The organism is Paracoccus shanxieyensis, assembly GCF_009711265.1.
Classification (GTDB): Bacteria; Pseudomonadota; Alphaproteobacteria; order Rhodobacterales; family Rhodobacteraceae; genus Paracoccus; species Paracoccus shanxieyensis.
The window spans coordinates 1-115,343 of record NZ_WMII01000015.1; the positions used below are offsets into that span (position 1 = coordinate 1).

Consider the following 115,343-nt stretch of genomic DNA (forward strand, 5'->3'; position numbering starts at 1 on the left):
ATTCAGCGGCGCGGTAAACGGTGCGGCCGCGCCATGACCAGCTCCAGTCGCTGAGCCGGGCTGCGGTCAGCACGGGCGCGGTCAGCGCGTCACCGGCGGCGGTTACGCCTTCGCCCCGGCGCTGCACCACCAGCGCGCCCCCGGCAGGCTTGCAGGTCGCATCCAGATCGGCGGCCAGCCGCGTCAGGAAATGCAGATTGCTTTCGGCGGTCTGTGCCAGCCAGTCCCAGCCGATGTCGCGCAGGCTGGCCGCGACCACGGGCCGCAGACCGGCCTCCGAGGCGATGGCGCTGACGATCTGACCCAGCGTCGGCTTGGGCCAGCCCCGCGTGCGCGGCGCGCGGATATCGCCTTTCAGATCGGCGGCGGTGGCGGTGATGCTGATGCTGCGCGCAGGCCCGCGCCCGGAAACGCCATCGACCCGATAGACGCCCATCAGCGACAGGGTCTGACCCGCAAAACCCAGCGAAACTTCCAGCTGCGCCTCGACCTCGGGGAAGGCCACGCGGCCGTCGCGATTGTCCAGCTCGATCTCGACGCGGTCGGACTTGGTGCCGTCCTCGTCATTCACCACAAGGCTGATCAGCCGGTCTGCGATGATGGCGCTGCGGTCCTGCCCGTCCACCACGATGCGGAAAGCGGGCGTCATGTCCGCCCCCACAGCCGGATCTGTTCGGGCGCGACCGGGGCCGCGATGTCGGGCAAGGTGATCAGGACGCCCGCCGGATAGACCGGCCCCAGCGCGGCAAGGCGCGGATTGGCGGCCAGCACCTCGGGCGCGTGCGTTTCCGATCCCAGCAGCCGCTGGCAGATTGCGTCCAGCATGTCTCCGTCGATGGTGCGATACAGCCGGCTCATGCGCGGTCCATCCCGTAGGCCAGCAGCGTCACGGTGAACTCGATCTTGCGCGGCGCGCCATCCGACACGAACAGGCTTTTGCGTTCCTCGACCCCGGTGATGGCCCAGCGGTCCCAGACCCAGCCCAGACCGTCGACAAGGATCAGCGGCTGGCCCTGATCGGCGACCAGACGCATCATCTCGACCTGCCGCAGACCGCCTTTGAAATGCGGATAAATGACGCCTTCAAGGGTGATTTCATCGCTGCCACGGCCAAGGAATTGCAGCGCGGGCTGGCGGCCAAGGCGGGGCTGCGCCTCCCAGCGCCAGTTCGCGGCGCGGGTGAAGCTCTGGTAATTCGCCTGATTGACGCCGAAGCGGAAACCGCCAAGCGCCATCATCACAAGGCTGAGGCCAAGTTCAGGCATAATCGCCCCCGTCATGCAGATCGAAGCGCGCCGAGCGGGCCAGCGTTTCCAGCTCGCGGCGCACGGCGCGGGCCACGTCAGCCGGGGTCATGCCGGGCGCTGCGTGGATGGTGATGCCGCCGATATCCATGCGCAGGCTGCGCGCGGACGCGGTGCGCGCGCCCGGCCCGGCCGAGGCGACGGGCTGGATGCGCAAGCCCCCGGGCGGCGCGGCCATGGCCTGCATGGCGCGCAGCTGGCGGTTGGAAATCACATTGCCATCGGTGCGCGGCATGAACAGCTCGCGCCCCTCTTCCTGCCAGCGATAGATCAGCCCGGCGCGAACCGGCCCGCCCAAGGCCCGCGCGCCATCGGGCACGGTCACGCCGGGAATGGCAGCGCCGGGAACGATCGGCCCCGTCGCACCGCCGGTATATGGCCCGCTGCTGATGGGCCCCTTGTTGCCGCCGGTGACGGAATTGATGGCGGCCGCGCCGTTGTCATTGACCCATTTCAGACCGTCCAGCACCGGCTTGATCGCGGTCATCACCGTGTTGAACTTGGCGCTGATCCAGTCCAGCACGACGCCAAGCCCTTCCTGCAGGGCGTTCCACGCGTTCAAGACGGGATCCAGCAGCCCCAGCTTGTCCAAAACCGGCGCGATGCCATTGTCCCATGCCCAGGTGAAGATGCCGATCACGCCGTCGAACAGCGTCTGGTAATAGCCAAGCACTCCGTCCCAGATCTGCTTGATGCCGTCCCAAGCCCGGCCAATCCATCACAACCGCGGTCGCCTTGAACCCGAGGCGCAGGAACAAACAAAAGGGCGGCGGCTACCCCCGGAATTATCTGCGCAGATTTGCCCAGCGTCGAACTCGGAGAACTTTCGCAAAAACGGCCGGCGTCACCGCCAGACTGCCAAAGATATCGATCATGGCTTTTGTTCGCTTTGAAGCGACTTGCGCTCGGCCCTTTGATCGCCAAGTTCTGAATGAAACAAATCTTTCAGAGCTAGCTAAGACGGGCGACACAAATGGCTCATTATGCGCATTCGGGACTTCACGACGATCGAAGCGACTGGCAATTGCTGCCGGACCATCTGGACAACACCGCCGCCCTGGCCGCCTGCCGCGCCGGGCCGCTTGGCTTGCGGGCGGCGGCGCATATGGCGGGACTGTTCCATGACTTCGGCAAATATGACCCGGCCTTTGACCGTGTGCTGTCCGGTGCGAATGAACAGGTCGATCATTCGACGGCCGGCGCCGCGCTGCTTTGCGCGCGGGTGCCCGCCGGTCTGCGTCCCGTGGCCGAGATCATCGCCTACGCCATCTTGGGCCATCACGCCGGCCTGCCCGACCGCCACGGCGCCGACAGCAGCATGGAGCGCCGGCTGGACGCGTTCTGCAACCCGATCGCGCCCGAGATCTGGGACGCTGCCGCCTTTGATTGGCGTCCCGTCGCCAAGGAACTGGCGGCGCTGGCAGGCCCGGCGTTTCCCCCGTTTGACCTGTCCGTCGCGGCGCGCATGGTGTTTTCCTGCCTAGTCGATGCGGATTTCCGCGATACCGAAGCGTTTTATGCCCGGCTGAACGGCACCACGCCGGATCGGGACTGGCCGTATCTGGCCGAACTGCTGCCGCATTGGACGCGGGTTTTCGATGCGCATATGGCGGGATTTCCCGGCGATGGCCCGATCAACCGTCTGCGTGCGGAAATCTTATCACATGTCCGGCAGGGCGCGGCGATGGCGCCTGGACTTTTCACCCTGACCGTCCCCACCGGAGGCGGCAAGACCTTGGCCTCAATGGGTTTTGCGCTGGATCACGCGGAGCGCCATGGGCACCGCCGGATCATCTACACGGTCCCTTACACCTCCATCATCGACCAGACCGCCGCCATTTTCCGCGGCCTTTTCGGCGATGCGGTGCTGGAACATCACTCGGCCATCGACGACCGAAGAACCGACCTGAAAGGCCGCGACAAGCTGCGCCTGGCGATGGAGGACTGGGCCGCGCCGTTGGTGGTCACGACCAATGTGCAGTTCTTTGAAAGCCTGTTCGCCGCGCGGCCCTCGCGCTGCCGCAAGCTGCACAATATCGCCGGCTCGGTGATTGTGCTGGACGAGGCGCAAGCCCTGCCGCGCAAGCTCTTGATGCCCGCGCTGCGGATGATCGAGACGCTTTGCGCGCATTACGGCTGCTCGGTGGTGCTGTGCACGGCCACGCAGCCGGCCTTTGACAGCCGGCAGTTGAAACAGGGCGGCCTGCCGCTGGAGGGCCGCGAACTGGCGCCCGACCCGGTGCGTCTGGCCCGTGAATTGCGCCGCGCCCGCATCATGCAGGGCGGCGACATGGACGATCCCGCGCTGATCGAGGCGCTGCGCGGCACGCCGCAGGGCATGGTCATCGTCAACAGCCGCGCCCATGCGCTGGAACTGTTCAACGCCGCCAAGGCCGCCGGTCTGGACGGGCTGGTCCATCTGACCACGCGGCAATATCCGGTGCATCGGCGCGCCATCCTGGACGACATCCGCGCCCGCCTGAAATCCGGGGCGCCCTGCCGCCTGATCGCGACCAGCCTGATCGAGGCCGGCGTGGACCTGTCCTTTCCCAAAGGCTGGCGGGCCGAGGCGGGGCTGGACAGTTGCGTGCAGGCGGCCGGCCGCGTCAACCGCAATGGCGAATGGCCGGTCGAGGACAGCACGCTGACGGTGTTCTCGGCCCCCGGCCGTTCCATGCCTGCCGAGGTAAAGTCGCTGGCCGATGCCATGCGCAGCATCGCCCCCCGGCACGACGATCTGCTTGCCCCCGAGGCGATCCGCGACTGGTTCGAGCATGTCTATTGGAAGGCCGGGGCCAATCTGGGCCAAAAGATGGCTAGCCAGATGGTCTGCGGCCAAAGCGGCACGGATTTCCCCTTTCGCAGCATGGCGCAAGAGTTCCGCATGATCGACACCACCATGGTCCCGGTCATCATTCCCGGCGACGCGGTGGCGGACGAGGCGATCCGGCAACTGGGTGTCGAGGATGTGCCCTCGGGCAAGCTGGCGCGGGTCTTGCAGGTTTATACCGTTCAGGTGCCCGCCAAGGCGCGCGATCTGCTGATTGCCAACGGCAAGGCCGGCTTTGATCACACAAAGCTGCGCGGCGACCAGTTCTGCGTTCTGTCCGATCGGTCGCTTTATCATGCCGACAGCGGCTTGCGGTGGGAACACGCGGACTATCTGTCGCAAGAATCGTGGCTGCTGTGATTGGCGCCTCTGGCCGTTTTTCAGTGATCGCCCGTCGGTCCCTATGTCGCGCCTGCTGGCGCTGGCACGCGGCACGACCCATAATCTCGCGACAGCCGGCCATCACGCTGGTTCCGGCAGCCCATGATTTACGCAACTGCAAGCGGATTTCCGCTTGCGCTCGTCCGGCGAAAAGATAGCCTTGGGAAAAATCGACGAGGGGCAATGTCTTACGGTATCCGCCTGCATGTCTGGGGTCAGCACGGCCTGTTCACCCGACCCGAACTGAAGGTCGAACGCATGTCCTATGATGTCATGACGCCCTCGGCGGCGCGTGGCATTCTGGAGGCGATCCACTGGAAGCCTGCCATCCACTGGGTCATCGACCGCATCCATGTGCTGAAACCGATCCGCTTCCAGTCCATCCGCCGCAACGAGGTCGGCCACAAGGCCCCTGCCGGCAAGGTCAAGCAGGCGATGAATCGCGGCGATCTGGCGGATTTGCAACTCCTGGTTGACGAAGACCGCCAGCAGCGCGCCTCGACCGTGCTTGTCTCGCCGCGCTATGTCATCGAGGCGCATTTCCAGATGACGGCAAAGGCCGGTCCCGAAGACAATCAGGGCAAGCATCTGGACATGTTCAACCGACGCGCCGCCCGCGGCCAGTGTTTTCATCAGCCTTGCCTTGGCACCCGTGAATTCGCCGCAAATTTCGATCTGATCGCGCCGGACGCGCCATTGCCTGCGCGGAAACCCGAGGATGAGACCGCCGAACTGGGTTTCGACACGCCGCGCGATCTGGGTTTCATGCTGTGGGACATCGACCATGCCCGCCCCGGCCGGCCGTCGCTGTTCTTTCGCGCCAGCTTGCGGGATGGGGTGATGGAGGTGCCGCCGCCCGGCAGCCCGGAGGTCAAGGGATGAGCATGCTTGCCTCTCTGGTGCGAGCCTATGACCGCCTGCCCGACGCCCCGCCCTTTGGCTTTTCGACCGAGAAGATCGGCTTTTGTGTGCTGCTGAACGCCGATGGATCGGTCGCCAGTGTCGAGGATTTGCGCGGTGATGACAGGAAGCGCAGCCCGCGGATGCTGCTGGTGCCGCAGGCCGTCAAGCGGACCGCAGGCATTTCCCCGAACTTCCTGTGGGACAAATCGGCCTATGTGCTTGGTGTGACCGCGGGCGACGGCAAACGAACTGCCGAGGAACATGCCGCCTTCCGCGCGCGTCACGCGGAATGGCTTGCCCAGACCGACGATCCCGGCCTGCTGGCTTTTCTGCGCTTCCTGGACGGCTGGACACCGGACGCCTTCGCCGCCCCTGTCTGGCATGACGAGATGCGAGACCAGAACATCGTCTTTGCGCTGGCCGATGAATATCGCCAAGGATACCTGCATGACCGCCCGGCCGCCCGCGAATTCTGGCGGCAGATCGGCGCCGAGGGCGCATCGGACCCGCAGATCTGTCTGGTCACCGGCGACTCCGGTCCGGTGACGCGGCTGCACCCGTCGATCAAGGGCGTCTGGGGGGCGCAGTCTTCGGGTGCCAGTCTGGTATCCTTCAACCTTGACGCCTTTACCTCCTACGGTCACGAACAGGGCGACAACGCCCCTGTGTCCGAGGCGGCAGCCTTTGCCTATGGCGCCGTGCTGAACCGCTATCTCGACAAGGACAGCGGCCATCGCATCCAGATCGGCGATGCCTCGACCGTGTTCTGGGCCGATTGCCAAGACATGAAGTTGGCAGAGGAGGCGGAATGGTGCTTCGCGGCCTTGCTAGATCCCGCGTCCGAGAATGCCCAGGCGGTCGATGAGGAGAGGCTGAATGTCGCCAAGCTCCACTCGCGACTTGAGGCGATCCGCAATGGCCAGCGCCTGTCACAGGTCACGCCGGAGCTGGCCGAAGGTGTGCGCTTTCATGTCCTGGGGCTGGCCCCGAATGCCGCCCGGCTTTCGGTCCGCTTCTATTGGCAGGACGATTTTGGCCGGCTGACCGAGAATTTTCAGCGTTACCTTGACGATACGGCGATAGATCCGCCGCCGCGCGACGGCTGGCCGGCGCTCTGGCGCTATCTTTTGGAACTGGCGTCGCAGGGCAAGCGCGAGAACGTGCCGCCCCTGATCGCTGGCGAATGGCTGCGCGCGATCCTGGCCGGCGCGCCCTATCCGCTGACCTTGCTGTCCACTGCGCTGATGCGCATCCGCGCCGACGGCGAAATCAACGCTCTGCGTTGCGCTATGCTTAAATCCGTACTGATCCGTAACCTGAAGATGGAGGCCCCCGTGGCGCTTGATCCCGCCAACACGAACAAGGGTTATGTCCTTGGGCGGCTGTTCGCTGTCTATGAAGAAGTGCAGCGTGCCGCGCTTGGCGGCATCAATGCCAGCATCAAGGACAAGTTCTATGGCGCTGCCTCGGCCAGCCCGCAAAAGGTGTTCCGCACGCTGGATTCCGGCTCGGCCAACCATTTTGGCAAGCTGCGCAAGATCAGCCCCGGACGGGCGGTGAACCTTGAAAAGTTGCTGACTTCGATCACCGATCTGATGGACCCGGCCGGGGATCCGATCCCCGCCTCGCTGAATGCCGCCGAGCAGGCGCTGTTTGGTATCGGCTATTACCACCAGCGCTCTGATTTCTTTCGCAAGCAAGATGACAAGACCACCGAGGGATCCAAATGACCACGCTTTCCCGCCGCCATGACTTCGTGCTGATCTTTGACGTGACCAATGGCAATCCCAATGGCGACCCCGATGCAGGCAACCTGCCGCGCCTTGACCCCGAGACGAACCACGGTCTGGTCACCGATGTCAGCCTGAAACGCAAGATCCGCAACTACGTCGATCTTGCGCGCGGGGGTGCCGATGGGCATCACATCTATGTTCAAGAAGGCGCGATCCTGAACGAGAAGCACCGGCAGGCCTATGTCGCGCTGCGGGGCGACGAAAAGTCAAAGAAAGATGCCAAGCTGAACCCCAAGGACGACGCCGAGGCGACCGCCCTGCGCGACTTCATGTGCGCCAACTTCTTTGATGTGCGGACGTTCGGTGCCGTCATGTCGACCGGCATCAATTGCGGTCAGGTCAAGGGCCCGGTGCAGATGACCTTTGCCAATTCGGCCGAACCGGTTCTGCCCGTCGAGATCTCGATCACCCGCATGGCCGCGACCAACGAGGCCGAGCAGAAGAAGCGCGCCGAAGGGGACGACGGTGATGTGCGCACGGACAACCGCACGATGGGGCGCAAACATATCGTGCCCTATGGCCTTTACGTCGCGCATGGCTTCATTTCTGCCAAGTTCGCGGAACGTACGGGCTTTTCCGAAGCCGACCTGGGCCTTTTGTTCGAGGCGCTGGCGAACATGTTCGAGCATGATCGTTCCGCTGCGCGCGGAGAGATGACCACCCGCAAGCTGATCGTCTTCCGCCATGACAGCGCGCTTGGCAACGCCCCTGCGCACAAGCTGTTCGATCTGGTGAAAGTCGGTCGCGCCGTGGACGGAGAGTTCCGCGCTGTGGATGACAAGGGCCTTGGCAACCTGCCGCCGGCGCGGAAGTTTGCCGATTACAACGTCAGCGTCGACCGCGCCGGACTCCCCGAGGGTGTTGAGCTGCTCGAGTTGCTATAGCCCACTACCCGGCGTCATCGCGATGCCGGGACATTCTATAATCAAACTTCTCTGTAAGTGAACGGTTTGGCTTGTCCAAACCGTTCACTTAGCATTGTTGACAGCGCGAGTGAAGCGTGAGAGGGTAATTTCGCGAAACAGAAAGGCCGGGCGCACTGGAATGCACCCGGCCTCTGTCAGCAAGACATGTCTGGCCTGCTCACGTGGAACTTCAGCATAGCCGGACATGTAATTTCAATCAATCGGGCAAGGCCCGGAAGGAGATGAAATGTACGAGATATACTACACCATGGGTAAGGGATACTGGTGGCGTCTGAAGGCCACCAATGGCGAGATTCTCTGCCATTCCGAGATGTTTACCGCCAAGCAATCTGCGCAAAGCGGAATCGCGGCTGTAAAGCGCATTGCGCACGATGCGCTGGTTTACGACCGAACCTGACCGCCAAATTCTCCGGAGACCGAGAAAGTCTCGCCCGCGGCGCTGTCGCGGGCGGTGTCGCCTTTGTCTTTGTCTAAAAAGGCGTGGATAGAAACTCTGTTCGGGATCGGTTTTGGCTTTGGCCAGCGAGGTCAGCCTGTTAGGCTGGCCTCAATCCTCACTGGTGCCGTATGTCCGCCCAAGATCGCGAACCCATTCCGCTCTCGGCGCTGCAACATGCGGTCTATTGCCTTCGTCAGGCAGCCCTTATCCATCTTGAGCGGCTCTGGGCCGAGAACCGCTTTACTGCCGAGGGTGACGTGCTGCATGCCGTCGCCGACAAGGGCGGAAGCCGCAAGGCGCGCGGGGCGCGGAGGGTCATGGCGCTGCCGCTTGCCTGCCGCCGGCTCAACCTTGCCGGCACCGCCGATCTGGTCGAGTTCATCCCCAGCCCGGATGGCAAAACCGCCTTTCCCATCGAATACAAGCGCGGCAAGCCCAAACTGCACCGCGCCGATGAGGTGCAGCTTTGCGCCCAAGCGCTGTGTCTGGAAGAGATGACCGGCCGCCCGGTGCCGCAGGGCGCGCTGTTCTATGCCCAGACCAAGCGCCGGGTCATCGTGCCTTTCGACGCCGAACTGCGCGCGCTGACCGAAAACACCGCTACCGAACTGGCCGAGGTTCTGGCCAGCCGGCAGACACCGCCCCCGACGCCGCATCGCAGCCGCTGCCGGGCCTGCTCGCTCATTGAGCTTTGTCGCCCCGAGGCGGTCGGCCGGTCCGTGCGGCAATGGCGCGACCGCATGTTGGCAAAGGCGCTGGAATGAAGAAACTGCTGAATACCGTCTATGTCACGACCGAGGGCAGCGCGCTGAAAAAGGACGGCGAAAACCTGGTGGTCGAGGTCGAGGGCGCCGAAAAGGCCCGCGTTCCCCTGCACATGCTTGCCTCGATCGTAACATTTGGGCCGATCCTGCTGTCGCCGGCCTTGATCGGCACCTGTGCCGAGCGTGGCATCTCGGTCGTGCTTCTTGATCGGGCCAGCCGGTTCCAGGCCCGGGTCGAAGGCGCGGTTTCGGGCAATGTGCTGCTGCGTCGCGCGCAATATCGCATTGCCGACGACGCGACCGATGTAGTGCGCGGCATCGTCATGGGCAAGATCGCCAACCAGCGCGCTGTGATCCGGCGCGCCCTGCGCGATTATGGCAGCGAGATGCAGGCCGAGGCGCGCGACGGGCTTGAGCGGGCCACCGACCGCATGGCGATGATCCTGCGCCGCGTGCAGCTTTCCGACACCAGCGTGGATCTGTTGCGGGGTTCCGAAGGCGAGGCCGCGACGCTCTATTTCGGCGTGTTCTGCCACCTGATCCGCTCGCCCGATGCTGAGCTGCGCTGGACCGTCCGCTCGCGCCGGCCGCCGCTTGACCCCATGAACGCGCTGCTGTCCTTTCTTTACACTCTGCTGACGCATGACTGCCGTTCGGCCTGCGAGGCGGTCGGTCTGGACCCCGCCGTCGGCTTCCTGCACCGTGACCGCCCCGGTCGGCCCAGCCTGGCGCTGGACCTGATGGAGGAGCTGCGTGCGCCGCTCGCGGACCGTCTGGCGCTGTCGCTGGTCAACCGCCGACAGCTTCGCGCGGCCGATTTCCGCCGCATGGACGGCGGCGCGGTCCTGCTTGGCGACGATGCCCGGCGCACCGTGTTGACCGCGTGGCAAGAGCGCAAGAAGGAAGAGCGTCTGCATCCCTTCTTGCAGGAAAAGGCGCCGTTCGGGCTGGTGCCCTATCTTCAGGCGCAGATGCTGGCGCGCCATCTGCGCGGCGATCTGGACGCCTATCCGCCCTGGTTCTGGAGTTGAGATGCTTGTGCTGGTCACCTATGATGTGAACACGCTGGACGTGGGCGGCAAGAAGCGATTGCGCCAGGTCGCGCGGGCGTGCGAGGATTACGGTCAGCGGGTGCAGTTCTCGGTCTTCGAGATCGAGGTGGATCCGGCGCAATGGACCCGCCTGAAGGCGCGCTTTGAGGGGATCATCCGCGCAGAGGTCGACAGCCTTCGCTATTACTACCTCGGCTCCAACTGGTCGCGCCGGGTCGAGCATGTCGGGGCAAAGCCTGCGGTCGACCTGAATGGCCCGCTGATCCTGTGATTTTCCTGTCCCTGCGAACCTGAAGCGTGTCAACATCACCCGCGAGGTTCGCATTCCTATTGTTTTTTGAAATCGTTGGCTTTTGTCTTTATTGCGGATTGAGCGCTTTGGCCCGAACCCAAACCTCGCTCTGTTCGCATTGCTTGCGAAGATTTTACTATTAAAGCAGTGCGATATAGTAGAGGCCGTCGCCCCTTCACGGGGGCGTGGATCGAAACCTGATCGCATCAGGAACAGACCGCTTGACGTATCCGTCGCCCCTTCACGGGGGCGTGGATCGAAACATTTGGATGCTGGGCTTTATAGCCATTGCGTCCGTCGCCCCTTCACGGGGGCGTGGATCGAAACAATGGTCCGCCAGCGCCTTCTACGTCGATCACTGACGTCGCCCCTTCACGGGGGCGTGGATCGAAACCGGTTGCTCCGTCGATCACGAGTGCCGCGGCGATTGTCGCCCCTTCACGGGGGCGTGGATCGAAACTCCATGGTCTCGAATGCGAGCGACGATTACGCCGGTCGCCCCTTCACGGGGGCGTGGATCGAAACGCTCATATGATGTTCCGATTATGTTGATGTTTCGTCGCCCCTTCACGGGGGCGTGGATCGAAACTACCGGTCGTTGGGCGGCGAACAAGCGGATGCTGGTCGCCCCTTCACGGGGGCGTGGATCGAAACCCGGTTGGCGCGCCATCAGATCGCCGCCAGCCCACGTCGCCCCTTCACGGGGGCGTGGATCGAAACCCTTATATCATCGACATGGCCGGATCGGCGCTTGTCGCCCCTTCACGGGGGCGTGGATCGAAACACTCAAGACATCGGCTATGAGAAGTTCGCCGACAGGTCGCCCCTTCACGGGGGCGTGGATCGAAACCAAGCATGGTGCGCCGAACAAGTCTTGCCGATCTTGTCGCCCCTTCACGGGGGCGTGGATCGAAACGCCTCCAAACTTGCCGTCGATCCCACTGGTCACATGTCGCCCCTTCACGGGGGCGTGGATCGAAACTCCAAGAGTTTTGCCCACGTCGCGGGGCCTGCGGTCGCCCCTTCACGGGGGCGTGGATCGAAACACCGAGCGCGGCGAAGCGGCGCGCCAGCTTGATCGTCGCCCCTTCACGGGGGCGTGGATCGAAACCTCGAAATCGAAGCCGGATCGTCGGGCAAGCCGAAGTCGCCCCTTCACGGGGGCGTGGATCGAAACCCGTAATCTCTTGGACTGAACCGTCCCATTTGATGTCGCCCCTTCACGGGGGCGTGGATCGAAACGGCTTGGACCAAGCCCGGAAGATGACGACGCAGACGTCGCCCCTTCACGGGGGCGTGGATCGAAACGCATTCGGATCTCTCGATTTCATCGCCGGTCAGAGTCGCCCCTTCACGGGGGCGTGGATCGAAACGGAGGATCAGCGAGCATGAATGACCATATTGACGGTCGCCCCTTCACGGGGGCGTGGATCGAAACCTCGGCGATCGCGAGGCCGACCAGCGCATCAGGTCGCCCCTTCACGGGGGCGTGGATCGAAACCCGAGATCCTGCGCGATGTTGACGGTCACGCTCTGGTCGCCCCTTCACGGGGGCGTGGATCGAAACTCGGGGATCTGCACCGGAAAGGTCACCAGCATGAGTCGCCCCTTCACGGGGGCGTGGATCGAAACGGCAAAACCAGCCGCCAGTTGTTGCGGTCCCGCCAGGTCGCCCCTTCACGGGGGCGTGGATCGAAACTTCCCGGTCAGGGACTCGATCTTGGCTGTCGCCGCGTCGCCCCTTCACGGGGGCGTGGATCGAAACTTGGCCAGCACATGCTCGGGATAGGCGACGTAAGTCGCCCCTTCACGGGGGCGTGGATCGAAACTTAAAAGCGGGCCGCTGCATTACTCGGCCTCGCCCGTCGCCCCTTCACGGGGGCGTGGATCGAAACCGCGCACTCGCAGGAGAACGGGGATGAGCGACAAGTCGCCCCTTCACGGGGGCGTGGATCGAAACAGACCATCCCAGGCACGGGTCATATCGCCGGTGAAGTCGCCCCTTCACGGGGGCGTGGATCGAAACACTTGATCGCGCCGGATGGTCATTTCTCCGGGCAGGTCGCCCCTTCACGGGGGCGTGGATCGAAACTGCCTAGCCCCAGTCACCCCAATGGGAGTGACCTGTCGCCCCTTCACGGGGGCGTGGATCGAAACAAGTCAAGCATCTTGAAGAGATAGGTGGAGATAGTCGCCCCTTCACGGGGGCGTGGATCGAAACTCGTCTGCAGACAGCGAGCGATTGCCCCACAAACGAGTCGCCCCTTCACGGGGGCGTGGATCGAAACCAGCCCACCACGCCGTCGAAATACTTCACCATGTGTCGCCCCTTCACGGGGGCGTGGATCGAAACCGGGCCATAGACCCGGACCGCGCCAAGCAGCGCCGTCGCCCCTTCACGGGGGCGTGGATCGAAACAGCGGCAGCCCGACGCCCGCAGTCACGCGCACGCTGTCGCCCCTTCACGGGGGCGTGGATCGAAACTCCATGTTGCCCAAGAGGGATTTGGCCCACCCGGTCGTCGCCCCTTCACGGGGGCGTGGATCGAAACCCACCATCGCCACCGCCGAATGAGCCGTCGAGCTTGTCGCCCCTTCACGGGGGCGTGGATCGAAACGCTCAATTTCCAGCGGTCGCGCTCAGCGTCGCGCTGTCGCCCCTTCACGGGGGCGTGGATCGAAACGCTCTACCGGCAGGTAGATGAGGCCGGGGTCCAGGTCGCCCCTTCACGGGGGCGTGGATCGAAACTCGAGGTCGACGCTGATCGAACCGGCCTTGCCGAAGTCGCCCCTTCACGGGGGCGTGGATCGAAACTCATGAATACACCGCTTGAGCCGTCTCTGGCCAGGTCGCCCCTTCACGGGGGCGTGGATCGAAACGCTCAGGCCGGAGTGCTGGCGGAACACGTCGCTGGTCGCCCCTTCACGGGGGCGTGGATCGAAACCAGACTCCCTATGGCCTCTGGTGCCTCAAGAAGGGGTCGCCCCTTCACGGGGGCGTGGATCGAAACTCCCCGGTCACGCGCTTCAGCGTGGCGGCACGTCAAGTCGCCCCTTCACGGGGGCGTGGATCGAAACTCGCCCATCAGATCGCCGAAGGACCGAAGCGCGCCGTCGCCCCTTCACGGGGGCGTGGATCGAAACTTTTCGTTCTTGGTGACATTGTTGCGGGTCATCAGGTCGCCCCTTCACGGGGGCGTGGATCGAAACGGACCATAAGCGCGCGCATACACATAGGGCGTCGTCGCCCCTTCACGGGGGCGTGGATCGAAACGAGACCCTTTGCGCCAAGTCGCGCGTTAGCGCAGGTCGCCCCTTCACGGGGGCGTGGATCGAAACCAGCTGATCATGGCAGATCCGCCGTGGCAGTTCGCGTCGCGCCTTCACGGGGGCGTGGATCGAAACCGTCCCACCTGCGGGATGGCGACGTGCGCGAAGACGTCGCGCCTTCACGGGGGCGTGGATCGAAACTTCCAAATGCGAAGCTGGTTGGCATCCTTCCCGTGGTCGCGCCTTCACGGGGGCGTGGATCGAAACCGTGTGCGGCTTGATGTGTTCGCGAACGCCAAGACGTCGCGCCTTCACGGGGGCGTGGATCGAAACGGCGATGCCTCGCGAAGCCGCCGATAGAACGCCAGGTCGCGCCTTCACGGGGGCGTGGATCGAAACTCATGCACGGCCCCACAGGCGGTGCGGGGCAGACGGGTCGCCCCTTCACGGGGGCGTGGATCGGAACATGGACCCGTTGACGCGCTAATAGCCGACAAGGGCAAGTCGCCCCTTCACGGGGGCGTGGATCGAAACGAACCAGACCCAATATAACAACTGGGAGAAAGGGTCGTCGCCCCTTCACGGGGGCGTGGATCGAAACCAGCTGGCGCTGTCCGGAGACAGCACGCACCTCTCGTCGCCCCTTCACGGGGGCGTGGATCGAAACTTGGTTTTCATCAGCGCCTTGGTCTGCCCGTAGACGGTCGCCCCTTCACGGGGGCGTGGATCGAAACGGCAAAACGCTGGAGGAAGATACCGGTCGTTATAGTCGCCCCCTCACGGGGCCTTGGATGAAACCTTTCGGCGATTGGCCTCAATGACGTCAACAAAATGGCTGATATCGAAGCTGTTGGCAGTGATCCGACAAAACATAGCTGATGGCGGCCCACCGTCTCTGTTGGCAATTAAAGGTTTCATGGCTGCCAATCGCAAGATCAGGGTCATCATATCAAAGACATTTTGCGCATATATCCCTTAGGTGACGGGCGGGGGCACCTCAGCCAGCTCACGCGCGGGATCAAAGGCCAGCAAACGCAACGCATTCAGCGTCACCAGCACCGTGGCGCCGGTATCGGCCAGAATGGCGATCCACAGCCCGGTGATCCCCAGAACCGAGGTGACCAGAAACACCGCCTTCAGCCCCAATGCCAGCGTGACGTTCTGGCGGATATTGCCCATCGTGGCGCGCGACAGCCGGATCAGCGCCGGCACGTCGGTCACGCGGTCGCGCAGGATCGCGGCATCGGCGGTTTCCAGCGCGACATCCGTGCCCGAGCCCATCGCCACGCCGACCCCCGCCTGTTTCAGCGCCGGGGCATCGTTGATGCCATCGCCGATCATCATGACGCCGCCCGATGCGCCCAGTTCGCGGATACGGGCCAGCTTGTCTTCGGGCAGCATCTCGGCCTGAACCTCCATGCCAAGACCGTCCGCGATGGCGCGCGCGGTGCGGGGGTTGTCGCCGGTCAGCATGGTTGCGACCACGCCCATCGCGCGCAACTGCCGGATGGCGTCGGCGGCATCGTCGCGCGGCTCGTCGCGCATGGCGATCAGGCCAAGCGGCTGGCCTGCGCGAAAGACCGCCACGACCGTCTTGCCCTGGGCCTCCAGCGCCGTCGCCTGTGCGGCGGCGTCCTGCCCGATCCCGCCCTGCCCGGCCGCATGGCGGGGCGAGGTGATCCAGACCTCGGACCCGGCGATCAGCGCCACCACGCCCTTGCCCGGCAGGGCCTTTGCGCCGGTCGCGGCATCCGGCACCACCCCTTCATCGGCGGCACGGCGCAGGATGGATTGCGCCAGCGGATGGCTTGAGCCCGCCTCGACCCCGGCGGCAAGCGCCAGCAGCTGCGGCGCCGATATGCCGGTCGCAGGCACAATATCTGTCACCACCGGCCTGCCATGGGTCAGCGTGCCGGTCTTGTCAAAGGCGACATGGCGCAGCTTGGCCGTAGCCTCGATCACCGCACCGCCCTTCATCAGCAGGCCCCGCTTTGCCCCGGAAGACAGCGCCGAAGCGATCGAGGCCGGAACCGAAATCACCAGCGCACAGGGACAGCCGATCAGCAAAAGCGCCAATCCGCGATAGATCCACGTCCCCCAGTCGCCGCCCAGCAGCAGCGGCGGCACAAGGATCACCAGCGCGGCGACGGCGACGATGGCGGGCATGTAATAGCGGCTGAAGCGGTCGATGAACCGTTCGGTGGGTGCGCGGGCCTCTTCGGCTTCCTCGACCAGCCGGATGATGCGGGCGATGGTATTGTCGGCGGCACGGCGCGTCACGCGGATGCGCAGCGCGGCCTCGGCGTTGATCGAGCCGGCAAAGACCGCCTCATCGGGGCCTTTGCTGCGCGGCACGCTTTCGCCGGTGACCGGGCTTTCGTCGATGCCGCTGATGCCCTCGATGATCTCGCCATCGGCGGGGATGCGGTCGCCGGGGCGGACCAGCACGGTCTGACCGATCTGCAGGCTTTCGGCCGGGACTTCGTGCGGGCCGGTTGCGGTTTCCAGCAGCGCGGTCTTGGGCACAAGCTGTCCCAGCGCGCGGATGCCGTCGCGGGCCTTGTTGGCGGCCACGCCCTCCAGCACCTCGCCCACGGCGAACAGAAAGACGACCAGCGCGGCTTCCTCGGCGGCGCCGATGACCAGCGCCCCCAGCGCGGCAATCGTCATCAGGCTTTCGATTGTGAAGGGCGATCCGGCCCGCAAGGCCTGCCATGCGCGTCGCGCGACCGGAGCCACGCCGATCAGGCAGGCCAGAAAAAACGCCCAATAGCCTATGGTTGCCGAACTCAGCAGCTCAACCGCCCAAGCCACGGCCAGCAGCGCCCCGGTCAGGATCACCAGGCGGCCCTTAGCGGTCTGAAACCAGCGCTTGCCCCGGTCGGCGGGATCGTCATGGCTGTGACCATGGCCCGCATGGTCGTGATGATCCACCTTGCTGCCAGACGGGGCGTCCGGCAGCACAAAAGCCTTGCGGCGCGGCGTGTCCTGCCCCTTCGGCGCGATGCCAAAGCCCAGCTTGCGCACCGCATCCTCGATCTGGGCGGCATCGGTGGTGTCGGGTGCCAGATCCAGCGACAGGCGTTCCGACATCAGCGCCACGCGGACATCGCTGACCCCCGGCAGACGGTCCAGCGCCCGCGTGACCTTGGTGGTGCAGGCCGCACAATCCATGCCGGTGACGGTCCATTCCCGGCGGTTTGCCTGATCGCTCATCTTGGTTTCCTCATCCTCCGGGGTGGCTTGACCCCATCGATTCGGATTCCTAACTCCTCTAGCAACTATAGAAGCAAGAGGGTTCTGCCATGCTGACCATCGGACAGCTTTCGCAATCGACCGGCGTCAAGGTGCCGACGATCCGCTATTACGAACAGATCGGCCTGCTGCCCGAACCCGAACGCAGCGAAGCCAACCGCAGGCTTTACGGCAAGACATCGCTGGACCGGCTGACCTTCGTGCGCCATTCCCGCGACCTTGGCTTTTCCCTCGAGGCGATCCGTGAACTGCTGCATCTGTCGGACAATCCCGACCACCCCTGCGAGGCGGTCGATGCCATCGCCAAGCGCCAGCTGGATCAGGTGAATGCCCGCATCTCGCGCCTGCTGGCGCTGCGCGAGGAATTGCAGCGCATGATCGCGCAATGCTCATGTGGCACAGTCGCGGATTGCCGGGTGATCGAAACGCTTGGCAATCATGCGTTGTGTCAGGGCGCACATGCCGCAGACAGCCATCCCGAATGACACGAGGGCGCGGCGCGGCGTTCCTTAGCGAATCTGTCGGATTGCGCGTCAGGATCCGTTGATCCAGCGCCCGCCCATGCTTGGCGCCATGCCTTTCAGGCCCAGAAAGACGCAGTTTATGCATGGCTGCCTTGTCGTGACGGAAATGCAGAAAAGCAGGTCAAACAGCGGAACGCCAGCAAATGATGGGTTTTTCTGCGGCCACCCCCGTGAATGCCTGTCATGCCATCATTGATATACATTCGTATACGGTTATGGACTAAAATCCCGTTACGCGATACGCGCAGGCCGATCACATCCCGAAACCCGAGGATTTCTGCTCGGCTTCGGGCAGAATAAGGGGAAAATTCATGACAAGCGTGGACGGGTCGCCGGGTTTGGCGGCCAGGATCTGGCTGTGGGTGCTGGGGGCCGTTCTGGTCGCAGCCGGGCTGTTCTTCACAATCGGAGGCGGCAAGCTGATCCTGCTGGGGGGAAGCTGGTACTTCCTGATCGCGGGCATCGCCTTGCTGCTTTCGGCCATTCAGATCATTCGCGGCAAGCCCGCCGGTGTCTGGATTTTTCTGGCCGTCTTTGCCGCAACCATCCTGTGGTCGCTGTTCGATGTCGGCCTGAACTACTGGGGTCTGATCTCGCGTCTGCTGGCGATGACCTTTTGCGCTGCCGTCGTGCTGGCGACGCTGCCGCTGCTGCGGCGCGTGTCGGGCCACCCCGCCCGTGCGGCGCTGCCGGTGCTGGGCGCCGTGGTGCTGGCGGCTGCCGGGATCGGTGGCTTTGCCTCGATGTTCCGCATCCACCCCGAGGTCGTGGCCCAGACGCCTGCTGCGCAGCACGTCCCCGTCACCCCCGAAACCGAACAGACGGAATGGGCGCATTACGGCAACGGCCTGAACAATGACCGCTTCGCGGCGCTGGATCAGATCAATACCGGCAATGTCGACAAGCTGCAGGTCGCATGGACCTTCCACACCGGCGATATTCCGGTCTCGACCGGCGCGGGTGCAGAAGATCAGCTGACCCCGCTGCAGATCGGCGACAAGGTGTTCATCTGCACGCCCAAGAACAACGTCATCGCGCTGGACGCCGATACCGGCGAACAGCTGTGGCGCGCCGACATCAACGCCACCGTCGGCGGTGTCTGGGAACGCTGCCGGGGTCTGGCCTATTTCGATGCGACCCAGCCCGTCCAGCAGCCGCAGGCGCCTGACGCCACCCCGGTTCCGGCGGCGGTTCTGCCCGCAGGCGCGAACTGTCAGCGCCGCATCCTGATGAATTCGATCGACGCACGCCTGTTCGCGATCGATGCCGATACCGGCGCGTTCTGCGAAGGCTTTGGCGAAAACGGCGCGGTCGACCTGAAACAGGGCATCGGCGACGTGGCGAACAAGGCGTATTACACGCTGACCTCGGCCCCGACCGTCGCGGGCACCACCCTTGTCATCGGCGGCCGCGTGGCCGACAACGTGCAGGTCGATATGCCGGGCGGCGTGATCCGTGGCTTCGACGTGATGACCGGCGCGCTGCGTTGGGCCTTCGACACCGGCTCGCCCACCCCCAACAAGGTGCTGGCCCCCGGCGAGACCTACAGCCGCTCGTCGGCCAACGTCTGGGCGGGTTCGACCTATGATGCGGCCACGAACACCGTGTTCCTGCCGCTGGGTTCGCCCTCGGTCGATCTGTGGGGCGTGCCGCGCACGGCCGAGGATCACAAATACGGTGCCTCGCTTCTGGCGCTGGATGCGACCACGGGCCGCGAGAAATGGCACTATCAGACCGTCCATAACGACCTGTGGGACTTCGATTTGCCCATGGCGCCGACGCTGATCGACTTCCCCGCCGACAGCGGCCCGGTTCCGGCGCTGGTCTTCGGCACCAAGGCAGGCCAGATCTTCATTCTGGACCGTGCCACGGGCCAGCCGCTGACCAAGGTCGAGGAAGTTCCGGTCAAGCCCGGCACGATCCCGAACGAGCCCTATTCCCCCACCCAGCCGGTGTCGGTCGGGATGCCGCAGATCGGCATCAAGACGCTGACCGAATCCGACATGTGGGGGGCCACGCCCTTCGATCAGCTGATCTGCCGCATCAGCTTCAAGTCGATGCGCTATGACGGGCTGTTCACCGCACCCGATACCGACCTGTCGCTGAGCTTCCCCGGCTCGCTTGGCGGGATGAACTGGGGCGGTGTCTCGGTCGATCCGAACAACGGCCTGCTGTTCGTCAACGACATGCGTCTGGGCCTGTGGGTGCAGATGGTGCCGCAGAACCCCGATGACAGCCTGTCGGATGGCGGCGAGTCGCCCAATGTCGGCATGGGTCAGGTCCCGCTGGGCGGCACGCCCTATGCGGTGGTCAAGAACCGCTTCCTGTCGCCGCTGGGTGTGCCCTGTCAGGCTCCGCCCTTTGGCACGCTGACGGCGGTCGATCTGAAGACCCAATCCGTCGCATGGCAGGTTCCGGTCGGCACGGTCAAGGAAACCGGCCCGCTGGGCATCAAGATGCGGATGCCGATGCCGGTGGGTCTGCCCACGCTGGGCGGCACGCTGGCCACGCAGGGCGGTCTGGTCTTCATGGCAGGCACGCAGGACTTCTATCTGCGCGCATGGGATGCCGCGACCGGCAAGGAAATCTGGAAAGCCCCGCTGCCCGTCGGCAGCCAGGGTGGCCCGATGACCTACAAATCGCCCAAGACCGGCAAGCAATATGTGGTGATCTCGGCAGGCGGTGCCCGCCAGTCCCCCGAGCGCGGCGATTACGTCATCGCCTATGCTCTGCCTGACGGCGCATGATCCCCTGCCCCGGCGCGTCACCCGCGCCGGGGCTTTTCCTTTGACGGATGCCATGACGAAGCCCCGCACGCCCCTTGCCGACCTGCGCCGCGAAGCCGCCGATCTGTGGCGCGGCGTGACCGAGGCCGTGGGCTGGCTGGCACGCCGCCCGGCGCATCTGTGGCTGTCGCTGGCCGTGCTGGTCGGGCTTTATGCGCTGTGGGCCAGCCTTGCCGCGCACCTGCCCCGAGGCTTCTTTGCCACCCCTTCCGAAACCTTGCAGGCGCTGGCCGATCTGCTGAACGATCCGCGCCGCGATTACCTGCGCGCCCTTGGCGCGACGCTGAAGGTTTATCTGGGCGGGCTGGCCCTGGCCGCGGTCGTGGGCATTCCTGCGGGCCTGCTGCTGGGCGCGGTCCCGCTGCTGGGCCGGGCCGCAAACCCCTATCTGAACGCGCTGGCCGCCACGCCGCTGATCGCGCTGATGCCGCTGACCATCCTGTGGTTCGGGCTGGGCGATGACACCAAGATCCTGATCGTAGGGCTGGGCGCGGTGATGCCCGTCATCGTCGGCAGCTATACCGGCCTGCGCGCGACCAGCCCGGCACTGCGCGAGATGGCGCGCGCCTTTGGCTGGTCGCGCTGGCAAAGGCTGCGCCATGTGCTGCTGCCCTCGGCCTTTCATCCGATGATGGCCGGGCTGCGGCTGGGGGCGACGACCGGACTTGTCACCGCCGTCATCGCCGATATCTACATGGCGATGACCGGGCTGGGTGCGCTGCTGATCTCATATGGCAACAGCTTCCGCATGGGCCCCTATCTGGTCGTCGTGCTGACGCTGGCGCTGATCGGCGTCGCGACCACGGCGGCCTTGGCCCTGATTGAACGCCGCCTGACGCCGCCGCCGTCGCGCCGCCGCCTTTTTCCCTGAAAGAACAAAAAGATGACCCGCAATATCCTGATTGCCGCCCTGTCGGCGCTTTTCCTTGGCGGCGCGGCCGATGCCCAGCCCTTCCGCATCATCGTGACCGAGGCCGAAACGCCGCTGGTGCCGAACTCGGTCCTGATGCTGGCCGCCCAAGAGGGCTATTTCCAGCGCGAGGGCGTCGAGGTGCAGATCGTTCAGGTCAAGCAGACCCCGATGGCCATTGCCGCCTTGCAGGCGGGCGATGGCGACATGGCCAATATCTCGCTTGAGGCGCTTCTGGCGCTGCACCGCGAAGGCGCGGATGATGTCGTGGCCGTGCATTCCTCGGACAAGTCGCTGCCCTATGTGATCGCGGCGCGCAAGGATGTGACGCTGGACGACATGGCGGGCAAGACCTTCGGCATCGGCCAGCCGGGCAGTCTGGACCAGACCCTGTCCACGGCGGTTCTGGCCGCCAAGGGCGTCAGCATCGAGGCGCAGCAACAGGTTCCGCTTGGCCAGCCGGCGCAACGCGGGCAGGCGCTGATGGCGGGGCGGGTCGATGCGACGACCGTGTCGATCGGCAGCTATCTGTCGCTGCCCGAACATGACGATCTGCACCTGCTGGTGGATGTTCGCGATTACTTTGCCGCCGCTCCGGTCGTGTCCAAGGTCGATGTGGTCAAGCGCGCGACGCTGACCGACCGCGCCGAGGATCTGGACCGCGTGCTGGCCGCGCTGACGCTGGCGGCGCGCGATTACGCGGCCAAGCCCGATCTGTGGATCGGCGCGATGGAAAAGGCCCGGCCCGATGTTGCCGCCCAGACCCTGCAGCAGCTTGCGGGCTATTACGCGCAGAACTGGACGGTGAATGGCGGCGTTCAGAAGGATGAGATGCTGTTTGCCCAGACATGGTATGGCCGCGGCCTTGAACAGAATTCGGCCTATCTGGTTGATCCGGCCAAGTGGCTGGACCTGCGGCCGATGGACCGCGTGCTGGCACGGATCGGCACCGATGCGGGGGGCGACAAGGTATCGCGCTGATGCTTGAGGTCCGCAGCCTGTCCCACAGCTATGCGCAAAAGCCGGTGCTGCGCGATGTGTCCGTGGCGCTGCGGCGCGGGCGCATCACCGTGCTGCTGGGGCCGTCGGGCTGCGGCAAGACCACGCTTTTGCGGCTGGTCGCGGGGCTTCTGCCGCTGCAAGCGGGACAGGTGATGATCGACGGCCAGCCGCCGGTGCCGGGCAGGAATACCGCGATGCTGTTTCAGGACAGCCGCCTGCTGCCATGGCGGCGGGTGTCCGAGAACCTGTCGATCCAGCTGCAATCCCTGCCCGCCCGGGACCGCCCTGCCCGTATCGCGGCGCTGTTGCAGCGGGTCGGCCTGTCGGACCATGCGCAATCATGGCCCGAGGAACTGTCCGGCGGCCAGCAGCAGCGGCTGGCCATGGCACGGCTGCTGGCGACAGACGCGCCGCTTTTGCTGATGGATGAACGCTTTGCCGCGCTGGACGGCTTTGCCCGTGAACGCCTGCAGGATGAAACCCGGCATCTGGCCTCCGAGGGCAGCGGGCGCGGCATCCTGTTTGTCACCCATTCCATCGACGAGGCCCTGTTGCTGGGCGATGAGGTGCTGGTCTTGGCAAATGGCAGCGCCCTGCCGCAGGATCTGCACGCCCTGACCGAACGCCGCAGCGATTTCGCCACGCTTGCGGCGGATCGCGCGGCCATTCTGGACCGGATGCGGATGCATCGATCAGGGGCCTGATGCGGGCGCATCGCTCAGGGGGCTGAGCGTCCCAGCCCGGCATAATCCGACACCAGCAGCCGCCATGGCGCGCTGTCCTCCTCGATCTTGGGAAAGCGGCCGACGGGATTGGCGAAGACGTTATCCGTCAGATCGTTGTTCACGGTCGAGACCTCGCCCGCCAGCACATCGCCGCCCTCGGCCCAGAAGCTGTGCCAGACACCCGGCAGCAGCGTCACGCTTTCGCCATGGCCAAGCCGCAGGTGATCGCCGGGCGTCACCTGCCGGGCAATCCCGTCCGTCGCCACCGTGGCCGTGCTGTCGGGATCGACCGTGCCATCGGGACGTGCGCCATGGATCGCCAGCACCAGATCGCCGCCACCCCGGTTGATGATGTCCTCGGCCTTGACGGTGTGGCGGTGCATCGGTGTCACCTGCCCCTCGCGCACGACCATGATCTTTTCGGCATAGCACATCCCCCGCCCGGCGCGCAGATCCGCCTCTTGCCCGTTGCGCAGGGTGAACAGCAGCAGCCCGGTTTCGTCGAAGCGGCCCTGCCCGAAATCGGTCAGATCCCAGCCCAGCCCCGGCGTCAGGATCGCATCCCCCGCGCGGCTGGCGAATTCCTCGGGCGTCCAATGGGCAAAGGGCGGTAGATGAAAGCCGAAGCTGCCGATGAAGTCGGCGCCGCGTTGCAGGATGTCGTTGATGTCCGAGCGTTTCATGCAGTGCCTCCGTGGATTGCAGTTGCCGCGCCCGCCATGCGGAAGGCGCGCAGTTGTGGCAGGACCGTGCCCAGATCGACGGCGCGGCCTTCGCCAAAGCCGAAGTAAAGCGCGCGATACAGCGCAAACAATTGCTCATAGCCGTCCGTGGCCTGCGGGCGCGGCTGGAAGATGCGCATCGGCGGACACAGCGCCTGCTGGGCGGCCTGAAAATCCGCAAAGGCCCCGGCCGCCACGGCCGCCGCCACGCAAGACCCGGTGCCGGTCGGCGAAAAGGCGGGCACATGCACCGGGCGACCCAGCACATCGGCATAGATCTGGTTCAGCAGGTCGTTTCGTTGCGGGATGCCGCCCGCATTGACGATCCGCGCCGTCTGCAAGCCACCGCTTTCGATGCGCTGGGTGATGATGCGGACATGCATGGCCATGCCTTCGATGGCGGCGTGCATTTCGTCGCGGGCCGTGTGGTTCAGATCCCAGCCCAGCGTGACCGCGCCAAGGTCCGAACGCACCAGCACCGTCCGGTCGCCATTGTCCCAGTTCAGCCGCATCAGCCCGCTGCCGCCCGGGGGCAGCGCCTCAAGCCCCTGACACAGCGTGGCGACATCGTGGCCCGCGCGGCGGGCGATGGCCTCGAACACGTCGCCGGTGGCGGATTGCCCGGCCTCGATCCCGGTCCAGCCCGGCAGGACGCTGCCGGGCACCACGCCGCAAAGGCCCGGAACGGGCTGAAAGCCCGGCGCGGCCATTGCGATGATGCAGGTCGAGGTGCCGACGACATTGACGATATCGCCCGGTGCGCCGCCCGCGCCCAAGGCGTCCCAATGCGCATCGAACGCCCCGACCGGGACCGGAATGCCCGCGCGCAGGCCCAGCCGGTCGGCCCATTCCGCCGACAGATGCCCCGCCACCGCGTCCGAGGTCAGGTAGCGCCCGCGCAGCTTGTCGTTTATGCCGTCCAGCAGCGGATCGACGCGGCTCAGAAACTGCTGCGATGGCAGGCCGCCCCATGCCGCGCCATACATCCACTTATGCCCGGCGGCGCAGATGCTGCGCGGCAGATCGTCCAGATCGCGGATGCCGCACAGCGTCGCCGCAACCATGTCGCAATGCTCCAGCGCGGTGGCAAAGCGCGGGCGCAGGTCGGGATTGTGGCGCAGGAAATGCAGCACCTTGGCATAGCCCCATTCATGCGAATAGGTGCCGCCGCACCAGTCCAGCGCGGGCAGGTTCATCTGGCGGGCGATCTCGGTGATGCGCGCGGCCTCGGCATGGGCGCGGTGGTCGCACCACAGGTAATAATCGGCCAGCGGCTGCAACCGGGCATCGACCATCACCACGCTGGAGCCGGTGGTATCGCAGGCCAGCGCCGCGACCTGATGGCCGTCGATCCCGGCCGAGGCCACGGCCTGCCGCATGGCCTGCACCAGCGCCTGCATCTGGTCGTCATGCGACTGCGTGCCCAGAAGCGGATCGGTGGCGCTGCGTTTCAGCGGATAGCCCGCCGTCCCGCCGCCCAAGGTCGCGCCATCCGTGGTCTGCATCAGCGTGACGCGCACCGACAGCGTGCCGAAATCGACCCCGGCGACGATCATGGCTGACCCTGCCCATAGGTCGCGCCCGCGCCGTGCTTGCGCAGGTAATGCCGGTCCAGCAGCGCCTGGGTGATCGGCTGCGGCGCCGGGTCCAGCACCATGCAATGCCACGCCATGCGGGCCACTTCCTCAAGGATCAAGGCGTTATGCGCGGCCTCGTCGGGGGTGCGGCCCCAGACAAAGGGGCCATGCCCCGCGACCAGCACGGCGGGAATGGCCAGCGGGTCAAGCGCGGCAAAGGTTTCGGCAATCACCTCTCCGGTCATCAGGACGTAATCGCGGGCGATTTCGTCCGGCGTCAGGTCGCGCGTGACGGGGATGGTGCCATGGAAATAATCGGCATGGGTCGTGCCCAGACAGGGGATCGGACGCCGCGCCTGCGCCATGATCGTGGCATAGGTCGAATGCGTATGCACCACGCCGCCGATGCCGGGAAAGGCACGATACAGCACCGCATGGGTCTGCAGGTCGGATGACGGGCGCAGCCGGTTGTCCAGCGCCCGCCCGTCCAGATCGCAAGCCACCATGTCACCCGCGCTCAGCCGGTCATAGGGCACCCCCGAGGGCTTGATCAGGATGCGCCCCGCCGCGCGGTCGATGCCGCTGGCATTGCCGAAGGTCGACACCACAAGACCGTGGTTCACGCAATCAAGGTTCGCCCGCAGCACCGCATGGCGAAGGTCGTCATCTGACATCGGTTCGGTCCCGTCCGGGGGGTAAGGGGCCGCGCGCGAACGCGGCCCGGTATCGTCAGCGTGCGGCGGTCCAGCCCTTGTAATCACCGATATTGTCATGGGTGATCAGCTCGGGCTCCAGCAGCACCGTGTCGGGATCGGGGGTTTCGCCCTGCAGCGCCTTATAGCCCATGTCCAGCGCCTGCCCCGCCATCGTATAGGGATCCTGCGAGGCCGAGGCCTTGATCAGCCCCTCGCCGGATTTCAGCTCGCCCTCGATATCGGGGGCGCCGTCGACGGCGGTGATGATGAACTCGGTCCGGCCCGCCTGCTTGGCGGCCAGCGCAAAGCCGATCGCGGTCGGGTCGTTGATCGCGAAGACGCCGTCGATCTTGTCAAAGCGCGTCAGCAGCGTCTGGCCGACATTCAGACCGCCATCGCGCGAGCCCTGCGCGTTCTGGTCGTCCGACAGGATCTTGATGTCGGGCGATTTCGCCAGCGCGTCCTTGCAGCCCTTCACCCGGTCAAGGATCGAGGAACTGGCCGGGCCGTTGACGATGACCACATCGCCCTTGCCGCCCAGCTGATCGACGATATACTGGCAGGCCTTTTCCCCGGCCTGCACGTTGTTCGTCATCACCGTCACATCCGCGCCGGGTGCCGACACGTCAAAGGCCGCGACGATGACGCCCGCATCGCGCGCGCGCTTCACTGCGGGTGCGATGGCCGCCGCATCCACCGCGTTCAGCATGATGATATCCGTGCCCGCCGCGATGAAGCTGTCGATCTGGCTGGATTGCTTGTTCAGGTCGTAATCGGCCGAAACCGAGGTGACCTTGACGTCGGGATTGATCTTCTTGGCGGCGTCCTCGATCCCCTTGATCGTGGCGACGAAGAAGGGGTTGCCCAGCAGCCCGACCGAAATGCCGACGCTGTTGAGATCCTTGGCGGCAACCGGAACCGCCGAGACTGCCGCAAGCGCAAGCGCCGAGGCGAGGGTTTTCGTGAAACGCATGGTATCCTCCCATTGATGCGTCTGTTCAGGAAATCAGGTGCGGGCGCCGCCTTTCTGGCGGTAACGGTCCAGCGCCACGGCGGCGATGATGACCAGACCCTTGACGATATATTGCCAGATGTCGCTGACCCCGATCAGGATCAGGCCATTGGACAGAACCGCGATGATCAGCGCACCGATCAGCGTGCCCCAGATCGAGCCGATGCCGCCGACGAAACTGGTGCCGCCCAGAATGACAGCGGCGATGGCGTCCAGTTCATAGGCCTGACCCAGTTGCAGCCCGTTCGCCGCATAAAGCCGCGCCGCCGCCATCGCGCCGCCCAGCCCGGCAAACAACCCCGAGATGCCATAGACGAACAGCAGCACCAGCGACACCTTGATGCCGGTCAGGCGCGCGGCCTCGGGGTTGCCGCCGGTGGCATAGATCCATGTGCCCAGCACCGTGCGCTTCAGGATGAACCATGACAGCACGATCACGGCGGCGGCGATGATCGCCAGCCACGGAATGCCGAACAGGCTGCCATTGCCGATCACGTCGAATGGCAGATCGGCGTTGAAGACCGTCGTGTCATTGCCCAGCAGCCGCGCGATGCCCCTGACCGCCGTCAGCGACCCCAGCGTCACGATGAAGGGTGGCAATCGCAAGGCCGATATCAGGATGCCGTTGGCCAGCCCGCAGGCCAGCCCGATGCCCATGGCGGCGGGCACGCCCAGCCAGCCCACCTCGGGGATCAGCGACACGATCACCGCCACCATGGCCGAGGCCGCAAGGATCGAGCCGACTGACAGGTCGATGCCCCCCGTCAGGATCACGAAGGTCATCCCCGAGGCCAGCACGATATTGATCGACGCCTGCTGCGCCACGTTCGAGATGTTGCTGACGCTCATGAAGCGCCCGCTCATTAGTTCAAAGACCACGGCCAGCAGGATCAGGACCGGCAACATGCCGACCACGCTGATCATCGTGCGCAGGCGCTGGCTGGCGGGGGTTTGGTCGGTCATCAGATCGCTCCTTCCGGCTGCCGGGCCGTCCCGGTCGACAGTTCCATAATGGCTTCCTGACTGATCGGGGCCGTGACCTCTCCGGCGATATGGCCCTCGCGCATGACCAGCACGCGGTCGGCCACGCCGATGATCTCGGCCAGCTCGCTCGAGATCATGACGACGCCCACGCCGTTGCGGGCCAGCTGGTCGATCAGCTTGTAGATTTCAGATTTCGCGCCGACATCCACGCCGCGCGTCGGCTCGTCCAGAATGACGACCTTGGGGCCGGTTTCCAGCAGCCGCGCGATCAGCACCTTCTGCTGGTTGCCGCCCGACAGACCGCCGACGGGCATGCGCGCATTCGGGGCCTTGACCGCCAGCGCCTTGATCGCCGCGCCCGCCCGCCGCGCCGCCGCGCGGAAATCCAGCAGCCCCGCGCCCGAGGCATCCTGCGCAATCACGCCGATATTCACATTGTCGGAAATCGACATGTCCAGAAACAGCCCCAGCTTGGCGCGGTCCTCGGTCAGATAGGCGATGCCCGCATCCAAGGCGGCGCGCGGGGTCGATATGTCGATGTCACGGCCCTGCAACGCCACACGGCCCCCGTCGCGCGCATCCGCGCCATAGATCAGCCGCGCCAGTTCCGTGCGCCCCGACCCCACCAGCCCGGCAATGCCCAGAACCTCGCCGGGATACAGATCGAAGGAACAGCCCTTGACCGGGCCGCCCGCCATGTCGCGCACCGACAGCAGCGGCGGGCCGGAATGATCGGGCGAAGCGACGTGCTGCTTTTTGTAAAAGCTGTCCAGATCGCGGCCGACCATCATCTGCACCAGTCGCTGCGCGGACAGGTCCGCTCGGTCCAGCGTGCCGATATACACCCCGTCGCGCAGCACCGAACAGCGGTCGGCCAGCGCATAGATCTCTTCCATGCGGTGGCTGATATAGATGATGGCGATGCCGTCGGCCTTCAGCTTGGCGATGACATCGAACAGCCGCTCGGTTTCGCGGGCCGACAGCGATGTCGTGGGTTCGTCCATCACGATCAGCCGCGCATCCGTGGTCAGCGCGCGGGCGATTTCCACCATCTGCCGTTCGCCCAGCGACAGGGTTTCGACGCGGGAACGGGCGTTGAAGCCGACGCCCAGCCGGTCAAGGATCGCCTGCGCCCGCTTGCGGGTGGCCGCGGCATCGACGACGCCGCGCGTGGCGATCTCCCGGCCCAGAAACATGTTCTGCGCCACGGTCAGGTTCGGCGCCAGCGACAGTTCCTGATAGATCACGGCGACCGCGCCCGCAGCCTCGGCCTGCGGCTTGCCTTCGATGGTGATCTGGCCGCCGGGATCGGCCTTGTAGGCCCCGGACAGGATCTTCATCAGCGTCGATTTGCCCGCACCGTTTTCGCCCATCAGCGCGTGCAATTCGCCGGGCAGCACGGTCAGGCTGACATCGCGCAGCGCCTTGACCGGGCCGAAGGTCTTCGAGATGTTGCGCATTTCCAGAATTGGGGCGGTCATTGTTCCCTCTCGATCCGGGCGATGACGATTTCGACGCCCGCGCGTTCCAGCATGCGGGCATGGGCGTCCGACAGCCCGTGATCGGTCACCACGCGCGAGATGCGCGAAAACGGCAGCGACACGGTGGGCGGGCGGACGTTGAATTTCCGGCTGTCGGCCAGCAGGATCACTTCCGAGACCACGCTGCTCATCTCATCGGTCAGGCGCACCAGCAGCGGGTGCTGTTCAAGGATGCCGTGTTCGCTGATCCCCAGCGCGCCGACGAAGAACTGCGCCGCGAAAAAGCGGTCGCGGGGCGCGGTCGGGTCGTAAAGAATGCCCGGATCGCGGTGCAGATCGCCGCCACCCACCGTCAGTTGGCAGGTGCCGTTTTCCGCCAGCCACGCGGCCAGCGGCATGGAATGGGTAAAGACGCGCAGGTTGCGGTCGGCGATGCGGCAGCCGAAGTGAAAGCAGGTCGAGCCGCCGTGAATGATGATCGAACTGCCGTCCTGCACCAGCTTTTCCGCCTCACGGGCGATGGCGCGCTTGGCATCTACGGCGATGTCGCGGTTCTCGACGAAGGGCAGCGACGCGGTGCGCCCGTTGCGTTCCACCGCCGCCACGCCGCCATAGACCTTGCGCGCCCGGCCCGCCTCGTTCAGCTTTTCGATGTCGCGCCGGATCGTTGCGCCCGATACGCCGATCAGATGCTGAAGATCGCGCACGGATGCGAAAGGTCGCGCATCCAGCAACGAGACAATCCTGTCCTGTCGGTCGGAATCGTTCACCACGCCCTCCCCTGCGCTTAGAACTGCAGTGAACTTGGCATGAGTCGCGACATTCTGTAAATACTTTTTCATTTGCTGCGCATGTTGCGTCGCAGCATGACAAAGTTCGCGCGCAGCATCGGATGATGGCGACGTCCCGCGATGACGGCATCGCTGCCGCCGGATCGGGCAGCGACGCGGCGTGACGCATGGCAAGGGTTGAAATGATCCGGGCCACGGCCAATTCTGGGGATATGGACCTTCGCTGCGATGCCCCACCCCTGGCCGCCCCGCCGCCCCCGCCCGCGCAGGGGATGAGCCTGACCCCGGAACTGGTCGCCCTGACCATCCGGCCCGAGCCGGACCTTGGCCCGGAACCCGGCTGGACCGAACTGACACCCCCGCAGCTGGATGCGCTGGCCGCGCAATACGACGCGGAATGCGGCGATGATCCGCTGTGGGTCTTTGCCTATGGTTCGCTGATCTGGAAGCCGGATTTCGACGCCGAGGAACATCTGCGCGCCAGCGCCTGGGGCTGGCATCGCAGTTTCTGCCTGAAGATGCACCGCTGGCGCGGCTCGCCGCAGCAACTGGGGCTGAAGATGGCGCTGGAACGAGGCGGGCGCTGCGACGGGGTGATCTACCGCGTCCGCGCGCTGGACCGGCTGGCGCAGATCCGCCGGATGCTGGAGCGCGAGATCCGGTATCACGAAAACCGCGCCATGGTGCGCTGGATCACGGTGCGCACCGAACGCGGGCCGATCCGCGTGCTGGTCTTCTGGGCCGGGCCCAAGGGCGAACGGATCCTCAGCCGCCTGCCCCTGCGCGATGTGGCGCATATCCTTGCCCGCGCCTGTGGCCCTGCGGGATCCTGCGCGGAATATCTGTTCAACACTGTGCTGCACCTGCGGGATTTCGGCATTCAGGACCGCAACCTGTGGGCATTGCAGGACATGGTTGCTGAAGAAATCCGGGCGCTGAACGAATAGGGCCGCCGTTCATCCCGGCGGCCCCATCTGTCAGTCCAGCGGTTTCAGCCGCGCCTCGATCTGGTCGCGACGCCCCTCAAGGAACGGCGGCAGCGACAGGCTTTCGCCCAGCGATTCCAGCGGCTCATCCACGGCAAAGCCCGGCTTGTCGGTGGCGATCTCGAACAGGTTGCCGCCCGGCTCGCGGAAATACAACGAGCGGAAATAATACCGCTCGACCTCGCCCGAGCTGGGAACGCGCATGTCGTTCAGGCGCTGCGCCCAAGCGTGGATCGTGGGCTTGTCGGGCACGCGGAAGGCGACGTGATGCACACCGCCCGCGCCCTGACGCGCCACGGGCAGATCGGGCTGCACCGCGACATGCAATTCGGCCGCAGGCCCGCCATCGCCCATCTGGAAGACATGGACCGTGCCCTGCCCGTCCGGGCTGGCATAGTCGCGCACCTTCACCATGTTCATCAAATGCGTCAGCACGGTTTCCGTCGGCGCCAGATCGGGGACCGAGATGGTGATTGGCCCAAGCCCGTGGATCTGGTGCTGGCCGGGGACCGGGCTTTTTTCCCATGCGGCAGCGGTGATTCCGGGCGCGTCCTCGGTCAGGCGGAAGCGCTGGCCTTCGGGGTCTTCAAAGTCAAGGCTGCTGCGGCCGTCAAGCTGGACCACCTTCCCGACGGTCAGCCCGCGATCGCCCAGCCGTCCGGCCCAGAAATCGAAGCTGTCCGCGCCGATGCGCAGGCCGGTGCGGCTGATCGAATGCGTCCCGCGACGTTCCCGCGCGGCGGGCCAGTCGAAGAAGGTCAGATCGGTGCCGGGCTGGGCCAGCCCGTCGGCGTAAAACAGGTGATAGGCGCTGGTATCGTCCTGATTGACGGTCTTCTTGACCATGCGCAGGCCCAGCGTGTCGGTATAGAACTGCTTGTTTTCGCGTGCCTGCGCCGTAATGGCGGTCAGGTGGTGGATTCCGGTGAGTTGCATGATGCGCCTCCTTTCGTTGCAGCCAATATCGCCCCCCGCCCGCGTTTTCGCCACCGGCGCGACGACGAACCTTGTGTTCGGCACAGGCGAACGGCCAGCACTGGCGCGGACGGTTGGCAAAGCCTATCTTCTGCCCATGCGATACGAACTGAACGACCTTGAAACCTTTCTGACCGTTCTGGAACTGGGCACGGTGACCGCCGCCGCCGCGCGGCTGAACCTGTCCAAATCCGTGGTCAGCAAGCGCATTTCCGATCTTGAGGCCACGCTGGGCGCGGCGCTGTTCCGGCGCAATGCCGGGCGCATCATCCCGACCGAGGCGGCCCAGCATCTGGCCGAACGCCTGCGCCCGGCGCTGGCGGAACTGGTCGCGGCCACCGAAAGCACCGCCTGGGACATGGACGGGCTTCAGCCCTTGCGCGGCGCGCTGTCGATCTCGGCCCCGATGAGCTTTGGCATCATGCATCTGGGCCCGATCATCGCGCGGTTTGCCGCCCAGAACCCGGAACTGGACATCAGCGTCGATTATGACGACCGCACCCGCGATCTGGCCCGCGAAGGCTTCGACATCGGTATCCGCATCGGTAAGCCCCGCGACAAGGCCCTGATGCAGCGCAAGCTGTGCGAGGATGAGGGCGTGCCCTGCGCCAGCCCCGCCTATCTGGCCGCCCACGGTCAGCCGCACAGCATGACCGACCTGCGCGATCATCACGTCATCAGCTACAGCCATGTCCCGAACAATCAGGTCTGGCAGTTTCAGGACCATGAGCGGTTCGTATCGCCCATGGTCAACAGCCGCATCTCGCTGAACAATGGCGAGGCGATCCGCGAAATGGCCCTGCAGGGGCTGGGTCTGGCCATGCTGCCGGGCTTCATCGTCGCGGCTGAAATCGCCTCGGGGCGGCTGGTGCGGGTGCTGACCGATTATCCCACCCGGCGGCTGCCCATCGTGGCGGTCTGGCCGCCCGTTTCGCCGATGCCCGCAAAGCTGCGACGTTTCGTCGACCATGTGGCATCCGAACTGAAGAACCCGCCTTGGCAGGTGGGCAAGGAGACATCATGAAAAACATCGGCTTTCTGTCCTTTGGCCATTGGTCGAACGATCCCGGATCGGCCACGCGCAGCGCGCAGGACGTGCTGCAGCAATCCATCGAGCTTGCCATCGCCGCCGAAGAACTGGGCGCGGATGGCGCCTATTTCCGCGTGCATCACTTCGCCCGCCAGCTTGGCTCGCCCTTCCCGCTGCTGGCGGCGGTCGGCACCCGCACCAGCCGGATCGAGATCGGCACCGCCGTCATCGACATGCGCTATGAAAACCCGCTTTACATGGCCGAGGATGCCGGCGCCGCCGATCTGATCGCGAACGGGCGGCTGCAGCTTGGCATCTCGCGCGGGTCACCCGAACAGGTGATCGACGGCTGGCGCTATTTCGGCTATCAACCGGCCGAAGGCGAAAGCGATGCCGACATGGCGCGTCGCCATGCCGAGGTGTTTCTGAACGTGATCGAAGGCAAGGGCTTTGCAGAACCGAACCCCCGCCCGATGTTTCCCAATCCGCCCGGCCTGTTGCGGCTGGAACCGCATGCGCCGGGTCTGCGTCAGCGCATCTGGTGGGGCGCGTCCTCGAACGCCACGGCGAAATGGGCGGCCAGTCAGGGGATGAACCTGCAAAGCTCGACCCTCAAGGACGACGAGAACGGCAAGCCGTTCCACGTCCAGCAGGCCGAACAGATCCGCATCTATCGTCAGGCATGGGCCGAACACGGCCACCCGCACACGCCCCGCGTCTCGGTCAGCCGCTCGATCTTTCCGATCGTCAGCGATACCGACCGGCAGTATTTCGGACGCGGCGGCAAGGAACAGGATCAGGTCGGCGTCATCGACAAGACCCGCGCCATCTTCGGCCGCGGCTTCACCGGCGAACCTGACCAGCTTATCAAGGAATTGCAGGCCGATGAGGCGATTGCCGAAGCCGATACCCTGCTGCTGACCGTGCCGAACCAGCTGGGCGTGGATTACAATGCCCATCTGATCGGCTCTATCCTGAAACATGTCGCCCCCGGACTGGGCTGGCGCTGACACCAAGAAAGGGCGGCCATGGCTGTAACAGAAGCGGCCGAGGCCGCCCATCAGGGCGGCGCAAGCATCGAAAGCGCGGTGATCCTGCTGGCAGCAGCGGTGATTTTCGTGCCGCTGTTCCGGCGGCTGGGCCTTGGCTCGGTGCTGGGCTATCTGGCGGGCGGGCTGGCCATCGGCCCCTTCGGCCTTGGGCTGTTCGGCGACCCGCAGGCGATCATCCATTTCGCCGAACTGGGCGTGGTGCTGTTCCTGTTCGTCATCGGGCTGGAAATGCAGCCCTCGCGTCTGTGGTCCATGCGCGGCGAGATCTTCGGCCTTGGCCTTGCGCAGGTGGCGCTGGCCATTGGCGTCTTAACCTGCGTCGGGCTGGCGCTTGGCTTTCCCGTCGCCTCCAGCTTCGTCGCGGGTACGGGCTTCGTGCTGACCTCGACCGCGATCGTGATGCAGATGCTGGATGAACGCCGGCAGATGGCACTGCCCAAGGGTCGCCGCATCATCGCGATCCTGCTGCTGGAAGACCTCGCCATCGTGCCCTTGCTGGCGCTGGTGGTGTTTCTCGCCCCCGGCGGCCCCGAGGTGACGCTGCCCGAACGCCTGACCAGCGTGGCGATCGGCCTTGGCGCCATTGCGGCACTGGTCGTGGCGGGCCGCTATCTGCTGAACCCGATGTTCGGCCTGCTGGCCCGCTTCGGCGGACGCGAGATGATGACGGCCGCCGCCCTTCTGGTCGTGCTGGGTGCTGCGATCCTGATGCAGGCGGGCGGGCTCTCCATGGCCATGGGCGCTTTCCTTGCCGGTGTGCTTCTCTCGGAATCGACCTTCCGCCACCAGCTCGAGGCCGATATCGAACCCTTCCGCGGCCTGCTGCTGGGCCTGTTCTTCCTTGGCGTCGGCATGGCGGTGGATCTGGACATCATCGCGCAGAACTGGGCGCTGATCGCCATCTGCGTGCCCGCCTACATGATCCTGAAAATGGGCGTCATCTACATCGTCGCGCGCCTCTTCCGCGCCAGCGGGTCCGAGGCGCTGGAACGCGCCGTCCTCATGGCACAGGGCGGCGAATTCGCCTTCGTGCTTTATGCGGCGGCAATGGGCGTGGGCATCATCTCGGAACAGGAAAACGCCGTGCTGACGGCCATCGTCATCGTCTCGATGGTGCTGACGCCGCTGATGATCATCCTGCATGACCGGCTGGCGCCCAAGCCCAAGGTCTCGCTCGACGGGGTCGAGGCGGCCCATGACCTCAACGCCCGCGTGCTGATGATCGGATTTGGCCGCATGGGCCAGATCATCAGCCAGCCGCTGATCGCCCGCGGCCATTCGCTGTCCATCATCGAAAAAGACCCGCAAACCATCCGCGATGCCGATGAATTCGGCTTCAAGGTCTGGTATGGCGACGGCGCAAGGCTTGATGTGCTGCACGCGGCGGGCGCGGCCAATGCCAGCCTGATCGTGGCCGTGGCGGGCGACAAGGACGCGGTGACGCGCATCGTCGAACTGGCCAAGCACGAATTCCCGCTGGTCCCGGTCATCGCCCGCGCCTTCGACCGCGAACACGCGCTGGAACTGGTCAAGGCCGGGGCCGATTTCCAGCTGCGCGAGGTGCTGGAAAGCGCCTTCGCCCTGGGCCGCGAGGCGCTGGAACGTCTGGGCGACAGCCCCGAAGACATCGACGACGTCATGGATGCGATCCGCGACCGCGACATGGAACGCTTCCAGATGGAATGCGTGGGCGGCATCTTTGCGGGCCGCGACCTGCTGCTCAGCAACCGCCAATCGACCGGGCACTGACGCGACCGCGCATCGGTTTCTCTGTTCTGCAAATACTCAGAAAGCCGCGCCCGAACCGGCGCGGCCTCTCATCCCTCGACCGGCTGCGCCCAGCGATAGCCGATGCCCGGCTCGGTCAGGATCAGCGCGGGACGGGCCGGATCGGCCTCCAGCTTCTGGCGCAACTGCCCGACAAAGACCCGCAGATAGGGCACGTCATCGACATGCGCCGGACCCCAGACCTGCTGCAACAGCTTGCGATGCGTCATCACCCGGCCGGGATTCGAGGCCAGCGCCGCCAGCAGGTCGAACTCCTTGGGCGTCAGGCGCAGCGCCTCGCCGTCGCGGCTGACCTGATGGGCGGCAAGGTCGATGGTCACGCCATCCTGCGCGATCACCTCTGCCCGCGCCGGGCGGCGCAGGCGCAGGCTGACGCGCAGCCGTGCCAGCAACTCGCCGATGCCAAAGGGCTTGGCCACGAAATCATCCGCCCCCAGATCCAGCGCCATGATCTTTTCCATCTCCTGATCATGCGCCGACAGCACGATCACCGGCAGATCGTGGCGCTGGCGCAGCCGCTCGATCACCTCCTTGCCGTTCATGTCGGGCAGGCCCAGATCAAGGATCATCAGATCGGGCCGATGCGCGGCCAGACGCTCCAGCGCCTCATGCCCATTGGCGGCCAGCAGCGTGTCATAGCCCGCAGCAGTCAGCGCATGACCCAGAAAGCGCTGGATCTGCGGCTCGTCATCGACGATCAGGATGGTCTGACGGCTCATGCCGCCCGGCTTTCGGCGGGAATGGGCAGGCGGATCTCCATCATCGCCCCGCCCTCGGGCGCGGTCACGGCGGCGATGCTGCCGCCAAGCGCGGTGGCGATGCCCTTGCTGATCGGCAGCCCCAGCCCCGCCCCCTGCGGCGGTCGCGCCATTTCATCCGATGTCAGCCATGCCGCGATGGCCGCGGGCAGGCCCGGACCGCGATCCGCGACCGACAGGACCAGTTCCCGCCCCCGCACCTCGCCCATGACGCGGATCGGGCCGGGCGCGTATTTCACCGCGTTCTCGATCAGGTTGAACACCGCCTGTTCCAGCAGCCCCGCCTCGGCGCGGATCATCGGCAAGGGCGGCAGATGCGCCTCGATCCGGGCATTGGGCCATGACCGCCGCGCCCGGTCGACCGAGGCCATGGCGGCATCACCCGCATCCACCCATGCCATATGCACCTCCATGCCCGCCTGCAGACGCGTCAGTTGCAGCAGCTTTTCGACATAGCGGCCAAGGCGCTCGGTCTCTTCCTCGATGGCGGCCAGCAGATCGCCCTGCGCCTCCGAGGACAGCGTGGCGCGCAATTCGCGCAGCGTCGTGACGGATCCAAGGATCGTCGCCAAAGGCGTGCGCAGATCATGCGACAATGAGGCCAGCAGCGCCGCGCGCATCTCCTCGCTGGTGGCGCGGCGGCGCTCGGCCTCGGCTTCTTCGGTCAGGGCCAGCCGCTCCAGCGCCTGCCCGGCCTGCCGCAGCATCACCTCGATCGCCTGTTCGCGCCAGCCGTGATCGCGCCGGTCGGTCGGCAGGCGCAGATGGCCCACGACCGGCGGCAGCGTGCCGTCGCGCTTGGCCCCCAGCGGATAGAAGGTCAGGCGCGACCCGCTCCATCCCTGCGCCGAGGCGAACTCGACACGCCCCCGGCGCATGGCGACATCGGCGGCCTCAAGCTCGCTGGCATTGGGCACATAGCCCTGCGGCTGGGCAGCCAGCACCTGCAGATCGCCGCCGGTCATGCCAAGCGCGATGGCCGGACCATCGGCCAGCGCGTGCAGATGCCGCACGGTGATCTGCGCCACATCGGTCTGCGACCGGGCCAGCGACAGATCCGTGGACAGCTGCGACAGCACCTCAAGCGCCGCCGCCCGCCCGTTCGCCGCATCGGCCTGTTCGCGCAGCCGCCCCGAGATGAAGCCGGTGATCGCCGCCGCCAGCAGGAACACCGCCAGCTTGATGATGTCGCCGGGCCGGGCGATATGCAGGGTGAAATGCGGCTCGACATACATGAAGTTGAAGCCCGCCAGCGCGCCGAAGGCACTGGCAATGCCCACCCAGAAGCCAAATCCCGCAGCCGAGATCAGCACGGCGGTCAGAAACAGCAGGATCGCCACCGATTCCGGCATGACATGGCGCGCCGATCCGACACCCACCGCCACGACGATCAGAATGGCCGCAGCCCCGGCGAACCCGCCAAGCGTGGGCGACGACAACCAACGACGGTCATCACTGAGACGGGGGGGATCGGCACGGTTCATAGGCGGATCTGGCGGAAAGCCTTGGCCCTTGTCCACAGTATTTATCATTTCCTTATGCCGCCGCCGCAAATCCACATCGAAGTTTTATGCTGTCCTGCGGCAGATTGCGTGTTCTTCATGGGATCAGTTTCCCCGTCAGGTAAGGACAACATGGCCAGTCTGGATACCGAGCTGACCGAAGCCCCGGCAAAACGCGCGGGCCTTTGGTCGCTGTCTCTGGCAGCGATCGGCGTGGTTTACGGCGACATCGGCACCTCGCCGCTTTATGCCTTCCGCGAGGCGATGCACGCCGCGGGTGCCACCCATGGCGGCGTTTTGCGCGAAGACGTGCTGGGGGTGCTGTCGCTGATCGTCTGGGCGCTGGTTCTGGTCGTGACGGTGAAATACGTCCTGATCCTGCTGCGGGCCGACAACGAAGGCGAAGGCGGCACGCTGTCGCTTCTGGCTTTGGCGCAGCGTGCCATGGGCCGGCAGAACCGCGTGATCCTGTTTCTGGGGATGCTGGGGGCGGCGCTGTTTTACGGCGACGCGGCAATCACCCCCGCCGTCTCGGTGCTGTCGGCGGTCGAGGGGCTGAAGCTGGTCGCCGATGGCGTCGATCCCTTCATCCTGCCCATTGCCATCACCATCATCATCGGCCTGTTTCTGGTGCAGAACCGCGGCACCGAGGCCGTGGCCCGCTTCTTCGGCCCGGTCACGCTGGTCTGGTTCTGCGTCATGGCGGCGGGGGGCATCCACTGGATGCTGCAGGCGCCCGAGGTGCTGGCCGCGCTGAACCCGGTCCATGCCGTGCGCTTTGTCGCCAGCAACGGCCAGCTTGGCCTGATCGTGCTGGGCGCGGTGTTTCTGGCCGTCACCGGGGCCGAGGCGCTTTACGCCGATATGGGCCATTTCGGCAAGAAACCCATCCAGCTGGCATGGATCTTCGTGGCCTTCCCGGCTTTGCTGCTGACCTATTTCGGGCAGGGCGCGCTGGTGCTGTCGCGCCCCGAGGCGCTGGAAAACCCCTTCTATCTGCTGTTTCCCAGCTGGGCGCTGCTGCCCGTGGTGCTGCTGGCCACGCTGGCCACGATCATCGCCAGTCAGGCCGTCATCACCGGAGCGTTTTCGCTGACCCAGCAGGCGGTGCAGCTTCACATGCTGCCGCGCCTGAAGATCCGCCACACATCCGAAGAACATCACGGCCAGATCTATCTGCCCAGCATCAACCGCTGGCTGATGGTCGCCGTGCTGACGCTGGTGGTGACCTTCGGGTCGTCCTCAAGTCTGGCGGCCGCCTACGGCATCAGCGTGACCGGCACGATGGTCGTGACCGCGACGCTGGCGATGATCGTGGCGCATAAGCACTGGAAGCTGCCGCTGTGGCTGTCAGTGGCGATGATGCTGCCGTTTCTGCTGCTGGATCTGACCTTTCTGGGCGCGAACCTGATGAAGATCGCCGATGGCGGCTATGTGCCGCTGGGCATCGCCGCCGTCATGCTGATCGTCATGGCCAGCTGGATGCGCGGCAGCGCCATCGTCGCAATCAAGGACCGCGATGCCGAACTGCCGCTGGACACGCTGCTGGCGCAGATCGCGAAATCGGGATCCATTGCCACGGTGTCGGGGACGGCGGTGTTTCTGACCTCGACCCCCGATCTGGCCCCGGCGGCGCTGCTGCACAGCCTCAAGCACTTCAAGTCGCTGCATGAACAGAACGTCATCCTGACCATCACCACCGCCGAGGTGCCGCGCGTGTCGCCCGCCGACCGCGTGCGGATGGAGGAAATCAACGACCGCTTTCGCCGCATCGAGCTGCTTTACGGCTATACCGAGGATCCCGACGTGCCGCAGGCGCTGCTGCTCTGCCGCAGACAGGGCTGGAAATTCGACATCATGGCGACCTCGTTCATCCTGTCGCGCCGGCGGATCCGCATCTCGACCCGCTCGCGCGTGCCAAGCTGGCAGGGCAAGCTGTTCATCGCTCTGGCCCGCAATGCCGCGGGCGCGTCGGATTACTTCCGCATTCCCGCAGGCCGCGTGGTCGAGATCGGCACGCAGATGAACATCTAACCCCCGCGCCGCATCAGCCGCGACACGATGGGGGCCAGCAGGATGACCAGCACGATCCGCAGCAGGTGCAGGCTGACGATATAGGCCAGATCCGCGCCTGCGATGATGGCGATGACGATCATTTCGGCCTGCCCGCCCGGCAGGAAGCCCAGAAAGGCGTCCAGCGCGGGCGCAAGGCCAAGCTGGAAGATGATCTCGATAAAGACCAGACTGATCGCCGCAAGGATCAGCGAATAGACCAGCCCCGCCGTGACATGCAGCCGCAATTCGCGCGCGGTGATGCCCGCGTATTTCGCCCCAACCGCGATGCCGATGAAGAATTGCGCGGCCTGGATCATCTCGGCCGGGGGGCGGTGCGTGATCAGGCCCGACAGCGACAGCGCCGCCGTCAGGATCATCGGCCCAAGGATCGAGGCGCCGAACAGCCCGACCCGCTGGGCGATTTTCCAGCCCGCGATGCCACAGATGGCCATCAGCAGCAGTTCCCGCGGTGCAATGGTGCCGATGGGCTGGCCGGGGGGCTGCGACAGATCCGTGCCCCAGTAAAACGTCATGATCAGCGGCGCGACGGTGACGATGACCAGCACCCGGGTCGCATGGATCAGCGACAGCGCCCGCACGTCGCCGCCGGCTTCCTCGCCAAAGACCAGCATGTCCTGCAACCCGCCCGGCATCGCGCCATACCATGCCGTCGCGTGGTCAAAGCCAAAGACCCGGCGCAGCAGCGGATAGCCCACGCAGGCGATCACCGCGATGAACACCGGCACCAGCGCCAATGACCCTGCCATGGCAGGCAGCCCCGCCAGCACCTGCGGCGTGATCGAGGCCCCCACGGCCACGCCAAGGATCGTGCGCATCAGCGTGCCGAACTGGCCCGCCCCCTCCAGCGGCGCGCCGCACAGCGCGGCGATCAGGCATAACAGCATCGGCCCCAGCAGGAACGGCAGGGGCAGGCCCAGCATCACGAACAGCGCAGCGCCGATGGCTGCAAGGGCAAAGGTCAGGCTGCGGCGTCCTGTCAGGCTCATGTCGGTCCAGTGCTTGCTTGGCCCCCTTCTCGGGCCAGCCACGGGGGATGTCAAACGGGCGCCGGGGCCGCGCGGCGGGCAACCTTATGCCAAGGCCCGGCAGGTCGCGGCAATGCGGCGGATGCCTTCGTCGATGCGCGGCGCGTCGATCGAGGAATAGGCCAGCCGGTAAAACCCCGCGCCCTGTTCGCGCTGGCGAAAGAACGGGCGTCCCGGCTCGATCAGCACGCCCTCGGGGCGCAGCGCGGCGGCCAGCACGTCGCTGTCGATGCCCGCAGGCGTCGGCAGCCAGAAGCTGGAACCGCCCGCCCTGCCCTGCGCCGCATCCAGCCCGTGCCGCGCCAGCGCATCCGCGGTGACATGGCGGCGTTCGGCAAAGGTCTGACGCATCCGGTTCAACTGGCGGTCGTAATGGCCCAGCGACAGGAAATAGGCCATGGTGCGCTGCACATGCCCCGGCGGGTGGCGCAGCATCATGCCGCGCAGCGCCCGCGCCTCGGCCACGAAGGCAGGGTCGGCGACGATATAGCCCAGCCGCAAACCCGGAAAGACCGACTTCGAGAACGAGCCGATATAGATCACCGCCCCGCTGCGATCCATCGCCTTCAGCGCGGGCGAGGTCGCGCCGACAAAGCTGATCTCGAATTCGTAATCGTCCTCGACCACGGCGAAACCGCGCTCGGCGGACAGCCGCAGCAGCGCCTCGCGCCGGGCACGCGGCATGGTGCGGCTGGTCGGGCATTGGTGGCTGGGCGAGGTGAAGACGACCGACACCCCCGCCGGGATCGCCTGCGGCGGCAGCCCGTCCGCGTCGATGGGCACGGCCAGCACGCGCGCGTCATGCGTCGCCAGAATTTCATGCGCGCCGGGATAGAACGGCTCTTCCAGCGCGCAGGTCGCGCCGCGCGACAGCAGGATGTCGCAGATCAGCCACAGCGCATTCTGCGCGCCCAGCGTCAGCAGGATCTCCTCGGGGCGGGCATGGATGCCGCGGCGGGGCAGCAGGTGGCGGATGATGAAGTCGATCAGTTCCGGGTCGTCGCCGTCATACTGGTCGTCCGACAGCGCGCCGATATCACGCCGCCCCAGCGCCCGCACCGCGCATTGCCGCCATGCCGCGTGGTCGATCAGCCGGTCATCGGTCTGGCCGTAGATGAAGGGATAGGGATAGCTGCGCCAGCCCACGGGCCGATCCTTGCGCCGGGCCGCGCGAAAGCGCCCGTCCAGCTGCGTGCCCCAGTCGAAGCGCGGCGCAGGCGTCGGCGCCGTCACCTGCCCCAGCTCATCGACGCGGGCCGAGATGAAATAGCCCGACCGCCCGCGCGGCGTCAGATAATCCGTGGCCACCAGATCGCCATAGGACTGGCTGACGGTGATGCGTCCCACCCCCAGATGCGCCGCCAGCGCGCGGCTTGAGGGCATGCGTTCCCCCGGTCGCAGCCGCCCTTCATGCACCGCCAGAACGATCTGCCGCCGCAGTTGCACCTGCAGCGGCAAAGGGGATGCGCGGTCGATCAGAAAGGTTTCGGGCGGGATCTGCATCGTCGGATAACGGGGGTGGCGGCCCGGATCGGGTCAGGCCGCCATCCTGCCTTATCCAAAGACGCGTGTCAGCGCCCCGTCGATGGCCGTCGTCAGCGCGTCGATGTCATCGGCCGTCGAAATCAGCGCGGGCGACAGGCACAGCGTGTTGTTGTGACCGGGGATCGAGCGGTTGGTCGCCCCGATGATGACACCCTGCGCCAGACAGTCGGCGACGACCGCCTGCACCATCTTTTCGTCCGCAGGCTCTTTCGTGGCGCGGTCTGCGACCAGTTCCGCGCCGCAAAACAGCCCCTTGCCGCGCACATCGCCGATGACCCTGTGCTTGTCCATCAGCGCGTTCAGGTTGGCCAGCACCCGTTCACCCATGCGGGTGGTGTTGTCCAGCAGCCCCTCATCCTCGATGATGCGCATGTTTTCCAGCGCCGCCGCCGGCCCCGAAGTGCAGCCGCCAAAGGTCGAGATGTCGCGGAAAAAGCCCATCGGATCGCTGGCATCGTCCTTGAACATCTCGAACACGCGCTCGGTGGTGACGGTGCAGGAAATCGCCGCATAGCCCGAGGCGACGCCCTTGGCCATGGTCACGAAATCCGGCTGGATGCCGTATTGCTGATAGCCGAACCATGTGCCGGTGCGGCCGACGCCACAAACCACTTCATCAATATGCAGCAGGATGTTGTATTTCTTGCAGATCTCCTGCACGCGCTGCCAATACCCCTCGGGCGGGGTGATGACGCCGCCGCCTGCGGTCACCGGCTCCAGCACGATGGCACCCACGGTGTCGGGGCCTTCGCGCAGGATGACTTCCTCGATCGCATCCGCCGCGCGTTCGCCGTAATTTTCCACATCCCATTGCTTGCGGTATTCAAGGCAATGCGGGACGCGCACGAAGCCGTCGGGATAGGGGCCGTATTGCAGCGCGCGCTGATCCTGACCCGAGGTCGCCAGCGTGCCGATGGTGGTGCCGTGATAATCGCGGTCGCGATACAGGATCTTCCATTTGTTGCCGCCGTGGTGACGATGCGCGATCTGGCGCACCATCTTGTAGACCTTCTCATTCGCCTCGGAGCCCGAGTTGGAATAATAGACCCGGGTCAGCCCCGGCATCTTTTCGATCAGGCGTTGGGCGAATTTCGCGCCCGGCACGGTGCCTGCCGCGCCAGCGTAATAGTTCAGCTTGACCAGCTGGTCGCGGATGGCATCGGCGATGGTTTCGCGGCCATAGCCGACATTGACCGTCCAGACGCCGCCGGACACGCCGTCCAGAAACTCGCGCCCCGTGGCATCCCACAGGCGCATTCCCTTGCCTTCGACAAAGACGCGCGGGTCGATCTGTTCATATTGCTTGTGCTGGCTGAGATGATGCCAGACATGGGCTTTGTCCGCTGCGATGACCGGGCTGAGGTCGTTCATGTCGCGTCTCCGGGGCGATGGGTTGATCGTGTCACACTACGCAGGGACGCGGCGCTTCGATAGATCCAATCTGATCGCTTCGATAGAACCAGATCAGCTTGCTGGACAGCGCCCCCGGAACGGCCATACATGACCTTATGGGTTAGGGAGAGAGCCTGCATGTCGAACCAGAGCCGCAAGCTGGAACAGGCCGCGCGCGCCGCATGGCTGGCCCATGTCGCGGGCAAGACGCAGGATGAAATCGCCGGGCTGATGGGCATTTCGCGCCAGACCGCACAGCGTTTGGTGGCGCAGGCGGCGGCCGACGGGCTGATCAAGATCCGCATCGACCACCCCTTTGCCGATTGCATGCAGCTTGCCGCCGATCTGCAGGCGCGCTGGGGTCTGCAATTCTGCGACATCGCCCCCGCCGACGCCCCCGAGGCAGGCGTCGCCCATCACACCGCCGCCACCATGGAGCGTTGGCTGCGCCGCGAGGCACCGCTGACGCTGGCCATCGGCACGGGGCGGACGCTGCGCGCCTCGGTCGGGCAATTGCCGCATATCGACTGCCCGCAGCACCGCATCGTGTCGCTGACCGGCAATATCGCCACCGACGGTTCAACTGCGTATTACAACGTGCTGTTTTCCATGTCGGATATCGTCACGGCGCGCAGCTATCCGCTGCCCTTGACCGTCATCGCGCCCACGGTTCAGGAATGTCGCGCGATGATGCAGCAACCGGGCATCCAGCGCGTGATCGAGATGTCGGCGCAGGCCGAGGTCGCCTTTGTCGGCATCGGCACGATGAACGACCGCGCCGCGCTGATGCTGGACGGGTTTCTGACCCAGCCCGACCTGCAGGCGATGATCGCGGCGGGCGCGGTCGGTGAAATCACCGGCTGGGCCTATGACGCGCAGGGGCAGTTGATCTCGGGGCTGTCGAATGACCGCGTGGCCTCGGCCCCGATCCCGCCGCGCGAAACCACGCTGGTCATCGGCACGGCGCATGGCGCGGAAAAGGTGCCCGCCCTGCGCGGTGCGCTGGAGGGCGGGCTGATCGGCGGGCTGATTACCGACGCGGCAACCGGCGCGGCGCTGCTGTAGCCTAGCCCCGGCTGGCCGGGTAAAGCGCGCGGAAGCGGGCATGGCTTTCGGCAAAGGCTGGCACCAGCGCGGCATCGGGCAGGATCTCCTGCGCAATGCGCGGCATGGTGCAGATCTCGGCCGCAGATGCGCCGGTCGCGGCCATCATGCCCAGCCGCGCCGCGCCGAAGGCCGCGCCGTAATCGCCGCCCTCGGGCAGCAACACCGGCAGGTTCAGCGTGGTGGCGATCAGCCGCAGCCAGTAATCCGACCGCGCCCCGCCGCCCAAGGCCAGCAGCCCGTCCAGATCGGCCCCAGCCGCGCGCAGGGCGGTCAGGTTGTCGGCCAGGGCAAAGGTCACGCCCTCCAGCACGGCGCGGGTCAGCGCGGCACGGTCGGTGGTGGGCGTCAGCCCGGCCAGCAGCCCCTTGGCCAGCGCGTCGTTATGCGGCGTGCGTTCGCCCGACAGGTAGGGCAGGAACATCGCCGTGCCGGGGGCCTGCAACGCGCCAAGGCCCGCCGTCAGGTCGGCAGGCTTTGCCTGCAGAACGCCCGCAAGCCACTCCATCGCCGCCGAGGCCGACAGGATCACCCCCATCTGGTGCCATGTCTGGGGCAGCGCGTGGCAGAAGGCGTGAACCGCCGTTTCCGGCGCGGGCAGGAAGCGGTCCGAAGCGGCAAACACCACGCCCGAGGTGCCAAGGCTGACAAAGCCCTGCCCCGGCGCGACCGTCCCCGCGCCGATGGCGGTCGCGGCATTGTCGCCCGCGCCGCCCGCGACAACCGCCTGCCCCATGCCCCAACGCGCCGCCAGTTCGGCCCGCAGCCTGCCCGACGGCGCCGAGCCTTCGACCAGCGCGGGCATCTGGTCGCGCCTCATGCCGCCCGCCGCCAGCGCGGCGTCGGACCAGTCGCGGGCCGCCACGTCCAGCCAGCTTGTCCCCGAGGCATCCGACATCTCGCTGACACGCTCGCCGGTCAGCCACAGGCGCAGATAGTCCTTGGGCAGCAGGACCGTGGCCACGCGGCTGAACAGATCGGGCTCATGCCGTGCCATCCAGACCAGTTTCGGCGCGGTGAAGCCCGGAAACACGATATTGCCCGAGATGCGGCGCAGATCGGGCATGGCGTCCAGCTCGGCGGCCTCGGCATGGCTGCGGGTGTCGTTCCACAGGATCGCGGGGCGCAGCACAGCCCCGCTTGCATCCAGCGCGACCGCGCCGTGCATCTGGCCGGACAGGCCGATGCCCTGCACCGCCGCGAGGTCATGGGCGCGGGCCAGCGCGGCCAGCGCGGTCTCGGTCGCGCGGATCCAGTCTGCCGGGTCCTGTTCCGACCAGTTGGGGTGCGGGCGCTGCACCGTCAGCCCCGCCGTTTCCGACCCCAGCACGCGCTGGCTGTCGTCGATCAGCGTGACTTTCACGCCCGAAGTGCCAAGGTCGATGCCCAGATACATGGCCTAGTCCTTTGTCATGTTTAGAATTTCATCGCGCTGCTGCTGCATGCGCAAAAACACCGCCCAATCGCGCGCCCGCCGCGCCCGGCCCTGCGCATCGGGCAGGGTCACGACCGCCGGACGCGCAAACCTGTCCCGCGCGGCGCGCACGCCACCGGCCAGCGGCGCGGCCGCGGCAATCGCCGTGCCGCGCAGCACCGCATCCTCGGGCTGCCAATGAATTTCGGCGCCGGTCGCATCGGCGTAAAGCTGGCGCAGCAGCGCCGTGCGCGCCTGCCCGCCCGCCATGGCCAGCCGCGTGGGGGCCAGCCCCATATGGTCGATGACCTGACGCGTCCCCAGCGCGATCCCCACGGCCGAGCGCCAGTACAGCGCATCCATCGCATCCTGCCCGCGATCCAGCGACTGGCCATGGATGACACCGCGCATCAGCGGATCGGCAAAGGGCGCGCGGTTGCCCTTGAAATCGGGCAGGATCTGCAGACCCGCGCCCGGTTCCACAGTCATCGCCGCGATGCGCTGGGTGATCTGGTCATGGCTTTGCGGCTGCGGATATTGCAGGCGCACCCATTCCAGCAGCGCGCCAGTGGCGGATTGCCCGCCTTCGGTCACGGCTTCGTCGGGCAGGATCGCGCCGGGATAGGGCCCCCACAAGGCAGGCGCGACCGGCAGATCCCGTGCCATGACGCAGTTCGATGTCCCGGCGATCAGCGCGGGCATGTCTGGTGCGGCCCCCAGCGCGCCCGCAAAGGCGTCGATCAGCCCGGCGGCGACAATGCAGTCGCGGGTCAGCCCCAGTTCAGCCGCGCCCTGCGCCGAAAGCGGGCCGATGGCCGCGCCGGTGGGCAGGACGGGTTCGGAATGCGGGAAATCGGCAATGTCCAGTTCGGCCAGCAGATCCGAGGCCCAGCCACCCTGATCGGGCAGCCATGGCCATTTCGCCGCCGCCGCGCAATGCGCACGCGACGCGATGCCGGTGGCGCGAAAGGCCAGATGGTCGCCCAGATCGCGGATGCCGCGCAGACTGGCCCAGACATCCGGGCGGTGACGCTTCAGCCAGATCAGCTTGGGCGTCTGCATCTCGGGCGAGACGGCCCCGCCCGCGCGCGCCACCACCTGATGCGGGATGGCGGACAGGGCCGCGGCCTCGGCCACGGCGCGGTGGTCGTGCCATGCGATCACATCGGGCGCAAAGCCGGGGGCATCGACGACCAGCGAACAGGTGGCATCGAAGGCCAGCGCGCGGATCGCCTCGGGCGGGGCACCGGCCATGGCGCGGGCTTCGGCCAGCGCATCGGCCGTGGCCTGCCAGATTTCCGCGAATGCGAACCCCGCCTGCCCGCCCCCCATGGTCAGCGTGGCAAAGCCGCGACTGGTCCGGGCGACAAGCTGCCCGTCCAGAGTGAACACACCCGCACGCGCGCGGGCGGACCCCACATCAACCGCAGCGATCAGCAAGACGTCTCCCCCTCAGGCCAGTTCGGCCAAAGTCTTGGGCAAAACGCCGGCATGTTCAATCAGCGCGTCGGGATTAAGCGCCGCCAGGCGCTGCGCCAGCCCCGCAGGTGCGGCATGACTGCCACCCAGAAAGCCCACGACGCGCATTCCGGCGGCCTTGGCGGCAAGGATGCCCGCCGGGCTGTCCTCGATCACCACGCAATCGGCGGGGGCGATGCCCAGCCGTTCGGCGGCCAGCAGGAACAGGTCGGGCGCGGGCTTGCCATTCTGCACCATGGTCGCGGAATAGACATGCGCGCCGAAAAACGGCGCCAGCCCGGTCATGCCCAGCGAAAGCGCCAGCCGCTCGGGCGTCGAGGAGGAGGCGACCGCCCTTGGTCCAGTCAGCTGCGCCAGCACCTCGGCCATGCCGGGGATCGGGCGCAGGTCTTCCTGAAAGCGGCGGGCTAGGCTCTCGGCATAACCGGGCATGGCGGGGGCAAGGTCGATGGCCAGATCGCGCGCCGCGGCCTCGACGACATAGCGGACCGAACGGCCCAGATATGCGTCATAGACCAGCGCCTCATCGACCGGGGCCCCAAGCCCCTGCATCATGCGGGCCAGTTCGGCGGCGGCCAAGGGTTCGCTGTCCACCAGCACCCCGTCGCAGTCGAAAATCAGCCCGCGTGACACTGATTTACCCCTTCAGATAGGTGGTCAGCGTGGCCGCCGTGCCATCGCGCCACAGCATCGCCAGCCACCCCGCAAAGGGTTCGGCGAAACGCGGATCGCTGCCGGTCGCGCCATAGATGTCGGCCATGCCCAGCCATTGCGAGGCATCGTCCCTGGCCGCGTTCGCCACCTTGGTCAGCCGGTCCCAGTTCGGATCGTTCGGCTCGATGACCGCGCCGCTGTCGGTGACGCCCGCGCAATAACGACACCACAGCGCCGATTCCAGCGCCAGACCATCGACCGACAGCCCCTGCGCCAGCCGATCGTTGATCGTCGGCACGATGAATTTCGGCTGCCGGTTCGAACCGTCAAGGCACAGCCGCCGGATCGTGTCGCCAATCTTGGGATTGGCGCAACGCTCGGCCACCTTGGCGTAATAGGCGTTCAGATCGGTGCCGGGCACGGGCGGGACGGCGGGGATGATCTCCTCGGCCTCCAGCTTGTCCAGAAAGGCGCGGACCAGCGGATTTTCCATGCCCTCATGTACGAAATGAATGTCCATCAGCCCCGAGGGATAGGCGATGACCGCGTGCCCGCCGTTCAGGATGCGGATCTTCATCAGCTCCCACGGGGTGACATCGGCGACGAATTCGACGCCGACTTCTTCCAAAGCGGGACGGCCTTGCGGGAAATTGTCCTCGAGCACCCATTGGATGAAATCCTCGGCAAAGACCGGGCAATCATCGGCAATGCCGAAATCGTCGCGGATCATCGCGCGCTCGCGGTCGCTGGTCGCGGGCGTGATGCGATCGACCATGCCGTTCGGGAAGGCCACATTGGCGGCGATCCAACCGGCCAGTTCGGGATCGGACAAACGGGCGGTTTCCACCACCGCCTCGCGCGTGACCACGCCGTTATGCGGGATGTTGTCGCAGCACATGACGGTGAAGGCAGGCACGCCCGCCGCACGCCGCGCCTTCAGCCCCGCGACCAGCATCCCGAACACGGTTTTCGGCGCATCGGGGGTCGCGCCATCGGCGGCAATCGCCGGATGGGCCGGGTCGAAATGGCCGGTATTGGCGTCGATGAAATAGCCGCCCTCGGTGATGGTCAGGCTGGCGATCTTCGTGGCCGGATCGGCCAGTTGCCCGACGATCGCGCCCGCATCGGCGGCGGGCAGATAGTCGATCATCGCGCCGATGACGCGGGCCTGCGACGCATCGGCCGACTGTTCGACGACGGTATACAGATTGTCCTGCCCCGCCAGCGCGTCGCGCATCTTCGCGTCCGAGGGCATCACACCCGCGCCGATGATCGCGAAATCATGGCCTTTGCCGGTGTTCATCAGCCGGTCCAGATAGACCGCCTGATGCGCGCGGTGAAAGTTGCCAAGGCCGAAATGCACGATGCCGCCGGTCAGCGCCTGCCGGTCATAGGCGGGCTTTGCGGCATCGATGTCGGAAAGATTGGCGTCGTTCAATCGAATGGTCATCTTAGTTCATCCAGTTTCCGCCATCGACGTTATACGTCTGGGCGACGATGTATTCGGCATCATCCGAGGCAAGGAACACCGCCATGCCGGTCAGATCCTCGGCAGTGCCCATGCGGCCATAGGGCACGGCGGCCCCGACCTCGGCCTTTTTCTGGCCACGGGGTTTGTTCTCATAGGCGGCGAATTTCGCGTCCACGCCGTCCCAATGTTCGCCATCCACCACGCCCGGCGCGATGGCATTGACGTTGATCCCGTGCGAGATCAGGTTCAGCCCCGCCGATTGGGTCAGGCTGATGACAGCGGCCTTGGTGGCGCAATAGACGCCGACCAGCGCCTCGCCCCGGCGGCCCGCCTGACTGGCCATGTTGATGATGCGGCCCTTGCGGCTGGTGTCGATCATATGGCGCGCGACGGCCTGCATCGTGAACAGCGCCCCGCCCACATTGATCGCAAACAGCGTATCATAGCTTTGGCGGGTGATTTCGGTGATCGGGGCCAGATCGAACAGCGCGGCATTATTGATAAGGATGTCGATGCCGCCCATCAGACGCACCGCCTCGGCCACGCCCGCGTCGATGCTGTCCTGTTTCGTCACGTCCATGACGATGGCATGGGCGCCGATCTGGGCCGCGGTCGCGCGCACGGCCTCTTCGTTGATATCGGCAATCGCCACCGTCGCGCCCTCGGCGATGTAGCGTTCGGCGAAGGCGCGCCCGATGCCGCGCGCAGCCCCTGTGATGATTGCCGTCTTGCCTTGCAGCCTCATATGGCTAGTCCTTTGTCGTCAAAGCGATAGATGCGCCCGTCCTGCGGCGTCAGATAGATGCGGTCGCCGTGATCGGCGGGGAATTCCCCCGCGCCGCGCGCGATGACATGCGTGCCGTCATCCAGATCGACATGCAGGAACGTGTCCGAGCCCAGATGCTCGGCGACGCCGACCGTGCCCGCCAGCAGGCCCTCGGTCCGCGACATCTGGAAATGTTCGGGACGCACGCCGATGGCATGGGCCCCCATCGAGGCCGCGACCTGCCCCTCGATGAAATTCATGTTGGGGCTGCCGATAAAGCCCGCGACAAAGCGGTTGGCGGGCTTGCGGTAAAGCTCCAGCGGGCTGCCGACCTGTTCGACCAGACCGGCGCGCAGCACGACGATCTTGTCGGCCATGGTCATCGCCTCGACCTGATCGTGGGTCACATAGACCATGGTGGTCGCCAGCTTCTTGTGCAGCTCGCTGATTTCCACCCGCATGTTCACGCGCAAGGCGGCATCAAGGTTCGACAGCGGCTCGTCGAACAGAAACGCGCTGGGTTCGCGCACGATGGCGCGGCCGATGGCCACACGCTGACGCTGGCCGCCCGAAAGCTGGCCGGGGCGGCGCTCCAGATAATCGGTCAGGTTCAGGATCCCCGCCGCATGACCCACGCGGCGGTCCTGTTCGGCCGCGTCCATCCCGGCCATCTTCAGCGGGAATGCGATATTCTTCCTGACCGACATATGCGGATAAAGCGCATAGCTTTGAAACACCATCGCCAGCTTGCGCCGCGCCGGGGCGGCCTGCGTCATGTCCTGCCCGTCGATGATGACCTGCCCCGAGGTCACATCCTCCAGCCCGGCGATCAGCCGCAGCAGCGTGGATTTGCCGCAGCCCGAGGGGCCGACGAAGACGACGAATTCGCCTTCCTTGATTTCCAGATCGACGCCCGGAATGACCTCGACATCGCCGAAGACCTTGCGGACCTGTTTGAGTGTAATGCTGCCCATGTTTCCCCCCTTATTTCACAGCGCCGAAGGTCAGGCCGCGGACCAGTTGCTTTTGGCTGAACCAGCCAAGGATCAGGATCGGGGCAATGGCCATGGTGCTTGCCGCCGACAGTTTTGCGTAAAACAGCCCTTCGGGCGATGAATAGCTGGCGATGAAGGTCGTCAGCGGCGCCGCCTGCGTCGTGGTCAGGTTCAGCGTCCAGAACGCCTCATTCCACGCCAGAATGACGTTCAGAAGCAGGGTCGAGGCGATGCCCGGCACCGCCATCGGCGTCAGCACATAGACGATTTCCTTGGACAGGCTGGCCCCGTCCATCCGCGACGCCTCAAGGATCTCGGCCGGGATTTCGCGGAAATAGGTATACAGCATCCAGACGATGATCGGCAGGTTGATCAGCATCAGCACGAAGGTGATGCCAAAGCGGCTGTCCAGCAGACCCGCATTGTTGAACATCACATACATCGGGATCAGCACGCCCGCCGCCGGCATCATCTTGGTGGACAGCATCCACATCAGCAGATCCTTGGTCCGCTTGCCGGGCTGGAACGCCATCGACCATGCCGCAGGCACGGCGATCAGCAGCCCCAGCAGCGTCGAGCCGATCGAGATGATGACCGAGTTCATGAAGTGCCGGAAATAGGGCGACCGCGCCTGCACCTCGGAGTAATTCGCCGTCGTCCAGTCGAAGAACAGGAATTTCGGCGGCGAGGCGATGGCGTCGGCCTCGGTCTTGAAGCTGGTCAGGATCATCCACAGGATCGGGAAGAAGATCGCCAGCGCGACCAGCCATGCCAGCACGGTGAAGGTGATGCGGCGGGTTTGGGTGACTTTGCGGGCCATGGGATCACTCCAGCGTCTTGCCGATCATCCGCATCAGGAAGATCGCAACGATATTGGCCAGGATGACGGCGACGATGCCGCCTGCGGATGCGCCGCCCACGTCGAATTGCAGCAGAGCCTGCGAATAGACCAGATAGGTCAGGTTCGTGGACTGATAGCCGGGACCGCCATTGGTGGTCACAAGGATTTCGGCAAAGACCGACAGCAGGAAGATCGTCTCGATCAGGATGACGACGGTGATGGCGCGCGACAGGTGCGGCACGATCAGATGGGTGAACTTGGCCCATGCGCTGGCGCCGTCCATCTCGGCGGCTTCCATCTGCTCGCTGTCCAGCGATTGCAGGGCGGTCAGCAGGATCAGCGTGGCGAAAGGCAGCCATTGCCAGGACACGATGCCGATGATCGACAGCAGCGGATATTGCGCCAGAAAGTCGATGGGCTGCGCGCCGACCGCCTTGGCGATCCATGCGAACAGACCATTGACCGGGTTCAGGAACATGTTCTTCCACACCAGCGCCGAAACCGTGGGCATGATGAAGAAGGGCGCAATCACCAGAATGCGCACGATGCCCTGGCCGAACATCGGCTGATCCAGCAGCATGGCCAGCAGGATACCGCCGCCGACCGTGATGATCAGCACGCCGCCGACCAGCATCAGCGTATTGGCCATGGCCTGCCAGAAGGCCGGGTCGGACAGGAAATACTTGTAATTGGTGAAGCCGATGAACTGCTCCATCCCCGGCGACAGCAGGTTATAGCTTTGGAAGCTGAACCACAGCGTCATGCCAAGCGGAACGATCATCCAGCCCAGCAGCAGCAGGACCGAGGGCGCGACCATGAAGCGCGCAAGGGTTTTCTGGTGTCTTGTGGCCATCGGGCCGCGCCTCCCTACGCGGGTCGCGATCAGGTAAGATATTTGCGACAAGGGGCGGCCATGCGCCCCTTGTCATGAACAAGGCCAAACAATCGGGACCGGATTACTTGGGATAACCGGCCTTGGCCATTTCGCGTTCCGAGATCTGCTGCGCCATCTGCAGCGCCCGCTCGACCGTCGCCTGCCCGGCCAACGCGGCCGAGAATTGCTGGCCGACCGCCGTGCCAAGCGCCTGGAACTCGGGGATGCCGACCCATTGCGTGCCGATATAGGGCACCTGCACCGTGGTCGGGTTCTTCAGATCCGCGGACATGATGCTGTCCAGCGTGGGCTTCGCGAAAGGCGCGGCCTGCTGATATTCCGGGTTTTCATAAAGCGAGGTGCGGGTGCCCGGCGGCACGTTGGCCCAGCCTTCGGCCTTGGCGACTTCTTCGGTATAGGCCTTCGAGGTCGCCCATGCGACGAACTTCTTGGCCGCTTCCGGCTGGTCGCTGCTGGAGGGGATGGCAAGCGTCCATGCCCACAGCCACATGGCGGGCTTTTCGCCCTGCGGGGCCAACGCGTAGCCGACCTTGTCGGCAACCGTCGATTCCTCGGGGTTGGACACGAAGCTGGCCGCGACCGTCGCATCCATCCACATGCCGCATTTGCCGGTCTGGAACAGCGCGAGGTTTTCGTTGAACCCGTTCGAGGACGCGCCGGGCGGGCCTGCCTCGGTCATGATGGTGACGTAATCGGTCAGCGCCTTCTTCCACGCTTCGGACCCGAATTGCGGCTTCCAGTCCATGTCGAACCACGGCGCGCCATAGCTGGCCGCCATCGAGGTCAGGAAGGCCATGTTTTCGCCCCAGCCCGCCTTGCCGCGCAGGCAGATGCCATAGATCTCGTTCTGCTTGTCGGTCATCTTGCGGGCCGCGTCGAAGACGAAGTCCCAGGTCGGACGCTCGGGCATGGTCAGCCCGGCCTTTTCCATCAGATCCTTGCGATACATCAGCATCGCCGATTCGCCATAGAACGGCGCGGCATACAGCTTGCCATCCAGCGACAGGCCGTCGCGGATCGGCGGCAGGATGTCATCGGCGTCGTAATCGGCGCCCATGTCTTCCAGCGGCGTCAGCCAGCCCTGTTTCGCCCAGATCGGCACTTCGTAGTTGCCGACGGTCACGATGTCATACTGACCGCCCTTGGTCGCGATATCCGTGGTGACGCGCTGACGCAGCACGTTTTCTTCCAACGTGACCCATTCCAGCTGGATGTCGGGATTGGCGTCGGTAAAGGGCTTGGTCATCTTCTGCATGCGGATCATGTCACCGTTGTTCACGGTGGCGATGGTCAGCGTCTCGGCCATGGCGGGCGCGGCAAGCGCCGTCAGGGCACAGGCCCCCATCAGGCCGCGCAGCTTCATGTTCATCTTGGTCGTCCTCCCTAACGGATCAGCATTTGCCAATGCGGTGGGCAAATGCTCACACATCACGCGGTTTCTGTCAAGAGTATGACGTGGTGGGGGATCCGGGGATTGACAGGTCGTCCATTCCAAAAGCCGGCAGCCCCGGCGTTCGGGAAATGCACCTTTGGGAAATGCGCCGCGCAGGTCGTGCCGCGCGGCGCGGGAAAAGGCGATCAGGCGGTCTTGGCGCGCTGCGCCATCGTTGCCTCGGCCCACCATGCCAGTTCGTCCAGCATGGCGGTCAGGGCGGGCTTCAGATTGGCCTCGATCTCTGCCATCTCACCATCCGCACCCAAGGGAGAGACCTTGAAGAAATCGCCGCCGCCGATATGCACGGCATTGCGCAGCGGCACCATCATCAGTTCGACCGCGATGCCGCGCAGATGCTCAACGGCGCGGGCCGCCCCCACACCACCATAACCCAGCGCGGCGGCGGGTTTGCGGTTCCATTCCTTGTAGGCCTGATCCAGCGCGTTCTTCAGCGACCCGCTGACCGAGTGGTTATATTCCGCCGTCACGAAGATATAGCCGTCGAACTCGGCCAGCTTTTCCTGCCATTGCACGGCGCGCGGATCCTGCGAGGGCATCCACAGGTTCGACGCGGCCTCATTGAACAGCGGCAGGTCGTAATCGCGCAGATCGACCAGTTCAAAGGTCATGTCGTCGCGGGTCCGGGCGTTTTCCAGCAACCATGCTGCGGGCTTGTCGGCAAAGCGCGTGTCGCGGGTCGAGCCGATGATGATGGCAATATTCGGTTTGGTCATTGCGATGGTCCTTGATCCTGTGCCGCAATGCGGCGGGAACTTCCACCGGCAGGCTGGACCTTCGGACCCGTGCGGGCCAGACGTTCATTTCAGAAAGCGGCGTTCGGTTTTGGGAAACGTGTAGTGTCGGGAAACGGGGCAGATCGCTCTGCCCCGTCCGGTTTTATGCCAGCCATGCCTGCGCCCGCGTCACATCCTCGGACGACAGTTCATGCCCCGCGGGCAAGGTCTGGCTTTCAAGATCGGCCCCGCCCTGCCGCAGCGCGTTTTCCAGCGCGGGGGCCATGCGGCCGAACATGTCCCTTGCGCCGTTCAGCATCAGCACGCGGTGGCCCGACAGCGCCCCCTCGGGCAGCGGCGGCGGTTCTTCCAGCACCTGAATGCCGCGCAACAGCACGGCGCGGCTGATCGCCTGCGGGTAAAGCTGCAGGATCGCGCCGATCAGGTTCGCGCCGTTGGAATAGCCCAGAACGCCAAGCCGCGTCCGGTCCAGACCATAGGCCTGCACGGCATCGTCGATGAAGGCCACGAAGGCCTCGGCCTCGGCCCGGATATCGGCCTGATCGTATGTCACCGCATCGAAGCGGCGGAACCAGCGGTTGATCCCTTCTTCCGAGGACCGGCCCCTGCCCCCCAGCAGCGTCGCATTCGGCGCGATGCGGCTGGCCAGCGGCATCAGGTCGTATTCATTGCCGCCCGTGCCGTGCAGCAGGATCAGACTGCTGCGATCCGGTTTCTGCGGCTGGTGAAAGCGGTGAATGAAATGCAGTTCGCGCATCGGTGTCCTTTCCTCGCCCGGCAGGGCGAATTGTGGCAGCATCACGCGCAGATCCTCGGCGCGGGAATTTTCCATGGGCGGCACGAACAGCGTGCCGCCAAGATCCGTGGGGCTTTCGTCCAGCGTGAAGCCGGGCGCATCGGTGGCATATTCCAGCAGCGTGCCTGCCGGTTCGCGGACATAGAGCGACAGGAAATAGTTCCGGTCATGCACATTCGTCGCATCGGTGTCTTTCAGCGCCAGCCGCATGGCCCGCAGCGCATCAGCATCCGCCGCGCGGAAGGCGACGTGATCCAGGGTGCCGGTGCCCGGAATGCCCGGAAAGAACCCCGAGGCATCGCGGATATCCACCACATCGCGATCCGACACCATGCGCCCGCCCTGTTCGCGATAACCGAAGCGGGCGATGAAATCCCGCGTCTGCGCAGGCTGTTCCGAAAAGATCGTGACACCCCGCAGCCGGGTCGGCGCGATGGGATCGGGCAGCGGCGCGCTGGCGGGCAGATCGATCCCCACCAGCTTGACGATCACCCCATCGGGATCCTTCAGGCGCAGCAGGGTTTCGCCATGTTCCCGCAGCGGTCCCTCGACGGGAATGCGGGCGGTGATGGCACGGGTCAGCCATTCGCCGATGCTGGCAGGCGGCACGGCCAGCGCGATTTCCGCGACCTGACCATGGCCCACACGCCCCGGCGCGCCGTCTTCCCAGACCAGAAAACTGATCAGCGAACCGGGCGCGCCAAGCGCATCGCCGTAAAACAGATGCAACTGTTCGGCATCCTCGAACCCGCCCGTGCGCTTGACCAGCCGCAGGCCCAGAAAGCCTGCATAGAAATCGACATTGGCCTGCACCCGGCGGGTGATGCCGGTGACGTGATGGATGCCGGTGGGCATGATAAGACCTCCGTTAGCTTTCTTCGCGCTCAAGCACGCGCTGCACCGCCGGATCGGCGGCCATGCGGTCGTGCAGAGCCAGAACATTCGGCCATTTGGCCAGACCCTCGGGCAGCATCTTCGCCGCCCAACGCAACATCGGGAACGCATAGGCGTCCATGACCGAGCGTTTGCCAAGCACCCAGTCCTTGCCGTCCAGCTGCGCCTCCAGCAGCGTCAGACGCTTGCGCACCAGCTTGCGCCCGGCCTCTTGCACCGCCTCGCGGCCCTCGGTCTGCGTGGTGTAACGCTGGGGCATGAAGATCGGATAAAAGCTGGGATGCAGATCGCCGGTAAAGAAACCGGACCAGCGGTCAAGCTCGGCTGCGGCGCGCGGGCCGGTGCCGCCCGCCAGATCCGCCTCGGGGTGTTGGGCGGCCAGATAATGCAGGATCGCGCCTGCCTGCGTCAGCACCCAGCCGTCATCCTCGATCAGCGCCGGGACCATGCCCGAAGGGTTGACCGCCAGCAGCTCGGCCGAGCCGAATTCGACCGGCTGCGCCTCATAGGGCGCGCCGATCCATTCCAGCACGATATGCGGCGCAAGCGAGCAGGCGCCGGTGTGATAAAGCAGCTTGGTCATGGAATCCTCCGGGTTGTTCGATACCCGGAAGATAGCGCGGTCCGGCGTTTGCCCAAGGCGAAAATGCCCAAACGCGGCGTTCTGCCAGACCGAACGTCAGCCGCGATGCGCGCCCGCAGCCAGATCGGCGACAAAGCCCAGCACCTCGGGGACCGGGCGGCCTTCGCCGATCAGCTTGACGATGGCCGAGCCGACCACCGCGCCATCCGCGACCCCGGCAATGGCCTCGGCCGCCTCGGGGGTGGAAATGCCGAAGCCCACGACGACGGGCAGATTCGCCGCGGCCCGGATGCGCGCCACCTCGGGGGCGACATCGGCGGCATTCGCGGCCAGCCCGCCGGTGATCCCGGTGACCGAGACGTAATAGACAAAGCCCGAGGTGTTGCGCACCACGGCAGGCAAGCGGCGGTCATCGGTCGTGGGCGTCGCCAGCCGGATGAAGTTCAGCCCCGCCGCCTGCGCGGGCAGGCACAGTTCGGCGTCTTCCTCGGGCGGCAGATCGACGACGATCAGCCCGTCGATCCCCGCAGCCACCGCCTCGGACAGGAAGGCATCCACGCCGCGGGCATAGATCGGGTTGTAATATCCCATCAGCACGATCGGCGTCGCCGTGTCGGTTTCACGGAAGGCCCGCACCATGTCGAAGACCCGCGCGATACTGCCGCCCGCCGCCAGCGCACGCTGGCCCGCCGCCTGAATCGTCGCCCCGTCCGCCATGGGATCGGTAAAGGGCATCCCAAGCTCGATGATGTCCACGCCCGCACCGGGCAGGCCGCGCATGATCTGCAGCGAGGTGTCGAAATCCGGATCGCACCCCATCATATAGGCGACGAAGGCCTTGCCCTTGGTGTCGGCCAGCCGCGCGAAGGTGTCGTCAATTCTGCTCATGCGCCCCAGATCCCCTTGATAACCGCCAAGCCCTATCCCGGCTTTGGGTCAAAGATCAACGCCCGCCACTGGACTTGGACGCGTGGCCCCCATAAAAGGCGCGAAAATCCGGACAAAGGGGTGCATCATGGGCTTTCGTATGGGGATCGTCGGTCTGCCGAATGTGGGCAAATCGACGCTGTTCAACGCGCTGACGAAAACCGCCGCCGCGCAGGCCGCGAACTTCCCCTTTTGCACCATCGAGCCGAATGTCGGCGAGGTCGCCGTGCCCGATCCGCGTCTGGACAATCTGGCCGCGATCGCCGGCAGCAAGCAGATCATCCCGACCCGCATCACCTTCGTCGACATCGCCGGTCTGGTAAAGGGCGCCAGCAAGGGCGAGGGTCTGGGCAACCAGTTCCTTGCCAATATCCGCGAGGTGGACGCCATCGCCCATGTCCTGCGCTGCTTTGAAGACGGCGACGTGACCCATGTCGAAGGCCGCGTCGATCCCATCGCGGATGCCGACACCATCGAGACCGAGCTGATGATCGCCGATCTGGAATCGGTCGAAAAGCGGCTGGCCAATATCGCCCGCAAGCTGAAGGGCGGCGACAAGGACGCCGTGGCGCAGGAAAAGCTGCTGAAAGCCGCGCAGGCCGCGCTGTCGGACGGCAAGCCCGCCCGCACCGTGCAGGTCGCCGATGACGAACGCAAGGCATGGGACATGCTGCAACTGCTGACGGCCAAGCCCGTGCTGTTCGTCTGCAATGTCGAGGAAGACAAGGCCTCGACCGGCAACAGCCAATCCGACCGCGTGGCCGAAATGGCGCGGGCACAGGGCGCGGGCAATGTGGTGATCTCGGCCAAGATCGAAGAGGAAATCAGCCAGCTTCCCGCCGACGAGGCCCAGATGTTTCTGGATGAGATGGGTCTGTCCGAGGCCGGTCTGGATCGCCTGATCCGCGCGGGCTATGGCCTTCTGGGGCTGGAGACCTATTTCACCGTGGGCCCGAAAGAGGCCCGCGCCTGGACCATCCACAAGGGCACGCTGGCGCCGCAGGCCGCAGGCGTGATCCACGGCGATTTCGAACGCGGCTTCATCCGCGCCGAGACCGTCGCCTATGACGATTACGTCACCTATAAGGGCGAATCCGGCGCGCGCGAGGCCGGCAAGTTCCGCGTCGAGGGCAAGTCCTATACCGTCAAGGACGGCGACGTGCTGCATTTCCTGTTCAACGCCTGACACGAAAAAGCCCCCGGCGACGGGGGCTTTTTTGTTGGGTGGTGATGGCTGGCGCACCATCCTTCATCCAACGACATTGCACCTCAGGATGTCGCGGAAAGATCGGCTGCGGTGTCGGCTGCCGCTCTCAGATAGGCCCGCGACAAAAGACGGCCTTCCCGATGCAGGCGGCGCAGGAACGCGGGATCCGAAACCGGTCTGGAAAAGCCCGCCCGGGCCACCCCGGCCAAGGCGGATAGCAGCGTGAATGCCGCGCGTTCGGGATCATGGAACGTTGCATCGGACGCATGTTTCAGCGCCTGCGTCACCGCCGTTTCCAGCCTTTTGAACACATCGGGCGGCAGTCTGACCTGATCAATCGCCCCGGCAATGCGGTAAAGCGCCGTCGTCACCTCTGGACGTGCCAGCTTTACCGAGAAATAGGCATCGGCAAGCCCATCGGCCAGATCGGCAAGCGGTCGGGGCGCGCGGTCACGGCTGACCTTCTCGATCACCTCGGCCATTTCAACGAAATGCTGCAGCAGGATGGTGAACAGCAGTGCCTGCTTGTTCGGGAAATATTGATACAGCGTGCCGACCGACACCCCGGCCCGCTCGGCGACCCGGGTCGTTGTCAGACGGGCCAGCCCCTCGGTCAGCAAAACCTGAACCACCGCCTCATGGATTGCCTCGACCGTCGCGCCGGATCGCGACTGGACTGGGGTTTTTCTGGGCTTCAGATGACCCGGCACGGGGGGAACGGCGCTCTCCAAGGATGCGAATACCTTTCTGAAGGAGTGTTCAGGTATAGTCGGGACATCACAATCCGATCAAGCGGGTCCACAGGCGCGGCGGCCCGCCAACCCCTCAGCCAGCAAAGAGCATTCAGATGATCCATGACAGAAAAACGTCCGGCGGAAACGGCGTCAGCCGCAGATTGTTTCTGGCCTCGGCCACCGCCGCCGCATCTGCATCGCTGCTGCCGGGCACGGTCCCGCAGGCACAGGCGCGGGCAGCCCCCCGCGTCCTGGCCTTCAGCGATCATGAACCTTTGGGGGGAATGCGAACCCGGTTTCTGAAAGAGGTGGTCTTTCCCGCCATCGAGCGGGAATCGAACGGACGCCTGAAAATTCAGGACCATTGGGACGGGGACATCGCCGCAGCTTATGATGCGCTTGGCGCTGTCCGCTCGGGCACCACGGATATCGGCACGGTCGTGCCGGAATACACCGCCAAGGACCTGCCGCTGCACCAGATCTTCAAAAGCTTCGTCACAGGCCCGGTCGGCGGGCGGCAGATCGAGTTCTTCAACCGCGTCTATGCCGAAGCTGAGGCGTTCCCGGCCGAGTTGGATCGGAACAACATCGTACAGATCTATTTCGGCACCGGATATCCCGTGGCGTTCTTCCGCAATGCGCCCATGACCGGGCTGAACGATTTGAAGGGCGGCAAATGGCGCTCTGCCAGCTTCTGGCATCTGGATTTCCTGAAAAATGCCGGGGCCACCCCTGTCACCATGCGCTGGGGGCCGGAAATTCCACAGGCTTTGAAGGCAGGGCAACTGGACGGGCTGATGGTGAATGTCGACAGCGGCTATCTGCTGAAGGTCCATAAGACCGCGCCGCATGTTCTGGTGTCCAAGGATCTGTGGCTGGGCCATGTCTATATTCTGGCGATGAACAAGGATGTCTGGAACAGCCTTGCGCCCGAGGATAAAGCGGCCATCGGCCACGCCGCCGCGCAGTCCTATGCGACGCTGGGCGCCGAGATGGACCGAAGCTTCGACACGCAGTTGCAGGATCTGGCTAACGCCGGGGCGACGGTCCGGGTGCTCAGCAATCAGGAGGTCACGCAGTTCCAGACCGCCACGATGTACAAGGATGTGCAAGCGGCTTGGGCAGAGGCCCAGCAGCGCGAGGGCGTCGCGAATGCCGGCCCCGTAATGGCGCAGGTCACGGCGATTATGGATAACATGATGGGATAGGATGCGGGTCGGAGTGGTCGCGAAAGGCTGCCCCAAGACCTGCCGCTCTGCCCGAGCAGCGGGGTGGCCGACAATGATCGTCTATTGTTTGGTCCGTTCGGCAAGTCGGGCCTTAAAGGCGCAGAGCCATCTCCAAGCGATCCAATCCGGGTCCGAAACCGCAAGGAACAGCTCTGATCACGGTAAATCCGAAAGCCTCGTAAAAGCCGCTTGTGTGCTGGCTTGTCGACAAATCGACTTGCATAATTCCGGGAATTGAGCGCGCGAGCGCCAATCTGGTTTCGGTCAACAACCTGCCCAAACCCTGACCCTGCAGTGATCGTTCAACCATGCCCCATGACAGAGCTGCCGTCTTGCGGCTTGCGTCTATGCTTAGTCCGCCACAAGCGACGATGCCGGTGACATCCTCCAATACAATGTAGGGCGCGGCCGCGCGATCGGCGCTTTCAAGATGCTTTTGGAACTCTGCCCGCTCATCTGCTGCAAAGAAGGCGGGGACATTTCCGTCAAATATTGCAAGGCAGGACGACAAATCCTTCTCATCGTACGGGCGTAAGATTGGCGTGCGCATATGGGCTTTATACCGTGCAATAATCGACTGATCCATGGCATCGACCGCAGGCCGCGACATGAGGCTTTAGCCCCCGCCAAACAAGAATACCCCGATGCAGCGCATGACGTTTTTGATTGCAGGGGAAGCGACGCTGGCAGCTCAACATCAAAACGGCTGCTGCAACATCCGAGGAGATCCCGCATCATGGCTTGTCACTTGGCCAAATCCGCTCTCCCGGACCTGTCCCGCCCGGGAATTGCCACCCCATATGGGTAACTGTATCGATGACGCTGCACGAAAGTTCGACGACATGCGCATGGAGTTGCCGAAGATATGCAATGTCGATCGGCGTATCGAATACCTCTTTGCGTCGGTTCACAAAGAATGGCATCGACGCCCCGTTCCGATCTGGCGGCCGCCACGACCCATGGCACAGCACGTTCCGGATCGCGGCAGCCGTTTTGATGTGTTCGACAAGATCAGAAACGTTTTCGGTTGTTGTATCCGGATTTTCGCGTGCGGCCTTCCCATAGGCGTCCGCAAGGTTGCACAGCGGATCTGTCAATGCCCGCCCAAGCTTTTTTCAGCCAGGCCTCGTATTCAGCATGAATCTCTGCGCTGCTGTAGCGTCGCGTAGCCGTAAAGGCAAAGATTGCTTTTCCCAGCACCTCTTCAAGAAACCCGAATGACGCAATCACTCGGCCAAGCTGTTCCCAAAACTCTGCCGCATGCCGATGGGTAGGAAACCCCTCTGGAAGCTTTGATCGGTCGATAATCACGCTTGTAGCAGTATGTGGCTGGTTCATGGTCTTTCCACAGTAAAGACCTCTTCAGGCAATATTTAAAACCCAGCTTTCACTTGGGCGCTACCTTGTTATGACCACTGCGAAATTGCGCGAATAGACCATCGGCAAATGACTGGGCACATGTCAGCCCCTACCGCGTCAGATAAAAATCCGACACGCTGCTGACGCGCAGCTCCATCTGCGCAGACGCGCCCGCCATCACGTCGAACTCTGCCCATGCGGCAAGGTCAAGCCCGCTTTCCTCGGCAATGCCCGCCACCGGCACCTGACTGTCCTGAAAATCGCCAAAGACGAACCGCCCGCCCGAAGGCCGCGGCAGGTAATCCATCTGCGCGCGGCGATAGCCGATGGTGGTCAGTTCGCGCGTGTCGGGATGCACGAAGGCCAGCACTTTCCAGAAGGCCACCGGGATCTGCCGGTTGTAATACAGCGGGTCGACATCCGACAGCATCGGCCCGGTCATCACCGTCACGCGCAGGTTGGCGCGGTCGGTATTGTCCAGCACATAATCCTCAAGCTGCAACCAGATGCCGCCGTTGAAGCCCTGCCGCTGCGGCGCGACATTGGTGATGTGGAACGTATCGGCATCGGCCTGTTTCGCGATGTCACGGCTGCCCCAGTTCGGATCCTCGCGCCGGGTCATGTGGCCGCGGCTGAACAGGCCCCGGCGTTCGTCGCCATAGCCTTCGCGCAGGTTCTGCAACTGCGGGTCAATGCGCGGATCGCGCCGCCATGTATTCGTGCGCGGCACATCGCGGTCCGATTGCGCGCCGTCGATATTGCAGGCGCTGTAAAGCGGCAACCCGCGCGAGCGCGACATGCGGACCGAGAAATGCGTATAGCGCAGTTCCGTCGGATCGCCCTGCCCCCGCGCCTCGGGCAGCAATTCGACCAGATCATCCGACCAACGCCCGGCACCGGGCAAGGGCAGCGGCGTATCGGACAGGATGAAACCCGGATCATAGCCCTGACGGTCGGCGTAATCCCCCAGCGGCCAGACGCCTTCGGTCACGCGCAGCGCGTCAAGCCCGCCTGCCGGGCCAAAGCTTTGCCGCATCAGCGCAGCATGGCTTTCGCGGGCGGGTTCAGCTTGAAGATCTTTTCGCGCGACAATTGCCAATGCGCCAGATCGGCGGCATGGCGTGAAATCTCGGCAAAGCGGCCCTTGACGCGGATGGTGCCCGGCACGATTTCCTCGGCTGGCAGGGGCTGCATATGCGCCAGCGCCTGCGCCGTTTCCTCGCGGCTGGGATCGCGGTCGTCCGAATAGACGAGCACGCAGTTTTCGATCTTTTCGCGTTGCGTCTTCATCATTCTACCCTTGGTCAATCAGACCGGCCTACCCTTGGTCAATCAGACCGGCACCCTCATAGTCCGGGCCAAAGCCGATCGGCGTCGCATGGCTGTTCGCCATCCTTATAATGTCGTCCGAGCGCTGCTGGTTGCGTTCAGCGCCCAGAATTCCGGGGTTTCGCGACAGCAGCCGGGCAAACAGCCCCGCCACCGCGGGACAGGCCATCGAGGTGCCGTCCATCACCCCTTTGGAATCCTTGCTGACCCAAGATATAATGCCAACACCCGGTCCGATAAAGTCCACTTCCGGTCCGATATTGCTGAATTCCGCGAAAAAGCGGTCCTTCACCGGCGCGGGATGTCTGGCAATGCTGCGCGGGGTCATCACGCCGTCGGGCCACGCACCGATCACACCACCCGCCGACACCGCCGCCACCACCGCCGACCGCGCCGGATACGACACAGGCGCCTGGTAATCATTGCCGGTCGCCGCCACGCAGACCACCCCCAAGGCCCGCGCCCGCCGCACCTCGCGCGAGATCGAGACCGGCTCCGAGGGCTGGCCAAGGCTCAGGTTGATGATGTCGCAGCCATCATCAACCGCCTTGCGGATCGCCTGCGCGATGGCAAATTCGCTGGCGCCTTCTTCATCTGCCGCAAAGACGCGATAGGAATGCAGCACCGCCGCAGGGGCCACGCGCGCGATGATGCCCGCGACATGCGTGCCATGACCGTCGCCATTGTCATACCATTCATCGGCGGGCTCGGTTCCGGTGGTGTTCAGCCCGCGGTCCAGCAGCAGTCCCGGCGCGGGATCGACGCCGGTGTCGATCACGGCCACGCGCACGCCCTTGCCGTCGCCGGGCTTGGCCGCCGCCAGCATGCGGTCCAGCCCGTCGCGAAAGCCATCCTTGATGGGCTCAAGCTTCAGATCGACCGAGGTCACGCCATCGGGCGTCACCTCGATATTCTGCACCCCCATCGGCCAATAGCCCGACAAGGGTTGGCAGATCACCGCGTCGATGCGGGTCTGCGCAGCGGGCAGCGGGGTCGAGAACTGGCCGTTTTCATCTGTCTTGACCTCGGAAATCCCGAAGCCCCGGCGTTCGTCCAGCACCACGATGACATCCGCCCCCGCCACGGGCTTGCCGGTCGCCGCGTCCGTGCAGCGCAATTCCAGCACCTTGGCCGACCGGAACGCGCCGGGCTTGGCCTGTTTGCGGATGATGTTCATCGGGCCATAGCGCAGCGGATACAGCATCAGTTCACGCCGCACGCGCAGGCCGGGATAGGCGCGCTGCAAGGCGCGGGCCTGCAGCGGGGCCATGCTGACCAGCGAGGCCTCGTTTTCACCGATGGAATCCAGCAGGCGGATGCGGCCCGCATCGGTGTCCAGAATCCGCAGCGGCGGGCGGATCGCCGGGGCCGCGCCGTCATCGCTGCCGCTGGCCGTGCTGGCCGGACGCATGCCCGCCTTGCGAAACAGGCGGTGATGCATGTTGCGAAACAGCTGAAAGCTGGTCGTCTCCATGCTGTCGTTGAAGACGTTGTCCTCGGGGACGATGACATAGCGGGCGGATTTGCGGGACATCGGGGCGGCTCCTTGCATGCAGGGTTCAGGCTACACGTCCGGGGCGATTTCGCCAGATGCCGCGGCAGCGGATCGGCGGGTTCCCCCCGCCGCCTCGGCCGGTCGCGTATCGCCTTGCCCCGCATCCCCCGGAAAAACACGGCTTCTTTTGTCGTGTAATAATGCGCGAGTCGTGTTACCCTGTTCCCGTGGCGCGATAGTCGCGCTTTCGGAAATGGAGGATACGCAATGACCGGCAAACGCATCAGCGCAGTCCAGCAAGCCATGTTCGAGGAACGGCGCAAGCTGAAGGGCGCCGCAGACGTATTCGATGACAGCGCCGCCGTGGACGCGGCGCAGGCGGGCCAGAACCTGCCCGACAGGTGGGAGCGTCTTTACGACGCCTTGGCCAGATAAGGCGGTGACCAGATAAAGGGCCAGCCAGATAACGGGGCGGCGGGGGAAACCCCGCCGTTTCCTTCTTGCGCGGCATCCGGCTTTGGAAACCCGCAAGATTTGCGCAAATCGCAAAACTGACTGCGCTTCGTGCCAATCCATCACGCCCCGTCCGGCTATCCTCTGCCGTAGGGCCGACCGGAACGGATCGGCCAGCCAACACGGAGGAATGGAAAATGAAGCGCCAGATCGCCATTGCAATTTTCGCCTCGCTCGCGGTGCTGCCCCGCGCCGAAGCCGCCGAACCCGCCGCCTGTCAGGCCCCCAGCTTTTCCGATGTGGGCTGGACCGACATCACCGCCACCACCGCGACCTCGGCCCTTGTGCTTGAGGCGCTGGGATACAAGCCCGAAGTGCAGATCCTGTCCGTCGCCGTCACGTTCGAATCGCTGAAAAAGGGCGATACGGATGTGTTTCTTGGCAACTGGATGCCCCTGCAGGATCCGATCCAGAAGCCGCTGGTCGATGCGGGCGATATCGAGGTGGTGCGCCCCAATCTGGAAGGTGCGCTGATCGGCTTTGCCGTGCCCAAGGCGACCTATGATGCCGGACTGAAGACCTATGCCGATATCGCCAAGTTCAAGGATCAGCTGGGCGGCAATATCTATGGCATCGAAGCCGGCAGCAGCGCCAACGCCACCATCCTGAAAGCCATCGAGGAGAACAGCTTCGATCTGGGCGATTTCCAGCTGGTCGAATCCAGCGAACAGGGGATGCTGGCGCAGGTGCAGCGCGCCATCGGGGCAAAGCAGCCGATCCTGTTCTTTGGCTGGCGTCCGCACCCGATGAACGTGCGCTATGAGCTGGAATACCTGACCGACGGTCAGGACATGTTCGGCCCGCAGGACGGCACGGCGACGGTGATGACCAACACCCGCAAGGGCCTGACGGCGGATTGCCCCAACCTTGGCAAGTTCCTGTCCAATCTGGCCTTCTCGGTCGAGGCCGAGGATATGATGATGTCCTATATTCTGGACGACGGCATGGAGCCGCGCGCCGCTGCCGAACGCTGGCTGAAGGACAATCCCGCCGCGCTGGACACATGGCTGGCGGATGTCACCACTTTCGACGGCCAGCCCGGACTGGATGCCGCCAAGACCGCGCTGGGGCTGTAGGCTCAGCCTCGTGAGCTGCGCCGGGCGGCGGAGGGCGGATGCCCGAACCGCCGCCTGAAGGCCCGCGACAGCGACGCGATCGAGGCAAAGCCGGTCCGCACCGCCACATCCGCCATGCCCAGATCGGTATCGGTGATCAGCCGCCGCGCGGCCTGCAACCGCAGCGACTGGTAATAGGCGGCGGGCGAGGTCTCGACGATCTCGCGAAACAGCCCCTCCAGCGTGCGGGTCGAACAGCCGACCCGCTCGGCAATCGCGGCGATGGGCAGGGGGCTGTCCAGATGTTCCTCCATGATGCGGATGGCGGTGGCAAGGCGCTGCTCCAGCCGCCCGGCCCGGCCCAGCGACACAAGCGGCTGCGCGTCCGAGGGCAGCCGCACCTCTTCATAGACATAGAGGCTGGCGACGTTCAGCGCCGCGCCAAAGCCCTGCCGTGCGCGGATCAGCGCCAGCATGAAGTCCAAGGCAGGCGCCGCGCCGCCGGTGGTGAAGACCGGGCCATCGACGACCCAGCGGTCGGGGATGACACGGACCTGCGGAAAGCGGGCGGCGAAATCCTCAAGATCCTCCCAATGGGTGGTGGCCTTGCGCCGGTCCAGCAGCCCCGCCATGGCCAGCACCCAGCTTCCCGCCTCGACCCCGCCGGTCAGCCGCGCGCGCCTTGCCCCCTGACGCACCGCCGACAGGATGGCGGGCGTGGCGTGGCGCATGACGTTGAAGGCGGCCACCACGATCAGCAGGTCACAATCATGCTGCGGCTGGAACGCGCCATCCACCTGCACCGGCAGCCCGCAGCTTGTGGTGACGGGCCGCCCATCCGCGGACACCACGCTCCAGCGGTAAGGCTGGGCCCCTGCGGTGCGGTTCGCCGCGCGCAACGGATCCAGCGTGGCCGCAAGGCTCATCAGCGAGGCGTCGGGCAGCACAAGGATCGTGGCGCGAAGCGGCTGGTCAGAGGGCAGAAACAGCATGGCTGCGCTTTTTCATCAGATCACCGGCGCCGCAGGTTAAGGGCGGACCCGCCCCGCCCGTCAAGTCGCAGGCTGTCCGACAAAGCGTCCCGCGCCCTCGGCAGGCATGTCCCTGTGCCGCGCCGCCCAATCCGACAGCGCCTGCGCCACGGCGGCATCGGGCAGGCTGGTGCGCCTTGCAGTCAGGTCGGTATGCAGCAGCATGGTTTCCACCGTCGCGGCCAGCGTGCCATCGCCGCGCCACAGCCGGTGGAACAGGTGCATCTTCTTGCCCTGCCCGCCCAGCACCTGCGTCGTCACGGTAAGACGGTCGCCCGCATGGATCTCATCCAGATAGCGGATGTGGTTTTCCACCGTGAAATAGCTTTTGCCCGAGGCGACATAGCCCGCATCAGCGCCGACCATTTCCATGAAGCGATCCGTCGCCAGCGAGGCGGCTTCCAGATAATGCGTCTCGTTCATGTGGCCGTTGTAATCGGTCCATGTGACCGGAACCTGCCGCGTGGCGGTGACGGGCAAACCGGCCTTTTCGCCCGGTTCGGGCAGGCTGGCTTCGTGGTCGCGCACCACGCCCCCCGCCCCGCTGCCAGACCGGCGCAGCGCCCGGATCATGCCCACGACATTGTCGTCGCGCAGCCGCTCCAGATCGCGGATCGACAGATGACCCGATTGCGCATCCGACTGGCCCGCGATCAGATCGACCAGTTCGTCGTTGAATTCCGGCACATCCATCAGCTTGGTCCATGGCCAGGACAGCGCCGGGCCGAACTGCGCCATGAAATGTTTCATCCCGGCTTCGCCCCCGGCGATGCGATAGGTCTCGAACAGGCCCATCTGCGCCCAGCGGATGCCAAAGGCCATGCGGATGGATTCGTCGATTTCCTCGGTCGTGGCGATGCCGTCCTTGACCAGCCACAACGCCTCGCGCCAGACGGCTTCCAGCAGGCGGTCGGCGATATGGGCGTCGATTTCCTTTCTGACGATCAGGGGGAACATGCCGATGCCGCGCAGGATGTCAGCGGCGCGGGCGCAGGTGGCGGCATCGCCGACCAGTTCGACCAGCGGCAGCAGATAGACCGGGTTGAACGGATGCGCCACGACCGCGTTCGTCCCCGCCTGGTTGAGCTCGGACGGTTTGAAGCCCGAGGTGGACGAGCCGATGATCGCATCGCCCGCCGCCGCCGCAATGGCAGGCAGCACCCTGTGCTTCAGCGGCAGGCTTTCCGGCACGCTTTCCTGCACCCATTGCGCGCCCGCGACCGCAGTTGCCAGATCGGCGTGAAAGCTGAGGCGCCCCTCGGGCGGCAGCGCGCGGTCGTAAAGCGCGGGCAGCGCGCGGCGGGCATTGGCGATCACCTCGCCGATCTTGCGTTCGGCCTGCGGGTCGGGATCGAAGACCGCCACATCCCAGCCGTTCAGCAGGAACCGCGCGGCCCAGCCGCCACCGATGACGCCGCCGCCGACGATCGCCGCCTTCATGCTGCCACCCCTTGCGGCGCGCGCTTCACCAGCCCCAGCTTTTCGCGCACGGCGGCCGGGCCGATCACCCGCGCGCCCATGCCCTCGATGATCGAGACGGCGCGTTCGACCAGTTGCGCATTCGTCGCAAGCTGGCCCTTGCCCAGCCACAGATTGTCCTCAAGACCCACGCGGACATTGCCGCCCGCCAGCACGGCGGCGGCGACATAGGGCATCTGATCGCGCCCAAGGCTGAAGGCCGACCACGACCAGTCCTGCGGCACGTTGTTGACCATGGCCATGAAGGTGTTCAGGTCATTGGGCGCCCCCCACGGCACACCCATGCAAAGCTGGACCAGCGCCGGGCCGGTCAGCGTGCCTTCGCGCACCAGTTCCTTGGCGAACCACAGATGGCCGGTGTCGAATGCCTCGATTTCCGGCTTCACGCCCAGCCGCGTCATCATGCCCCCCATGGCGCGCAGCATTCCCGGCGTGTTGGTCATGACATAATCGGCTTCGGCAAAGTTCATCGTGCCGCAATCCAGCGTGCAGATCTCGGGCAGGCATTCGGCGATATGCGCCATGCGCTCGGTCGCGCCCACCATGTCGGTGGCGGCGGCGTTCAAGGGAAACGGCGCTTCGGTATTGCCGAAGACGATATCGCCGCCCATGCCAGCGGTCAGGTTCAGCACGACATCCACATCGGCATCGCGGATGCGGTCCGTCACCTCGCGGTAATAGTCCAGCTTGCGCGAGGGCGCGCCGGTTTCGGGGTCGCGCACATGGCAATGCACCACCGCCGCGCCCGCCTTTGCCGCCGCAATCGCGCTGTCGGCGATCTGTCTGGGGCTGCGCGGCACATGCGGCGAACGGTCCTGCGTGGCCCCCGATCCCGTGACGGCGCAGGTGATGAAGACATCCTTGTTCATGGCAAGAGGCATGGCGAAAACTCCTGATCGGCTGGCCGTGTGATGGGCTGATGCTAGGGGGTTGCGGCAGGCCGAGATTGTCCTATTCTGCCGTGATCTTGTCCCAAAAGGTCAGCATTCGTGGTCCGCATCGGTTTCCTGCTGTGTCAGGGCTTTTCCAACATGGTGCTGTCCTGCCTGCTGGAACCGCTGCGGGCCGTGCGCGATCAGGCGGGCATCGACATCCGCTGGCAGGTGCTGACGCCGGACGATGCGCCGGTCAGGTCCTCAAGCGGGCTGACGGTGACGGCGGATGCACAGGCCGCGGGCGCGCTGGATGTGCTGGTCGTGGTGGCGGGCTATGGCTATCGCGACCATGCGGGCGGGGCGGCGCTGCGGCGGGTGTCGGGGCTGGCGCGGCACAGCCGTCTGGTGATCGGCGCCGACAGCGGGCCGTGGCTGCTGGCGCAGGCCGGGCTGCTGGAGGGCCAGCGCGCCACGCTGCATTGGTCGCTGCTGGCCGAATTCGCCGAGGCCTTTCCCGACATCGCCGTCGAGCCTTCGGCCTATGTCGCGGCGGGCCGGATCTGGACCTGCGGCGGCGCGGCGGGGGCGCTGGATCTGATGCTGGCCTTCATTGCCGAACGCTTCGGACAGGCCAATGCCTTCATCGCCTCGTCGATGTTTCTGCATGATGCCGACCGCAGCGATGCGGGCCCCGCCCGCGCGCCGGGGCTGCCGCGCAAGGGCTCGGCCCGGTTGCGGCAGGCAATGAACCTGATGATCGGATCGGTCGAAACGCCGCTGCCGCTGGCCCGTATCGCGTCGGCCTGCGGCGTGTCGGTCAGCAAGCTGGACCGGCTGTTTCGCAGCGAAATCGGCATGCCGCCGGGTCGCTATTTCCAGATGCTGCGGCTGTCGCAGGCGCGCGAACTGGCCGCCAGCACCGATTTCGACCTGCGCGAGATCGCGCTGCGCTGCGGCTATGGCGATGCGGCGGCGCTAAGCAAGGCGCATCGCCGGGTCTATGGCCAGCCGATCCGCGCCGCACTGGCGCAGCGCGGCGGCGCAGGCTAGGCCACCTGTTCGGGCGACAGGCCCGGCAGATCGAAGGTCTGATGCGACCGGCAATAGCCATGCCCGCCCATGCGCCCCAGCGCGTCCAGCCCCACCGGGTCGATATGCAGCCGTTCGTTCACGATCGAGGACCGCACATGCATCGCCACCACCTCGCCCAGCACGATCTCGCGCGAGGCGCTGACCGACAGGGTGACATAGCGGCGGCATTCCATGGCGACGGGGGCCTCGGCGATGCAGGGGGCGGCGACATGGGTGCCGGGCATGGTGGTCAGCCCGGCCCGCGTCACCTCATCGACGCCGGGCGGAAAGGCCACCGCCGTCACGTTCATCGGATGCAGATTGGCGTGATCGACGATATTGACGGTGAATTCGCCGGTTTCGCGGATGTTGTGGCCGGTATCCTTGAAGCGCAGATCGTCGTGGTTTTCCACGCCGATGGCCAGAATGGCGGGATCGGCGGACAGCACGTTGAAGAAGCTGAAGGGGGCTGCATTGACCCGGCCCTGCCGGTCGACGGTCGTGACCCATGCGATGGGGCGCGGCACCACCGCGCCGATCAGCAGCTTGTATCGGTCGCGCGCCGACAGATCCGCAAAATCGAAGCGGGTGAAATCCGATTGCGGCGGGGCGGCGGTCTGTTCCTGCATGAGGCGGGCCTTCTTAATCAGCGTTGTTCAGATAACGGCCAAGGATGGCCGCCACATCCGGTTCCTTGACCGGATCGTCGGAATTGGCGCGGTCCTCGACCGCGTGCAGATGCGCGTCCATGATCGCCAGCGCGGCTGGCAGATCCTGCGCGGCCAGCGCGTCGATCAGGCGCAGATGCTCTTCGATGCCGCATTCGGCGGAATGCGGGCGGCCGAACCGCGCAAGGATCAGCGAGGCGCGCGACACGATGCGGCTGACAAATCCCGTCAGTTCGGCCGAGCCGGTCAGTTCGGCCAGCAGGATGTGGAATTCCCCCGACAGCCGGATCGACCGCGGGCTTGAGGCCCGCAGCGCCCGCTCTTCTTCGCGCACATGGCTGCGCAGGGCGTCGATGCTGTCCTTGGACATGCGGCGGCACAGCCGGGTGATGACCTCGTGTTCCAGACAGCGGCGCAGGGCGAACACGTCCTCGGCCTCGGCGAATTCGGGCATGGCGACGGCGGCGCCGCGATTGGGCCGCATGTCGACCAGCCCGTCGGCCATCAGCCGCACCAGCGCATTGCGCGCCGAGGTGCGGCTGACGCCGAAGGTCTCACCGATGGAATCCTCGGGCAGCTTGGTGCCGGGCTTCAGCGCCTGTTCCAGAATGGCCCGCCTGAGCGAGGCATAGATGGAATCGCTGCGGATGCTGGTGGTGGACATGACGGGATCCGTTCAGAAAGGGGAATGGCGCTGGCCGGTTGCTGGGCTGATCGGGCTTTACGGCATGGGTCACGATCCGGATACGGAGAATACGGCCTGCGGCTGGTCTGCGCGGATCACCTGCCCCGCCGGGTTGTGAAAACTGCGCCTGCCGCGCTTCCAGCCCATCGCCACGCGGGGCAAGCTGCGGATCGCCCCCGCGCGGTCGGTGCAGTCCAGCAGGACGATATCGGCATTTGCGCCCACGCACAGGCCGTGGTCGCGACGCAGGATGCGGGCCGCGTCCTCGGCCACCATGGCGAAGGCCGCGTCCATATCGGCATCGCAGGCAAGCTGCGCCACATTGGCATAAAGGTTCGCCATGCGCAGCAGTGAGCCATCGCCGAAGGGCGTGAACGGGTTCAGCACATTGTTCGTGGCGATCGAGGTCAGCACGCCTTGACCCCGCATCAGATGCGCGGGCGCGATGCCGCGCGGCACCAGCCTGTCGCGGTCGCGCCCGGTCAGGAACAGGTCCGTCGCGGGCAGCACGGTCAAGGCGATGCCCGCCTGCGCCAGATCACGGCCGATCCGTGCCACCTGAGCAGGCGGCATGGCCGACAGGTTGGTGACATGGCCGATGCTGACGCGCCCCTGCCAGCCCCGCGCTGCCGTCTGCGCGATGACGGCGGGCAGGTTGGTGTGGCCGGGGTCCAGATCGAAATCCAGATGGAAATCGACATCCACATCGAATTCGCCCGCAATGTCGAAGATGGTGGCGATGTGGCGCGCGGGATCCGGATCTGCATAGGGGCATCCCCCCACCATATCCGCGCCGCGCCGCAGCGCGTCGCGCAGCATGTCTATGGTCTGGGGTTCCTGCGTCAGCCCCTCTTGTGCAAAGGCGCAAAGCTGGATGTCGATGGCGAAGCGGTAATCCTCGCGCAGGCGCAGCAGCGCGTCCAGCGCGCGAAAGCCGATGCGCGGGTCCACCTCGACGAAGCTGCGCATCAGCGTGGTGCCATGCAGGATGGCGCGTTCCACCAGCCGCGCAGCGCGCGCATAGACGTCCTGCGCCGTGAAATCGGCCTTGGCGCGGGCGGTCTGGGCAATCGCCTCGGGCAAGGTGCCTTCGCAGATCGTGCAGCGGCCAAGGATGTCGGCCTTGTCCAGATGGATATGGCTGTCAGCAAAGCCCGGAAAGGCGAACATGCCCTGCGCATCGGTCACCTCGCGCGCAGGCCCCTGCAGCGCCGGGCCGATGGCTGCGATGAGGCCCGCGCTGACGGCGATATCGGCCAAGGCGTCCTGCCCGGCGATGCGGGCATTGCGGATCAGCAGGTCGAGCATGACGGCTCCGCAAAGATCGCGCCGCCATCGCTGCGCGGGTCGTGGGCGGCATCCGTGCCGCCATCCGGTCCGATGCGGATCACCCCCGCCTGCCCGCCCAGCGGGCTAAGCGCGGGAAGCGGCGAAAGCTCATGCCCGCGCGCCAGCAGGGCGTCGGTGGTGGTGGTGGGCAAGCCGTCCTCAAGCTTCAGGCTGTCGCGGCTGTCGGAAAAGGTGCGGCCCAGCAGAAAACGCGGACGCGCCAGCGCCTCGGCGGCGGACAGGCCGTGGTCGATCAGCAGCGACAGCAGCAGGCTCAGCGTCTGGGGCTGTCCGTCCGCGCCCTGCGTGCCATAGATCAGGCGCGGGCGACCGTCAGGCCCCAGCGCCATGCCGGGGTTCAGCGTATAGAACGGCCGCTTGCCCGGCGCGATGGCGTTGGGATGGCCGGGCTGCGTGGTGAAGGCCGCGCCCCGGTTCTGCCAGATGATGCCGGTATCGCCCAGCATGACGCCGCTGCCCCAGTCGAAATACAGGCTTTGCAGCACGCAGGCCGCGCGCCCCTGCGCATCGACCGCCGCCAGAAAGGCGGTGTCGCCCGGTTGCCAGGGTTGCGGCCAGTCCATCGCCCGGTCGCTGATCCGGCCCGCCGCCGCGTCCAGTCGCGCCGCATCCAGCAGCGCCGCCGGATCAAGCGGCGCGAAACGCGGATCGGCAATCGCGGGGCGATCCAGAAAGGCCTGCTTCACCGCCTCGACCAGATGGTGATGAAAGGCGTCGCCATCGGGGGCCATCCGGCCCATCTGAAAGCGTTGCAGGATGCCCATGATCTGCAAGGTGGTCGCGCCCTGCGTCGGCGGCGGCGGCGCATGCAGCGTCAGGCCGCGATAATCCAGCCGCAGCGGCGCGACACGCCGGGTCTGCGTCGCAGCCAGATCGGCGGCGGTCAGGGGCGCGCCCGCATTCCGCAGCGCATCCGCGATCCGCCCCGCCAGTTCGCCCCGGTAAAAGCTGGCCGCGCCGTCGCGGGCGATCAGGCCCAGCGTGCGGGCCAGATCGGGCTGCCTTTGCCAGTCGCCATCGGGCATCAGCGGCGCGGTGCCGCGAAATTCCTGCCAGAACCGCTGCGAGGCCGACACGGCAAAACCGTCCTGCGCCAGCCCGATGGCGGGTTGCAGCAGATCCCCCAGCGACCGCGTGCCGGACCACGCATCGCGGGAATGGGCCAGCAGGTGGTCCCAGCTGTCGACCAGCGCCGCCGTCGTCAGCATCGAGCCCGGCCCGCGCTGGTCGATCTGCATGACGGGCGTGGTGGTGGCCTGCCCGATCCCCAGATAGCAATCGACGGACCCTTTCCCATCGGTGACCATCCAGACGGCATCGCCGCCCAGCCCGCAGAAATGCGGATAGCTGACCGCCAGCGCCGCGCCCGCGGCAACCAGCGCCTCGATGGCATTGCCGCCTTGGGCCAGCACATCCGCCCCGGCCTTGGCCGAGGCGTCATGCGGCGATATGACGACCGCTCTGGTCATTCTGCGGTATAAACCAGCGTGCGTTCCTCTTGCGGGGGCAGGAAGTCGCGGGTGAAGACGGCGCTTGCCTCGGGCTTTGCGGGCAGCTCATAGCCCTCGGCCACGATGTCGATGGCGCGGGTCAGGCGGGCATCGTCCAGATCGCCCAGACCGATGCGCTGCGATTCCGGCGATTGCATCAGGCGTTCGTAAGCAAAGATCATGCGGTCCCGTTCCAGATCGGCCTTGGCAAGGTTGTCATAGGCGGTGATCGAGGCCGCGCCTGCATCCAGATCGGTGCCGATCTCGATCGCGGCACGGTTGATCGCCCGCACCAGCCCGCGCACGGCGTCGGGATTTTCGGCGATCAGCTTGCGCGACACCATGACGCCATTGGAGTAAAGATCCAGCCCGAAATCTCCGAAGTTCAGCCAGTTGTAATCGGCTTCCGGATCCTGCCGGTTGTTGATGAGGTTGAACCAGCCGGTAATGTTGAAGACCAGCGCGCCGTCGATATCGCCCTTGATCAGCATCGGCTCTTGCAGGTTAGGCGCAAGGTTGGTGATCTGCAACTGCGCCGGGTCGATGCCGTTCTTGCGGGCAAGCACCGTGACCAGCCGCGTCGTCGGCGTCCCCTGCGCGCCGCCAAGGGTCTTGCCCAGCAGATCGGCGGGCGTGGTGATGCCGGTTTCCTTGCGCGAGGAAATGGCAAAGGGCGGCACGCTCCACATCTGATAGACCATGACCGGGGTTTCCTCGGGCCGGGTCGCGGCGTTCTGGATGATGGCGTTGATGTCGCCGAAGCCCGCGTCATAGGTGCCCGACATGATGCGCGTGACCGTCGCGCCCGAGCCTTCGCCCTGATCGATGGTGACGTTCAGGCCTTCGTCCTTGAAATAGCCCTTGCTCAGCGCCAGCAGCATCGGCGCGTCCGAGCCTTGGGTCTTCCAGCCCAGCGTAAAGCGGATGTCGGTTTCGGCCAGCGCCGTGCCCGTCAGGGCAAGGCCAAGGGCGATGGATGCGGCAAGTCGTTGGAACATGGCAGTCTCCGGGTTGTCTGGGTGGGGGATGACGGGATCAGGCGGCAGCGTCCGAGCGGCGGTTGGCCCAGCCGACGAAACGCCGTTCGATCAGGGAAAACAGGACGTAAAGCGCGACCCCAAGAAAGGCCAAGATGAACAGCCCGGCAAAGACCAGCGGCACATCGAAATTCGACGAGGCGGCCATCATGACATTGCCGATCCCCTTGTTCGAGGCGACGGTCTCGGCCAGCACCGTGCCGACAAAGGCGAAGGTCGCGGCGATCTTCAGCGAGGCGAAGAAGAAAGGTGCGGTGCGCGGCAGGCCGACATTGACCAGCACATCCATTTTCGACGCGCCAAGGGCCTTCAGCACGTCCTCAAGCTCGGGCTCGGTGCTGGCAAGGCCGGTGGCGATATTGACGACGATGGGGAAAAAGCACATCGCCAAGGCCGTCAGGATGGCCGGGACCGGACCCGCGCCGAACCACAGCACGAAGATCGGCACCACGGCGACCTTGGGGATCGAGGAAAAGCCGATCAGCAGCGGATAGGCCGTGTCATAGGCGATGCGCGACGTGCCGATCAGAACGCCGATCACCACGCCGACCACCACCCCCAGCGCAAAGCCGATCATCGTCGTCCACAGCGTTTGCAGGATATGCGGCCACAGCACCGGCATTCGCTGCACCATCACGGCAAAGATCTGGCTGGGCCGCGGCACGATCAGATCCGAGATGTTCAGGCTGAGGCACAGCAATTCCCATGCCAGAAAGAACCCGACGATCAGGGCGGCGGCCCATGCGCGGCGACGAAAGTGATAGCTGCTCATGCTGCGGTCTCCGCCGGCTGGTTGCGTGCGGCGATGATCTTTTCGCGCAGGGCCTGGTTCATGGCGACGAAATCCGGCTCGAATGTCATGGCGACGGTGCGGGGGCGCGGGAAATCGACCGGGCTGTTGTCGATGATGCGGCCGGGGCACGCGCTCATCACGCAGATGCGGCTGGCAAGGAAACCGGCCTCTTTCAGGTCATGGGTGACAAGGATCACCGTGGGCTTGCGCTTCATCCACAGCGTCTGCATGGCGTTCCACAGCTCTTCGCGGGTGAACTGGTCCAGCGCGCCAAAGGGTTCGTCCAGCAGCAGAAGCTGCGGCTCGTGGATCAGGGCGCGGCACAGATTGGCGCGCTGCAACATGCCGCCCGACAGCTGCCACGGATAATGGCCTGCGAATTTCGACAGGCCGACATCGTCCAGCATGGCATGCACGCGGTCGCGGTATTCGCCGCGCTTCTTGCGGGCAAAATCCTGGCGAAACGGGCGCACGATGCGCAAAGGCAGCATCACGTTCTTTTCGATGGTCAGCCATGGCAGCAGGGTCGGGTTCTGAAACGCCATGCCCAGCCGCAGCGCCTTGGCCTTGACCTCGCGCCCGCCGACCAGCACGTCGCCAGTCGTCGGCTCCAAAAGCCCGGCGGCCAGCCGCAGGATGGTGGACTTGCCGCAGCCCGAGGGGCCGACAAGGGCCAGAAACTCGCCCTGCCTGATGGTCAGGTTCGTCGGCTGCAACGCGGGAACCGCGCGATCTGCCGGGCCGAAGGAAACCGAGGCCTCCCACAGTTTCACGGCGTCGGCCTGATGTCTTGCGGCTGATTGCATCGTCGTCTCATGTCCTGCATCCGGGTATGGATGCAGTAGAGGCATAAATTGCGTTCATTATAGTTTTTTAATTGTATGCAATTTTTAATTCACCAAGCATACGTTTTCCTGCCGGTTGCGGCGGCAAATCCGCGGGCATCGCCGCATATCCGGGCAAATCGCGAAAGCCTGGCCCGGCTTCGGGCCGAATCCCGCCGTGATGCGGGCGCAAGGCGGGCAGATCGCGCGATCCGGCCCACATGGCTTGACCTTGCCGCGTCGCAGGCGCACAGGCACGGATGACAGTGCAGGATCACGGCATGAGCAGTCAGGACTATACCGAAACCGGGCAGGATCACGCCCCGTCGGTTCTTCAAAATCGCAACTACCGGCATTTTCTGGTCTCGCGCACCTGTTCATCGCTGGCGTTCCAGTCGCTGACGGTCGCGATGGGCTGGATGATCTATGAGCTGACCGGCTCGGCATGGATGCTGGGCTGGGTGGGGCTGTGCCAGTTCCTGCCGATGCTGGTCCTGACCTTCGTGGTGGGCACGGTCGCCGACCGCTATGACCGCAGGCGCATCGGGCTGATCTGCCAATGGGTCGAGGCCGCCACCGTTCTGGCCCTGATCCTGCTGCTGTGGCACGGGCAGATGACGCCCGCGCGCATCCTGATGGCCGTGGCCGTGCTGGGGGCCGCGCAGGCGTTCGAGCGTCCGACCATGGCATCGCTACTGCCGGGCATCGTCGGACCGGCCATGCTGCAACGGGCCATCGCCACCTCGACCTCGTTCATGCAGACGGCGCTGATCGTCGGCCCGGCCATGGGCGGTCTGCTGTATGGGCTGGGGCATCTGGTGCCCTTCATCGTCTCGGTCGTGCTGTTTCTGGTGGCAGGCTACAGCGTTGCCACGATCCGGGTGCTGAATGCCGCGCCCGCCGCGCGCATGCCGGTGACCTTGCAGACGGTCTTTGCCGGAGTGGCCTTCATCCGGCGCACGCCCGCGGTGCTGGGCATGATCTCATTGGATCTGTTCGCGGTGCTGCTGGGGGGCGCGACGGCGCTGCTGCCGATCTTTGCCTCGGACATCCTGTCCGCCGGGCCGTTCGGGCTGGGCATGCTGCGGGCCGCGCCTGCCATCGGCGCGCTTGGCATGTCGATCGTGCTGGGGCGGGTGCCGATCACCGCAGGCGCGGGGCGCAAGATGTTCGCGGCGGTGGCCGTGTTCGGCATGGCCACCATCGTCTTTGCCCTGTCCACGCATGTCTGGCTGTCGATCCTTGCGCTGGGGGTGGTGGGGGCTGCGGACAATATCAGCGTGGTCGTGCGATCCTCGCTGGTGCAGCTGATGACCCCGGATGAGATGCGGGGCCGGGTGAACGCCGTCAATTCGCTGTTCATCGGCACATCGAACCAGCTGGGCGAATTTGAAAGCGGCATGATGGCCGGCGCCTTTGGCCCGGTCGCGGCGGGCGTCATCGGCGGCGTGGGCACGCTGGCTGTCGTCGCCATCTGGCTGTGGGCCTTTCCGGTGCTGCGCCGGATCGAGCGGCTGGACGGGCGCTGAGCGCGCCGCAGACCCGGATCAGCCGCCCGCCGCCTGATCGCAGGCCGCATCCCGCGCAGCAATGGCCGCGCGCCAGTCGCGGGCCTCGTTCTGGATGAAATGCGTCATGCTTTGCACCTTCGAGCTGCGGTGCAGATCGACATGCGTCACCACCCAGATCGAAGACCGCCATTCCTCGGGGCGGTGTCTGGGGAACAGTTCGACCAGATCGGGCGACACGCTTAGCGGGCTCATGAAGCCGATGCCCAGCCCCTGTTCGACCGCGCGATAGGCGACGGCGCTTTGCGGCGTGCGCAGGGAAAACGCCTCTTCGGGGACGCGGTTGAACAGCCACTGATAGAACGGCGCGCGGGAAAAGCTGTCCTCGCCGCCGATCAGCCGGTGCTGCGCCAGATCGTCAAGGCTGCGCGGCTGGCCATGGCGCGCGATATAGGACGGCGCGGCATAAAGCGCATGGGTATGCTGAAACAGCGGCGTGACGACGCTGTCCTGCGCGGTCGGGCGCGGACCGGCGCGCAAGGCGATATGCGCCTCGCCGCGCGACAGCTCGAACGTGCGTTCGTCCGAGCTGTAGGTGACCTGCACCAACGGATTTTCGCACAGGTAGCGACCGATCATCGGCAGGATCAGCGGATCCAGACTGGGCACCGCCGTCAGCACCAGCCGCCCCGAGACCTGTTCGCGCGCGGTTTCGATCCGCCCCAGCATCTGCACGAATTGTTCGTCGACCGCGCTGGCGGTGCGCAGCAATTCCTCGCCCGCCTCGGTGGGGGTATAGCCGCGCGCGTTGCGCTGAAACAGCTTGACCCCAAGCTCGGCCTCCAGCGTGTCGATATGCCGGATGACCGAAGAATGGTGCATCCCCAGCACCTCGGCCGCCGCACTGACCCGCCCCAGCCGCGCCACCTGCGCCACGGTGCGGATTTCGGTCCAAAGATTCAGCCGCATCGGGTTCCGCTCAGTTTTGCACAATCACTGTGGATTTTGGGACGTTTAATGCAGGATCGCAATGGTCATATTGGCCTCATACCGGCGCAGAAACAGATACCGCCGGATGAATGGAGAAATAAGATGCTGAATAAACTTGTTATTGCCGCTGTCGCCGCCACCATGGCCGTTCCCGCCTTTGCCGCCGACATCAACCCCGGCCGTCAGATGCAAGCCGACCTGCTGGGCCTGAACGCCAGCGAATTCACCACCAGCGAACTGGGTCAGATCGCGTCCGAGAAAAACACCCAGCGCCAGGCGATCCGCGCCAACTTCATCGCGCAGGAAAAAGCTGCTGGCATCGTGAATGCCGTCGCAAGCGATGACGACGTGGCTTATTTCGGGCTGCATACCTCGGGTCGCGGTCACGATAACTGATCGAAACCCTCGGTCAGACAGGTCAACGGCCATGCCTTCGGGCGTGGCCGTTCTTGCATGTGCAGGGCGGCGGGCTAAGGCGCGATGGCGGCCTGTCCGCTTTCATCCTTCAGCGCCACGCCGGTCGCGCCGATGCGCCGCGCCTCGGCCACCAGCCATGCCAGCCGGTCGGCTGCGGCCTTGTGCGACAGCCCGCCACGCGGATGGATGTTCGACACGCAATTGCGCGCGCTGTCGCGCAGGCCGGGACGCGGGTTCAGTGTCAGATACGCGCCCAGACTGTCGGCAACCGACAGGCCCGGACGCTCTCCGATCAGGACCAGCACCATGGCCGCGCCAAGGGCCGCGCCGATGGGATCGCCGATGGCCACGCGCCCGCCCCGCACCAGCACCACCGGCTGCGTGGCCAGTTCCGGCAGATGCTGCGACAGCGCGGCAACGACACCGGGGGCCTGCGCCATCGCCGCTGGCGCCGACAGCCCGTCGCAGACCACCAGCGCCAGATCGCAGTCAAGGCGCGGCAATTCGGTGTCTTCGGCCAGTTGCCTGCCCAGATCGGGGCGGCGCAGATAGGTGGCGCGGTCCACGGCCCGGCTTTCGACCTGCAGGCAGGGCCGAGGCGCCAGCCCCTGCGCCAGCGCGGCCATGTCGAGGGCGGCGTGGATGGCATCGCGGGCGGCGGCATGGTCTTCCTGAAACGCCAGCAGCGCCGACAGCGGCGTGGGCCGCGTCGCCGGATCCAGCCGCACGCGGGCGGGCGTCAGCAGGCGCAAAGGCGCGAACTGGTCCGGCGCGCTCATGCCGAAAGCCCCATGCGGCGGGCCAGGGCTGCGGCGTCGGGCAAGGCCCGCGTGCCCTGCCCGGCCAGACCGAACTCGGCCAGCCAGCGGGCGAATTCCGGCGCGGGCCGCAAGCCCGTCACCTCGCGCAGATAGGCGATGTCTTCAAAGGCAAGGCTTTGATATCCCAGCATCACGTCATCGGCCCCCGGCACGGTGATGACGAAACTGACCCCGGCCTGCGCCAGCAAGGTCGCCAGATTGTCCATGTCATCCTGATCGGCCTCGACATGGTTGGTATAGCACACATCCACGCCCATCGGCAGGCCCATCAGCTTGCCGCAGAAATGATCCTCAAGCCCGGCGCGGGTGATCTGCTTGCCGTCATACAGATATTCCGGCCCGATGAAGCCCACGACCGTATTGACCAGCAAGGGATCGAAGGCGCGCGCCACGGCATAGGCGCGCACCTCGACCGTCTGCTGATCGACGCCGTGATGCGCGTCCGAGGACAGCGCCGCGCCCTGCCCGGTTTCAAAATACATGCAGTTCTGCCCGACCGAGCCGCGCGCGGCGGCAAGCCCGGCCTGATGTGCCTCGGCCAGCACGGACAGGGTGACGCCGAAACCTTCGTTCGCGGCCTGCGTCCCGGCGACGGATTGAAAGATCAGATCGACCGGCGCGCCGCGCTCCAGCAGGGTCAGCGCGTTCGTCACATGGGTCAGCACGCAGCTTTGCGTGGGAATGTCGAAGGTCTGGCGCATGTCGTCCAGCGCCACCAGCAGCGCATGGCAATTGCCGATATTGTCCGAGGCCGGGTTGATGCCGATCACCGCATCGCCCGCGCCCTGCAACAGCCCGTCCAGCACCGAGACCGCGATGCCGCGCGGATCGTCGGCGGGGTGGTTCGGCTGCAGGCGCGTGGCCAAGGTGCCGCGCTGGCCGATGGTGTTGCGGAAGGCCGTGACGATCTGGATCTTGCGGGCCACGCGGATCAGGTCCTGATTGCGCATCAGCTTGCTGACGGCGGCGACCATTTCCGGCGTCAGCCCCGGCGCAAGCGCCGCAAGCGAGACCGCATTGGCCGCAGGCGACAGCAGCCAGTCGCGCAGATCGCCCACCGTCATCGCCGCCACCGGCGCAAAGGCCGCCGCATCGTGGCTGTCGATGATCAGCCGCGTCACGTCGTCGCTTTCATAGGGGATCAGCGCATCGTTCAGAAACACGCGCAGCGGCAGATCCATCAGCACCCGCCGCGCGGCGACACGCTGCAAGGCGCTGTCCGCCGCAAGCCCGGCAAGCTGATCGCCCGACCGCTCGGCCGAGGCGGCGGCCATGACGGCGCGCAGGTCGTCAAAGCGGAAGGTTTCGCCCCGGGCATTGGCGCGATAGGTCATGACAGTATCCTTGGTGGCCCCCGCAGATCATGGGCGCGAATGTCGGCAAGGTCCATAGGCCCGCCCCGCCGCATCAAGGGCCGTGCGGGCTCTGCATCTTCCGCAGGCACAGACCGCCAGCCGCTCAGGCGTTCGGCGCAGTGGTCAGCGACAACTCGCGCATTAGACCCGCATCCAGCACGTTGATTTCATCGGGCGGCGTGCGCATGGCATAGGACATCAGCCGCAAATCGACGCCCATTTCCGTCAGATAATCCATCACCCCCGCCTGCCCGCGTTGCAGGTCGTTCACTGCCATGAATGTGGGCAGCATGGTGTTCTTGCCGAAATAATGCTGATGCACACCCACCACGCCCCCCGGCGCGACGCGGCGCTCCGTGCCCGCCGCCAGCAGATAGGGGCAGGCCGACATGCAGACCGCACCGTCCTGCACCTCGGTCGCATAGCCCGCGCCCCGGATGGTGCGGCCAATCGCCAGCGCGTCCGAGACCGAGCCGCCCGAGCTGTCCAGCGTGACGCGGCTTGCCTCGGGGCGGTTCTGTTCCAGCCACGCGGCAAAGCGGTCGGCATCGCCGGGCGCGATCTGGCCGGAAATGTCGATGCTGCCGTCGGCGGCCACGAATTCCAGCCGCTCGGGCATGGGGCGCATGGCGGGTGCGCCGGGCTCGCCCGGGCGCAGATCGGGGCGATAGGGGCGGACGCTTGGCCCCTGCGCGGGCGGCGCGAACATGCCCGGCGCGGCCTCGCCCGGGCTGCCGCGCAGATCCAGAAAGACCAGCGCCGCCCCCAGCAGCACCTGCGAGATCAGCACGGCCCGGATCGCCCCCTGCGGGCTTGCCAGCTTCGCCATCTATTCGCCCGGCCGGATCAGCGCGCGCGGCGGTTGGTCGGGCGCTTCGGGGCGACGCAGCATGTCCGCGGCGGCAAGGGCCGCGCGCATTTCGCCGACGGTCATGCGGTCATCGGTATGCCCGTCGCCGCGCCCGCGCCGGATCGCCGCCTGCACCACCATGATGATAAAGACCAGCACCGCAGGCAGCAGGTCGATGGAAATCGCGCCGGCCCATGCGGGGATGAAATTCCCGGCATAGACGATGACCGCATCGGCGGCCGACATCGGGGCATAGATCGCCTCGGACGGTTGCGGCAGGGCCAGCACCTCGCCCGCCGCCTGTGTCAGCGTCTGCGCGCGCTGTTCGACCAGCGACAGCACCGAATTGATCGTGCTGTTCTGCCCGGCACGCATTTCCGCGGTCGAGCCGTCCAGTTCCGGCAGCACCACCGCATCCGACAGATCCTGCGCCGCCCGCGCGACCAGCGGCGCGGGGTTCAGCTGGCGCATCTGGGTGATGATGCCCGACAATTCGACCGCCGCTTCGGAAAAGCGCACGGTGCGATCCTCGATCGGGCCCGGCTCGACCGACAGGCTGCGCATGCTGGCAAGGATCGAATTGCCGCGCGCAAAGGCCTGCTCGATGGGCTCGGCCACGCCGGTCATCTGGTCCTCAAGCGCCTGCAGCTCCGCGCTTTTCTGCGTCAGGACGCGAAACACCGCGCCGCGCCCGGAAAAGCCCGACAGCGTGCCGCCGGCCTCTTGTTCGGACAGGTCTTCAAAACTTTGGCGCACACGGGCCACGTCGCGCGACAGCGACTGCCCCGCCACGGCATTGGCATGGGCGCGCTCAAGCCCGGCCTGATATTGCTGCACGGTGGTGGCCATATGGGTTTCCACCGCCGCCCCGCCCGCCAGCGCCGCCGCGTTCAGCCATGAGGACATGGCGATGATCGCAACGCAGCCCAAGGCCATCGTCAGCAGCAGCCCCACCCGCGACGCAGCCGAGCGCACGGCGGGCAGCAGCCGCAGCATATAGGACCAGAAGACGAAGATCCCGACAGATACGGCGATGGAATAGGACAGCGCGGCAAAGGTCGTCCAGATCCCCGGATCGTCCAAGAGCGTGCGCACCCCCAGATAGGTATAGATCCCCGACGCCGCCGCCAGCACCCCCAGCGCAGTCGAGCTGAAGGTATCCAGCCAGTCCAGATGCCGTTCCAGTTCGCGCGCATAGCGATCCCCGGAACGATCGGCTGCCGTTGAATTCTGCTCCATGCGCCCTCCGTCAGCAAAATGTCGATAATGAAAGATAATCGTCGCCGCGACCAATCCGCAGCCCCCCGGCGCATCAGCTTTCGTCACGCTTGCGCGAGCCATGGGAACAGTTGGGTTACTGATCACAAGGCGGAACCCATCCGACAGCCACATGGTTGCCATAGCTGGAAGGGCCGCGCCGCTATTTCGCCAGAACATGCAGCCGCGCCCGAAACGTCCACCAGCCGAAGCGCCGCGCGTGCCACGCCAGACAAAGGACCTAAGATGAGCTCATCAGCCCAGACCCACGCGGATGCAGGCCGCCGGGATACCCCATTGGACGGCATGGCATCCGACACCCGCCTGACCGTGAACGGCGTGCCGCACGATCTGCATCTGGACAACCGCACCACGCTTCTGGACGCGTTGCGCGAACATCTGCACCTGACCGGCACCAAGAAGGGCTGCGATCACGGGCAATGCGGGGCCTGCACGGTGCTGGTGAACGGCCAGCGCATCAATTCCTGCCTGACGCTGGCCTGCATGCATGATGGCGATCAGGTCGAAACCATCGAAGGAATCGGCCAGCCCGGCAATCTTGACCCGATTCAAAGCGCCTTCATCGCGCATGACGGGTTTCAATGCGGCTATTGCACCCCCGGCCAGATCTGCTCGGCCAAGGCCGTGCTTGAGGAAATCGGCGCGGGCATCCCCAGCAACGTCACCGCCGACCTGTCCAGCATCGCCATATCCGACGATGAGATCCGCGAAAGAATGAGCGGCAATATCTGCCGCTGCGGGGCCTATGCCAATATCCTTGCCGCGATCCGGCAGGTGGCGGAGGGCCGGGCATGAAGGCGTTTTCCTATGAGCGCGCGATCGATCCCGCCATGGCTGCGGCGCGCGCGGCCAGCCTGACGGATGCGATGTTCGTGGCAGGCGGCACCAATCTTCTGGACCTGATGAAGCATCAGATCCACACGCCCGCGCATCTGATCGACGTGAACGGGCTGGGGCTGGACCAGATCGAGGCGACGCCGCAGGGCGGGCTGCGCATCGGCGCCCTTGTGCGCAATACCGCGCTGGCCGCCGATCCACGGATCATGCGCGATTATCCGGTGCTGACGCGGGCGCTTGTCGCCGGGGCCTCGGGGCAGTTGCGCAACAAGGCCACAACGGCGGGCAATCTGCTGCAACGCACGCGCTGCACCTATTTCTATGACACGGCGATGCCCTGCAACAAGCGCGTGCCCGGCAGCGGCTGCGCGGCGCTGGCCGATGGCGCGGTGTCGCGGCAGTTGGGCATTGTCGGCGTGTCACAATCCTGCATCGCCACCCATCCCAGCGACATGGCCGTGGCCATGCGGCTGCTGGATGCCACGGTCGAAACCGTCGGCCCAGACGGCACCACCCGGACCATCCCCATCGAGGATCTGCATCTGCTGCCCGGCGACACGCCCCAGCATGAAACCGCGCTGCACCCGGGCGAGATCATCACCGCCGTGACCCTGCCCGCGCCGGTCGGCGGCACGCAGTCTTATCAGAAGATGCGGGACCGGGCGTCCTATGCCTTTGCGCTGGTCTCGGTCGGGCTGATCCGGCAGGCCGATGGCTCGGGCCGGGTGGCGCTGGGGGGCGTGGCGCCGAAGCCGTGGCGCAGCGCCGATGCCGATGCCCGACTGCAAGACGGCCCCGATGCCGTGATCGACACGCTGCTGCGCGACGCGAGCACAAGGCCCGACAATGCCTTCAAGGTCACGCTGGCCAAACGCATGCTTGCCGCGATGCTGGAGGAATAAGCCATGGAATTCAACGCACCCGCAGGCGAAAACCTGTTCGATCATGGCCGCGTCACCGGCAAGGGCATCAGCCGCATCGACGGGCCGCTGAAAGTCACCGGCCGCGCGCCCTATGCCTATGAACGCCACGATGTCGTGGGCGACCAGCTGTCCGGCTATCCGGTGCTGGCCACCGTCCCGCAGGGCCGCATCACCGCCATCGACACCGCAGCCGCGCTGGCCGCACCCGGCGTTCTTGGCATCGTTACCGCGCTGGAGGTCGGCGAGATGCCGCACCCCTTTGAACAGAACGTCGCGCCGCTGTTCGGCGGCGACCGGGTGCATCACTATCATCAGGCGATTGCCGTGGTCGTGGCCGAAGAATTTGAACAGGCCCGCACGGCGGCGGCGCTGGTGCGCGTGGACTATGACGCCCAGACCGGAGCCTATGATCTGGACGCGGTCTGGCAGCAGAAGAAGGGCGATCATGCCGATCCGGTGGCCAGACAGGGCGATTTCGACGCGGCTTTTGCCCAGGCGGCGGTGACGCTGGATCAGGAATACCGCACGCCCGGCCACAGCCATGCCATGATGGAGCCCCATGCCAGCATCGCCGCATGGCAGGATGGCAAGGTGACCGTCTGGACCTCGAACCAGATGATCGCGTGGAACCGCCAAAGCCTTGCCAAGACCCTTGGGCTGGATCAGGACGATGTGCGCATCGAAAGCCCGTTCATCGGCGGCGGCTTCGGCGGCAAGCTGTTCCTGCGCGCCGATGCGGTTCTGGCGGCACTGGCCGCGCGCAAGCTGGAACGCCCGGTCAAGGTCGCCCTGCCCCGCGCGGCGATCATGAACAACACCACCCACCGTTCGGCCACGATCCAGCAGCTGCGGATCGGCGCGGACCGCGATGGCCGGATGACCGCCATCTCGCACGAAGCGATCTCGCACAGTCAGCCGGGTGGCTCGGGGGAAAATGCCGTGGACCAGACACGCTGGTTCTATGCCGCGCCCAACCGGCTGATCGTCAATCACGTCGCCGAAATGCGGCTGCCGGAAGCCAATGCCATGCGCGCCCCCGGCGAGGCCTCGGGGCTGATGGCGCTGGAGGTGGCGATGGATGAAATGGCGCTGAAACTGGGTATGGACCCCGTTGAATTCCGGGCGCTGAACGACACGCAGGTCAGCCCCGAGGATCCCGAGATCCCGTTCTCGGACCGGAATTTCCGCCGCTGTCTGCACGAGGGCGCCAAGGCTTTCGGCTGGACCAATCCCGCGCCCCGCAGCCAGCGCGAAGGCGCATGGCTGATCGGTCAGGGCATGGCGGGGGCCTATCGCGGATCGCCGGTGCTGACATCCGGCGCGCGGGTCCGGCTGCTGCCCGATGCGCGACTGCTGGTCGAAACCGACATGACCGATATCGGCACCGGCAGCTATACCATCATCGCGCAGACCGCCGCCGAAACCATGGGCCTGCCGCTGGAGGCGGTCGAGGTGCGGCTCGGCGACAGCGACTTTCCGGTCTCGGCAGGCTCGGGCGGGCAGTTCGGCGCGGCCAGCGCCACCGCTGGGGTCTATGCCGCCTGCCTTGCCCTGCAAAAGCGCATCGCCGAAGTCCTGCAGGCCGGGGATGCGCCGCTGCGTTTTTCCGACGCGCAGGTGCATGTCGGCGGGCGCGACATCCCGCTGGCAGAGCTGGGCGAGCTGAGCGCCGAGGACAAGATCACCTTCGGCGAGTTCCGCGACAAGCAGCATATCGTCTCCACCTTCGGCGCGCATTTCGTCGAAGTGGCGGTGCATCGCCTGACCGGCCAGATCCGGCTGCGGCGGATGCTGGCGGTCTGCGATGCCGGGCGCATCCTGAACCCGGTGACCGCGCGCAGCCAGTTGATCGGCGGGATGGTCATGGGCGTCGGTGCCGCGCTGATGGAGGAAATCGCCATCGACACGGACAAGGGCTTCTTTCCCAATCACGATCTGGCCAGCTATGAAGTCCCGGTGCATCTGGACATCCCAGAACAGCAGGTAATCTTTCTGGACACGGCCGATCCGGTGTCCACGCCCCTGAAGGCCAAGGGCGTCGGAGAGCTTGGCCTTTGCGGCGTCGCCGCAGCCATCGCCAATGCGGTGCACAACGCCTCGGGCGTGCGGATCCGGGACTTCCCGGTCACCGCGGACAAGCTGCTGGCCGGGCTGGGCTAGGCCCCGAGCCGCTGGTGGCCGTGCCCTTGGCGGCGCGGCCATACTGCCCCCTCCCGTCATGAACCCCTGCCGCGCTGCGCAATCGCACGTCGAGCGCGGGTGCAGCTTGCCCGGATTTCGCGCATTTTAGGGCGCCGCGAAAATAGTTGTATTTATCCACCATTTTCATTTGCGTTTGTCAGCCGCCTGACACACCGTCGTCACATGCCCGGCCCGAGTCCCTTGGGCCACCCCCTGTCAAAAGCATGGGATCATGACGATGCGGGACCAGACGAAAACCGACGCGCCATCCCTTCAGGCCCGCGACGTGGCGCTGGATGTGCTTGAAGACACGCTGAGTTTTTATATCCGCGTGTTGGATTCGCAGGTGTCGCGCAATCTGGACACCCGGCTGGACGGGCTGGAGGTCGCGCGCGGCAAGGGCAAGATCACCGCGCTGTTTCTGATCGACGGCAATCCGGGCATCCGGTCCTCGGTGCTGGCGGATGTGGTCCTGAAGGACCGCTCGGCCATGGGGCGCATCCTTGACCATTTCGAATCGCATGGGCTGATCACGCGCCGGGTTTCGGATCAGGACAACCGCGCGCAGGGCTGCTTCATCACCGACAAGGGCGCGGCGCTGGCCGCCAAGGTGCGCGCCATCGTCGTCGAACAATCCGCCACATTCTTCGATCCCATCATCCCGCAGGAGGAACAGGTGCAATTGCTGGGCATTCTGAAACGCGCCTATCACCGGCTGCAACAGGCCGAAGCATGAGCCGGGTCGCACTGATTTCGGGCGCGGGGCGCGGCATCGGCGCCGCCGTCGCACAGCGGCTTGCCAATGAGGGCTGGCAGCTTTCGCTGGGGATGCGCGATCCGGTGCTGCCCGCTTGGGCCGATGCCCAGCGTCTGCATCTGCACGCCTATGACGCCAGCGCCGACTGGGCCGAACGCGAATGGGTCGCCGATGCGCTGGCGCGGTTCGGACGGATCGACGCCATCGTCGCCAACGCGGGCGTCATGGTGCCGAAATCCGTAATCGAGGCATCCGAGGACGATCTGCAATCCATGTTGCAGATCAACGTGCTGGCCCCGCGCAGACTGGCGCAGGCGGCGTGGGATGCGCTTGCCGCCTCGGGGCGCGGACGCATTGCCATTCTGGCCTCGCTATCGGGCAAGCGGGTGAAATCGGCGACATCGGGCAGCTATGCGGTGTCGAAATTCGCCGCCGTCGGTCTGGCCCATGCGCTGCGGCAGGCGGGCTTTGATCTGGGCATCCGCGCCACCGCCATCTGCCCCGGCTTTGTCGCCACCGACATGGCCCGCGCGCTGACCGATCGCGGCGACAGTGCCATGACCCAGCCCGCCGATCTGGCCCGCATCATCGCCATGATCCTTGATCTGCCGAACGAAGCCAGCGTCGCCGAATTCGCCGTGAACTGCCAACTGGAGGAGAGTTTCTGATGCCCGGCCCCTATGTCGTCCCCGTCCATGGCGATGCCGAACTGCCCGATCGGGTCGATGTCGTCGTCATCGGCGGCGGCATCATCGGCACCTCGACCGCGCTAGAGCTGGCGGAGAGCGGGCTGCGGGTCGCGCTGTGCGAAAAGGGCGGCATCGGGCATGAACAATCCAGCCGCAACTGGGGCTGGGTCCGCATCTCGCGCCGCGATCCGCGCGAAGTGCCGCTGATGGCCGAGGCGCTGCGGCTGTGGAAGGACATGGACAGCCGCACGGGCCGCGAAACCGGCTACACCCGCGCCGGGATCGTCTTCACCTGCGTCACCGACGAGGATTATGCCCAGCACGAACGCTGGAACCGCAATCTGGACGGCTATCAACTGGACAGCCGCATGATCTCGGGGCGCGAGTTCCGCGAGATGTATCCGGGCAGCCAGCTTGATCTGAAAGGCGCGCTTTATACCGCGGCCGATGGACGGGCCGAGCCGCAACGCGCCGCCCCCGCCGTGGCCGAGGCCGCGCGCGACCGGGGCGCGCATATCCTGACCGAATGCGCCGTGCGCGGGATCGAGACCTCGGGCGGGCGGGTCAGCGGCGTGGTGACGGAACGCGGACCGATCGGCTGCGATGCCGTGGTGCTGGCGGGGGGCGCGTGGTCCAGCCTGTTTGCGGGCAATATGGGCATCGAATTTCCGCAGCTGAAAGTGCTGAACTCTGTCATCCGCACCAAGCCGCTGGAGGGCGGGCCGGAACAGGCGATCTGGCACCGCGATTTCGCCATCCGCAAACGCCGCGACGGCGGATATACCATCGCGACCTTGAAGAGACCTTCGTGGTCTTGCAGGGCGAGGCGATCTGCCGTCTGGGCGACGGCAAGGCCGAAAAGATCGGCCCCGGCGCGATCGTGCGCGTGCCCAAAAGCGTCGCGCCCTGGCTGGAAGTGCTGACCCCCTTCCGCAAGCTTGCCACCGTCGTTCCCAAGCCCTGAGGTCCGCCATGTCCGATCCTGTGCCGTCCGATCCTGTGCCCGATACGCCTCTCGCCAATCCCGCGCCTGCCGATGCCGTGCTGTCGGTTCGTGACCTGACTGTCAGCCTGCCGGTGCAGATGGATCGCCGCCATGCCGTCGAAGCCATCTCATTCGATCTGAGGCGCGGCGAAATCCTGTGCATCATCGGCGAATCCGGGTCGGGGAAATCGGTCACGGCCAGCACGGTGATGGGTCTTTTGCCGCCGATCATGAAGGTTGCGGGCGGGCGGATCATCTATGCCGGGCAGGATCTGCTGGCCCTGCCGGAACGCCAGCGCCGCGCGCTGCGGGGCAAATCGCTGTCGATGATCTTTCAGGATCCGCTGTCGGCGCTGAACCCGCTGATGACCATCGGCGCGCAGATCGACGAGGTGCTGGTGGCCCATGGCTGGCGCGACCGCAGCCAGCGCGACGCCAAGGTGCTGGAGCTGCTGACCGAGGTCGGCCTGCCCGATCCGCCACTGCTGCGCCACCAATATCCCTTCCGCCTGTCGGGTGGCCAGCGTCAGCGCGTGATGATCGCGATTGCGCTGGCGCTGGATCCCGATGTGCTGATCGCCGACGAACCGACGACCGCGCTGGACGTGACGACGCAGAAGCAGATCCTTGACCTGATCCGCCGCATCCAGCGCCAAAAGGGCATGAGCGTGATGTTCATCACCCATGACTTCGGCGTCGTCGCCGATATCGCCGACCGGGTGATCGTCATGGAAAAGGGCCTGCTGGTGGAACAGGGCCCGGCGGCGCAGGTGCTGACCGCGCCGCGCCATCCCTATACCCAGCGCCTGATCGCCGCCGTGCCGCATCTGCGCGAAGCCGACAAGGAGCTTGGCCCCGACGCGCCCGTCGTGCTTGAGGTCAGCGGGCTGGACAAGACCTATCGCACCTCCTCGGGCTTTCTGGGCCGCCGGCGCGAGGTGCAGGCGGTGCGCGATCTGGGCTTCACCCTGCGCCGCGGCCAGACCGTCGGCGTGGTGGGCGAAAGCGGGTCGGGCAAGTCCTCGATGGGCAAGGTGCTGATGAAGCTGACCGATGCCGATGCGGGGCAGATCCTGCTGGACGGCACCGATATCCTGCCTTTGACCGAGGCGCAGTTCCGGCCCTTGCGCCCGCGCATCCAGATGGTGTTTCAGGACCCCTATGCCTCATTGAACCCGCGCCAGACGGTCGGGGCGTCGTTGACCGTGGGGCCGGTGGCGCAGGGCATGAAACCGGCCGAGGCGCGGGCCAAGGCGCATGAGATCCTGCGGCAGGTCGGGCTGGACCCGATGGCCTATCAGCGGTTTCCGCATGAATTTTCCGGCGGACAGCGCCAGCGCATCGGCATCGCGCGGGCGCTGATGTTTGATCCGGAAATCATCATCGCCGATGAGGCGGTCTCGGCGCTGGACGTGTCCATTCAGGCGCAGATCCTTGAGCTGTTCGCCCGCATCCAGCAGGAACGCCATCTGGCGATGATCTTCATCACGCATGACCTGCGCGTGGCCAGCCAGATCTGCGATCATGTGCTGGTGATGCATCGCGGCAAGGTGGTGGAAAGCGGCCCTCCGGCCCGGATCTTCCGCGCGCCGCAGAACGACTATACCCGCAGTCTGGTCGCGGCGATCCCCGGCCACGTCTAGGCGCGCCTGCGCGGGCAGCATCCCTGCCGGTTCAATTTCGCGCCAGATAACCCTAGAGAAACGCTCAGGATGGGTTGACCGGCTGCGCCATCACCCCTTACCTGCGCGCGTGTCCGAAGGAGATCCAGATGTTTCACAAGGTTATCGCCGCGACCGGCGCAATGCTGCTTTCTTCCGGAATGGCGTTTGCCGATCCGATGACGATCGAACATTCGCAGGGCAGCACCGATCTGCCCGCCGCGCCGTCCAAGGTGCTTGTGCTGGACATCAACGCCCTGGACATCGCGGATGCCATGGGGGCCGAGCCTGCCGGTGTGGTCAACGGCAACCTGCCCGACTATCTGCAGAAATACGCATCCGACGACTATCTGAAGGTCGGCACGCTGTTTGAGCCGGACTATGAGGCCGTCGCCGCCTCGGGCGCGGATCTGATGATCGTCGGCACCCGCAGCCGGACATCCTATCCCCAGATGTCGCAGATCCTGCCGACCGTCGATCTGAGCGTCGGCGACGATCTGTTCGCCTCGGTCGATGACAATATCGCGCGGGTGGGCCAGATCTTTGGCAAGCCACAGCGTGCGGCCGAAATGACCGCCGAAATCGACGGCAAGCTGGCGCATCTGAAGCAGGTCGCCCCAGATGCCGCCACGGCGCTGATCCTTGTGACCAATGGCGGCAAGCTGGGCGCTTACGGCCCCGCCTCGCGCGTGGGCTGGATCCACAAGGAACTGGGCTTTGCCCCGCTGGAGGAAAACATCGACGACCGTTTCCACGGTGGCGACGTGATCTCGTTCGAATATATTCTTGAAAAGAACCCGGACTGGATCTTCGTGATCGACCGCGACGCCGGGGTCGGCGATGCGGGCGCGGGGGCGCAGTCGATGCTGGACAATGCGCTGATGGCGCAGACCAAGGCCGTGCAGCAGGGTCAGGTGGTCTATCTGGATGCTCATGCGGCCTATGTCGCCTATGCCGGATATACCGCGCTGAACCGCCTGCTGGATCAATTGACCACGGCGCTGGCCGCGAAATCCTGATCCATGCGCTGGCTGATGGCGGGAGTGGTGCTGGTGTGCGGGCTTGCGGTGGCAAGCCTGTTCGTCGGTGTCTCCAATGTCAGTCTGGCGGGCATTCTGGCCGGCAATGACACCGACTGGCTGGTGCTGGTCGAAAGCCGCGTCCCGCGGATGCTGGCGCTGCTGCTGGCGGGGGCGTCCATGGCCATTGCCGGGCTGCTGACGCAGATCGTGATCCGCAACCGCTTCGTCGAGCCGGGCAATACCGGCACGACCGAGGCTGCCGGGCTTGGCCTGCTGGTCGTCACCCTGCTGGCGCCCGGCGCGCCGATCATCGTCAAGATGGCGGTGGGCAGCGCATTCGCCATGTCGGGCGCGGGGCTGTTTCTGGCCATGCTGCGCCGCGTGCCGCTGCGCGACCCGATGCTGGTGCCGCTGCTGGGCATTCTTTACAGCGGCGTCATCGGCGCGGGCACGGCCTTCATCGCCTATCGCTTCGACATGATGCAGACGGTGCTGGCCTGGACGCAGGGCGATCTGTCGGGCGTGCTGCGCGGCCGATACGAGCTTTTGTGGCTGGGCGCGCTGCTGGCCGCCATCGCGTGGACCGCGGCGGACCGCTTCACCGTGGCGGGGCTGGGCCGCGACATCGCGCTGTCGCTGGGCCTTGCGCATGGCCGCGTCGTGGCGCTGGGGCTGGCCATCGTGTCGCTGGTGACGGCGGTGGTGGTGGTGACGGTGGGCATGATCCCCTTTCTGGGGCTGATCGTGCCGAATATCGTCAGCCTTGCGCTTGGCGACAACATGCGCCGCGCCGTGCCATGGGTGGCGCTGTCGGGCGCCTCGCTGGTGCTGGCCTGCGATATTTTGGGCCGCATCATCCGCGCCCCCTATGAGATCCCGGTGGGCACGGTCCTTGGCGTCATCGGCAGCGCCGTCTTCCTGATCCTGATCCTGCGAGGCCGCCGTGCTGCGTGACATGTCGCACGACCGCCGCGCCCGGCTGGCGCTGATCGCCCTTGCGCTATGCGCGGCGGCATCCGTCATCTGCTTCATGGTGCTGGGCGCGCGCGGCAACTGGGGCTTCGTGCTGCCGTTTCGCGGCAAGAAGCTGCTGGGCCTGCTGCTGGTCGCGCATGCCGTGGCCATTTCCACCGTGCTGTTCCAGACCGTGACCGCCAACCGCATCCTGACGCCCGCCATCATGGGCTTTGATGCGCTGTTCGTTCTGGGCAGCACGCTGCTGGTGGCGGCGTTCGGCTCGGGCGTGGTGGCGGGGTTCGATCCGCGGCTGATGTTTCTGGGCGACATCGTGGTGATGGTCGCGGCCTCGATGGCGCTGTATCTGTGGCTGTTCGGCGGCGAAGAGCGCAGCCTGCACCGGCTGCTGCTGATCGGCGTGGTCTTTGGCATCTTCCTGCGCACGCTGGCGCAATTCGTCCAGCGGCTGCTGGATCCCAACGAATTCATGGTGCTGACGGACATGCTGTTTGCCAGCTTCAACACGATCCCCGCCATGCTGCTGGGCGTGTCGACGCTGATCGTCATGGCGGTCACGCTGTGGCTGATCCCGCGCCTGGCGCGGCTGGATGTCATGGCGCTGGGGCGGCCCGTCGGGGTCAATCTGGGCCTGAACTGGCGGCGCGAGACGCTGCTGGTGCTGGCGGCGGTGTCGCTGCTGGTCTCGGTCTCGACGGCGCTGGTGGGGCCGGTGCTGTTCTTTGGCCTTCTGGCCGCCAGTCTGGGGCATCTGGCGGTGGGGCAGTCGGCGCATCGCTATCTGCTGCCGGCGGCCTCGCTTGTGGGGATCATCATGCTGGTCGGCGGGCAGACCGTGCTGGAGCGGGTCTTTGCCTTCAACACCGCGCTGAGCATCGTCGTGGAATTCATCGGCGGGCTGACATTCATTGCGCTGCTTATCGCAAAGGGACGCAGATGATCGAAATCCGGAACGTCTCGAAATCCTATGGCCGGACGACCGTGCTGCATGATGTGTCGCTGGTGCTGCCCAAGGGCGGCGTGACCGCGCTGATCGGGCCGAATGGCGCGGGGAAATCCACGCTGCTGTCGATCATGGCGCGGCTGGTTGCGCCCGATACGGGCAGCGTCAGCGTGGACGGCATGGATGTCACCACGACGCCCAGCGGCGATCTGGCCCGCAAGCTGGCGATCCTGCGGCAGGAAAACCACCTTGTCGCCCGCCTGACCGTGCGCGAGCTGGTGGCCTTTGGCCGCTTTCCGCATTCCAAGGGACGGCTGAGCGAACCTGACCGCGCGGCCATCCAGCGCGCGCTGGACTATCTGGACCTTGGCCCGCTGGCCGAACGCTTCATCGACCAGTTGTCGGGCGGGCAAAGGCAGCGCGCCTTTGTCGCGATGGTGCTGGCGCAGGACACCGATTACGTCCTGCTGGACGAGCCGCTGAACAATCTGGACATGAAACACGCGCGCGGCATGATGCGGCTGCTGGCACAGGCCGCGCGCGATCTGGGCAAGACGGTCATCGTGGTGCTGCACGACATCAACTTCGCCTCCTGCTATGCCGACCGGATCGTGGCGATGCTGGATGGCAAGGTCTTTGCCACCGGCGCGGTGGATCAGATCGTCACGCCGGACACACTGTCGCGGCTGTATGACATGGATATTCCCGTGCAAGAGATCGCCGGGCATCGCATGGCGCTGTATTACCGCTAAGCCTTGCTGCCTCAGATCTTGCGGCCTCAGATCTTGCGCGTCGAGCGGCGCGGGATCAGCGTGGGCGCCAGAAGCCGCGTCGCGTCGCCCTGCGTGCCCTCGGGTTGAAAAACCAGCTCCAGCGCCTCGGCGGCGATCTGGTCGAAGGGCACGCGGACCGTGGTCAGCGGTGTCGCCAGATGGCTGACGATGGGGATGTCGTTATAGCCCACCAGCGAAACATCCTCGGGCACGCGCAGGCCCATGCCCGCCAGCGCCGACAGCGCCCCGATCGCGGTATTGTCGTTCACCGCGAAAATGGCGGTCGGGCGCTGCGGCAGCGCCATCAGCGTGGTTGCCGCCTCGGCCCCCGTCTCGATGCCAAAGCCTGACGGCACGACCCAGCCGGGATCGACCGGCAGACCGGCCTCGGCCATGGCGGCGGCATAGCCGTCAGCCCTGCCCCGCGCGTTCGAGGCATAGGCGGGACCGGCGATCAGGCCGATGCGGCTGTGGCCAAGGTCGATCAGATGGCGCGTCGCCAGATACCCGCCCAGCCGGTCATCCCCCACGGCCGAAGGGCTGACGCCATCGGTGCGCAGCGCCAGCGCAAAGGCGACCCCGCGCCGGGCAAGGTCGCGGGTGAAATCCTCGCCCTGACGCGCGGTGGACAAGATCAGACCGTCGACGCCCCGGTTCAGCAGCGCATCGGCCGCGCGCCGGTCCGCCGCAAGATCGTCGTCCGAGGTGGCGACGATGGCAAACCGCCCGGTCCGCGCCGCCGCCCGCGCAAGGGCTTCATACAGCATCGCCATGACGGTATCGGTCAGGCGTGGCACGATGACGCCGATGGTTCCGGTCGATCCCCGGCGCAGGCTGGCCGCCGACACATCGCGCACATAGCCCAGATCCTGCGCCACCTTGCGCACGCGCTTGGCCACCTCGCTTTGCGAGGGCGGCAGCCTTTCATCCAGAAACCGCGAGACGCTGGACTTGGACACGCCCGCCGCCTCGGCCACGTCCATGATCGTCACCCGAGCCTGAGAGCTGCGCTCGGATTTTTCCTCTCTCATGGCGTGCCTGCTTTCCTGGGTGGGTTCGCTTCAATCTAGCCTTGACAGATTCGGAATGCAAAGCCATGTTGGGATCGTTCCCAGAAACGTTCCCATAAGCAGGGAATCACCTGAGCCACCCGGAGGAGAGAAAAATGACCCCCATGGACCTGCGCGGCCTGAGCCCCGCCCCCGTCACCGCCTTTACCCGCGACGGCGACGTCGATCACGAAGCCAATGCCCGTCTGGCGCGCTGGCTGGTATCGGTCAAAGGCGTCAAGTCGCTGGTCATCCTTGGCCATGCCGGCGAAGGCACCTTCCTGACCGAAGACGAACGCCTTGCCCTGATCCGCACCTATGTCGAAGCCGTGGACGGCGCCGTGCCGATCATCGCGGGCATCACCGGCGAAGGCACCAAGGTTGCCGCCGAAGAAGCCAAGAAATGCAAGGCCGCAGGCGCCACCGGCGCGCTGGTCTATCCGAACCATGGCTGGCTGCGCTTTGGCTATCAGAAAGGCGCTCCGCAGTCGCGCTACAAGGCGATCTGGGAAGAATCCGGCCTGCAATGCATCCTGTTCCAGTATCCCGATGCCACCAAGGCCTCGTATGATCTGGACACCCAGCTGGACATCGCCACGCAAGAAGGCGTGGTCGCCACCAAAAACGGCGTGCGCAACATGAAGCGTTGGTATGTCGAGATCCCGGAGCTGAAAAAAGCCAACCCGAACCTGCAGATCCTGTCCTGCCATGACGAATGGCTGCTGCCGACGATGTTCGACGTGGACGGCCTGCTGGTCGGCTATGGCAATATCGCCCCCGAACTGCTGGTCAAGCTGATCGAGGCAGGCAAGGCGCAGAACTACACCGAAGCCCGCAAGGTCTTTGAACAGCTTCTGCCGATCACCCGCACCGTCTATCACCGTGGCTCGCATATGGAGGGCACGGTCGCGCTGAAGCTGGGTCTGGTGAAACGTGGTATTCTGGATCACGCCACCATCCGCGAGCCGCTGAAGAATCTGGGCGAAAAAGCCGAGAAGGAAATCTTCGACGCCTTCGACGCTGCGGGTGTGGGCCGGATTCAGGAAGCCGTGCTCGCCGCCGAGTAATCAGCGGACCGGCCTGCGCCCTTGGCGCGGGCCATTTCCGATCTTCGGTTCCGCCCCGGTGGCGGGACCGGGCATTCGGCCAGATCAAGGCAGGCGCGATGATCGCAGGGAGGCGCGATCGCAAGGCTGCCGCGTGGAGGAGGACACGCATATGAACGAGAACGTCGAAGACAAGCTCGGCGCGATGACCGAGATCAGAGATTACGACAAGGATGCATCCGCGCCCTCGACCTGGGCGCGACGGCTGGCGCTGATCGGCCCCGCCTTCATCGCAGGCGCATGGCAGTTCGGCCCCGGCAACCTTGCCTCGGCGGTCGAGGCGGGCAGCGCATTCGGATATGCGCTGATCTGGGTCATTGCCCTGTCCACGCTGCTGATGATCTTTTTCACCGATATGAGCGTGCGCATCGGCATCAGCGCCCCGGCCTCGCTGATCCAGACCATCAAGACGACGCTTGGCAAACCCGTGGGCGTTCTGGCGGGGATCAGCGTCTTTTTCATCACGCTGTGCTTTTCGGTGGGCAATGCCGCCGGGTCCGGTCTGGCGCTGTCGATGCTGTTTGGTGGCCCGGCGCTGTTGTGGACGCTGCTATGTTCCATCGGCGTCGCCTTCATCCTGCTGATGCGCAACGTCTATCGCGTGGTCGAGCGCGTGTTGCTGGTGCTGGTCGCCGCGATGGCCGTGGGCTTTGTCACCAGCGCCTTCATGGTGCAGCCCGACTGGGTTCAGGGCATGTCGGGCCTGATGCCCACCCTGCCGCCGGGCAGCGAGATCCTGATCATTGCGCTGGTCGGGACCAATTTCTCGATCAATGCGGCGTTCTTCACCAGCTACGCCACACGCGCCCGCAAGATCAAACCCAGCGAGTATCGCGATGCCACGATCACCGACACCATTCCCGGCATCGTCGCGCCGGGGATCATGACCGCGCTGGTCATCATGGTGGCCGCCGCCGTGCTGGGCCATACCGGACAGCGGGTGGAAACGCTGGTGCAGCTTGCGAATGTCTTCACGCCGCTGGCGGGTGAGATCGGCGCCAAGATCTTCATCATCGGCTTTTTCGGTGCGGCGTTTTCGTCGATGCTGGCCAATGCCACGGCAGGCGGCACGCTGCTGTCGGACGGGCTGGGCTGGGGCGGCAATTTCGACTGCCTGCGTACCAAGGCCCTTGTGGGTTTCGTGCTGGCCTTCGGTCTGGCCATCGTCGCCTTCGCCCCCGGCTCGCGCGTGCAGCTGATCATCTTTGCGCAGGCCATGACGGTTCTGGTCGCGCCGTTCCTTGGCGTGCTGCTGATCGTGATCGCGAACAAGCCGATGATGGGCAAGCTGCGCAATACATGGTGGCAGAACGCCATGGGCGGCATCGGGCTTCTGGCCATTCTGGCCTCAAGCGGGCTGCTGATCGCGTCGCTGACCGGGATGGTGGCGCAATAGGACGCCATGCCCAGCGCGCCTGAGACGACAAACGCCCCCCGACGCGGTTGCGCTTCGGGGGGCGTTTCATCTTGGGACCATTACATATCCAGCACGACCTTGCTGGCCGGGATCGCGCAGCAGGCCAGCGCAAGGCTGGCATCGTCCAGCGCGGTCGCGACCAGATGCGCCACATCGCCGCCCAGCACGCGCACGGCGCAGCTTTCGCATTGCCCGACCCGGCAACCGCTGGCCGCAGGCACACCGCTGCGCTCGGCAAGCTCCAGCAGCGTTCCGGATGCCGCCGTCCACATCGCGCGTTTGCCGCTGCGGCGGAACTCGACCTCGAATGTCTCATTGCCGGTGGTGGGCAGCTGGATCGGAGAGCGGAATTCTTCGCTGAAGATGTCGAAACCCGGCACGCCACGGCCCTTCAACGGGCCGGTGAAGCCGTCGATCATCGCCTGCGAACCGCACAGATAGACGCGCGGCGATTGCGCGATCAGCGCGTCCGGGATCAGATCCGGGCCGATCCGCCCGATAAGGGCGGCATCCACCAAAGGATCGCGGCTATAGCGGCACAGCACCGTCAGTTCCGGCATCAGCGCCGCCAGTTCGGCCAGACGCGCGCCATAGGCCTGCGTCTGGCGGCTTTTGTTGCCATAGATCAGCAGCACCTGCGGGCGCGGCACCTGATCCAGCAAGGTTTCCAGATAGCTGACAAAGGGCGTGATGCCGATGCCAGTGGCGATCAGGATCAGCGGCGCTTTCGACTGGGTGGGAATGGTGAAATTCCCGTTCGGCGTCTCCAGCGTCACGATCTCGCCCACGGCAAGGCGGTCGTTGACATAGCTTGAGGCTTTGCCGGGACCGCCGCTGGCATCCAGCGCGCGGCCGATGCACAGCTCATAGCTGTCGCGGCGGGCAAGAATTGCCGGACTGGTCAGCGAATAGGACCGCACCAAAGGCACCTGCGTCCCCGCGCCCGGCAGGCCGATGGACAGGTGCTGGCCGGGCAGAAAATCCGGCAAGGGACCGCCGTCTTCGGGGGTCATGGTGACGCGCATTGCCTCGGACCCCTCGGCGCTCAGCGCGCTGACGACGAAACGGCGCGTGCCGGTCCATGGCTGGATCGCCGGATCGTCGGCGCGTTCGATGTCGCAGGGCACGGCCTTATGCGCGACCGAGCCGCTGATGGGATCGCGCGCATCGGCCGAAACCAGCGCGTTGAAATTCGAGGCTTTCGGACCCGCGCGTCCCAGCGGCTCACAGCTTTCCCACCAGCCGAATTCGGCAGCGACCACCCCCGGCGCCAGCAGCGCATCGGTATGGGCGCGAAACAGCGCCGCGCCATGGCTGTTGAAGGCGCGCACCAGATCGCCCGGCGCGATGCCGCGCGCCAAGGCCAGATCGGGATGCAGCCACAGGCCCGGCTCGGGCTGGCGGCGGCGCAGCGAGGCGATGCCCCGGTGCTGGCTGTGGCAGAAATAGCCGTTCTTCATGCTGGTCATCAGCAAGGGCAGCGCCGAATCCGCGCCATCTGCGGGCAGCGGGTGATGCGGCAGCGGCGCCTGTCCGTGACCCAGCAGAAACTCCGAATAGAACTCGACGCGGCGGGTCGGCGTGTCAAAGCCCGCGACCGTGCCATCCGCGGCAAGCTTGCGATACTTCCGCAGGCCCTGTTCCAGCGGGCGGCGGATCTGGCCACCGGCGGCGCGCAATTCGGCGCTGGTCACGTTCAACGGCGCAAGGATGTGATCCTGCCCAGCCTCGGGGTCGCCGCCAAAGAACATGTCGCCAAAGCCCAGCCGCACCGCCAGATCGAAAACGATTTCGGTATCGCTGCGCGCCTCGCCCATCGGGGGGACGGCGGCGGGGCGCAGCTGGATCAGTTCATTCGCGGCGGGACTGATGTCGAAGCCGACGCGCAGCCCTTCGCGTTCCCATGGCAGGTTCACCGGCAGCACGATATCGGCATATCGCGCCGTGGGCGTGTCGACGCATTCGCAATGCACATGGAACTCGGCGCTTTCAAAGCCGGCGCGGACCTCGGCCTCATCGCCTTGGGTGGCAAGGTGGTTGGTGCCGAATGCAAAGAACGCCTTCAGCGGATAGGGCTTGCCGGTGGCCGCCGCGCGATACAGATCCAGCGCCTTGATCCGCCCCTGCGCCGGAGGACCAAGCGGACGCTCTGCCGCGCCGATGGCCTTTTGCTGCTGCGCCAGCGGCATCAGCGCGGGGCTGTCGACGGCGTTGATCTTGTGGGTGGCAAGAACGCGGTTTCCGCCGGGTTCATCGAAGGATCCGCACAGCGCGTAAAGCGTGGCCAAGGCGCGCTCGGTCTGGGTGGCATTGGTGTTTTGGCCGACGCCGTTCCACGCGTAATAGGCCACAGGCCCATGCGCGGCCAGCAGATCCGCCGCGCGGCGCAGGTCCGGGGCGGGCACACCGCAGACCTGTTCGACCCGCTCGGGCGTCCATTCGGCGCAATTGGCGCGGAACAGATCGAATGCCGGGCGGCAGGCGACGCTGCGGCCATCGGCAAGCGTGACCTCCATGCGGCCATCCAGCGCGAAATCGGCAGATTTCGGCAAGGCGTGGCGGGTGTCATATGGCACGGGCGCGTGCTGCGCCCTGTCCCAAGCAACAAGGCGCGGATCATCATGTCCCGACAGATCGGCTGCGCGCAGAAAGCGGCCCGTATCGCCGCGCACCAGCAAGGGCGCATTGGTCCAACCGGTGACGAAATCCCATTTCACCTGCCCGGTGCCGATCAGCAGGCGCGACAGGCCCATCGCCAGCGCGGCATCGGTGCCGGGGCGCACGCGCAGCCACAGATCGGCGGCCTGCGCCAAAGCCGTGGGGCGCGGATCGACGACGATCATCTGCGCACCATTCGCGCGGCCCCGTCCGATGGCATCGGCCTGCGACAGCCATGTGCTGGTGGGATTGTGCCCCCAGAGCAGGATCAGCCCGGCATTTTCGTAATCCGGCATCGGCATGGCGCAGCCGAAGGTGAACTTATGCGCGCTGTCCTTGTGCCAGTTGCAGATCTCGGTCGCGCCGGTGACGTTGGGACTGCCGAAGACGCGGGTGAAGCGGTCGACCCATTCGATGCCATCGGCAATCGCCGTGCCGCTTTTGGTGGTGACCAGAAAGCCCACGGCCTCGGGGCCATGCGTGTCGCGGATCTGGGTCAGTCTGGCGGCGACGATGTCCAGCGCCTGATCCCAGCTGAGGCGTTCCCAGCCGGGATCCGGGTCGGTCTTGGGGGTGGTGCGGCGCATCGGATAAAGGATCCGGTTGTTTGCGGCCAGCATCTCGGGGGCGGCCTTGCCTTTGCGGCAGGCGGCCTGTCCGGTGGGGTGGTGGGGGTCAGGGCGCACCTCGACCAGACGCCCGCCTTCGACGACGTTGATCGTGCCGCATTGCGACCGGCACAGCGTGCAAAAGGAACGGATCTGGCTCATCGGGCGGGGTCCTTTGGGCAGTCGGGCGACAGGGCGCGGCACCTAGCCGCGCGCGGCGGGGCGACGGACAGGGCGGCAGGTCGCCCTGCCCCGCCCCCGTCGCCCCGGCCTTTGTCATTCAAGCACGCGGTTGCGGGATTCGATGTCCATCAGCCAAATCGCCACCGCCGCCGCGACCAGCATGCTGGAGACCACGATCAGCGCAAGCGTGAACTGCGTGCTCATGATCGGGGCGATGATCGAGGGCGCCAGAAGCCCGCCGAACCGTGCCGTCGCGCCGGTCAGGCCCATGCCGCTGGCGCGCAGGCTGGTGGGATAGACCTCGGGGGTGAAGGCGTAAAGGCCGGCCCATGTGCCCAGCAGCGCAAAGCTCAGCAGCAAGGTCGATCCGACGACGACATAGGTATTGGTCCCGAAGCTATAGAACAGGCAGCCCACGGCAGACAGCAGCAGAAAGCCCATCAGCGTCGGTTTGCGGCCCCATTTTTCCACGCCATAGGCCGCCAGCGCAAAGCCGGGCAGCTGCACGATGGCCAGAATGATCAGAAAGACCTGACCGCGCATGAAGCCGAACCCTTCGCCGGACAGCCGGATGGGCAGATAGACGAAGACGCCGTAATAGGCCATGGACACCAGCGCCCATGCCGCCATCAGGCAGACCGTGCGCCGCACGATCCCGCCGCTGAACAGCGCCAGAATGGACTTGCGCTCCATCACCTCGGGGGTCAGCGGGGCGATTTCCGCCGTCGAGCCGTTGGATTTCGCGACACGCTGCAACACCTTGCGCGCCTCGTCGGATTTGCCGGTCTTGTTCAGATAATGCGGCGATTCCGGGATATAGAAGCGCAGCACGACGCCGATCAGCGCGGGAATGCCGGTGACGAAGAAGATGATCCGCCATGCGTCAGGACCGAAATTCGCCGCGACCAGCGCCAGAATGGCCAAGGCGATGGTGCCGATGGCCCAGAAGGATTCCAGAAACACCAGCCAGCGACCGCGCCGCGATGCGGGCAGGAATTCGGCCATCATGGTATAGTCGACGGGCAGCGTGCCGCCCACGCCCACGCCCGTCAGGAAGCGCAGCACCAGAAGCCATTGCAGATCGGGCGCGAAGGCCGAAGCCACGCCGCAGATCGCGTCGATCAACACCGCGATCAGCAGGACGGGGCGGCGTCCGATACGGTCCGCCAGCCGACCAAAGGCAAAGGCGCCGATCAGCATCCCGGTAAAGAACAGCGTCCCGGTGGACAAAGCCTGCGGCACGGTGATGCCGAAACTCGCGGCAATCGAGGGCGCGCTGAAGCCGATGGACAGCACCTGCATCGCATCTGCCAGCCAGACAAGGCCGAAGATGACGAACAGGCGATACTGGAACTTGCCGACGCCAGCGGCTTGTATGCCCTGCTCGACGGATATGGTTGCTGATGACATTGATTTCCCCGTTGGTGTTTTGCTTTTTGAACTGTGGCTTGGGTTGGATGGCAAGCCACCGTCCCGGCCGTTTCACGTCTCGCCTGTCCCGGCGCTGTCAGGTCGGCCCAGTGACAGACGACGCCGTCCGGTCTGCCTTTTGCTTGCGTAAACCATATGTAGACGTTCGAGATTTCGCGCAGCCCTGCCCTGCAATCACGCCTGAAGCGCGACCCGGGCGTTGGCGCCCGCCATCTGTGCACGGCAAAGCCAAGGCCTGTGACGGATCGCGCGCAGATCGCGCAGCCCTTCTTGTGGGACGGATATTTTTCCCGGCATGCAGCGGCCCAAGCGTGGGCAGCGCGTCGCAGAAGCCGATGGCGCGCCCCGCCGGTGAGCGTCGGATCGTGGCCATGGCTGCTGCAACCCCAAAGGCCGCGATCTTGCTTTGCCTGATATGCGTCACGGACGCTCTCCATGATTCCCATGCGATCATCATTTGCAGACAAACAATAAATGCTGGATAGCTTTTTATGCGGGCTGTCTGCGGAAGTTCGGCCAAAGCCGCCCGCAAGGCCGAAAAATCAGGCAACCGCGCCCCATATCATCGCCATGGCGTGAAATCCGGGCAAATCGCGCGTTCGGATCTGCGGGCAATCAGCGGCGTCTTGGCACATCAACGCCAGGTATGACGGAACGCCGGACAATCCTGAGGCGAACGCGCGCCGGCAGCAACCAGCGGAAATGGCAGGTTGTGGCGGATCGGCGCGCTCTCCAAAAGTCGATTTTGTCTGCACCCTCGACAGCCCTTGCGGAAGTCGTCATTCGCGCAAGCCCATGTTTTTGTAACCGTTATCGGAGCGTCATATGCCCAGCCCCACCACCCCGCTTCTGCCCTCGACGATCGGCCTTGTCGAAGGCCAAAGCCGGGATCTGCTGCTGAGCTTTCAGGGCTTGCAGAACCACATGGTGACTTGGAGCTATTCCATCGCCTTCGACGGCTCGGCCGCCAACACGGATCTGCAGCCGCTGTCCGAAAGCGGCTGGTTCGATGTCGCCTCGGTCACGCCGCAGGATCGCAGCATCACCATCAATATCGCCGCGCTGCGCGATTATATCCGCGAACCGACCGAGACCGCCTCGCTGATCGTGCAGCTGGGCGGCGATGCGCAGTTCAGCGATGGCAGCCAAAGGCAGGTCGTCAGCATCGAGATCGCGGATTTCAACCTGACGATGGGCGGTCCGGGCAACGACACGCTGATCGGCACCAATGACCCGGAAATGCTGATCGGCGGCGCGGGCAACGATACCTATGACCTGAGCTATGGCGATGTGGTGATCGAGGAGGCGGATGGCGGCATCGACACCGTGCTGACCCCGAACCGCGGCTTTGAATGGTCATCCAGCCCGGTTCGCTTTTATTTCTACAGGATGCCCGAAAATGTCGAAAACGTCATCGACCGAATGTCGGGGTCAGTTGAATTGATCGGCAACGATCTGGACAACCACATGGTCGGCGGCAGGGGTTACGTCGATGGCGGGCGTGGGGCCGACACGATGATCGGCGGTGGCAACTTCACGCGCTTCATCGTCGACAATCCCGGCGATGTGGTGATCGTCGAACCGGGCGGGTATGAAACCGTCGAATCCTCGGTCAGCTTTACGCTGGGGCCGAACATCAAGGATCTGGAACTGACCGGAACCGCCGACATCACCGGGACGGGCAATGCCGAAAACAACCTGATCACCGGCAATTCCGGCAATAACACGCTGGATGGCGGGCTTGGCTTCGACACCCTGCTGGGCGGCGCGGGCGATGATGTGCTGATCGTCGACCATATCTGGGATGAGGTCAGCGGCGGCGCTGGATACGATACGGTTCGCTCCAGCGTCAGCTATTCCCTCACGGATGTCGAGGTCGGCATTCTGACCGGGCGGGCGAATATCGACATCACCGGCGGCGCCATCGCGAACCGTCTGGTCGGCAATGCCGGTGCAAACCGCATCGACGGCAGCATGGGTGCCGACACGATGGAGGGCGGCGGCGGTCACGACACTTATGTCGTGGACGACGCAGGCGATGTGGTGATCGAACTGGGCGGCGCGGGACGCGATACGGTCGAGGCCTCGGTCAACTATACGCTGGGCGCCAATGTCGAAGATCTGACCCTGACCGGCACCGCCTCGTTGACGGCGACCGGCAACGCCTCGGGCAACTGGATCCGCGGCAACACCGCCGCCAACCTGATCGACGGCGGCCGGGGCGCGGATACCATGGAGGGCGGTGCCGGCGCGGATGTCTATATCGTGGACAATGCGCGAGATGTGATCACCGAACTTGCCGGTGGCGGCGTGGATACCGTCCGGACCTCGGTCAGCTATCGGGCCGCGGCGAATGTCGAAAACGTGGTGCTGACCGGCACGGCGAATATCAATGCAACAGGCACGATCTATGCCAATCTGCTGGTCGGAAATGCGGGCAACAATGTGCTGGACAGTATGCGCCGCTGGGAGGGAGAGCCCAACGAAGACACGCTGATCGGCGGCGCGGGCAACGATACCTATTATTCCTATCACCGCCTGAATTCGATTGTCGAAGAGGCGAATGGCGGTGTCGATACGCTGCATTTCATCTATTCCTACGGCAGCGTGTCCTACACGATCCCGCAGAATGTCGAACACTTCGTGTATCACGGCACCAGCATAAACCTGACCGGGAATGCCCTGAACAACCGCATCACCGGCGGCACGCAAAGCGACACTCTGGATGGCGGCCTTGGCGCTGACACCATGACGGGCGGCGGCGGGATCAACGACTATTACGTCGACAATCTGGGTGATCGGGTCATTGGCGGTGACGGGCATGACGTCGTTCACAGCTCGGTCAATTTCACCATGACCGCTGGCGTCGACTGGCTGTATCTCGGCGGCACGGCCAATCGCGGTCAGGGCAATGATCTGGACAATTACATCAGCGGCGGCAGCAATGCGGTGCTGGATGCGCGGGGCGGCAACGATACGGTTTACGGTGGAGTTGGTGCGGATACGATCTCTGGCGGCTTGGGAGATGACTCGCTGAGTGGCGGCGACGGGGCTGACCGTTTCGTGTTCCGCAGCGCCAGTGAAAGCGCGGCAGGTTCGGGCGACGTGATCCTGGACTTCGACGCGTCCGAGGGAGACCGGATCGATCTGCGCAGCATCGACGCGGATGCGACCCGCGCCGGGAACCAGGCGTTCCGTCTGATCGGGGATGCAGGTTTCAGCGGGCGTGGCGGCGAATTGCGGACCGAGACCCAAGGCGGCAGCACCATCGTCACCGCAGATCTGGACGGCGACGCCATCGCCGATTTCCGGCTTGAGCTGCGCGGCGCACCGGCGCTGAGCGCGGCGGACTTCTTCCTGTAGACCCGACGGCAGCCATCTGCCGCGCTGGTGAAGGCCCCGGCGCAGCAGATGGCGTGGTCATGGCCCATGCGGTTTGGCCGGTCGTTTGGCTTTGCGCGGTTGGATGATCTGGCGGCCAGATCGTTGTCATCCAGCCATGGCCCGTCAGCAGACACCTTGGGGCGCGGATCCATGGCAGCACCCGATAAGGCCGCTTTGGCGCGTCGACAGATGATACTGCCAAGGCTGCGATGCGGCGCGTGACAGCGCCGACACCGCGCACGGATTCCGGGCTTGAGTTTCGCGCCGCAGTTCGACGCAGCGGCCCACGCGCCAACGCCGGTGACCTTCACGACTGTGCCAACAGCGCGAACCGACAGGCGTTGCAGCGATCCATCGCACGGCGCAGCGCCCTGATCTGATCAGGACGCTGCGCCGCACGGACGACCGGGACGCCCGGTCTTCAGCCCTCAGCCATATGCCCGCGCCGCAGCGAACAGCCGCGCATCCGTGCCGCGCCGTCCGACCAGCATGGTCATCGACCAGCCGCCCGCACCCGCCGTGGGCATCGCCAAGGCACAGCCATCCGCCAGATTGACCAGCGAGGTATTGCGCAGCATCGCCGCGTTCAGCGCGTCGAAATCCGCCTCGACCTCGGCAATGGTCGGAGGCATGCGCATAAGCGTCGGGGCGATGGCCGCATCGAAGGGGGCCATCGCGGCGTCGAAGCGGGCCGCGATCTGGGCCCGCGCCGCAAGCGCATCCTGCACCTGCGCGGGTGACAGCGTTTCCGCAAACCGGATGCGCGACAGAACACGCGGATCGCCCGCCGTCTCCAGCGCGGTCAGATGTGAGGCATAGATCCGATGTGCCTGCGCCGCGACGATGATGCGGTTCAGACCGATCGCCTCGCCCAGAAACGTCAGATCCAGCGGCTGCAACTCGTGCCCCGCCGCGCGCAGCCGCGCCTGATCGCCAGCAAACAGCGCCTCAACCTCAGGTGACAGGCCGTTGGTGAAAGCCCCGACCGGCACGGCCAGCGTGTAAGGCCCCGTGGTCGCGTCCGTCAAAGCGGTTGCCGCCATCACTTCGACCATCTGGCGCAGCAGGTCGGGGTCGGCGGCCATCGGGCCGGGCGTGTCGAAACTGGGGGCAAGGGCATGCACGCCGCTATCGTCGATCAGCCCCTGCGTCGGCTTGATCCCCCACAGACCGTTCGCCGCCGCAGGGATGCGCAACGACCCGCCGGTATCGGTGCCAAGCGCCGCATCCGTAAGCCCCAGCCCCACCGTGACCGCCCCGCCCGACGACGAGCCGCCGGGAATGGTGCCTGCCGCCAGAACGCTGGACGGCGTGCCGTGATGCGGGTTCAGGCCCACGCCGGAATAGGCGAACTCCGACATCGACGTGCGGCCAAACATCAGCGCACCGGCCGCGCGCAGCCGGGCCACACCCACCGCATCGCGACTGGCGGGCGGCTGGTCGGACAGAAGCCGTGATCCGGCTGCCGTCACCTGCCCGGCCTCATCATACAGATCCTTGACCGAAACCAGCGTTCCGAACAGCGCCATCTTTTCGCCCGCCGCGTGCCGGGCGATCAGAGCTTCGGCCTCGGCGCTTATGCGGACGGGATCGAATTCGGTGAAGATGGCGCGGCGCTCGGCCTCGGCCATCGCCTCGACGCGGGCGATGGCAGTGTCGACCTTGCTGCGGAAGGCCGCGATCATGCGACCTCCGCCAGCGTGACGGTTTCGTATTCATGGGTGATGCTGCGGCCCGTGGCGGGGTTGGTCATCGCCATGCGGAACCGCGCGGCCGGACGCACGCCGCCCTTGGCGCCGAACGTGCCGCACATCATCGCCACGCCGCCCGCTGCGGCCAACCCGTCCAGATCGGCCCCGGCGATCAGGTCCGCCAAGGGCCGGATCGAGGCAATGGTGCCGTCCTGATAGGGCACCCACGCGCCCCGCTCCTGGATCCAGCTTTGCAGGCGGATGTCCTCCAGCACGGGCTCGACCTCCTCCCATGGCCACAGCTCGGCGGCGCAGGGTTTGGCGCAGACCTGCTTGGACATGGCGACGGAATGCGCCTCCAGCGCGCGATCGGTGTGATCGGAAGCCAGACCAAGGTAACGCCGGCCGTCCACCTGCAGGATCAGCGGCTCGACCTCGCCCGAGGAATTCGGGCCGACCGCCTCGATCTGCGCGGCGGTGGTCAGCAGCGGCGCGGCCACACGATAGAACAGGGGCGTGGTCGATGGGGGTTTCACGCCCAATGCGGCCAGTTCGTCGATATGATGCTGGATCGCGGCGGCGTCGCGCCCGGTCCAGCCCGCCACCACCAGATGTGCGGGCGCGATATCCAGCGGGGCGCCGTTCAGAATAAACGTCATGTCTTGGTCTTTCACAGGATAGAGGGAAGCCAGAGCGCCAGCCCCGGCATGGCGATCAGCGCGGCGACCATGCAAAGCATGACCAGCACATAGGGGATGGCCCCCATGATCACCTGATTGATGGATCCCGACCGCCGCGCGCCTTGCACGACGAACAGGTTCAGCCCGACGGGCGGCGTGATCAGCGCCATTTCGATCAGAACGATCATCAGGATACCGAACCAGACCTTGTCATAGCCAAGGCCCGCCATGATCGGCACGACGATCGGAATGGTCGCGACCATCAGCGACAGCGTCTCGATGAAAAAGCCCAGCACGATGTAAAGCGCGATCACCAGAAGCAGCGTGCCGAACGGGGTCAGACCCGCGCCTTCGATCATCTGCGTCAGTTGCCGCCCCAGCCCCGCCGCCGTCATGGCGAAGTTCAGAAACGAGGCCGCCGCCACCACCAGCATGATCATCGCCGAAATGCGGATCGTGCCCTTCAGCGCATCGGCCAAAGCCACGCGGCCAAGCCCGTCGCCAAAGGCGAAGGCGATGATGGCCGCCATCACGACGCCGATTGCCGCAGATTCCGTGGGCGTGGCCCACCCGGCATAGATCGAGCCGATGACGACACCAAACAGCAGCATGATCGGGACAAGCTGGGTCAGGCTTTGCAGCCGCGCGCCCCAGTCGAAACTGCGCGACGGACCGCCAAGCGACGGGCGGATGACGCAGATCAGCACCGTGATCACCATGAAGCCCACCGCCATCAGCAGACCGGGGATCAGACCGGCGGAAAACAGCTGCGGGATCGAGGTCTCGGTCAGAAAGCCATAGACGATCAGATTGATCGACGGCGGGATCAGGATGCCCAGCGTGCCGCCCGCCGCGATGGCGCCGGAAAACAGTCGGGGATCATAGTTCAGACGCTCGGCCTGCGGCATGGCGACGGTGGCCACGGTCGCGGCCGTTGCGACCGAGGATCCCGACGTGGCCGAGAACATGGTCGCCGTGGCGATATTGGCGTGGACCAGCCCGCCCGGCAGCCAGGACAGCCATTTGTCCAATGCGCCATAGGTCCGCTCGGCCACGCCACCGCGCACAAGAATTTCGCCCAGAAAGACGAATAGCGGAATGGCGATCAGGGTCGAGGACGCCGAGGACGACCAGATCAGTTGCCCCAAGCCGCGCAGCAACGGAAAGGCCGAGAAGAACTCGCCTACCCCGATGCCCAGCAGGAACAGCACGATGCCCACCGGCAGCGACAGGGCCATCAGGCCCAGCAGCGAAAAAGCGACGGTCCAGATCATGTGTCCAACTCCGATCCGATGCCGATGGTCGCCTCAAGCTCGGCCCGGCGATTGGTGGCAAGGTAATAGATGGCAATCAGGCTGAGCGCGGTCGCGGTCACTGCGAACCAGACCCAGCCGGCGAACCAGATGCCCTGCGGAATCCACAGGGGCGTCTGCAGCGGGGTGTTGGCCCGCGCGCCGCTGGTCAGGGTCTTGGACAGGACCGGCCAGCATTTCACCGCGATCAGCAGGATGACCGAGGTGGTGACGATCATCGCGAAGATGTCCATCAATGCCCGGCCCGGATCGGCCAGTTTCTGGCGGATCAGGTCGATGCGCACATGCGCGCGGTCCATCAGCGCGCAGGCAAGCCCCCAGCTTGCGACCGCCGCCATGACATAGCCCGACACTTCGTCCGAACCGCCCAGCGAACCAAGGCCGAAGCGCCGCAACAGCACGTCGGACAGAATGAAAAGAACCGTCAGGATCAAGGCCACCCCCAGAAGGATGGCGATGGCCCCATTCGCGCGCCGAAGCGCGCCGTGGATGTCATCGATCATGAGTTTGGCCCTACTGCGCGATGGTCACGCCAGAGGTGGCGCCCACCGTCTGATTCCAGCGGGTGACCCATTCGGCACCGGCACGGCTGGACCAGTCGGGCAGAACCTCGGTCGTCAGGATGGTGCGGGCCGCAGCGATATCCTCTGGGGAAGGTTCCAAGAGCGTCATCGCGGCTTTCGTCGGTTGCGGGCAGGCATCCGCCCCCGTCAGACAGGCCATGTCCGCATCCAGCCCACCTTCGGCCGCGTCCCATGCGGGCGCCTCCAGCCCTTCGGCAACCGCCGCTTTCAGCACGGTCTGCTGGTCCGGGGACAGGGCGTCGAACTTGTCGCCATTCATGGCGATAACCACCGGATCCCAGCCGCCCAACGGCAAGGCGACCAGCGTGTCGCTGACCTCCCACCATCCGGCCGAAAAGCCCGACCCGGCCCCGGTCACCGCGCAATCGATCACGCCGCGTTCCAGCGATCCCGGAACCTCGGAAAAGGCGATGTTGATGCCCTCGGCCCCCAGAGCCTCAAGGAACTTGGTGGTCATGCGCCCCGAGCCGCGCACCTTCTTGCCCTTCAGATCGT

At 65.6% G+C, this 115,343-nt stretch carries 100 protein-coding genes and 1 CRISPR repeat array (1 of these 101 running past the window's edge); of the genes, 40 read left to right on the top strand and 60 right to left on the bottom strand.

All coding sequences use genetic code 11. The annotated features are described in order from the left end of the window. From GL284_RS15070 to GL284_RS15085, 4 genes are all read right to left on the bottom strand, one after another. The coding region (locus GL284_RS15070) for a phage late control D family protein (RefSeq protein ID WP_155045472.1) at positions 1–649 on the bottom strand (649 nt) is incomplete at its 3' end. Then, the gene (locus tag GL284_RS15075; RefSeq protein ID WP_155045473.1) at positions 646–858 is read right to left on the bottom strand and encodes a tail protein X; all 213 of its coding nucleotides are present in this window, start codon (positions 856–858) and stop codon (positions 646–648) included. The genes GL284_RS15075 and GL284_RS15070, both read right to left, overlap by 4 nt. Further along, positions 855–1,265, bottom strand: a complete 411-nt coding sequence (locus GL284_RS15080; RefSeq protein ID WP_155045474.1) for a phage tail protein — start codon at positions 1,263–1,265, stop codon at positions 855–857. The genes GL284_RS15075 and GL284_RS15080 overlap by 4 nt, the downstream gene beginning before the upstream one ends. Beyond that, complete coding sequence (locus GL284_RS15085) at positions 1,258–1,977, bottom strand: hypothetical protein (RefSeq protein WP_155045475.1); 720 nt, start codon at positions 1,975–1,977, stop codon at positions 1,258–1,260. Before GL284_RS15085 ends, GL284_RS15080 begins: the two co-directional genes overlap by 8 nt. Positions 1,978–2,277: 300 nt before the next feature. Between GL284_RS15085 and GL284_RS15090 the strand changes: the two genes are divergently transcribed. The 8 genes from GL284_RS15090 to cas2 all read left to right on the top strand — a co-directional run bounded on the left by GL284_RS15090 (position 2,278) and on the right by cas2 (position 10,663). Beyond that, positions 2,278–4,494 carry a CRISPR-associated endonuclease Cas3'' gene (locus tag GL284_RS15090; RefSeq protein WP_155045476.1) on the top strand — a complete coding sequence of 739 codons (2,217 nt, stop codon included), beginning with the start codon at positions 2,278–2,280 and terminating at the stop codon, positions 4,492–4,494. Between the two features lie 204 nt (positions 4,495–4,698). Further along, entirely contained in the window at positions 4,699–5,397 is a 699-nt protein-coding gene (gene cas5c / locus GL284_RS15095) for a type I-C CRISPR-associated protein Cas5c (RefSeq protein ID WP_155045477.1), read from the top strand. Next, complete coding sequence (cas8c, locus tag GL284_RS15100) at positions 5,394–7,148, top strand: type I-C CRISPR-associated protein Cas8c/Csd1 (protein ID WP_155045478.1); 1,755 nt, start codon at positions 5,394–5,396, stop codon at positions 7,146–7,148. Before cas5c ends, cas8c begins: the two co-directional genes overlap by 4 nt. Beyond that, entirely contained in the window at positions 7,145–8,095 is a 951-nt protein-coding gene (gene cas7c, locus GL284_RS15105) for a type I-C CRISPR-associated protein Cas7/Csd2 (RefSeq protein WP_155045479.1), read from the top strand. Before cas8c ends, cas7c begins: the two co-directional genes overlap by 4 nt. 268 nt (positions 8,096–8,363) lie before the next feature. Then, entirely contained in the window at positions 8,364–8,534 is a 171-nt protein-coding gene (locus GL284_RS15110) for a YegP family protein (RefSeq protein ID WP_155045480.1), read from the top strand. 170 nt (positions 8,535–8,704) lie between these two features. Then, positions 8,705–9,340: a CRISPR-associated protein Cas4 gene (gene cas4, locus GL284_RS15115; RefSeq protein ID WP_155045481.1), complete on the top strand. Its 636-nt coding sequence runs from the start codon at positions 8,705–8,707 to the stop codon at positions 9,338–9,340. After that, positions 9,337–10,371 carry a type I-C CRISPR-associated endonuclease Cas1c gene (gene cas1c, locus GL284_RS15120; protein ID WP_155045482.1) on the top strand — a complete coding sequence of 345 codons (1,035 nt, stop codon included), beginning with the start codon at positions 9,337–9,339 and terminating at the stop codon, positions 10,369–10,371. The genes cas4 and cas1c overlap by 4 nt, the downstream gene beginning before the upstream one ends. Position 10,372: 1 nt before the next feature. Beyond that, the gene (cas2, locus tag GL284_RS15125; RefSeq protein WP_155045483.1) at positions 10,373–10,663 is read left to right on the top strand and encodes a CRISPR-associated endonuclease Cas2; all 291 of its coding nucleotides are present in this window, start codon (positions 10,373–10,375) and stop codon (positions 10,661–10,663) included. Positions 10,664–10,850: 187 nt separating this feature from the next. Further along, positions 10,851–14,752: a CRISPR direct-repeat array (repeat unit 31 nt; unit sequence GTCGCCCCTTCACGGGGGCGTGGATCGAAAC). A gap of 176 nt (positions 14,753–14,928) precedes the next feature. Here the strand turns inward: cas2 and GL284_RS15130 are convergent. Further along, positions 14,929–17,169 carry a heavy metal translocating P-type ATPase gene (locus tag GL284_RS15130; protein WP_155045484.1) on the bottom strand — a complete coding sequence of 747 codons (2,241 nt, stop codon included), beginning with the start codon at positions 17,167–17,169 and terminating at the stop codon, positions 14,929–14,931. Positions 17,170–17,258: 89 nt separating this feature from the next. Between GL284_RS15130 and GL284_RS15135 the strand changes: the two genes are divergently transcribed. The 5 genes from GL284_RS15135 (at position 17,259) to GL284_RS15155 (ending at position 23,134) form a co-directional block, all read left to right on the top strand. Next, positions 17,259–17,693 (top strand): MerR family transcriptional regulator, encoded by a 435-nt coding sequence (locus tag GL284_RS15135; RefSeq protein WP_155045485.1) that lies wholly within the window; start codon positions 17,259–17,261, stop codon positions 17,691–17,693. 350 nt (positions 17,694–18,043) lie between these two features. Beyond that, positions 18,044–20,479, top strand: a complete 2,436-nt coding sequence (locus GL284_RS15140; RefSeq protein ID WP_155045486.1) for a membrane-bound PQQ-dependent dehydrogenase, glucose/quinate/shikimate family — start codon at positions 18,044–18,046, stop codon at positions 20,477–20,479. A 52-nt stretch (positions 20,480–20,531) separates the two neighbouring features. Beyond that, entirely contained in the window at positions 20,532–21,389 is an 858-nt protein-coding gene (locus GL284_RS15145) for an ABC transporter permease (protein WP_155045487.1), read from the top strand. A 12-nt stretch (positions 21,390–21,401) separates the two neighbouring features. Further along, positions 21,402–22,409 carry an ABC transporter substrate-binding protein gene (locus GL284_RS15150; protein WP_155045488.1) on the top strand — a complete coding sequence of 336 codons (1,008 nt, stop codon included), beginning with the start codon at positions 21,402–21,404 and terminating at the stop codon, positions 22,407–22,409. Then, positions 22,409–23,134 (top strand): ABC transporter ATP-binding protein, encoded by a 726-nt coding sequence (locus GL284_RS15155; protein ID WP_155045489.1) that lies wholly within the window; start codon positions 22,409–22,411, stop codon positions 23,132–23,134. Before GL284_RS15150 ends, GL284_RS15155 begins: the two co-directional genes overlap by 1 nt. Before the next feature lie 14 nt (positions 23,135–23,148). Here the strand turns inward: GL284_RS15155 and GL284_RS15160 are convergent, their stop codons facing one another. From GL284_RS15160 to GL284_RS15190, 7 genes are read right to left on the bottom strand one after another with little or no spacing between them, the layout of a single operon-like run. Further along, positions 23,149–23,838, bottom strand: coding sequence for a D-lyxose/D-mannose family sugar isomerase (locus GL284_RS15160; protein ID WP_155045490.1), 690 nt, complete (start codon positions 23,836–23,838; stop codon positions 23,149–23,151). Further along, a complete protein-coding gene (locus GL284_RS15165; protein WP_155045491.1) occupies positions 23,835–25,433 on the bottom strand; it encodes a ribulokinase in 1,599 nt (532 codons plus the stop codon). The genes GL284_RS15160 and GL284_RS15165 overlap by 4 nt, the downstream gene beginning before the upstream one ends. After that, on the bottom strand, positions 25,430–26,128 hold the full coding sequence (gene araD / locus GL284_RS15170) for an L-ribulose-5-phosphate 4-epimerase AraD (RefSeq protein ID WP_155045492.1): 699 nt from the start codon (positions 26,126–26,128) through the stop codon (positions 25,430–25,432). Before araD ends, GL284_RS15165 begins: the two co-directional genes overlap by 4 nt. A 55-nt stretch (positions 26,129–26,183) precedes the next feature. Further along, positions 26,184–27,122: an ABC transporter substrate-binding protein gene (locus GL284_RS15175; RefSeq protein WP_155045493.1), complete on the bottom strand. Its 939-nt coding sequence runs from the start codon at positions 27,120–27,122 to the stop codon at positions 26,184–26,186. A gap of 33 nt (positions 27,123–27,155) precedes the next feature. Further along, entirely contained in the window at positions 27,156–28,124 is a 969-nt protein-coding gene (locus tag GL284_RS15180) for an ABC transporter permease subunit (protein WP_155045494.1), read from the bottom strand. Beyond that, positions 28,124–29,626 carry a sugar ABC transporter ATP-binding protein gene (locus tag GL284_RS15185; RefSeq protein ID WP_155045495.1) on the bottom strand — a complete coding sequence of 501 codons (1,503 nt, stop codon included), beginning with the start codon at positions 29,624–29,626 and terminating at the stop codon, positions 28,124–28,126. Before GL284_RS15185 ends, GL284_RS15180 begins: the two co-directional genes overlap by 1 nt. Continuing rightward, on the bottom strand, positions 29,623–30,396 hold the full coding sequence (locus GL284_RS15190) for a DeoR/GlpR family DNA-binding transcription regulator (RefSeq protein ID WP_341870439.1): 774 nt from the start codon (positions 30,394–30,396) through the stop codon (positions 29,623–29,625). Before GL284_RS15190 ends, GL284_RS15185 begins: the two co-directional genes overlap by 4 nt. A 188-nt stretch (positions 30,397–30,584) precedes the next feature. On the opposite strand from GL284_RS15190, the gene GL284_RS15195 reads away from it, so the two are divergent. After that, positions 30,585–31,364: a gamma-glutamylcyclotransferase gene (locus GL284_RS15195; RefSeq protein WP_230383515.1), complete on the top strand. Its 780-nt coding sequence runs from the start codon at positions 30,585–30,587 to the stop codon at positions 31,362–31,364. A 30-nt stretch (positions 31,365–31,394) separates the two neighbouring features. On the opposite strand, the gene GL284_RS15200 is transcribed toward GL284_RS15195, so the two are convergent. Further along, positions 31,395–32,339 carry a ring-cleaving dioxygenase gene (locus GL284_RS15200; RefSeq protein ID WP_155045498.1) on the bottom strand — a complete coding sequence of 315 codons (945 nt, stop codon included), beginning with the start codon at positions 32,337–32,339 and terminating at the stop codon, positions 31,395–31,397. Here GL284_RS15200 and GL284_RS15205 point away from each other — a divergent pair. Genes GL284_RS15205 through GL284_RS15215 form a run of 3 tightly spaced genes read left to right on the top strand, consistent with a single transcriptional unit; the run spans position 32,338 to position 36,209 of the window. Continuing rightward, positions 32,338–33,402: a LysR family transcriptional regulator gene (locus GL284_RS15205; protein ID WP_341870438.1), complete on the top strand. Its 1,065-nt coding sequence runs from the start codon at positions 32,338–32,340 to the stop codon at positions 33,400–33,402. The genes GL284_RS15200 and GL284_RS15205 overlap by 2 nt on opposite strands. Continuing rightward, entirely contained in the window at positions 33,399–34,418 is a 1,020-nt protein-coding gene (locus GL284_RS15210; RefSeq protein WP_155045499.1) for an LLM class flavin-dependent oxidoreductase, read from the top strand. The genes GL284_RS15205 and GL284_RS15210 overlap by 4 nt, the downstream gene beginning before the upstream one ends. An 18-nt stretch (positions 34,419–34,436) precedes the next feature. Further along, the gene (locus GL284_RS15215; protein WP_155045500.1) at positions 34,437–36,209 is read left to right on the top strand and encodes a monovalent cation:proton antiporter-2 (CPA2) family protein; all 1,773 of its coding nucleotides are present in this window, start codon (positions 34,437–34,439) and stop codon (positions 36,207–36,209) included. A gap of 68 nt (positions 36,210–36,277) precedes the next feature. Here GL284_RS15215 and GL284_RS15220 read toward each other — a convergent pair whose 3' ends face one another. Then, positions 36,278–36,967: a response regulator gene (locus GL284_RS15220; protein WP_155045501.1), complete on the bottom strand. Its 690-nt coding sequence runs from the start codon at positions 36,965–36,967 to the stop codon at positions 36,278–36,280. Continuing rightward, positions 36,964–38,445, bottom strand: a complete 1,482-nt coding sequence (locus GL284_RS15225) for a sensor histidine kinase (RefSeq protein ID WP_230383106.1) — start codon at positions 38,443–38,445, stop codon at positions 36,964–36,966. Before GL284_RS15225 ends, GL284_RS15220 begins: the two co-directional genes overlap by 4 nt. 195 nt (positions 38,446–38,640) lie before the next feature. Between GL284_RS15225 and GL284_RS15230 the strand changes: the two genes are divergently transcribed. Next, positions 38,641–40,542 carry a potassium transporter Kup gene (locus tag GL284_RS15230; RefSeq protein ID WP_155045503.1) on the top strand — a complete coding sequence of 634 codons (1,902 nt, stop codon included), beginning with the start codon at positions 38,641–38,643 and terminating at the stop codon, positions 40,540–40,542. Here the strand turns inward: GL284_RS15230 and GL284_RS15235 are convergent. The 3 genes from GL284_RS15235 to tpa all read right to left on the bottom strand — a co-directional run bounded on the left by GL284_RS15235 (position 40,539) and on the right by tpa (position 44,525). After that, on the bottom strand, positions 40,539–41,570 hold the full coding sequence (locus GL284_RS15235) for an AbrB family transcriptional regulator (protein ID WP_155045504.1): 1,032 nt from the start codon (positions 41,568–41,570) through the stop codon (positions 40,539–40,541). The two genes, GL284_RS15230 and GL284_RS15235, sit on opposite strands and share 4 nt — an antisense overlap. Before the next feature lie 84 nt (positions 41,571–41,654). Next, positions 41,655–43,112: a MocR-like pyridoxine biosynthesis transcription factor PdxR gene (gene pdxR, locus GL284_RS15240; protein WP_155045505.1), complete on the bottom strand. Its 1,458-nt coding sequence runs from the start codon at positions 43,110–43,112 to the stop codon at positions 41,655–41,657. Positions 43,113–43,163: 51 nt separating this feature from the next. Beyond that, on the bottom strand, positions 43,164–44,525 hold the full coding sequence (tpa, locus tag GL284_RS15245) for a hypotaurine--pyruvate aminotransferase Tpa (RefSeq protein WP_155045506.1): 1,362 nt from the start codon (positions 44,523–44,525) through the stop codon (positions 43,164–43,166). A gap of 159 nt (positions 44,526–44,684) precedes the next feature. Between tpa and GL284_RS15250 the strand changes: the two genes are divergently transcribed. Continuing rightward, a complete protein-coding gene (locus GL284_RS15250; protein ID WP_155045507.1) occupies positions 44,685–45,611 on the top strand; it encodes a sugar-binding transcriptional regulator in 927 nt (308 codons plus the stop codon). A gap of 1 nt (position 45,612) precedes the next feature. Here GL284_RS15250 and xylB read toward each other — a convergent pair whose 3' ends face one another. From xylB to trpA, 13 genes are all read right to left on the bottom strand, one after another. Further along, on the bottom strand, positions 45,613–47,046 hold the full coding sequence (gene xylB / locus GL284_RS15255) for a xylulokinase (protein WP_155045508.1): 1,434 nt from the start codon (positions 47,044–47,046) through the stop codon (positions 45,613–45,615). A 3-nt stretch (positions 47,047–47,049) separates the two neighbouring features. Continuing rightward, entirely contained in the window at positions 47,050–48,504 is a 1,455-nt protein-coding gene (locus tag GL284_RS15260; RefSeq protein WP_155045509.1) for an FGGY-family carbohydrate kinase, read from the bottom strand. Positions 48,505–48,516: 12 nt separating this feature from the next. Further along, positions 48,517–49,176 carry an HAD family hydrolase gene (locus GL284_RS15265; protein ID WP_341870433.1) on the bottom strand — a complete coding sequence of 220 codons (660 nt, stop codon included), beginning with the start codon at positions 49,174–49,176 and terminating at the stop codon, positions 48,517–48,519. Between the two features lie 4 nt (positions 49,177–49,180). Then, positions 49,181–50,647 carry a mannitol dehydrogenase family protein gene (locus tag GL284_RS15270; protein ID WP_155045510.1) on the bottom strand — a complete coding sequence of 489 codons (1,467 nt, stop codon included), beginning with the start codon at positions 50,645–50,647 and terminating at the stop codon, positions 49,181–49,183. A 1-nt stretch (position 50,648) separates the two neighbouring features. Beyond that, complete coding sequence (locus GL284_RS15275; protein WP_155045511.1) at positions 50,649–51,413, bottom strand: L-iditol 2-dehydrogenase; 765 nt, start codon at positions 51,411–51,413, stop codon at positions 50,649–50,651. Continuing rightward, positions 51,410–52,408, bottom strand: a complete 999-nt coding sequence (locus GL284_RS15280; protein ID WP_155045512.1) for an ABC transporter ATP-binding protein — start codon at positions 52,406–52,408, stop codon at positions 51,410–51,412. The genes GL284_RS15275 and GL284_RS15280 overlap by 4 nt, the downstream gene beginning before the upstream one ends. Before the next feature lie 10 nt (positions 52,409–52,418). Continuing rightward, positions 52,419–53,249: a carbohydrate ABC transporter permease gene (locus tag GL284_RS15285; RefSeq protein ID WP_155045513.1), complete on the bottom strand. Its 831-nt coding sequence runs from the start codon at positions 53,247–53,249 to the stop codon at positions 52,419–52,421. 4 nt (positions 53,250–53,253) lie between these two features. After that, on the bottom strand, positions 53,254–54,123 hold the full coding sequence (locus GL284_RS15290; RefSeq protein ID WP_155045514.1) for a carbohydrate ABC transporter permease: 870 nt from the start codon (positions 54,121–54,123) through the stop codon (positions 53,254–53,256). Positions 54,124–54,226: 103 nt separating this feature from the next. Further along, positions 54,227–55,534 carry an ABC transporter substrate-binding protein gene (locus GL284_RS15295; RefSeq protein WP_155045515.1) on the bottom strand — a complete coding sequence of 436 codons (1,308 nt, stop codon included), beginning with the start codon at positions 55,532–55,534 and terminating at the stop codon, positions 54,227–54,229. A 209-nt stretch (positions 55,535–55,743) separates the two neighbouring features. Beyond that, the gene (locus GL284_RS15300; protein ID WP_155045516.1) at positions 55,744–56,334 is read right to left on the bottom strand and encodes an NADPH-dependent FMN reductase; all 591 of its coding nucleotides are present in this window, start codon (positions 56,332–56,334) and stop codon (positions 55,744–55,746) included. Positions 56,335–56,497: 163 nt separating this feature from the next. Continuing rightward, a complete protein-coding gene (locus tag GL284_RS15305; protein WP_155045517.1) occupies positions 56,498–58,006 on the bottom strand; it encodes a VOC family protein in 1,509 nt (502 codons plus the stop codon). Between the two features lie 13 nt (positions 58,007–58,019). After that, positions 58,020–58,628: a glutathione S-transferase family protein gene (locus GL284_RS15310; protein WP_155045518.1), complete on the bottom strand. Its 609-nt coding sequence runs from the start codon at positions 58,626–58,628 to the stop codon at positions 58,020–58,022. A gap of 96 nt (positions 58,629–58,724) precedes the next feature. After that, complete coding sequence (gene trpA / locus GL284_RS15315; RefSeq protein ID WP_155045519.1) at positions 58,725–59,516, bottom strand: tryptophan synthase subunit alpha; 792 nt, start codon at positions 59,514–59,516, stop codon at positions 58,725–58,727. A gap of 127 nt (positions 59,517–59,643) precedes the next feature. On the opposite strand from trpA, the gene ychF reads away from it, so the two are divergent. Then, entirely contained in the window at positions 59,644–60,741 is a 1,098-nt protein-coding gene (gene ychF / locus GL284_RS15320; RefSeq protein ID WP_155045520.1) for a redox-regulated ATPase YchF, read from the top strand. 83 nt (positions 60,742–60,824) lie between these two features. Here ychF and GL284_RS15325 read toward each other — a convergent pair whose 3' ends face one another. Continuing rightward, positions 60,825–61,493 carry a TetR/AcrR family transcriptional regulator gene (locus GL284_RS15325; RefSeq protein WP_155045521.1) on the bottom strand — a complete coding sequence of 223 codons (669 nt, stop codon included), beginning with the start codon at positions 61,491–61,493 and terminating at the stop codon, positions 60,825–60,827. A 116-nt stretch (positions 61,494–61,609) separates the two neighbouring features. Here GL284_RS15325 and dctP point away from each other — a divergent pair, with 116 nt between their 5' ends. Then, a complete protein-coding gene (dctP, locus tag GL284_RS15330; RefSeq protein WP_155045522.1) occupies positions 61,610–62,704 on the top strand; it encodes a TRAP transporter substrate-binding protein DctP in 1,095 nt (364 codons plus the stop codon). Between the two features lie 112 nt (positions 62,705–62,816). Here dctP and GL284_RS15335 read toward each other — a convergent pair whose 3' ends face one another. From GL284_RS15335 to GL284_RS15355, 5 genes are all read right to left on the bottom strand, one after another. Further along, positions 62,817–63,311 carry a GNAT family N-acetyltransferase gene (locus GL284_RS15335; protein WP_230383105.1) on the bottom strand — a complete coding sequence of 165 codons (495 nt, stop codon included), beginning with the start codon at positions 63,309–63,311 and terminating at the stop codon, positions 62,817–62,819. 425 nt (positions 63,312–63,736) lie between these two features. Further along, positions 63,737–64,063: a hypothetical protein gene (locus GL284_RS21560; RefSeq protein ID WP_230383104.1), complete on the bottom strand. Its 327-nt coding sequence runs from the start codon at positions 64,061–64,063 to the stop codon at positions 63,737–63,739. A 130-nt stretch (positions 64,064–64,193) separates the two neighbouring features. Continuing rightward, positions 64,194–65,120 carry a DNA/RNA non-specific endonuclease gene (locus GL284_RS15345; RefSeq protein ID WP_155045523.1) on the bottom strand — a complete coding sequence of 309 codons (927 nt, stop codon included), beginning with the start codon at positions 65,118–65,120 and terminating at the stop codon, positions 64,194–64,196. After that, positions 65,120–65,374 (bottom strand): hypothetical protein, encoded by a 255-nt coding sequence (locus GL284_RS15350; protein ID WP_155045524.1) that lies wholly within the window; start codon positions 65,372–65,374, stop codon positions 65,120–65,122. Before GL284_RS15350 ends, GL284_RS15345 begins: the two co-directional genes overlap by 1 nt. Positions 65,375–65,402: 28 nt before the next feature. Then, positions 65,403–66,947, bottom strand: a complete 1,545-nt coding sequence (locus GL284_RS15355) for a S8 family peptidase (protein ID WP_155045525.1) — start codon at positions 66,945–66,947, stop codon at positions 65,403–65,405. 228 nt (positions 66,948–67,175) lie between these two features. Here GL284_RS15355 and GL284_RS15360 point away from each other — a divergent pair, with 228 nt between their 5' ends. Both GL284_RS15360 and choX read left to right on the top strand, forming a co-directional pair. Then, on the top strand, positions 67,176–67,343 hold the full coding sequence (locus tag GL284_RS15360) for a hypothetical protein (RefSeq protein ID WP_155045526.1): 168 nt from the start codon (positions 67,176–67,178) through the stop codon (positions 67,341–67,343). 215 nt (positions 67,344–67,558) lie between these two features. Then, positions 67,559–68,497, top strand: coding sequence for a choline ABC transporter substrate-binding protein (gene choX / locus GL284_RS15365; protein WP_155045527.1), 939 nt, complete (start codon positions 67,559–67,561; stop codon positions 68,495–68,497). Positions 68,498–68,499: 2 nt separating this feature from the next. Here the strand turns inward: choX and GL284_RS15370 are convergent, their stop codons facing one another. From GL284_RS15370 to bcoG, 3 genes are read right to left on the bottom strand one after another with little or no spacing between them, the layout of a single operon-like run. Continuing rightward, the gene (locus GL284_RS15370) at positions 68,500–69,468 is read right to left on the bottom strand and encodes a GlxA family transcriptional regulator (RefSeq protein WP_155045528.1); all 969 of its coding nucleotides are present in this window, start codon (positions 69,466–69,468) and stop codon (positions 68,500–68,502) included. 60 nt (positions 69,469–69,528) lie between these two features. After that, entirely contained in the window at positions 69,529–70,947 is a 1,419-nt protein-coding gene (locus GL284_RS15375; protein WP_155045529.1) for a carnitine 3-dehydrogenase, read from the bottom strand. After that, complete coding sequence (gene bcoG / locus GL284_RS15380) at positions 70,944–71,867, bottom strand: 3-dehydrocarnitine:acetyl-CoA trimethylamine transferase BcoG (protein ID WP_155045530.1); 924 nt, start codon at positions 71,865–71,867, stop codon at positions 70,944–70,946. The genes GL284_RS15375 and bcoG overlap by 4 nt, the downstream gene beginning before the upstream one ends. A gap of 108 nt (positions 71,868–71,975) precedes the next feature. Between bcoG and GL284_RS15385 the strand changes: the two genes are divergently transcribed. Continuing rightward, the gene (locus GL284_RS15385; protein ID WP_155045531.1) at positions 71,976–72,911 is read left to right on the top strand and encodes a helix-turn-helix domain-containing protein; all 936 of its coding nucleotides are present in this window, start codon (positions 71,976–71,978) and stop codon (positions 72,909–72,911) included. Here the strand turns inward: GL284_RS15385 and GL284_RS15390 are convergent. The 7 genes from GL284_RS15390 to GL284_RS15420 form a co-directional block, all read right to left on the bottom strand. Beyond that, the gene (locus GL284_RS15390; protein ID WP_155045532.1) at positions 72,908–73,561 is read right to left on the bottom strand and encodes a flavin reductase family protein; all 654 of its coding nucleotides are present in this window, start codon (positions 73,559–73,561) and stop codon (positions 72,908–72,910) included. The two genes, GL284_RS15385 and GL284_RS15390, sit on opposite strands and share 4 nt — an antisense overlap. A gap of 13 nt (positions 73,562–73,574) precedes the next feature. Next, positions 73,575–74,264: a GntR family transcriptional regulator gene (locus GL284_RS15395; protein WP_155045533.1), complete on the bottom strand. Its 690-nt coding sequence runs from the start codon at positions 74,262–74,264 to the stop codon at positions 73,575–73,577. A gap of 69 nt (positions 74,265–74,333) precedes the next feature. Next, positions 74,334–75,593, bottom strand: coding sequence for an amidohydrolase family protein (locus GL284_RS15400; RefSeq protein WP_155045534.1), 1,260 nt, complete (start codon positions 75,591–75,593; stop codon positions 74,334–74,336). After that, positions 75,578–77,104: a gamma-glutamyltransferase family protein gene (locus GL284_RS15405; protein WP_155045535.1), complete on the bottom strand. Its 1,527-nt coding sequence runs from the start codon at positions 77,102–77,104 to the stop codon at positions 75,578–75,580. Before GL284_RS15405 ends, GL284_RS15400 begins: the two co-directional genes overlap by 16 nt. Beyond that, complete coding sequence (locus GL284_RS15410) at positions 77,101–78,123, bottom strand: ABC transporter substrate-binding protein (protein ID WP_155045536.1); 1,023 nt, start codon at positions 78,121–78,123, stop codon at positions 77,101–77,103. Before GL284_RS15410 ends, GL284_RS15405 begins: the two co-directional genes overlap by 4 nt. Before the next feature lie 37 nt (positions 78,124–78,160). Then, positions 78,161–78,934 (bottom strand): ABC transporter permease, encoded by a 774-nt coding sequence (locus GL284_RS15415; RefSeq protein WP_155045537.1) that lies wholly within the window; start codon positions 78,932–78,934, stop codon positions 78,161–78,163. Next, positions 78,931–79,761: an ABC transporter ATP-binding protein gene (locus GL284_RS15420; protein WP_155045538.1), complete on the bottom strand. Its 831-nt coding sequence runs from the start codon at positions 79,759–79,761 to the stop codon at positions 78,931–78,933. The genes GL284_RS15415 and GL284_RS15420 overlap by 4 nt, the downstream gene beginning before the upstream one ends. A gap of 299 nt (positions 79,762–80,060) precedes the next feature. On the opposite strand from GL284_RS15420, the gene GL284_RS15425 reads away from it, so the two are divergent. Further along, a complete protein-coding gene (locus GL284_RS15425) occupies positions 80,061–81,308 on the top strand; it encodes an MFS transporter (protein ID WP_155045539.1) in 1,248 nt (415 codons plus the stop codon). A gap of 18 nt (positions 81,309–81,326) precedes the next feature. Here the strand turns inward: GL284_RS15425 and GL284_RS15430 are convergent, their stop codons facing one another. After that, positions 81,327–82,256 (bottom strand): LysR family transcriptional regulator, encoded by a 930-nt coding sequence (locus tag GL284_RS15430; RefSeq protein ID WP_230383103.1) that lies wholly within the window; start codon positions 82,254–82,256, stop codon positions 81,327–81,329. A 48-nt stretch (positions 82,257–82,304) separates the two neighbouring features. Between GL284_RS15430 and GL284_RS15435 the strand changes: the two genes are divergently transcribed. Then, on the top strand, positions 82,305–82,673 hold the full coding sequence (locus GL284_RS15435) for a hypothetical protein (RefSeq protein ID WP_155045540.1): 369 nt from the start codon (positions 82,305–82,307) through the stop codon (positions 82,671–82,673). 74 nt (positions 82,674–82,747) lie between these two features. Here the strand turns inward: GL284_RS15435 and eutC are convergent, their stop codons facing one another. From eutC to GL284_RS15455, 4 genes are all read right to left on the bottom strand, one after another. Next, the gene (gene eutC / locus GL284_RS15440) at positions 82,748–83,473 is read right to left on the bottom strand and encodes an ethanolamine ammonia-lyase subunit EutC (protein ID WP_155045541.1); all 726 of its coding nucleotides are present in this window, start codon (positions 83,471–83,473) and stop codon (positions 82,748–82,750) included. Beyond that, on the bottom strand, positions 83,470–84,849 hold the full coding sequence (locus tag GL284_RS15445) for an ethanolamine ammonia-lyase subunit EutB (protein WP_155045542.1): 1,380 nt from the start codon (positions 84,847–84,849) through the stop codon (positions 83,470–83,472). The genes eutC and GL284_RS15445 overlap by 4 nt, the downstream gene beginning before the upstream one ends. Before the next feature lie 124 nt (positions 84,850–84,973). After that, positions 84,974–85,699: a COG3904 family protein gene (locus GL284_RS15450; protein WP_155045543.1), complete on the bottom strand. Its 726-nt coding sequence runs from the start codon at positions 85,697–85,699 to the stop codon at positions 84,974–84,976. Then, positions 85,700–86,959: a hypothetical protein gene (locus GL284_RS15455; RefSeq protein ID WP_230383102.1), complete on the bottom strand. Its 1,260-nt coding sequence runs from the start codon at positions 86,957–86,959 to the stop codon at positions 85,700–85,702. 324 nt (positions 86,960–87,283) lie between these two features. Between GL284_RS15455 and GL284_RS15460 the strand changes: the two genes are divergently transcribed. The 11 genes from GL284_RS15460 to GL284_RS15510 all read left to right on the top strand — a co-directional run bounded on the left by GL284_RS15460 (position 87,284) and on the right by GL284_RS15510 (position 98,723). Continuing rightward, positions 87,284–87,793, top strand: a complete 510-nt coding sequence (locus GL284_RS15460) for a 2Fe-2S iron-sulfur cluster-binding protein (protein ID WP_230383107.1) — start codon at positions 87,284–87,286, stop codon at positions 87,791–87,793. After that, positions 87,790–88,737 carry an FAD binding domain-containing protein gene (locus tag GL284_RS15465; protein WP_155045545.1) on the top strand — a complete coding sequence of 316 codons (948 nt, stop codon included), beginning with the start codon at positions 87,790–87,792 and terminating at the stop codon, positions 88,735–88,737. The genes GL284_RS15460 and GL284_RS15465 overlap by 4 nt, the downstream gene beginning before the upstream one ends. Positions 88,738–88,740: 3 nt before the next feature. After that, positions 88,741–90,918 carry a xanthine dehydrogenase family protein molybdopterin-binding subunit gene (locus GL284_RS15470; protein ID WP_155045546.1) on the top strand — a complete coding sequence of 726 codons (2,178 nt, stop codon included), beginning with the start codon at positions 88,741–88,743 and terminating at the stop codon, positions 90,916–90,918. Between the two features lie 253 nt (positions 90,919–91,171). Beyond that, the gene (locus tag GL284_RS15475; RefSeq protein WP_230383101.1) at positions 91,172–91,675 is read left to right on the top strand and encodes a MarR family winged helix-turn-helix transcriptional regulator; all 504 of its coding nucleotides are present in this window, start codon (positions 91,172–91,174) and stop codon (positions 91,673–91,675) included. Further along, positions 91,672–92,364: an SDR family NAD(P)-dependent oxidoreductase gene (locus GL284_RS15480; protein WP_155045547.1), complete on the top strand. Its 693-nt coding sequence runs from the start codon at positions 91,672–91,674 to the stop codon at positions 92,362–92,364. The genes GL284_RS15475 and GL284_RS15480 overlap by 4 nt, the downstream gene beginning before the upstream one ends. Then, complete coding sequence (locus GL284_RS15485) at positions 92,364–93,308, top strand: NAD(P)/FAD-dependent oxidoreductase (RefSeq protein WP_230383100.1); 945 nt, start codon at positions 92,364–92,366, stop codon at positions 93,306–93,308. Before GL284_RS15480 ends, GL284_RS15485 begins: the two co-directional genes overlap by 1 nt. A 49-nt stretch (positions 93,309–93,357) precedes the next feature. Beyond that, on the top strand, positions 93,358–95,013 hold the full coding sequence (locus GL284_RS15490; protein ID WP_155045548.1) for an ABC transporter ATP-binding protein: 1,656 nt from the start codon (positions 93,358–93,360) through the stop codon (positions 95,011–95,013). A gap of 128 nt (positions 95,014–95,141) precedes the next feature. After that, positions 95,142–96,050, top strand: coding sequence for a siderophore ABC transporter substrate-binding protein (locus tag GL284_RS15495; RefSeq protein WP_155045549.1), 909 nt, complete (start codon positions 95,142–95,144; stop codon positions 96,048–96,050). Positions 96,051–96,053: 3 nt separating this feature from the next. Continuing rightward, the gene (locus GL284_RS15500) at positions 96,054–97,007 is read left to right on the top strand and encodes an ABC transporter permease (RefSeq protein WP_155045550.1); all 954 of its coding nucleotides are present in this window, start codon (positions 96,054–96,056) and stop codon (positions 97,005–97,007) included. A 1-nt stretch (position 97,008) separates the two neighbouring features. Continuing rightward, positions 97,009–97,968 (top strand): iron chelate uptake ABC transporter family permease subunit, encoded by a 960-nt coding sequence (locus GL284_RS15505; protein ID WP_155045551.1) that lies wholly within the window; start codon positions 97,009–97,011, stop codon positions 97,966–97,968. Further along, complete coding sequence (locus tag GL284_RS15510) at positions 97,965–98,723, top strand: iron ABC transporter ATP-binding protein (protein ID WP_155045552.1); 759 nt, start codon at positions 97,965–97,967, stop codon at positions 98,721–98,723. Before GL284_RS15505 ends, GL284_RS15510 begins: the two co-directional genes overlap by 4 nt. A 26-nt stretch (positions 98,724–98,749) precedes the next feature. Here GL284_RS15510 and GL284_RS15515 read toward each other — a convergent pair whose 3' ends face one another. After that, complete coding sequence (locus tag GL284_RS15515) at positions 98,750–99,775, bottom strand: LacI family DNA-binding transcriptional regulator (protein WP_155045553.1); 1,026 nt, start codon at positions 99,773–99,775, stop codon at positions 98,750–98,752. 134 nt (positions 99,776–99,909) lie between these two features. On the opposite strand from GL284_RS15515, the gene GL284_RS15520 reads away from it, so the two are divergent. Together GL284_RS15520 and GL284_RS15525 are read left to right on the top strand one after the other, a co-directional pair. After that, positions 99,910–100,860 (top strand): dihydrodipicolinate synthase family protein, encoded by a 951-nt coding sequence (locus GL284_RS15520; protein WP_196216788.1) that lies wholly within the window; start codon positions 99,910–99,912, stop codon positions 100,858–100,860. 151 nt (positions 100,861–101,011) lie between these two features. Further along, entirely contained in the window at positions 101,012–102,295 is a 1,284-nt protein-coding gene (locus GL284_RS15525; RefSeq protein WP_230383099.1) for an Nramp family divalent metal transporter, read from the top strand. Between the two features lie 80 nt (positions 102,296–102,375). On the opposite strand, the gene GL284_RS15530 is transcribed toward GL284_RS15525, so the two are convergent. Next, on the bottom strand, positions 102,376–105,744 hold the full coding sequence (locus GL284_RS15530; protein WP_155045554.1) for a molybdopterin-dependent oxidoreductase: 3,369 nt from the start codon (positions 105,742–105,744) through the stop codon (positions 102,376–102,378). 114 nt (positions 105,745–105,858) lie between these two features. Then, positions 105,859–107,175, bottom strand: coding sequence for an MFS transporter (locus tag GL284_RS15535; protein ID WP_155045555.1), 1,317 nt, complete (start codon positions 107,173–107,175; stop codon positions 105,859–105,861). Positions 107,176–108,021: 846 nt separating this feature from the next. On the opposite strand from GL284_RS15535, the gene GL284_RS15540 reads away from it, so the two are divergent. Then, a complete protein-coding gene (locus GL284_RS15540) occupies positions 108,022–110,559 on the top strand; it encodes a calcium-binding protein (RefSeq protein ID WP_155045556.1) in 2,538 nt (845 codons plus the stop codon). 449 nt (positions 110,560–111,008) lie between these two features. Here GL284_RS15540 and GL284_RS15545 read toward each other — a convergent pair whose 3' ends face one another. The 5 genes in view from GL284_RS15545 to GL284_RS15565 are tightly spaced (at most 11 nt apart) and all read right to left on the bottom strand, a layout consistent with a single transcriptional unit that may run on beyond the window. Then, on the bottom strand, positions 111,009–112,265 hold the full coding sequence (locus GL284_RS15545) for an amidase family protein (protein WP_155045557.1): 1,257 nt from the start codon (positions 112,263–112,265) through the stop codon (positions 111,009–111,011). Further along, positions 112,262–112,930, bottom strand: a complete 669-nt coding sequence (locus tag GL284_RS15550) for a DUF2848 domain-containing protein (protein WP_155045558.1) — start codon at positions 112,928–112,930, stop codon at positions 112,262–112,264. The genes GL284_RS15545 and GL284_RS15550 overlap by 4 nt, the downstream gene beginning before the upstream one ends. 11 nt (positions 112,931–112,941) lie before the next feature. Beyond that, positions 112,942–114,225, bottom strand: a complete 1,284-nt coding sequence (locus GL284_RS15555) for a TRAP transporter large permease (RefSeq protein ID WP_155045559.1) — start codon at positions 114,223–114,225, stop codon at positions 112,942–112,944. After that, a complete protein-coding gene (locus tag GL284_RS15560; RefSeq protein WP_155045560.1) occupies positions 114,222–114,767 on the bottom strand; it encodes a TRAP transporter small permease subunit in 546 nt (181 codons plus the stop codon). Before GL284_RS15560 ends, GL284_RS15555 begins: the two co-directional genes overlap by 4 nt. 10 nt (positions 114,768–114,777) lie before the next feature. Then, on the bottom strand, positions 114,778–115,343 hold the 3' portion of the coding sequence (locus GL284_RS15565) for a TRAP transporter substrate-binding protein (protein WP_155045561.1). It continues 466 nt past the right edge of the window; the window shows 566 of its 1,032 coding nt (coding positions 467–1,032); its start codon lies beyond the right edge, outside the window; the stop codon is at positions 114,778–114,780.

Coding starts and splice junctions, on each gene's coding strand:
- GL284_RS15075 (WP_155045473.1), bottom strand. CDS start 858: ATGAGCCGGCTGTATCGCACCATCGACGGAGACATGCTGGACGCAATC.
- GL284_RS15080 (WP_155045474.1), bottom strand. CDS start 1,265: ATGCCTGAACTTGGCCTCAGCCTTGTGATGATGGCGCTTGGCGGTTTC.
- GL284_RS15090 (WP_155045476.1), top strand. CDS start 2,278: ATGGCTCATTATGCGCATTCGGGACTTCACGACGATCGAAGCGACTGG.
- cas5c (WP_155045477.1), top strand. CDS start 4,699: ATGTCTTACGGTATCCGCCTGCATGTCTGGGGTCAGCACGGCCTGTTC.
- cas8c (WP_155045478.1), top strand. CDS start 5,394: ATGAGCATGCTTGCCTCTCTGGTGCGAGCCTATGACCGCCTGCCCGAC.
- cas7c (WP_155045479.1), top strand. CDS start 7,145: ATGACCACGCTTTCCCGCCGCCATGACTTCGTGCTGATCTTTGACGTG.
- GL284_RS15110 (WP_155045480.1), top strand. CDS start 8,364: ATGTACGAGATATACTACACCATGGGTAAGGGATACTGGTGGCGTCTG.
- cas4 (WP_155045481.1), top strand. CDS start 8,705: ATGTCCGCCCAAGATCGCGAACCCATTCCGCTCTCGGCGCTGCAACAT.
- cas1c (WP_155045482.1), top strand. CDS start 9,337: ATGAAGAAACTGCTGAATACCGTCTATGTCACGACCGAGGGCAGCGCG.
- cas2 (WP_155045483.1), top strand. CDS start 10,373: ATGCTTGTGCTGGTCACCTATGATGTGAACACGCTGGACGTGGGCGGC.
- GL284_RS15130 (WP_155045484.1), bottom strand. CDS start 17,169: ATGAGCGATCAGGCAAACCGCCGGGAATGGACCGTCACCGGCATGGAT.
- GL284_RS15135 (WP_155045485.1), top strand. CDS start 17,259: ATGCTGACCATCGGACAGCTTTCGCAATCGACCGGCGTCAAGGTGCCG.
- GL284_RS15140 (WP_155045486.1), top strand. CDS start 18,044: ATGACAAGCGTGGACGGGTCGCCGGGTTTGGCGGCCAGGATCTGGCTG.
- GL284_RS15145 (WP_155045487.1), top strand. CDS start 20,532: ATGACGAAGCCCCGCACGCCCCTTGCCGACCTGCGCCGCGAAGCCGCC.
- GL284_RS15150 (WP_155045488.1), top strand. CDS start 21,402: ATGACCCGCAATATCCTGATTGCCGCCCTGTCGGCGCTTTTCCTTGGC.
- GL284_RS15155 (WP_155045489.1), top strand. CDS start 22,409: ATGCTTGAGGTCCGCAGCCTGTCCCACAGCTATGCGCAAAAGCCGGTG.
- GL284_RS15160 (WP_155045490.1), bottom strand. CDS start 23,838: ATGAAACGCTCGGACATCAACGACATCCTGCAACGCGGCGCCGACTTC.
- GL284_RS15165 (WP_155045491.1), bottom strand. CDS start 25,433: ATGATCGTCGCCGGGGTCGATTTCGGCACGCTGTCGGTGCGCGTCACG.
- araD (WP_155045492.1), bottom strand. CDS start 26,128: ATGTCAGATGACGACCTTCGCCATGCGGTGCTGCGGGCGAACCTTGAT.
- GL284_RS15175 (WP_155045493.1), bottom strand. CDS start 27,122: ATGCGTTTCACGAAAACCCTCGCCTCGGCGCTTGCGCTTGCGGCAGTC.
- GL284_RS15180 (WP_155045494.1), bottom strand. CDS start 28,124: ATGACCGACCAAACCCCCGCCAGCCAGCGCCTGCGCACGATGATCAGC.
- GL284_RS15185 (WP_155045495.1), bottom strand. CDS start 29,626: ATGACCGCCCCAATTCTGGAAATGCGCAACATCTCGAAGACCTTCGGC.
- GL284_RS15195 (WP_230383515.1), top strand. CDS start 30,585: ATGGCAAGGGTTGAAATGATCCGGGCCACGGCCAATTCTGGGGATATG.
- GL284_RS15205 (WP_341870438.1), top strand. CDS start 32,338: ATGATGCGCCTCCTTTCGTTGCAGCCAATATCGCCCCCCGCCCGCGTT.
- GL284_RS15200 (WP_155045498.1), bottom strand. CDS start 32,339: ATGCAACTCACCGGAATCCACCACCTGACCGCCATTACGGCGCAGGCA.
- GL284_RS15210 (WP_155045499.1), top strand. CDS start 33,399: ATGAAAAACATCGGCTTTCTGTCCTTTGGCCATTGGTCGAACGATCCC.
- GL284_RS15215 (WP_155045500.1), top strand. CDS start 34,437: ATGGCTGTAACAGAAGCGGCCGAGGCCGCCCATCAGGGCGGCGCAAGC.
- GL284_RS15220 (WP_155045501.1), bottom strand. CDS start 36,967: ATGAGCCGTCAGACCATCCTGATCGTCGATGACGAGCCGCAGATCCAG.
- GL284_RS15230 (WP_155045503.1), top strand. CDS start 38,641: ATGGCCAGTCTGGATACCGAGCTGACCGAAGCCCCGGCAAAACGCGCG.
- GL284_RS15235 (WP_155045504.1), bottom strand. CDS start 41,570: ATGAGCCTGACAGGACGCCGCAGCCTGACCTTTGCCCTTGCAGCCATC.
- pdxR (WP_155045505.1), bottom strand. CDS start 43,112: ATGCAGATCCCGCCCGAAACCTTTCTGATCGACCGCGCATCCCCTTTG.
- tpa (WP_155045506.1), bottom strand. CDS start 44,525: ATGAACGACCTCAGCCCGGTCATCGCAGCGGACAAAGCCCATGTCTGG.
- GL284_RS15250 (WP_155045507.1), top strand. CDS start 44,685: ATGTCGAACCAGAGCCGCAAGCTGGAACAGGCCGCGCGCGCCGCATGG.
- xylB (WP_155045508.1), bottom strand. CDS start 47,046: ATGTATCTGGGCATCGACCTTGGCACTTCGGGCGTGAAAGTCACGCTG.
- GL284_RS15270 (WP_155045510.1), bottom strand. CDS start 50,647: ATGACCATTCGATTGAACGACGCCAATCTTTCCGACATCGATGCCGCA.
- GL284_RS15275 (WP_155045511.1), bottom strand. CDS start 51,413: ATGAGGCTGCAAGGCAAGACGGCAATCATCACAGGGGCTGCGCGCGGC.
- GL284_RS15280 (WP_155045512.1), bottom strand. CDS start 52,408: ATGGGCAGCATTACACTCAAACAGGTCCGCAAGGTCTTCGGCGATGTC.
- GL284_RS15285 (WP_155045513.1), bottom strand. CDS start 53,249: ATGGCCCGCAAAGTCACCCAAACCCGCCGCATCACCTTCACCGTGCTG.
- GL284_RS15290 (WP_155045514.1), bottom strand. CDS start 54,123: ATGGCCACAAGACACCAGAAAACCCTTGCGCGCTTCATGGTCGCGCCC.
- GL284_RS15295 (WP_155045515.1), bottom strand. CDS start 55,534: ATGAACATGAAGCTGCGCGGCCTGATGGGGGCCTGTGCCCTGACGGCG.
- GL284_RS15300 (WP_155045516.1), bottom strand. CDS start 56,334: ATGACCAAACCGAATATTGCCATCATCATCGGCTCGACCCGCGACACG.
- GL284_RS15305 (WP_155045517.1), bottom strand. CDS start 58,006: ATGCCCACCGGCATCCATCACGTCACCGGCATCACCCGCCGGGTGCAG.
- GL284_RS15310 (WP_155045518.1), bottom strand. CDS start 58,628: ATGACCAAGCTGCTTTATCACACCGGCGCCTGCTCGCTTGCGCCGCAT.
- trpA (WP_155045519.1), bottom strand. CDS start 59,516: ATGAGCAGAATTGACGACACCTTCGCGCGGCTGGCCGACACCAAGGGC.
- ychF (WP_155045520.1), top strand. CDS start 59,644: ATGGGCTTTCGTATGGGGATCGTCGGTCTGCCGAATGTGGGCAAATCG.
- dctP (WP_155045522.1), top strand. CDS start 61,610: ATGATCCATGACAGAAAAACGTCCGGCGGAAACGGCGTCAGCCGCAGA.
- GL284_RS15335 (WP_230383105.1), bottom strand. CDS start 63,311: ATGGATCAGTCGATTATTGCACGGTATAAAGCCCATATGCGCACGCCA.
- GL284_RS21560 (WP_230383104.1), bottom strand. CDS start 64,063: ATGAACCAGCCACATACTGCTACAAGCGTGATTATCGACCGATCAAAG.
- GL284_RS15345 (WP_155045523.1), bottom strand. CDS start 65,120: ATGCGGCAAAGCTTTGGCCCGGCAGGCGGGCTTGACGCGCTGCGCGTG.
- GL284_RS15350 (WP_155045524.1), bottom strand. CDS start 65,374: ATGAAGACGCAACGCGAAAAGATCGAAAACTGCGTGCTCGTCTATTCG.
- GL284_RS15355 (WP_155045525.1), bottom strand. CDS start 66,947: ATGTCCCGCAAATCCGCCCGCTATGTCATCGTCCCCGAGGACAACGTC.
- GL284_RS15360 (WP_155045526.1), top strand. CDS start 67,176: ATGACCGGCAAACGCATCAGCGCAGTCCAGCAAGCCATGTTCGAGGAA.
- choX (WP_155045527.1), top strand. CDS start 67,559: ATGAAGCGCCAGATCGCCATTGCAATTTTCGCCTCGCTCGCGGTGCTG.
- GL284_RS15370 (WP_155045528.1), bottom strand. CDS start 69,468: ATGCTGTTTCTGCCCTCTGACCAGCCGCTTCGCGCCACGATCCTTGTG.
- GL284_RS15375 (WP_155045529.1), bottom strand. CDS start 70,947: ATGAAGGCGGCGATCGTCGGCGGCGGCGTCATCGGTGGCGGCTGGGCC.
- bcoG (WP_155045530.1), bottom strand. CDS start 71,867: ATGCCTCTTGCCATGAACAAGGATGTCTTCATCACCTGCGCCGTCACG.
- GL284_RS15390 (WP_155045532.1), bottom strand. CDS start 73,561: ATGCAGGAACAGACCGCCGCCCCGCCGCAATCGGATTTCACCCGCTTC.
- GL284_RS15395 (WP_155045533.1), bottom strand. CDS start 74,264: ATGTCCACCACCAGCATCCGCAGCGATTCCATCTATGCCTCGCTCAGG.
- GL284_RS15400 (WP_155045534.1), bottom strand. CDS start 75,593: ATGCTCGACCTGCTGATCCGCAATGCCCGCATCGCCGGGCAGGACGCC.
- GL284_RS15405 (WP_155045535.1), bottom strand. CDS start 77,104: ATGACCAGAGCGGTCGTCATATCGCCGCATGACGCCTCGGCCAAGGCC.
- GL284_RS15410 (WP_155045536.1), bottom strand. CDS start 78,123: ATGTTCCAACGACTTGCCGCATCCATCGCCCTTGGCCTTGCCCTGACG.
- GL284_RS15415 (WP_155045537.1), bottom strand. CDS start 78,934: ATGAGCAGCTATCACTTTCGTCGCCGCGCATGGGCCGCCGCCCTGATC.
- GL284_RS15420 (WP_155045538.1), bottom strand. CDS start 79,761: ATGCAATCAGCCGCAAGACATCAGGCCGACGCCGTGAAACTGTGGGAG.
- GL284_RS15425 (WP_155045539.1), top strand. CDS start 80,061: ATGAGCAGTCAGGACTATACCGAAACCGGGCAGGATCACGCCCCGTCG.
- GL284_RS15430 (WP_230383103.1), bottom strand. CDS start 82,256: ATGCGGCTGAATCTTTGGACCGAAATCCGCACCGTGGCGCAGGTGGCG.
- GL284_RS15435 (WP_155045540.1), top strand. CDS start 82,305: ATGCAGGATCGCAATGGTCATATTGGCCTCATACCGGCGCAGAAACAG.
- eutC (WP_155045541.1), bottom strand. CDS start 83,473: ATGAGCGCGCCGGACCAGTTCGCGCCTTTGCGCCTGCTGACGCCCGCC.
- GL284_RS15445 (WP_155045542.1), bottom strand. CDS start 84,849: ATGACCTATCGCGCCAATGCCCGGGGCGAAACCTTCCGCTTTGACGAC.
- GL284_RS15450 (WP_155045543.1), bottom strand. CDS start 85,699: ATGGCGAAGCTGGCAAGCCCGCAGGGGGCGATCCGGGCCGTGCTGATC.
- GL284_RS15455 (WP_230383102.1), bottom strand. CDS start 86,959: ATGGAGCAGAATTCAACGGCAGCCGATCGTTCCGGGGATCGCTATGCG.
- GL284_RS15460 (WP_230383107.1), top strand. CDS start 87,284: ATGGCATCCGACACCCGCCTGACCGTGAACGGCGTGCCGCACGATCTG.
- GL284_RS15465 (WP_155045545.1), top strand. CDS start 87,790: ATGAAGGCGTTTTCCTATGAGCGCGCGATCGATCCCGCCATGGCTGCG.
- GL284_RS15470 (WP_155045546.1), top strand. CDS start 88,741: ATGGAATTCAACGCACCCGCAGGCGAAAACCTGTTCGATCATGGCCGC.
- GL284_RS15475 (WP_230383101.1), top strand. CDS start 91,172: ATGACGATGCGGGACCAGACGAAAACCGACGCGCCATCCCTTCAGGCC.
- GL284_RS15480 (WP_155045547.1), top strand. CDS start 91,672: ATGAGCCGGGTCGCACTGATTTCGGGCGCGGGGCGCGGCATCGGCGCC.
- GL284_RS15485 (WP_230383100.1), top strand. CDS start 92,364: ATGCCCGGCCCCTATGTCGTCCCCGTCCATGGCGATGCCGAACTGCCC.
- GL284_RS15490 (WP_155045548.1), top strand. CDS start 93,358: ATGTCCGATCCTGTGCCGTCCGATCCTGTGCCCGATACGCCTCTCGCC.
- GL284_RS15495 (WP_155045549.1), top strand. CDS start 95,142: ATGTTTCACAAGGTTATCGCCGCGACCGGCGCAATGCTGCTTTCTTCC.
- GL284_RS15500 (WP_155045550.1), top strand. CDS start 96,054: ATGCGCTGGCTGATGGCGGGAGTGGTGCTGGTGTGCGGGCTTGCGGTG.
- GL284_RS15505 (WP_155045551.1), top strand. CDS start 97,009: ATGTCGCACGACCGCCGCGCCCGGCTGGCGCTGATCGCCCTTGCGCTA.
- GL284_RS15510 (WP_155045552.1), top strand. CDS start 97,965: ATGATCGAAATCCGGAACGTCTCGAAATCCTATGGCCGGACGACCGTG.
- GL284_RS15515 (WP_155045553.1), bottom strand. CDS start 99,775: ATGAGAGAGGAAAAATCCGAGCGCAGCTCTCAGGCTCGGGTGACGATC.
- GL284_RS15520 (WP_196216788.1), top strand. CDS start 99,910: ATGACCCCCATGGACCTGCGCGGCCTGAGCCCCGCCCCCGTCACCGCC.
- GL284_RS15525 (WP_230383099.1), top strand. CDS start 101,012: ATGAACGAGAACGTCGAAGACAAGCTCGGCGCGATGACCGAGATCAGA.
- GL284_RS15530 (WP_155045554.1), bottom strand. CDS start 105,744: ATGAGCCAGATCCGTTCCTTTTGCACGCTGTGCCGGTCGCAATGCGGC.
- GL284_RS15535 (WP_155045555.1), bottom strand. CDS start 107,175: ATGTCATCAGCAACCATATCCGTCGAGCAGGGCATACAAGCCGCTGGC.
- GL284_RS15540 (WP_155045556.1), top strand. CDS start 108,022: ATGCCCAGCCCCACCACCCCGCTTCTGCCCTCGACGATCGGCCTTGTC.
- GL284_RS15545 (WP_155045557.1), bottom strand. CDS start 112,265: ATGATCGCGGCCTTCCGCAGCAAGGTCGACACTGCCATCGCCCGCGTC.
- GL284_RS15550 (WP_155045558.1), bottom strand. CDS start 112,930: ATGACGTTTATTCTGAACGGCGCCCCGCTGGATATCGCGCCCGCACAT.
- GL284_RS15555 (WP_155045559.1), bottom strand. CDS start 114,225: ATGATCTGGACCGTCGCTTTTTCGCTGCTGGGCCTGATGGCCCTGTCG.
- GL284_RS15560 (WP_155045560.1), bottom strand. CDS start 114,767: ATGATCGATGACATCCACGGCGCGCTTCGGCGCGCGAATGGGGCCATC.